96 protein-coding genes, 10 pseudogenes and 1 riboswitch (1 of these 107 running past the window's edge) are annotated in these 115,343 nt (G+C 50.3%); of the genes and pseudogenes, 34 read left to right on the top strand and 72 right to left on the bottom strand.

What is annotated here, in order from left to right; translation table 11 throughout:
• On the bottom strand, nt 1-89 hold the 5' end (the start) of the coding sequence (locus tag PVOR_RS29070) for a hypothetical protein (RefSeq protein ID WP_006208155.1). The gene continues 94 nt to the left of window position 1, outside the view; the window shows 89 of its 183 coding nt (coding positions 1-89); it begins with the start codon at nt 87-89; its stop codon lies off the left edge, out of view.
• Nucleotides 77-220 (bottom strand): hypothetical protein, encoded by a 144-nt coding sequence (locus tag PVOR_RS31380; protein ID WP_234972781.1) that lies wholly within the window; start codon nt 218-220, stop codon nt 77-79. Before PVOR_RS31380 ends, PVOR_RS29070 begins: the two co-directional genes overlap by 13 nt.
• A 327-nt stretch (nt 221-547) precedes the next feature.
• Here PVOR_RS31380 and PVOR_RS05690 point away from each other — a divergent pair, with 327 nt between their 5' ends.
• From PVOR_RS05690 to PVOR_RS05665, 6 genes and pseudogenes are all read left to right on the top strand, one after another.
• On the top strand, nt 548-1,249 hold the full coding sequence (locus tag PVOR_RS05690; protein ID WP_006208153.1) for a response regulator transcription factor: 702 nt from the start codon (nt 548-550) through the stop codon (nt 1,247-1,249).
• Nucleotides 1,250-1,258: 9 nt separating this feature from the next.
• Nucleotides 1,259-2,256, top strand: a pseudogene (locus PVOR_RS05685) (sensor histidine kinase).
• Nucleotides 2,257-2,454: 198 nt separating this feature from the next.
• Nucleotides 2,455-3,227: pseudogene (locus PVOR_RS05680) on the top strand (ABC transporter ATP-binding protein).
• Complete coding sequence (locus tag PVOR_RS05675) at nt 3,202-5,151, top strand: ABC transporter permease (RefSeq protein ID WP_006208148.1); 1,950 nt, start codon at nt 3,202-3,204, stop codon at nt 5,149-5,151. Before PVOR_RS05680 ends, PVOR_RS05675 begins: the two are co-directional and overlap by 26 nt.
• Before the next feature lie 43 nt (nt 5,152-5,194).
• Nucleotides 5,195-5,806 (top strand): DedA family protein, encoded by a 612-nt coding sequence (locus PVOR_RS05670; RefSeq protein WP_006208147.1) that lies wholly within the window; start codon nt 5,195-5,197, stop codon nt 5,804-5,806.
• Between the two features lie 365 nt (nt 5,807-6,171).
• Nucleotides 6,172-7,014, top strand: coding sequence for an undecaprenyl-diphosphate phosphatase (locus PVOR_RS05665; RefSeq protein ID WP_006208144.1), 843 nt, complete (start codon nt 6,172-6,174; stop codon nt 7,012-7,014).
• Between the two features lie 1,011 nt (nt 7,015-8,025).
• On the opposite strand, the gene PVOR_RS05655 is transcribed toward PVOR_RS05665, so the two are convergent.
• From PVOR_RS05655 to PVOR_RS05645, 3 genes are all read right to left on the bottom strand, one after another.
• Nucleotides 8,026-8,928 (bottom strand): helix-turn-helix domain-containing protein, encoded by a 903-nt coding sequence (locus PVOR_RS05655; RefSeq protein WP_006208142.1) that lies wholly within the window; start codon nt 8,926-8,928, stop codon nt 8,026-8,028.
• A 211-nt stretch (nt 8,929-9,139) separates the two neighbouring features.
• Complete coding sequence (locus tag PVOR_RS05650; RefSeq protein ID WP_006208141.1) at nt 9,140-10,135, bottom strand: Gfo/Idh/MocA family protein; 996 nt, start codon at nt 10,133-10,135, stop codon at nt 9,140-9,142.
• Nucleotides 10,132-11,130 (bottom strand): Gfo/Idh/MocA family protein, encoded by a 999-nt coding sequence (locus PVOR_RS05645; RefSeq protein WP_006208140.1) that lies wholly within the window; start codon nt 11,128-11,130, stop codon nt 10,132-10,134. The genes PVOR_RS05650 and PVOR_RS05645 overlap by 4 nt, the downstream gene beginning before the upstream one ends.
• Before the next feature lie 267 nt (nt 11,131-11,397).
• Here PVOR_RS05645 and PVOR_RS05640 point away from each other — a divergent pair.
• Nucleotides 11,398-12,862: pseudogene (locus tag PVOR_RS05640) on the top strand (carboxylesterase/lipase family protein).
• Nucleotides 12,863-12,961: 99 nt separating this feature from the next.
• On the opposite strand, the gene PVOR_RS05635 reads toward PVOR_RS05640, so the two are convergent.
• The 3 genes from PVOR_RS05635 to PVOR_RS05625 all read right to left on the bottom strand — a co-directional run bounded on the left by PVOR_RS05635 (nt 12,962) and on the right by PVOR_RS05625 (nt 16,021).
• On the bottom strand, nt 12,962-13,780 hold the full coding sequence (locus PVOR_RS05635; protein WP_006208139.1) for a carbohydrate ABC transporter permease: 819 nt from the start codon (nt 13,778-13,780) through the stop codon (nt 12,962-12,964).
• Nucleotides 13,780-14,646 (bottom strand): carbohydrate ABC transporter permease, encoded by an 867-nt coding sequence (locus tag PVOR_RS05630; RefSeq protein ID WP_006208138.1) that lies wholly within the window; start codon nt 14,644-14,646, stop codon nt 13,780-13,782. Before PVOR_RS05630 ends, PVOR_RS05635 begins: the two co-directional genes overlap by 1 nt.
• Nucleotides 14,647-14,800: 154 nt before the next feature.
• The gene (locus PVOR_RS05625) at nt 14,801-16,021 is read right to left on the bottom strand and encodes an ABC transporter substrate-binding protein (RefSeq protein WP_006208137.1); all 1,221 of its coding nucleotides are present in this window, start codon (nt 16,019-16,021) and stop codon (nt 14,801-14,803) included.
• A gap of 207 nt (nt 16,022-16,228) precedes the next feature.
• On the opposite strand from PVOR_RS05625, the gene PVOR_RS05620 reads away from it, so the two are divergent.
• The 3 genes from PVOR_RS05620 to PVOR_RS31370 all read left to right on the top strand — a co-directional run bounded on the left by PVOR_RS05620 (nt 16,229) and on the right by PVOR_RS31370 (nt 17,422).
• Nucleotides 16,229-16,942: an RNA polymerase sigma factor gene (locus tag PVOR_RS05620; protein ID WP_006208136.1), complete on the top strand. Its 714-nt coding sequence runs from the start codon at nt 16,229-16,231 to the stop codon at nt 16,940-16,942.
• A gap of 148 nt (nt 16,943-17,090) precedes the next feature.
• Nucleotides 17,091-17,255, top strand: a complete 165-nt coding sequence (locus PVOR_RS31375) for a hypothetical protein (protein WP_006208135.1) — start codon at nt 17,091-17,093, stop codon at nt 17,253-17,255.
• Entirely contained in the window at nt 17,252-17,422 is a 171-nt protein-coding gene (locus tag PVOR_RS31370) for a hypothetical protein (protein ID WP_006208134.1), read from the top strand. Before PVOR_RS31375 ends, PVOR_RS31370 begins: the two co-directional genes overlap by 4 nt.
• 96 nt (nt 17,423-17,518) lie before the next feature.
• Here PVOR_RS31370 and PVOR_RS05610 read toward each other — a convergent pair whose 3' ends face one another.
• The 6 genes and pseudogenes from PVOR_RS05610 to PVOR_RS05585 form a co-directional block, all read right to left on the bottom strand.
• On the bottom strand, nt 17,519-18,739 hold the full coding sequence (locus tag PVOR_RS05610) for a sn-glycerol-1-phosphate dehydrogenase (RefSeq protein WP_006208132.1): 1,221 nt from the start codon (nt 18,737-18,739) through the stop codon (nt 17,519-17,521).
• Complete coding sequence (locus PVOR_RS05605) at nt 18,736-19,503, bottom strand: glycerophosphodiester phosphodiesterase family protein (RefSeq protein WP_006208131.1); 768 nt, start codon at nt 19,501-19,503, stop codon at nt 18,736-18,738. The genes PVOR_RS05610 and PVOR_RS05605 overlap by 4 nt, the downstream gene beginning before the upstream one ends.
• 25 nt (nt 19,504-19,528) lie before the next feature.
• On the bottom strand, nt 19,529-20,842 hold the full coding sequence (locus tag PVOR_RS05600; protein ID WP_006208130.1) for an ABC transporter substrate-binding protein: 1,314 nt from the start codon (nt 20,840-20,842) through the stop codon (nt 19,529-19,531).
• Between the two features lie 62 nt (nt 20,843-20,904).
• Nucleotides 20,905-21,738, bottom strand: coding sequence for a carbohydrate ABC transporter permease (locus PVOR_RS05595; RefSeq protein ID WP_006208129.1), 834 nt, complete (start codon nt 21,736-21,738; stop codon nt 20,905-20,907).
• Between the two features lie 31 nt (nt 21,739-21,769).
• Entirely contained in the window at nt 21,770-22,648 is an 879-nt protein-coding gene (locus tag PVOR_RS05590; RefSeq protein WP_006208128.1) for a carbohydrate ABC transporter permease, read from the bottom strand.
• A pseudogene (locus PVOR_RS05585) lies at nt 22,641-23,697 on the bottom strand (ABC transporter ATP-binding protein). Before PVOR_RS05585 ends, PVOR_RS05590 begins: the two are co-directional and overlap by 8 nt.
• Nucleotides 23,698-24,060: 363 nt before the next feature.
• On the opposite strand from PVOR_RS05585, the pseudogene PVOR_RS05580 reads away from it, so the two are divergent.
• A pseudogene (locus PVOR_RS05580) lies at nt 24,061-24,824 on the top strand (DeoR/GlpR family DNA-binding transcription regulator).
• Between the two features lie 106 nt (nt 24,825-24,930).
• Here PVOR_RS05580 and PVOR_RS05575 read toward each other — a convergent pair.
• The 3 genes from PVOR_RS05575 to PVOR_RS05565 form a co-directional block, all read right to left on the bottom strand.
• Entirely contained in the window at nt 24,931-26,160 is a 1,230-nt protein-coding gene (locus PVOR_RS05575; RefSeq protein WP_006208125.1) for a sensor histidine kinase, read from the bottom strand.
• 145 nt (nt 26,161-26,305) lie between these two features.
• Nucleotides 26,306-27,343, bottom strand: coding sequence for a lytic polysaccharide monooxygenase (locus PVOR_RS05570; protein ID WP_006208124.1), 1,038 nt, complete (start codon nt 27,341-27,343; stop codon nt 26,306-26,308).
• Nucleotides 27,344-27,722: 379 nt separating this feature from the next.
• Nucleotides 27,723-28,022: a hypothetical protein gene (locus PVOR_RS05565; protein WP_040680245.1), complete on the bottom strand. Its 300-nt coding sequence runs from the start codon at nt 28,020-28,022 to the stop codon at nt 27,723-27,725.
• A gap of 204 nt (nt 28,023-28,226) precedes the next feature.
• On the opposite strand from PVOR_RS05565, the gene PVOR_RS05560 reads away from it, so the two are divergent.
• From PVOR_RS05560 to PVOR_RS05550, 3 genes are all read left to right on the top strand, one after another.
• Nucleotides 28,227-29,642: an NAD-dependent malic enzyme gene (locus PVOR_RS05560; protein ID WP_006208122.1), complete on the top strand. Its 1,416-nt coding sequence runs from the start codon at nt 28,227-28,229 to the stop codon at nt 29,640-29,642.
• Nucleotides 29,635-30,240: a class I SAM-dependent methyltransferase gene (locus PVOR_RS05555; protein WP_006208121.1), complete on the top strand. Its 606-nt coding sequence runs from the start codon at nt 29,635-29,637 to the stop codon at nt 30,238-30,240. The genes PVOR_RS05560 and PVOR_RS05555 overlap by 8 nt, the downstream gene beginning before the upstream one ends.
• 77 nt (nt 30,241-30,317) lie before the next feature.
• The gene (locus PVOR_RS05550) at nt 30,318-30,833 is read left to right on the top strand and encodes a DinB family protein (protein ID WP_006208120.1); all 516 of its coding nucleotides are present in this window, start codon (nt 30,318-30,320) and stop codon (nt 30,831-30,833) included.
• Between the two features lie 105 nt (nt 30,834-30,938).
• On the opposite strand, the gene PVOR_RS05545 is transcribed toward PVOR_RS05550, so the two are convergent.
• The 8 genes and pseudogenes from PVOR_RS05545 to PVOR_RS05510 all read right to left on the bottom strand — a co-directional run bounded on the left by PVOR_RS05545 (nt 30,939) and on the right by PVOR_RS05510 (nt 38,502).
• Nucleotides 30,939-31,808, bottom strand: coding sequence for an anti sigma factor C-terminal domain-containing protein (locus tag PVOR_RS05545; protein WP_006208119.1), 870 nt, complete (start codon nt 31,806-31,808; stop codon nt 30,939-30,941).
• Nucleotides 31,786-32,004 carry a hypothetical protein gene (locus tag PVOR_RS31365; RefSeq protein ID WP_006208118.1) on the bottom strand — a complete coding sequence of 73 codons (219 nt, stop codon included), beginning with the start codon at nt 32,002-32,004 and terminating at the stop codon, nt 31,786-31,788. Before PVOR_RS31365 ends, PVOR_RS05545 begins: the two co-directional genes overlap by 23 nt.
• 126 nt (nt 32,005-32,130) lie before the next feature.
• Nucleotides 32,131-33,556: pseudogene (locus PVOR_RS05535) on the bottom strand (alanine/glycine:cation symporter family protein).
• Nucleotides 33,557-33,793: 237 nt separating this feature from the next.
• On the bottom strand, nt 33,794-34,567 hold the full coding sequence (locus PVOR_RS05530; RefSeq protein WP_006208117.1) for a MerR family transcriptional regulator: 774 nt from the start codon (nt 34,565-34,567) through the stop codon (nt 33,794-33,796).
• Between the two features lie 224 nt (nt 34,568-34,791).
• Entirely contained in the window at nt 34,792-35,559 is a 768-nt protein-coding gene (locus PVOR_RS05525; RefSeq protein ID WP_006208116.1) for a hypothetical protein, read from the bottom strand.
• Nucleotides 35,560-35,821: 262 nt separating this feature from the next.
• Entirely contained in the window at nt 35,822-37,018 is a 1,197-nt protein-coding gene (locus PVOR_RS05520) for an acyl-CoA dehydrogenase family protein (protein WP_006208115.1), read from the bottom strand.
• Between the two features lie 85 nt (nt 37,019-37,103).
• A complete protein-coding gene (locus PVOR_RS05515; protein ID WP_006208114.1) occupies nt 37,104-37,883 on the bottom strand; it encodes an alpha/beta fold hydrolase in 780 nt (259 codons plus the stop codon).
• A 25-nt stretch (nt 37,884-37,908) separates the two neighbouring features.
• Complete coding sequence (locus tag PVOR_RS05510) at nt 37,909-38,502, bottom strand: TetR/AcrR family transcriptional regulator (protein ID WP_006208113.1); 594 nt, start codon at nt 38,500-38,502, stop codon at nt 37,909-37,911.
• Nucleotides 38,503-38,689: 187 nt separating this feature from the next.
• Here PVOR_RS05510 and PVOR_RS05505 point away from each other — a divergent pair, with 187 nt between their 5' ends.
• Nucleotides 38,690-41,812, top strand: coding sequence for a glycoside hydrolase family 2 TIM barrel-domain containing protein (locus PVOR_RS05505; protein ID WP_006208112.1), 3,123 nt, complete (start codon nt 38,690-38,692; stop codon nt 41,810-41,812).
• A 193-nt stretch (nt 41,813-42,005) separates the two neighbouring features.
• Here the strand turns inward: PVOR_RS05505 and PVOR_RS05500 are convergent, their stop codons facing one another.
• From PVOR_RS05500 to PVOR_RS05455, 10 genes and pseudogenes are all read right to left on the bottom strand, one after another.
• Nucleotides 42,006-43,073, bottom strand: a complete 1,068-nt coding sequence (locus PVOR_RS05500; protein ID WP_006208111.1) for a hemolysin family protein — start codon at nt 43,071-43,073, stop codon at nt 42,006-42,008.
• Nucleotides 43,074-43,153: 80 nt separating this feature from the next.
• A complete protein-coding gene (locus tag PVOR_RS05495; protein WP_006208110.1) occupies nt 43,154-44,452 on the bottom strand; it encodes a hemolysin family protein in 1,299 nt (432 codons plus the stop codon).
• Between the two features lie 538 nt (nt 44,453-44,990).
• A pseudogene (locus PVOR_RS05490) lies at nt 44,991-45,484 on the bottom strand (pyridoxamine 5'-phosphate oxidase family protein).
• A 239-nt stretch (nt 45,485-45,723) separates the two neighbouring features.
• Nucleotides 45,724-47,757 carry an alpha-L-arabinofuranosidase C-terminal domain-containing protein gene (locus PVOR_RS05485; protein ID WP_006208109.1) on the bottom strand — a complete coding sequence of 678 codons (2,034 nt, stop codon included), beginning with the start codon at nt 47,755-47,757 and terminating at the stop codon, nt 45,724-45,726.
• 68 nt (nt 47,758-47,825) lie between these two features.
• Nucleotides 47,826-48,719, bottom strand: coding sequence for a carbohydrate ABC transporter permease (locus tag PVOR_RS05480; RefSeq protein WP_006208108.1), 894 nt, complete (start codon nt 48,717-48,719; stop codon nt 47,826-47,828).
• Between the two features lie 16 nt (nt 48,720-48,735).
• Nucleotides 48,736-49,698 (bottom strand): ABC transporter permease, encoded by a 963-nt coding sequence (locus tag PVOR_RS05475; protein ID WP_006208107.1) that lies wholly within the window; start codon nt 49,696-49,698, stop codon nt 48,736-48,738.
• A gap of 33 nt (nt 49,699-49,731) precedes the next feature.
• A complete protein-coding gene (locus PVOR_RS05470; RefSeq protein WP_040680244.1) occupies nt 49,732-51,303 on the bottom strand; it encodes an extracellular solute-binding protein in 1,572 nt (523 codons plus the stop codon).
• A gap of 197 nt (nt 51,304-51,500) precedes the next feature.
• A complete protein-coding gene (locus PVOR_RS05465) occupies nt 51,501-53,147 on the bottom strand; it encodes a response regulator (protein WP_006208105.1) in 1,647 nt (548 codons plus the stop codon).
• A gap of 3 nt (nt 53,148-53,150) precedes the next feature.
• Nucleotides 53,151-54,950, bottom strand: coding sequence for a sensor histidine kinase (locus tag PVOR_RS05460; protein ID WP_006208104.1), 1,800 nt, complete (start codon nt 54,948-54,950; stop codon nt 53,151-53,153).
• Nucleotides 54,951-55,038: 88 nt separating this feature from the next.
• The gene (locus PVOR_RS05455) at nt 55,039-55,893 is read right to left on the bottom strand and encodes an AraC family transcriptional regulator (protein ID WP_006208103.1); all 855 of its coding nucleotides are present in this window, start codon (nt 55,891-55,893) and stop codon (nt 55,039-55,041) included.
• A 125-nt stretch (nt 55,894-56,018) separates the two neighbouring features.
• Between PVOR_RS05455 and PVOR_RS05450 the strand changes: the two genes are divergently transcribed.
• The 5 genes from PVOR_RS05450 to PVOR_RS05430 all read left to right on the top strand — a co-directional run bounded on the left by PVOR_RS05450 (nt 56,019) and on the right by PVOR_RS05430 (nt 62,053).
• A complete protein-coding gene (locus PVOR_RS05450; protein WP_006208102.1) occupies nt 56,019-57,557 on the top strand; it encodes a sulfatase family protein in 1,539 nt (512 codons plus the stop codon).
• Complete coding sequence (locus PVOR_RS05445) at nt 57,557-58,204, top strand: chromate transporter (RefSeq protein ID WP_006208101.1); 648 nt, start codon at nt 57,557-57,559, stop codon at nt 58,202-58,204. Before PVOR_RS05450 ends, PVOR_RS05445 begins: the two co-directional genes overlap by 1 nt.
• Nucleotides 58,205-58,230: 26 nt before the next feature.
• A complete protein-coding gene (locus PVOR_RS05440) occupies nt 58,231-58,761 on the top strand; it encodes a chromate transporter (protein WP_006208100.1) in 531 nt (176 codons plus the stop codon).
• Between the two features lie 20 nt (nt 58,762-58,781).
• Nucleotides 58,782-59,759: a formylglycine-generating enzyme family protein gene (locus tag PVOR_RS05435; protein ID WP_006208099.1), complete on the top strand. Its 978-nt coding sequence runs from the start codon at nt 58,782-58,784 to the stop codon at nt 59,757-59,759.
• Nucleotides 59,760-59,881: 122 nt separating this feature from the next.
• Complete coding sequence (locus PVOR_RS05430) at nt 59,882-62,053, top strand: peptidase G2 autoproteolytic cleavage domain-containing protein (RefSeq protein ID WP_006208098.1); 2,172 nt, start codon at nt 59,882-59,884, stop codon at nt 62,051-62,053.
• Nucleotides 62,054-62,658: 605 nt separating this feature from the next.
• On the opposite strand, the gene PVOR_RS05425 is transcribed toward PVOR_RS05430, so the two are convergent.
• From PVOR_RS05425 to PVOR_RS05360, 13 genes and pseudogenes are all read right to left on the bottom strand, one after another.
• Complete coding sequence (locus PVOR_RS05425) at nt 62,659-63,963, bottom strand: ABC transporter permease (RefSeq protein WP_006208096.1); 1,305 nt, start codon at nt 63,961-63,963, stop codon at nt 62,659-62,661.
• The gene (locus PVOR_RS05420; RefSeq protein ID WP_006208095.1) at nt 63,956-64,858 is read right to left on the bottom strand and encodes an ABC transporter ATP-binding protein; all 903 of its coding nucleotides are present in this window, start codon (nt 64,856-64,858) and stop codon (nt 63,956-63,958) included. The genes PVOR_RS05425 and PVOR_RS05420 overlap by 8 nt, the downstream gene beginning before the upstream one ends.
• A gap of 21 nt (nt 64,859-64,879) precedes the next feature.
• Entirely contained in the window at nt 64,880-65,782 is a 903-nt protein-coding gene (locus tag PVOR_RS05415; protein ID WP_006208094.1) for an ATP-binding cassette domain-containing protein, read from the bottom strand.
• Nucleotides 65,783-65,788: 6 nt separating this feature from the next.
• Complete coding sequence (locus tag PVOR_RS05410; protein WP_006208093.1) at nt 65,789-66,190, bottom strand: GntR family transcriptional regulator; 402 nt, start codon at nt 66,188-66,190, stop codon at nt 65,789-65,791.
• Nucleotides 66,191-66,264: 74 nt separating this feature from the next.
• Nucleotides 66,265-66,966 (bottom strand): hypothetical protein, encoded by a 702-nt coding sequence (locus PVOR_RS05405; RefSeq protein WP_231887994.1) that lies wholly within the window; start codon nt 66,964-66,966, stop codon nt 66,265-66,267.
• A gap of 327 nt (nt 66,967-67,293) precedes the next feature.
• The gene (locus PVOR_RS05400) at nt 67,294-67,758 is read right to left on the bottom strand and encodes a DUF420 domain-containing protein (RefSeq protein ID WP_006208091.1); all 465 of its coding nucleotides are present in this window, start codon (nt 67,756-67,758) and stop codon (nt 67,294-67,296) included.
• A 25-nt stretch (nt 67,759-67,783) separates the two neighbouring features.
• Nucleotides 67,784-68,692: a cytochrome c oxidase assembly factor CtaG gene (gene ctaG, locus PVOR_RS05395; RefSeq protein ID WP_006208090.1), complete on the bottom strand. Its 909-nt coding sequence runs from the start codon at nt 68,690-68,692 to the stop codon at nt 67,784-67,786.
• A 100-nt stretch (nt 68,693-68,792) separates the two neighbouring features.
• Nucleotides 68,793-69,122, bottom strand: coding sequence for a cytochrome C oxidase subunit IV family protein (locus PVOR_RS05390; protein ID WP_006208089.1), 330 nt, complete (start codon nt 69,120-69,122; stop codon nt 68,793-68,795).
• Between the two features lie 3 nt (nt 69,123-69,125).
• Complete coding sequence (locus PVOR_RS05385) at nt 69,126-69,746, bottom strand: cytochrome (ubi)quinol oxidase subunit III (RefSeq protein WP_006208088.1); 621 nt, start codon at nt 69,744-69,746, stop codon at nt 69,126-69,128.
• Nucleotides 69,743-71,591, bottom strand: a pseudogene (ctaD, locus tag PVOR_RS05380) (cytochrome c oxidase subunit I). Before ctaD ends, PVOR_RS05385 begins: the two are co-directional and overlap by 4 nt.
• 83 nt (nt 71,592-71,674) lie before the next feature.
• Nucleotides 71,675-72,724 (bottom strand): cytochrome c oxidase subunit II, encoded by a 1,050-nt coding sequence (coxB, locus tag PVOR_RS05375; RefSeq protein WP_006208085.1) that lies wholly within the window; start codon nt 72,722-72,724, stop codon nt 71,675-71,677.
• 445 nt (nt 72,725-73,169) lie between these two features.
• Nucleotides 73,170-73,919 carry a type I methionyl aminopeptidase gene (gene map / locus PVOR_RS05370; RefSeq protein ID WP_006208084.1) on the bottom strand — a complete coding sequence of 250 codons (750 nt, stop codon included), beginning with the start codon at nt 73,917-73,919 and terminating at the stop codon, nt 73,170-73,172.
• Between the two features lie 262 nt (nt 73,920-74,181).
• The gene (locus tag PVOR_RS05360) at nt 74,182-74,370 is read right to left on the bottom strand and encodes a hypothetical protein (RefSeq protein ID WP_006208082.1); all 189 of its coding nucleotides are present in this window, start codon (nt 74,368-74,370) and stop codon (nt 74,182-74,184) included.
• Between the two features lie 352 nt (nt 74,371-74,722).
• Here PVOR_RS05360 and PVOR_RS05355 point away from each other — a divergent pair, with 352 nt between their 5' ends.
• The 5 genes from PVOR_RS05355 (at nt 74,723) to PVOR_RS32455 (ending at nt 78,842) form a co-directional block, all read left to right on the top strand.
• Nucleotides 74,723-75,772: a serine hydrolase domain-containing protein gene (locus PVOR_RS05355; RefSeq protein WP_006208081.1), complete on the top strand. Its 1,050-nt coding sequence runs from the start codon at nt 74,723-74,725 to the stop codon at nt 75,770-75,772.
• Nucleotides 75,773-75,928: 156 nt separating this feature from the next.
• Nucleotides 75,929-76,207: a hypothetical protein gene (locus PVOR_RS05350; protein WP_006208080.1), complete on the top strand. Its 279-nt coding sequence runs from the start codon at nt 75,929-75,931 to the stop codon at nt 76,205-76,207.
• Between the two features lie 65 nt (nt 76,208-76,272).
• Complete coding sequence (locus tag PVOR_RS05345) at nt 76,273-78,231, top strand: hypothetical protein (protein ID WP_006208079.1); 1,959 nt, start codon at nt 76,273-76,275, stop codon at nt 78,229-78,231.
• Nucleotides 78,232-78,331: 100 nt separating this feature from the next.
• Nucleotides 78,332-78,670, top strand: coding sequence for a DUF4870 domain-containing protein (locus tag PVOR_RS05340; protein WP_006208078.1), 339 nt, complete (start codon nt 78,332-78,334; stop codon nt 78,668-78,670).
• 40 nt (nt 78,671-78,710) lie between these two features.
• The gene (locus PVOR_RS32455; RefSeq protein ID WP_006208077.1) at nt 78,711-78,842 is read left to right on the top strand and encodes a hypothetical protein; all 132 of its coding nucleotides are present in this window, start codon (nt 78,711-78,713) and stop codon (nt 78,840-78,842) included.
• Nucleotides 78,843-79,298: 456 nt separating this feature from the next.
• Here the strand turns inward: PVOR_RS32455 and PVOR_RS30550 are convergent, their stop codons facing one another.
• The 7 genes and pseudogenes from PVOR_RS30550 to PVOR_RS05310 all read right to left on the bottom strand — a co-directional run bounded on the left by PVOR_RS30550 (nt 79,299) and on the right by PVOR_RS05310 (nt 85,552).
• Entirely contained in the window at nt 79,299-79,460 is a 162-nt protein-coding gene (locus tag PVOR_RS30550; RefSeq protein ID WP_160163976.1) for a hypothetical protein, read from the bottom strand.
• Between the two features lie 69 nt (nt 79,461-79,529).
• Nucleotides 79,530-80,895 (bottom strand): annotated as a pseudogene (locus PVOR_RS05335) (nucleobase:cation symporter-2 family protein).
• 38 nt (nt 80,896-80,933) lie between these two features.
• The gene (locus tag PVOR_RS05330) at nt 80,934-81,503 is read right to left on the bottom strand and encodes a xanthine phosphoribosyltransferase (RefSeq protein ID WP_006208073.1); all 570 of its coding nucleotides are present in this window, start codon (nt 81,501-81,503) and stop codon (nt 80,934-80,936) included.
• A gap of 142 nt (nt 81,504-81,645) precedes the next feature.
• Nucleotides 81,646-81,746, bottom strand: a riboswitch (purine riboswitch).
• 180 nt (nt 81,747-81,926) lie between these two features.
• Complete coding sequence (locus PVOR_RS05325; RefSeq protein ID WP_006208072.1) at nt 81,927-83,024, bottom strand: metallophosphoesterase; 1,098 nt, start codon at nt 83,022-83,024, stop codon at nt 81,927-81,929.
• A 126-nt stretch (nt 83,025-83,150) separates the two neighbouring features.
• Entirely contained in the window at nt 83,151-83,459 is a 309-nt protein-coding gene (locus PVOR_RS05320; RefSeq protein ID WP_200860820.1) for a hypothetical protein, read from the bottom strand.
• Between the two features lie 243 nt (nt 83,460-83,702).
• Entirely contained in the window at nt 83,703-84,605 is a 903-nt protein-coding gene (locus PVOR_RS05315) for a TrmB family transcriptional regulator (protein ID WP_006208070.1), read from the bottom strand.
• 95 nt (nt 84,606-84,700) lie between these two features.
• Entirely contained in the window at nt 84,701-85,552 is an 852-nt protein-coding gene (locus PVOR_RS05310) for a zinc ribbon domain-containing protein (protein WP_006208069.1), read from the bottom strand.
• 384 nt (nt 85,553-85,936) lie between these two features.
• On the opposite strand from PVOR_RS05310, the gene PVOR_RS05305 reads away from it, so the two are divergent.
• Complete coding sequence (locus PVOR_RS05305; RefSeq protein WP_006208068.1) at nt 85,937-86,305, top strand: hypothetical protein; 369 nt, start codon at nt 85,937-85,939, stop codon at nt 86,303-86,305.
• 168 nt (nt 86,306-86,473) lie between these two features.
• Here PVOR_RS05305 and PVOR_RS05300 read toward each other — a convergent pair whose 3' ends face one another.
• From PVOR_RS05300 to PVOR_RS05285, 4 genes are all read right to left on the bottom strand, one after another.
• On the bottom strand, nt 86,474-87,352 hold the full coding sequence (locus PVOR_RS05300) for a M15 family metallopeptidase (protein WP_006208067.1): 879 nt from the start codon (nt 87,350-87,352) through the stop codon (nt 86,474-86,476).
• 186 nt (nt 87,353-87,538) lie between these two features.
• Complete coding sequence (locus PVOR_RS05295; RefSeq protein WP_006208066.1) at nt 87,539-88,273, bottom strand: hypothetical protein; 735 nt, start codon at nt 88,271-88,273, stop codon at nt 87,539-87,541.
• Nucleotides 88,274-88,341: 68 nt separating this feature from the next.
• Nucleotides 88,342-88,626 (bottom strand): helicase-related protein, encoded by a 285-nt coding sequence (locus PVOR_RS32750; protein ID WP_006208065.1) that lies wholly within the window; start codon nt 88,624-88,626, stop codon nt 88,342-88,344.
• A 17-nt stretch (nt 88,627-88,643) separates the two neighbouring features.
• Nucleotides 88,644-91,445, bottom strand: coding sequence for a DEAD/DEAH box helicase (locus PVOR_RS05285; RefSeq protein WP_006208064.1), 2,802 nt, complete (start codon nt 91,443-91,445; stop codon nt 88,644-88,646).
• Between the two features lie 347 nt (nt 91,446-91,792).
• Here PVOR_RS05285 and PVOR_RS05280 point away from each other — a divergent pair, with 347 nt between their 5' ends.
• A complete protein-coding gene (locus PVOR_RS05280; protein ID WP_006208063.1) occupies nt 91,793-92,008 on the top strand; it encodes a hypothetical protein in 216 nt (71 codons plus the stop codon).
• A 926-nt stretch (nt 92,009-92,934) separates the two neighbouring features.
• Here the strand turns inward: PVOR_RS05280 and PVOR_RS05275 are convergent.
• From PVOR_RS05275 to PVOR_RS05265, 3 genes are all read right to left on the bottom strand, one after another.
• Nucleotides 92,935-94,224: an ABC transporter substrate-binding protein gene (locus PVOR_RS05275; RefSeq protein ID WP_006208061.1), complete on the bottom strand. Its 1,290-nt coding sequence runs from the start codon at nt 94,222-94,224 to the stop codon at nt 92,935-92,937.
• Between the two features lie 149 nt (nt 94,225-94,373).
• Nucleotides 94,374-95,210: a carbohydrate ABC transporter permease gene (locus PVOR_RS05270; protein ID WP_006208060.1), complete on the bottom strand. Its 837-nt coding sequence runs from the start codon at nt 95,208-95,210 to the stop codon at nt 94,374-94,376.
• Nucleotides 95,210-96,091 carry a carbohydrate ABC transporter permease gene (locus PVOR_RS05265; RefSeq protein ID WP_006208059.1) on the bottom strand — a complete coding sequence of 294 codons (882 nt, stop codon included), beginning with the start codon at nt 96,089-96,091 and terminating at the stop codon, nt 95,210-95,212. Before PVOR_RS05265 ends, PVOR_RS05270 begins: the two co-directional genes overlap by 1 nt.
• 164 nt (nt 96,092-96,255) lie before the next feature.
• Here PVOR_RS05265 and PVOR_RS05260 point away from each other — a divergent pair, with 164 nt between their 5' ends.
• The 3 genes from PVOR_RS05260 (at nt 96,256) to PVOR_RS05250 (ending at nt 100,519) form a co-directional block, all read left to right on the top strand.
• On the top strand, nt 96,256-98,040 hold the full coding sequence (locus PVOR_RS05260; RefSeq protein ID WP_006208058.1) for a sensor histidine kinase: 1,785 nt from the start codon (nt 96,256-96,258) through the stop codon (nt 98,038-98,040).
• Between the two features lies 1 nt (nt 98,041).
• Entirely contained in the window at nt 98,042-99,658 is a 1,617-nt protein-coding gene (locus PVOR_RS05255; RefSeq protein WP_006208057.1) for a response regulator, read from the top strand.
• Nucleotides 99,659-99,754: 96 nt separating this feature from the next.
• The gene (locus PVOR_RS05250) at nt 99,755-100,519 is read left to right on the top strand and encodes a hypothetical protein (protein WP_006208056.1); all 765 of its coding nucleotides are present in this window, start codon (nt 99,755-99,757) and stop codon (nt 100,517-100,519) included.
• 109 nt (nt 100,520-100,628) lie between these two features.
• Here the strand turns inward: PVOR_RS05250 and PVOR_RS29060 are convergent.
• The 9 genes and pseudogenes from PVOR_RS29060 to PVOR_RS05205 form a co-directional block, all read right to left on the bottom strand.
• A pseudogene (locus PVOR_RS29060) lies at nt 100,629-101,668 on the bottom strand (serine hydrolase domain-containing protein).
• A gap of 156 nt (nt 101,669-101,824) precedes the next feature.
• Nucleotides 101,825-102,205, bottom strand: coding sequence for a RidA family protein (locus tag PVOR_RS05240; protein WP_006208053.1), 381 nt, complete (start codon nt 102,203-102,205; stop codon nt 101,825-101,827).
• 67 nt (nt 102,206-102,272) lie between these two features.
• Nucleotides 102,273-102,947, bottom strand: coding sequence for an NAD(P)H-binding protein (locus tag PVOR_RS05235; protein WP_006208052.1), 675 nt, complete (start codon nt 102,945-102,947; stop codon nt 102,273-102,275).
• 75 nt (nt 102,948-103,022) lie between these two features.
• The gene (locus PVOR_RS05230) at nt 103,023-104,282 is read right to left on the bottom strand and encodes an MFS transporter (RefSeq protein ID WP_387799724.1); all 1,260 of its coding nucleotides are present in this window, start codon (nt 104,280-104,282) and stop codon (nt 103,023-103,025) included.
• Nucleotides 104,283-104,455: 173 nt separating this feature from the next.
• Nucleotides 104,456-104,728, bottom strand: a complete 273-nt coding sequence (locus PVOR_RS05225) for a hypothetical protein (RefSeq protein ID WP_006208050.1) — start codon at nt 104,726-104,728, stop codon at nt 104,456-104,458.
• Nucleotides 104,729-104,760: 32 nt separating this feature from the next.
• On the bottom strand, nt 104,761-104,964 hold the full coding sequence (locus PVOR_RS05220; protein ID WP_006208049.1) for a CsbD family protein: 204 nt from the start codon (nt 104,962-104,964) through the stop codon (nt 104,761-104,763).
• A 256-nt stretch (nt 104,965-105,220) separates the two neighbouring features.
• Nucleotides 105,221-105,436 carry a twin-arginine translocase TatA/TatE family subunit gene (locus tag PVOR_RS05215; RefSeq protein WP_006208048.1) on the bottom strand — a complete coding sequence of 72 codons (216 nt, stop codon included), beginning with the start codon at nt 105,434-105,436 and terminating at the stop codon, nt 105,221-105,223.
• A 91-nt stretch (nt 105,437-105,527) separates the two neighbouring features.
• Nucleotides 105,528-106,073: a RidA family protein gene (locus PVOR_RS05210; RefSeq protein ID WP_006208047.1), complete on the bottom strand. Its 546-nt coding sequence runs from the start codon at nt 106,071-106,073 to the stop codon at nt 105,528-105,530.
• Between the two features lie 19 nt (nt 106,074-106,092).
• Nucleotides 106,093-107,703 carry a flavin monoamine oxidase family protein gene (locus PVOR_RS05205; RefSeq protein ID WP_006208046.1) on the bottom strand — a complete coding sequence of 537 codons (1,611 nt, stop codon included), beginning with the start codon at nt 107,701-107,703 and terminating at the stop codon, nt 106,093-106,095.
• Between the two features lie 281 nt (nt 107,704-107,984).
• Here PVOR_RS05205 and PVOR_RS05200 point away from each other — a divergent pair, with 281 nt between their 5' ends.
• Together PVOR_RS05200 and tatC are read left to right on the top strand one after the other, a co-directional pair.
• Nucleotides 107,985-108,230, top strand: a complete 246-nt coding sequence (locus PVOR_RS05200; protein WP_006208045.1) for a MerR family transcriptional regulator — start codon at nt 107,985-107,987, stop codon at nt 108,228-108,230.
• Between the two features lie 22 nt (nt 108,231-108,252).
• Complete coding sequence (gene tatC, locus PVOR_RS05195; RefSeq protein ID WP_006208044.1) at nt 108,253-109,020, top strand: twin-arginine translocase subunit TatC; 768 nt, start codon at nt 108,253-108,255, stop codon at nt 109,018-109,020.
• 185 nt (nt 109,021-109,205) lie between these two features.
• Here the strand turns inward: tatC and PVOR_RS05190 are convergent, their stop codons facing one another.
• The gene (locus PVOR_RS05190) at nt 109,206-110,711 is read right to left on the bottom strand and encodes an HD-GYP domain-containing protein (RefSeq protein ID WP_006208042.1); all 1,506 of its coding nucleotides are present in this window, start codon (nt 110,709-110,711) and stop codon (nt 109,206-109,208) included.
• Nucleotides 110,712-111,363: 652 nt separating this feature from the next.
• Here PVOR_RS05190 and PVOR_RS30950 point away from each other — a divergent pair.
• Nucleotides 111,364-115,134: a hypothetical protein gene (locus tag PVOR_RS30950; protein WP_200860819.1), complete on the top strand. Its 3,771-nt coding sequence runs from the start codon at nt 111,364-111,366 to the stop codon at nt 115,132-115,134.
• Nucleotides 115,097-115,343 (top strand): hypothetical protein (locus PVOR_RS31360; protein ID WP_040680241.1); only part of this gene is annotated, 247 nt, incomplete at its 3' end. The genes PVOR_RS30950 and PVOR_RS31360, both read left to right, overlap by 38 nt.

Here is a 115,343-nt window from a genome sequence, read left to right as displayed (position 1 = left end):
AGAAGCTCATATTCTGCCGGAATATGCAAAGCTTCGCGGGCAAGCTCACGGTCATAACCGCCAATGGCGCGGGTGTTCAGGCCGAGCAATGCTGCCTGTGAGGCGATTGTGCCCCAGGCTGTTCCCTCATCAAATGCATGACTGCCGCTGGGCGTCCGGCGGGACCGCCGCCGATCACGAGGACATCCGCCGTCAGTTTCAGCTCATCAATCGCGTTCAACTCATCATCTCCCCGCTCCCTTTTGTCAGTTAGATAAACCTGGATAAAACAACAAAAGGAGATCATGAATAGGGCTCATGATCTCCAGTGGACTGGTCGTTTGCAAATTTATCATAGTTATTCGATTGGAATTATCAAGAATTTTATCAGGTGAGGACACCAGCGTCAAAATATTTTTTGCAGTGAAGCATTGGTTATACGAGGTATGAACTCCACCCAGTCACCCCTATGTACGCTGCCTTGACTCACGCGTTTTTTCCTTATATCCCGACAATTTGGTACAATACAATCGGTAGTAGAATGTCAGATGAAGGGACTATTAACGATATGTTCAAAATTTTCATTGTCGAGGACGATGCCGGGCTGGTCAGCCTGCTGAAAGAGCATCTTCATAAATTCGGTTATATGACGGAGTCCGTTCATGACTTCGAAACGGTACGTGAGCAATTTGAATCGTATGACCCTCACCTCGTGCTTCTTGATATCAATCTGCCGAAATATGACGGCTATTACTGGTGCCGCCAGTTCCGCAGCCTCTCCACCTGCCCGATCATCTTCATCTCCGCCCGCGACGGCAAAATGGAGCAGGTGATGGCACTGGAGAACGGTGCGGACGATTATATTACCAAACCTTTCGATTATGAAATTGCGATCGCCAAAATCAAGAGCCAGCTGCGCCGCGCCTACGGCTCGTATGCCGCCGGACAGAACGAGCGCATCCTGAGTGTCGCCGGACTAACGCTCGACGTTGAACGCCTCTCCCTTTCACTGGAGCAAACACAGACGGAGATCAGCCATACCGAGGCCAAAATATTGGACGAGTTAATGAAGAAACCCGAGATGGTGGTCAGCCGCGACAGGCTCCTGGAGAAAATATGGGATGACCAGGCCTTTGTAGACGATAATACGCTGAATGTGTACATCACCCGGGTCCGCAAAAAACTCGCCAACCTCGGGATCGAGGAAGGCCTTCAAACCGTGCGGGGACGCGGCTACCGGCTGATTCCGAACTGGAGGGATGAAGCTTGAGAGTTATTTCTGCAGGAGCAGCGTCCCCTAAGTCATTGTTTATATTGCACAGCTTCTTGTCGTATCGCGTGATCTACAGACTTGACGGCTTCCGGAATATCACGGTCAGCCTGTACGCCGGCATCATCAGCCTGCTGCTGCTTCTCGGCTACCTGATCTTCCGATATATTGCCAACCGTTCCTTCTATAAACGACTGGAGCAGCCTCTCCCGGGAGAATCTCTCACCGGCGAATCCTCTGCAGAATCCTCCCACACTCCGCTCGCCGAAGCACTTCATCAGCTGCTTAGAACCCAGTTCCGGCAATACACAACGGATCTGCATAACTACAAGCACAAAATCGAGGGCCATCTTCAGTTCATCAACCAATGGGCCCATCAGATGAAAACACCGATATCGGTCATTCACCTGATTCTTCAGGATGACGATGATCCCCGTTTTGCAGCGATTGGCGACGAGCTGGATCGACTCAAAAAAGGGCTTGATCTGGTGCTGTATACCGCCAGGCTCGATACGTTCGAGCACGATTTCTATGTCGAGAACCTGCCGCTTGAACGCATCGTCCGAGGTGTCACCTCAGAGCAAAAACGGCTGTTTATCCGGCGCCGAATTTACCCCTCCATCCGGATGGAGAGCGGATTAACGGTCGCTACGGACGAGAAATGGCTCTCTTTCGTGCTGACTCAGCTGCTGACTAACGCAGTCAGGTATACCCTGGAGGAACAAGGGCGCTTGTATTTTGACGGTTATGCCCGGGAGGGTAAGGTTGTGCTTGAGATCCGGGATGAGGGCATCGGCATCCCTCCAAGCGATCTGCCCCGGGTGTTCGATCCCTATTTTACCGGAGAAAACGGGCGCCGATTCCGGGAATCGACGGGCATGGGGCTGTTTCTGGTCAAACAAATATGCGATAAGCTCGGACATGCCTTCGAGATCGAATCCAAGGTGGATGAGGGAACGACGGTGCGCCTTATTTTTGAAGGTACCGGCAGCCATAACTCGCACTGATCCCGTATCTGAAGATAAGGGATTGGCTTTGTGCCGGTTCAAATCCTGGTTAAAATGCTTTAACTCAGGTTCCCGAAGCACCGGCTTGCGATGCAAATAGAAACCTTACAAGGTTGTAAGGTAACTGTAAGTTACGAACATGGCATGGACGCGGTCAATTATTTTACAATGATACCATCGTATTAGAGGAGTGAAGATATGCCCATCCTGAGCGTCAAGCATCTATCCAAAATTTACGAGGGCAAAGTGGCGTTTCAAGCGCTGAGCAACATTCACTTCAACGTCACCCAAGGGGAATTTGTCGGCATTATGGGTCCTTCGGGCGAGCGGGAAAACCGACGCTCCTCAATCTGATTGCCACCATTGATCAGCCCACCGCGGGCGAGGTTATCATCAATGGACGCAACCCTCATCTTCTCAGCAGAAGTGACACCGCTCTGTTCCGGCGCCGGGATCTGGGTTTTGTCTTCCAGCATTTCAATCTGCTGGATACGCTGACAGTTGAGGAAAATATCGTTCTTCCGCTAACGCTGGAAGTTATGGCTCTAGGTGAAATGGACAGCAGGCTGGGCCGGATTGCCAACCAGCTCGGCATCGAGTCCATTCTGAACAAACACACATATGAGATCTCCGGCGGGCAGATGCAGCGAACGGCCATTGCCAGAGCGCTCATTCAGGAGCCCTCCCTGATTCTTGCCGACGAGCCCACGGGCAATCTGGACTCCAGGGCTTCCAAAGAGGTCATGCAGACGCTCTCTGCCTCAAGCAAAGAGGCTTCTGCAACGATCCTCATGGTCACTCATGATCCGGTAGCAGCCAGTTACTGTGATCGCGTCTTGTTCATTAAGGACGGACAACTATATAATGAAATGTATTGCGGCGACAACCGGCAAGCCTTTTTCCAGAAAATCATCGATATGCTGGCTCTGCTGGGAGGGGGAAGTCATGACCTTTCGACAATTCGCTTTTAGGAATGTCCTGAGGAATAAGCGGACCTATGCAGCCTATTTCCTAAGCAGCGCGTTCTCCGTCATGATTTTCTTTGTCTGTGCTTTGTTCCTGTTCCATCCTGCCATTGCAAATGAGATGTTCTATCCGGTTGTAATTCAGGCTATGGTCGGAGCAGAGCTGATTATGTATGTGTTCTCGTTCTTCTTCGTGCTGTATTCCGTCGGGGCTTTTCTCAAGACACGCAAACGCGAGTTCGGCATTCTGTTCATGCACGGGATGACAGACCGCCAGTTTAACAAGATGGTGTTTCTCGAAAATATGATCATCGGCTTAAGCGCCATAGCAACGGGTATCGTATTCGGCATCATTACAGGCAAGCTGTTCCTGATGGCCGGTTCGGCATTTCTTGGCATTCCGCCCCTGCCGTTTCGATTGCCGCTGCGCGCGCTTGGGCTGACCGTTGCAAGTTATGTACTGCTGTTCATCATTATCTCGCTGTGCACATCCTGTCTGATTCGGCCCAAAGCGTTAATCGAATTGTTTCAATCCGGGCAGCGTCCGAAAACCGCACCCGAGACATCACCATGGCTATCGGCACTGGCCGCTGTCCTGCTGATCGTCAGCTACAGCCTGGCGGCCACGACAACGGCCTCAACCCTCGAGCTGCGCATGTTCCCGGTAACCATAATGACGATAATCGGCACCTATCTGATCTATTCTCAGCTCGGGGTTGCTCTCGTTCGCAGGCTGAAGCGGAGCCGCAGGTTAACCTGGAGACGAACCAAACTTATCTCGCTTTCGAGCCTGCAGTATCGGCTCAGGGATCACGCCCAGATGTTCTCGATGGTGACCATCGTGCTGGCCGTGTCTTTTTGCTCGGTTGGCGTATTTGCCTCCATCCCGGTGCTTACGAAACAATTCAACGAGGATTATCCTGCCGCCATCGGCTATCTTGCCAAAGCAGGTGATACCTTCGAGAAACAGCATTTGAATGAAATCAAGCAGGAGCTTGAATCTAAAAAAATACCGTTTGAAACGCTATCGTTTCGCGTTAAATATACGGAAGCCACATCGGCCTCCGCTCTGGATCAGCCTGTGGAGAATCCGTTAGCCTTGATATCCTTCTCCGACTACAAGGCAGCGGTGCTGATGGCGGGGCTGCCGTTCGATGAACAGCCGCTTCGGGGCGAAAATGCGCTTGTTCTGATTGCTTCTCAAAATGACAGAGCCTATACCCGCAACCGGGAGCACGCCTCTTACCAGCTTCAGGATTCCGGAATCAGGGTGCACGAAATCGGTTATTCCGATCATGTCGGCGTGCCGGAATATTTGCTGCCGGAGATGGATGACGATTCCCGCTTCGGCGGGCTTGTCGTCCGTGATGCGACCTTCGCCGCCATCACGGACCCGGTACGACAGGAACGGTACACCGGCTTTTACGTGGATGATTTCACGAAAACGGAAGGCATCGTTCCCCATCTCGCGCCGCGAGGGGCCGTACGTTATGAGATGGGCCAGCCTTACGCGCTGGCGGTCAGCGGCACTCTGTTTGCCCTGCGGGACAGCCTGTATAATATGCTGCTCTTCGCGGCACTGCTTGTGGGCACGGTGTTTTTTATTGCGGCAGGCAGTTTCCTGTATTTCCGCCTCTATGCCGACCTGGATTATGACCGCAGGCATTATGCCACGATATCCCGGCTCGGGATGACCGATAAGGAGTTCCGGCGAATCGTAACCGGACAGCTGGCGCTGCTGTTTTTTGTGCCGATTGGCCTTGCGATTGTGCACAGCATCTTTGCGTTTATTGCGCTGCAGAGCTACTTCTATCTATCCATTGCAGCTGAGATGGGGATTGTGCTGATCAGTTTCCTGATGATGCAGGTCCTGTACTTCTTCTTCATCCGCAGTCAATATCTGCGCAAGCTGAAGCAGTCACTTATATAAAGGGTGGAAGAGACGTCCTTATCTTTTGAAAGAGGTATAACTTTTGGAAAACTGGATTACGGATATTATGGAGCAATTCGGCTACATCGGCATTCTGCTCATGATTGCTCTGGAAAACGTGTTTCCTCCGATCCCCTCCGAGGTCATTCTTACCTTCGGCGGATTCATGACAACCTATACGAATTTGACGGTGCCCGGCGTCATTATTGCCGCTACGATCGGCTCTGTGGTCGGTGCGGTTATTCTGTACGGCATTGGTCGTCTGCTCGATGTCGAGCGGCTTGAGAAGATTGTGGATCGCTGGGGACATATCCTCCGCGTGAAAAAAGAAGACATCCGCAAAGCGGATGCGTGGTTTGATAAATACGGCTACTGGACGGTGCTGTTCTGCCGCATGATCCCGCTGATCCGGAGCTTGATCTCCATCCCAGCGGGCATGTCCAACATGAAGTTCGGCATGTTCCTGCTCTTCACCACCATCGGGACCTTGATCTGGAACATCATCCTGGTGTCCGTTGGAGCCGCCGTCGGCGATTCATGGGAGAATATCGTGGCCTTCATGGACGTCTACTCCTATATCGCTTATGCTGTAATTGCTGTGGCAGTTATTGCGTTTTTGTTCTTTTTCTTCCGCAAGCGGAGAAAATCCGCATAACGTCAACTTGGGATTACGACATGAAATGACCATGAGATCCGATTGGGCTCGTGTTTGAGTGCGAATTGATCAGACGTTGGTGATTACGTATTTGGTCGCATGGATCACTTATTCGGCAAAATATTAGTCAGGCGTTTGGCGCGCAGTTCGCACGCATGGGTCGCGTAATTGATCATGCATTCGGTCGTTTTGATACACTCATGGGTTACGCATTCAATCCTACATTCGGTCGTTTTGATCCACGCCTGGGCACGCACTTGTCGCACATTCGATCACCCATTGCTCAGGTTATTTCATGCCATACATCATTAACATCATTACGGTTTAACATTTTATATTATCATGTAAGGGAGAGGCTGTAGGTCATGGATTTTTTAACCATCCTCAAAGCAATTATTCTGGGAATCGTCGAGGGACTGACCGAGTTCGCTCCTGTATCCTCAACCGGTCATATGATCATCGTTGATGACATGTGGCTTAAATCCGAGGAGTTTCTGACGAAATACGTAGCTAACACATTCAAGGTTGTCATTCAGCTTGGCTCCATCCTGGCGGTCATCGTTGTGTTTAAAGACCGTTTCCTGGACCTCTTGGGACTTAAGCGCAAAAAGCCTGAAGCCGGCGCTCCGGCTGATACAGGCAGACTGAAACTCAGCCAGGTTATCGTAGGATTGATTCCTGCGGGTATCCTCGGCGTATTGTTCGAAGATTTCATCGATGAACATTTATTCTCTACCGAAACAGTGCTTATCGGACTTGTGATCGGGGCCATTTTTATGATCGTTGCCGACAAAGTCAGCTCGAAAAAAGAGCCGAAGGTTGTGTCCGTCGACCAAATTACGTACAGGCAGGCCTTCAGCGTCGGACTGATCCAGTGTCTGTCGCTCTGGCCGGGCTTCTCACGCTCCGGCTCCACCATCTCCGGGGGCGTCATGCTCGGCATGAGTCACCGCGCGGCAGCGGACTTTACCTTCATCATGGCTGTACCGATTATGTTCGGGGCCAGCTTCCTGTCGCTGCTGAAGAACTGGGAATACTTCACCCTGGAGGCCCTTCCGTTCTTCATCGCCGGATTTGTAGCGGCCTTCGTATTCGCTCTGATCTCCATCCGCTTCTTCCTGAAGCTGATTAACCGGATCAAGCTGGTACCGTTTGCGATCTATCGGATCGTGCTCGCTGCTGTAATTGCGTTGGTGCTGTATCTGTAAGTAAGTTGGGTAACTCTGTGGGTGATTTGTGGGTGATTGGTAAGTCTCTGCGTTTGAGTCTCTATGAACCCGTTAGACTGTGGAGACGCTTAGCAAACATACCGTTGCTCCAACTACTGTAGTTCCCCGGATTGCTGATATGACTCATCATACGAAGAAATCCGGGGCAAAGGCGACCACTCCGTTTTTCCGGAATCGATTGGTTCGCTTCGCTGATTCATGTGAGTGGTGCTCCTTTTAGAGTAAAAAGGCAGGTCAAGATCTAAAAATCTTGCCCTGCCTTTTGTTATTTCAGCTGCCAGGTTCCCACGAGTTATTGGGTTCCTCTATTCGAACACCTTGACCTTGATTACTGATAACCGTGATTCCTAATGCGTTACTGTGCCTAATGCGTACTGTGCCTGCTGTGTTACTGTGCCTAATGCGTTACTGTGGACGAAGGTATGGAGACTGGAGTATTGCAAGGCTAACAACGGAGGCTGTTCCGGACCAGAAATCCGTTATTTTCGAAAAATCGACTCATTTTTAAAATGAGCGGACACCAGAGCCGTTATTATACAAAATTATGCTCAACAACTGCTCATTTTCGGGGAATAGCGGATCTCTTGTCCGTAACCTTTGCGAAAATGCCTAGTTTCCACCAAATAAGGTACTCTGTGTCCGCTAGCGATTCACGATTTTAATTTTTCCTATAACAACAGGCTGTTTCCCCATACAAGGCCATATTGTGCCCCCCCAATTGTGCCTCGTTCATTATCGTCCCCTGTACAGCTCCAGCTCCTCGCACTGCTCCTGTACCGTTTACCGCACTACTCTCCTTGCACAAGCTACATAACTGCCTGTACACTCCCGGTGTGCCAACTCCTATCATCATGATTGCACACTCCGAATAACGGCTACGCTTGTCCCCCATCCCCATCATCCATCAAAAAGAACAAACCTTCCCCTTCGGGAAGGCTTCTGTTTCTGATCTCAAGGATCTAACATGAATTCACGCTGGTCAGCCTCGCTTCACTCTTCAAACGATAAATTGGCGGGCTCCTCCAGCATCTCGTATTGAACCTCGAGGTTGGTCGTTGGTACACTCCGATCCACCTCTTCAAAGCGGAAGCTGTCCACCCATACCTGACCTGCTCCCATCAGCAGCACACCGATCGAGATCGTGGCACTATCTTCTGGCACGTCCAGCACGATCGCATAGTGATTCCAGTTCGTGCTGCCAACAATGCGCCGATCGTTCATATTGTCGAATTGAAGCACATCCTCTGAATGGCTGTCGACACGCATCCACAGCCCGCAATATTCCTTGACGTTCTCGGTTTTGACAAAACCGGAGAATCGCATCCGTTTGCCGACGAATTTACCGGCTTTAAACTGCTGCATCATGGTCGCAAAAGCACCCATGTCCATGGGTGTGACAGCTTTAAGATAGCCCGAAGTGCTTCCTTGATGGACGGTGGTCCGGTCGATGCCGATTTCATAATCCTGAGGATGGCTTCCGCTCAGGAACCAGCCCTTTAATGCGGACTGAGACTGTTGCTGCTGCATAGAATCATCTCCTTGTTCAAAAATGGAATGGTGAGCGTGCGCCGCGAAGATTTTCCGATAACGTCCCGGGGGCATGCCGTACAATTTCTTGAAGGCTCTCGTAAAAGACTCCTGGCTCTCGAAATGGCAGTGAAAGGAGATGTCGATGATCGCAGCCTCGGAGTGCAGCAGAAGCTGCGCCGCATAACAAAGCCTTCGTTTTCTAAGGTAATCCGCGATATTCATACCGACCTCCTTCCGAAACAAACGGTGGAAGTGATATGGAGAAAAACCGGCATGAGATGCAATATCTGCGAGGGTCAGCTGCTCCTCCAGATGCTGCTCCATGTACGCTATGCTCTTTTGGATGATTAGCTGGGTACTCAAGGTTAAGCCCTCCTTTGTTTATAAGGATACCAAAAGGAACCGGCGCGGTTTTGATCTTTTTTGCCAACATAACAAACCCCTTCGAATATACGTTTCGAAGGGGCTTATTTAACGATTTATTCAAGTCACTCCGGTCCTGATAATGGAATGACTCCTTATAGCGCCAAAGACTGCGCCGTGAACAAAGGCACGGCCCTATCTACAAACCATATTACCCCTGCGCCTTCAGCTGGACGGTGCGCTTGGTGCTTGCGGACTCGTACGCTGCAATGGCGACACGGGCAGAGTAGTAACCGTCCTCACCGGTTATTTCAACCGGTTTGCCGTCGCGGATGCTTTCCACAAAGCTGTTCACAAGACCTTCGTCCATATCGTCGCCCCAGAAGCTCCATGCGGCCTTACCTGTCACATCGCTGTAAACGTCGTTCTTCTGGGCGAAGGAATCGATGTTCAGCACACCCTTGGTGCCAATAATCTCAAGTGTCACATCTCCCCAGGTCGGGAAGGTGCGGTTACGGGACCAGCTCGGGTCCAGCACGGCTACAACGCCATTCGCGAATTTGACGTGCACCATGCCTGCATCATCAATCTCCGTGTCATTGAACAGGGTCTCCGCATGGGCATAGACTTCCTCTGCTTTGCTGCCGGTAAACCAGTGCATCAGATCCATGACATGGACGGTATGATCCAATACGGCTCCGCCACCCGATTTCTCCCGTTCAATAAACCAGCCCCCGGGCATGCTGCCCCGGTTGGTCCCCTTCATGGCCAGAATATCGCCGATCTGTCCGGCGTCAATCGCTTCCTTGGCCTGACGTACGGACGTAATGTAACGGCAAGGAAAAGCGGTCATAAGCTGAACACCGTTATCCTGGCACACTTGGATCATCTCCAGCATCTCCGATTCAGACAAGCCTAAAGGCTTCTCGCACAGGACATGCTTGCCCGCTGCAGCAGCGTGCTTGGTGATTTCCGCATGACGCGAATTTTCCGAACAGATCACGACGGCATCCAGTTCCTCTGCCAGCAGCTCGTTATAATCCGCATAGTACCGAATCCCTCGATCCACGGAGTATGGTCGCACGCGTTCCGCGTCTTCATCCGCGATTCCGACTACCTCGACATCATCCCGCTTCAGCATGCCCAACAAATAACTTGCTGCATGCATATGGGCGAAGCTGATAAATCCTACTTTTACTTTCTTCATGAAACCGTCCCTCCGATCGTCACGGGCTGTCCGGTCTGAGCCGATTGCTCCGCTGCTTGAGCGATTTGAACAGCATAACAAGCATCCTTGATGCTTACGAGCGGCTCGCTGCCGTCACGGATACACTCGATGAAATGCAATACCTCTTTATAATAAGGGTGATGGAGGCTTGGACTTGCGGGAACCTGTACCGCTGCTCCATCCCCTGCCTCTGCGCTTACCCGTTTAATGTCCAGGGACTGCACCTGATTGCTATCGAATCTGATGATTCCTTGATCTCCTGAAATCTCGAACTGTGTCGTAAACGGTCCGGGATACCCCCAGTAGCCGGTTAAACTCGCAATTGAGCTATTTTTAAAATGAAGCGTCAGCTGGGCGTATTCCATCTCGGGCTCGGCCCGTTTAACGATGGAAGCATATACCGACTCCACCTCCCCGAACAGCCAGCAGGCGAAATCGATGTCATGAATCATGAGATCCATGATAACGCCGCCGCTTTTGCCAGGGTCGTTATACCATAAATCCATGCCCTGCGGATAGGACCCGTACCGCTTAAAGTGAGCCATCTTCGGCGTTCCGATATGACCGGAGTGGGCCTTCCGATAAGCATCCTGATAGTTCGGAAAGAATCGGACGACATGTCCGATAAACAAACGGACTCCGTGCTTTTCGCAGGCCGCCTTCATCTCCTGTGCATCCTCCAGCGTTAAAGCTGCCGGTTTTTCGCAGATGACGTGCAGCCCTTTTTCCGCCAACTTCAGTACAAACGGTTTATGGAGATAGGTGGGCAGACACACCGCAACCGTTTCCAAATCTTTTTGCTCCAACAGCGAATCTACATCCGTGTATGCCTTCGCCCCGGTCAAGGCAGCAGCCTGCTCAGCCCGTTCGGCGTTCAGATCGACCACGCCCGTTACTGTTACGCCCGGCATTTTCGCCAAATTGTGCGCATAGGCCGTCCCCATCGTTCCACAGCCCAATATCGCTATGTTCATGCTTATCCCTCCAGTATGCCTATAATGACCTGAATCAATAGGTGATGCCGTATCCACGATCCGCGAATACTTTCCACCCTGTTTACATTCTTCATGTGACATGACATTCCTGCCTGTTTTTCAGGATTCGAGGTTTTTTGAACTTATGCCGCTAACTTGGTAAAGTGTATATAGTGAGTAGTAATAATAACATCCCTTAGCGCTGCAAATTCGAAATTGGGATGCGTTCCAATCCAGCACAATAGAGAGAAAGGGTGTAGAGAGAACATGTCAGAACTTGTCGTACAGACGAAAGACGGGCGTATTCAAGGCATTTTGGAAAACGGAGTGCGTGTTTGGAAAGGCATTCCGTATGCGAAGCCCCCGATTGGACCGCTTCGGTTCCGTGCCCCCGCAGCTCCCGAGCCTTGGGACGGGATAAAAGACACCACCGCCTTCAGCCCCATGTGCCTCCAGCCGTTGGAATCCACATCAAGCATGCTTGGAGGAGGCGTAACCAAGATCGTGTCGGAAGATTGCCTTTACCTCAATGTGTGGACACCCCGGAACGCTCCTGCTGAGCCGCTGCCAGTCATGGTATGGATTCATGGCGGTACGTTTGTCACCGGCTCTGGCAGCTTGCCAAGCTATGACGGTTCGGCCTTCGTTCTCCGCGGCAGCGTTATTATGGTTACCATTAATTACCGCCTGGGCCCTCTCGGATTTCTTCATCTGGCTCCGTTCGGTGAATCTTATGCCTCCAACACCGGCTTGTTGGACCAAATCGCAGCTTTGCAGTGGGTGCAGGACAATATTGGCGGCTTCGGTGGAGACCCGGATCGGGTTACAGTATTCGGCGAGTCAGCCGGCAGCATGAGCATTGCCGCCCTGCTGGCCATGCCTGCGGCAAAGGGGCTGTTCCACCGGGCCATCATGGAAAGCGGTGCTGCCCAAGTTATCACATCGGAAGAGGCACAGATGATTACGGCAGGTTTATTGAAGGAGCTTGATATCCCGCGAGCAGAGATGCATCGGCTGGAATCCCTCACCGGAGAGCAAATATTCGAAGCCGGGGAACGGCTGAAGAAGCGGGTGGGTCCTGGTGTAAGCATGCTCTTCCAGCCCGTCCTGGACCCGGACACACTCCCCCAGGATCCGCTGCAAGCTGTTCAGGAAGGCTCGGCCAAGGATGTACCCATCCTGATCGGAACGAATCTCGATGAAGGCGCTTTGTTCTTCCGGCCGGACATGCCCCTGGTGAAGGAGAGAGATCTGGTCCACGTCGTTGAACGGATGACCGGGATCCCCGATGCGGCTCCCCTTACCAAGGATTACCCTTATACCATTGACGGACATGCCCAGATTATGACCGACCTCGTATTTCTGGCGTTCGGCCCTGCAGTTCGCTTCAGCTCAGATCGGACATGCACCGGTATGGATGTACCGATTCGACTGGACACTGCCGAATCACCCGATTCTCGGAAAAGCGATGCATGCACTCGAAATTCCATTTGTATTCAATACGCTGGCGCTGTTCCGGAATATCGGCGTTCAGGTGGATGCTCAAACGCAGGCCTTGTCCGACCGGATGCAGGATGCATGGATTGCCTTCGCACGGGGCGGCTCACCGGATACGGAGGGACTGCCGTGGCCGACTTATGAGCCAGCGTCGCGCTCAACGATGATATTCAACTCCGATTGCTCGATCATCGAGGACCCGGATGCGGTAAAGCGCATGAATATGGGTTTATAGCATACATCACACATCTTGCCGCAGCAAAAAGCTGTACTCCGCGCATCTCGAATCGCGCAGAGTACAGCTTTTCATCTGTCTTCGTCTATTCTTCACTTTTTATTTTACGGCACCCTGCGTAATGCCGTTGATGATCCACTTCTGCGCGAACAGATAGATGATAATCATCGGCAGCATCGCCATCAGATACGAAGCAAAGGCCAGATTGAAGTCCGTATTGAACTGCCCTTGGAATATATACTGCACCAGCGGCAGCGTGTAGGAATTCGTATCGCTGATGATGATCAGCGGCAGCAGGAAGTCATTGTAGGTGGAGAGACAGATCAGAATCCCTACCGTTGCATTGATCGGTGCCATGATCGGGAATATGATTCTCCAGAACGTTCCCCAAGTCGATGTGCCGTCCACTCTGGCCGCTTCCTCCAAGGCAACCGGAATGGATTTGATGTAACCCACATACACAAATACGTTAAATGCCAAAGCATATACGGTATGCAGGATCGTAAGCCCGACCAGATTAGTCATATGGAGCCCGGCCGTCAATTTGACCAGCGGCAGCATGATGATCGGGAACGGAATGAACATCGCGCTGATGAAATAGAAGTACAGTCCCTTGAAGAATCTACGATTCATATTGCGAGCGATGGCATACGCCACAAGTGAATTGGTCAACAGCGTCAGCACCACCGTTGCCGTTGTTACCATCGCGCTATTGCCCAGCGCATTGAAGAAATTGGTCATTCGTATCGCATTGGTAAAATTCTCGAAATGAAGCTCCTTCGGCAAACCGAACAGGGAGGTAAGCATGTCCTCCGGCGTTTTGAGCGCAATAGTGATTGTCATGTACAGCGGGAACAGGATCAGGATGGTACCCAGTGTGATGAGAATCATCACCGTCCAATTGGTTTTGGTCCGCATTACATCTCCCCCTCCCTTCTCTGCAGGAATCGGATTTGCACGATCGAGATCGTGGCAATCAGAATGAAATAGATCACAGAGTTAGCCGATTGATAGGCAAACTCCCCTCCCTCGAAGCCGCCGGTGTAGATCAGATGGGAGATGGACTGTGTCGCCCGTCCCGGCCCCCCGTTGGTGAGGGCAACGATCTGGTCAAACACCATCAGGGAATTCTTCATCGCAAGCACCATGTTAATCGTAAAGAACGGTGCAATCAGCGGGAACGTAATCCGCCAAAACTCCTGCCAGCGGTTGGCTCCATCCAGATTGGAAGCCTCGTACAGCGTGTGGGGAATAGTCTGCAGCCCGGCCAGATACAGAATCGTGTTATAGGCAATACCCTGCCATACCGCTACGACTACGATACCAATCCAGGCATGCTGCTCGCTGCCCAGAATATTGGTGGACAGCCACTCGATCCCCAGGTTTTGTCCCCAAATGGTGAATACATTCGAGAACAGGTAATTGAATATGTAGCCCACAATCAGCACACTCAGAATATTCGGCAGGAAGTAGATGCCTCTGAAGAAATTCCTCGCCTTGATTTTGGCATTAAGCCCCATGGCAATCAGCAGGCTGAAGATATTGATGAGGATCGTTACTACCACCGCGAATTTAAATGTGAACCAGTACGCATTGCCCACGTTGCTGTCCTTGAACAGGTTCGCATAATTCTTGAATCCGATGAAATCGAAGTTGTCCCCGAATCCGTTCCAGTTCGTGAAGGAGTAATACACCCCTTGCAGCGCCGGCAGTGTCAGAAATACGAAGAACAGTATCACCGCAGGCACGGTCATCAAATAGTAAGGCATAAGCCGCTTGTTCATGTTGGGTCCTCCTCAGTGCATCTTGGATATCGTGTATGTCACAGAAAACTCGCTTGAGAAGCTTACCGGGGAATGATCGTATTGCAACATGGCAACGTTCCTATGGAGCCCTTCTTCTCATGTTGCCGCACTTCATTCCCTCGTGCTGCAACTGTTAGCGCCTGTCTGCTACCTTGTCCCATTCGGTGTCCAGTTTCTTCAAATACCCATCAATGTCCCGGTTCTGTAAAAAGGACTGGATAACCGAGTTCAGCTGCACTGCGGCAGGTATGTAATGGTCGGCAAAGTCTATCACTTGCCCCCGCTCCAGGTAAGGCAGCAGCTCTGCAACGGCAGGATCGTCCTGCGTTACACCCTCAACGGTGGAGAACAGTGTTTGCTCCGTTATATATTGCTTGCTATTTTCAGGCTCCAACAGAAATTGAATGAACTGCTGGGCCTCCTCTTTATGCTTCGAATCCTCGGATATAGCCAGCAGGGTGTCCACTCCCGAAATCAGCTTGTTCTCTTCCGGATTGTTGCCGGTCGGCAGCGGAAAGAAGCCGATCGGTGCATCCGGATTGGCTTTCCGAATCTCCGGAATCGCCCAGGTCCCTTGGATGTACATGGCGGATTCACCTCTGGCGAACTCCCGGTTACCATCTGCATAATTCTTGCCGAAGTTATCCCCATGACCATAATCCATCAGCGCCAACTGCTTCTCTGCAATCTCTTGGTATTTGTCGGCAAAGGTTACAGTGCCTTCCCGCCGCTCCATATAAAATTCGATGCCTTCCAGGTTGGACGCCAGCGCATTGAACGGAAGCACCGTCTGCCAATCGTCTTTATAGGTAAGATAGAACGGGATTTTGCCAGCATCCTTGGCCTTCTGTGCTGTAGCCAATAACTCATCCCATGTCTTCGGAACGCTAAGTCCCAGTTCTTTAAAAATTTCCGTATTGTACATTACGCCGTTAGCGTTCGTGGAATATGGAATGCCCGTAACCTCGTCCATGCCCGCTACGTCTTTCAGCATCTGAACATAAGTCTCATCCACCTGACTCAGCAGCGGGTTATCTGTCAAATTCATAAAGATGCCGCTCTGTGCCAGCAATGAATAGGTATCCGTTGCACCCATGCCGATAATGTCAGGAATGTCATTCTTGACAACTCTCGTCTTAAGCACCGTCTCTGCATCCGGCGGATTTACCTGTACCACCTTAATCTCGGATTGGGATGAATTAAACTTCTCAATCAGTGCATCAAAAGAGCCCTTCGCCTCAGGTTTATTCTGAAAAAACTCTACCTGTACCCGTCCGGATTCCTCTTTAGCTCCGCAAGCGGTCAGCACCAATACAGTCAACAAACATGCAGCGATATATTTACCAAGCTTCATGGTCTGCCCCCACTTCCTATCCTGATGTAATTTAGGTCAATGCCCATATCTATTTACTACCCTTATTGCTTTGTTGGTAAACGTCCGCTCCCTCCCGTGTGGCCCCGTAGACCCATCGCCGTGGAGGCCTTGTCCCCTTGTCTGCCCAGCAGGAAATGGCCTACAGGTTATGGAATGTATAGGGAACCTGATAGGAGTGATCCCGATTTGTCATCCCCATTCTCTGAAGCCATATCCTCTTACCTCCCGGACCTCCGGCGTTACTGCATGCAGCAAGAATCCTTAATCAAAATTCACAAAGCCCTTGAGCAGTCCCCTGACCGGCCCATCACCAAAGCCTATCTGTATCGGATAGCGCGGAATACGTGGATCGATTCCTACCGTAAGCACACCGGGAAACCCGTTCTGCTGCCCGATGCCGGCAATGATCGGGAATATCATGAGAGCCGCTTCTTGGTAAGGGAGACGCTGGAACTGCTCGCAGCCCAACTCACGGCACATCAGACGGTATTGATCATTCTGATCGACATTTTCTCGTATACGGCCAGGGAAGCTGCCCAACTGATACAGAGTACCGAGGGAGCCGTGAAAGAAGCATTGAAACGGGCCCGTAAACGGTTGAAGGGAATTCGGGCAAGCGGAGAAATTCATGGTTACGCCCTGCCATCCGAGCGGAATCAGGAGAGCCGTGACACTTTGGAATGGATGGAATCCTTGATACGCGGCTTTCAATCTGCCAATCCGTACGCCATTGCCAACGCCTATCTGTCCATGCAATCTCGGCGTATTCAGCTGCAGCGGGTACAGCGTGCCGGGGAGAGGCTTCTTTTTACCTTCCGTGATCTGGACGGTCATCTACTTACCATGACAACAGAAATTTTTTGGGACCCCGTTTCTTATGCACCCTCTTCTTCCGTTTAATTTAATTGAGATCGCATATATAGCGAAGTCCTCAGGATAGAACTATCAAAAAAGGAGTGTATAATCAATGGCAGCAACCCCCCACCGGATAGCTGTAATTCAGTGGCCTGTAAAAAATGTAGAGTGATCGCTAAAGTGGTACCAGGATGTGCTCGGCGTTACGCTGACCTTCCCTTTTACCCCGGGAGATCCTGCGGCCTGGCTCTGCATTGGCGATGCCGGGTTCGGTCTTGTGCAGACAGAAGATGTTCCTCGGCTGGAATTTACGGATTCACAAGGCAATCTTCAATCCATCGTTCGAAGTTGCAGGTGAATGAAATTCACGAGGTATACCAGGACCTGCAAAATAAAAAGGTAGCCGTCAGCGATATGAAATATATTCCGGATGGCGGCTACAGCTTCAGCCTCACCGATCCGGATGGAAATACCGTCAGTCTCTGGGGCGGCTGGCCTTCACCCGGCGAAGAACAAGCGGAATAAATTTCCCAGATGAGCAAAAAAGGCTGTTCCTTCAAAGCAGATTAATCTGCTATGAGGAACAGCCTTTTACTTCTTTAACAACGTTCGCAGCCTTACTTAATCCACGAATAAAACATCCTGTTCATTGTATGCACGAAGAAGTGTGTACCGGCTGTACCGAACCTTGTGGGCTTCACGCAGGCTCCGCATCAGCAGCTCGCTCTGGATCGGGAGCTCCGACACGGCTGCTGGGCCGCCCACCATTGACATCAGATCGCCAAGCTCGGACGGTTCCGGGATCCCTTTAATCCCTTCGCTGATATCATCCCAATGACGGGAGATGCGCTCCGCCATAGAATCAACGTCTGTGGCAGCATTAGGGACGATCCCGAGTTTCTGCTCACCGAGGCGGTGATACAGCTTCGAGATTTCAATACTGGCAGCGCCTACCTTAGCCCCGTGCAGCAGCTGCTTCTCCCCGAGCCGGATGAACTCCATCTCCCAGTAGTGGGACAGATGATGTTCAGCACCCGAAGCCGGATGGGATTGACCGAACAGCAGCATAGCCAGGCCGGATTCAATGAGTGCGCCCATTAAGGTGCACACCCCCTCCTCGCTCCGCCGGGCAATCTGTTCCACCCCACTCACACATTGGCTGAGCGCGAATTTCGTAATGTCCGCCGAAAGCTGCAAATATGGCTCCTCTGCCACCAGGCTTCCAAACTTCCAGTCGAACAGGGACGTATACTTGCCCAGCATATCGCCAAAGCCAGCTGCGGTAAGCTCGGTGGGAGCAGACATGAGAATATCGACGTCGGCAAAAATCGCACTTGGCCCAATAGCCGGTATGGTTTTCTTCTGTCCCCGGATCATGATGGGAGCTCCCTTGGAATTGAAACCATCCACTGACGCGGCCGTTGGTATCGAGAGGAATGGAATCCCAGTGGTATAAGCCGCGTACCGGCTAATATCGTGGATCGTCCCTCCGCCAACTGCAAGCACAGCCTTCGCCCTGCTCTGCTGGATATCCAGTATGACCTGGATCAGGGAGGGTTCATCCGCGATGACATCCCCCTTCTGATCCGAAGAAAGCTTGGTAACCTGGACCTGAATAGCGGATTTCGTGAGCAGTCTCTCCAACGACTGGCCAGCCGCATCATAGGTATTGCCATCAACCACGATCACGACCACCGTCCATTGCTTCGTCTCTAGATAACCGGCGACCTCGCGTAGGGCTCCGGCTTGAATCCGGACAGAATCCACTTCATCCAGATTTGCATGATGATGGACCGGCAAACCTGCCGCCAAGCTTCGGATGTTCGATAATAGATCGGTCATATCAGAGTGTCCTTCTTGCCTGTAACCGCCAGGGCCGGGAGCGGGTCGTTGCAGGTCATGCCGGTAACTCCGCACTCCAGCGAGTACCTGACACCCTCCTCTTCGTCCGGGCAATAGCTCCAGACTAACAGCCCCTGTTCCTGGAACCGGGCAACAAGCGCTGGTGTAAGCAGCGACATCTCCACACCGATCGCCCACATCCTGGTATAGGTTCCTGCTTCGCCAGAGACAAAATGGGACATTTTCTCGCCGAGGAACCCTTGCGTCTTCAGACCATACGTATCGTGAATATAGGTCAGAACTTCTGCATCGAAGCAGGTGAATACACAGCGTGGCAGGTATCCGTATCGGCCCAGTATGGCAACGGCCCGATCAGCAGCCTCTATGGCGTCGGGACTTGGCTTAATCTCAACGTTGCACAATACCTCAGGATATTCCTTGAGCAGAACGCAGAGCTCTCCAAGCGTCGGAATTTTCAACCCTTCAAACTCATGTGCGAACCAGCCTCCCGCATCCAGAGACTTCAGCTCCTCCAGGGTAAAATCCCGAACCGCGCCCGAACCGCTCGTCGTACGCTGAACGGTTGCATCATGGATGACCACCACTTCATGGTCCTGTGATAGCCGGAGATCAAATTCCAGCATATCCACACCTAATTCAAGCGCCTTGCGAAAGGCCAGCAGCGTATTTTCCGGATAAGCTGCTTTGTACCCGCGATGTGCAGCCACCATCATACAGGATGGTTCCTGTAGTCGTTCGATCATATGTCCTGCACTCCTTTACCGATTGTTATTGGGCGAGAATCCGCTCCGTCTCTTTCTTGAAGGTATCCAGCGTATCCGGAATATCCTTGCTGTCGTACATAATCGCTTCAATAGCCGAGAAGAACTCATGCATAATTTCTGGCCATGCCACATCCTTATTGGTATCTACGGCAAATTCCAGCTGATCATAGGCGACTTTGCGATTCGGTTCTTTGGCCCACAGCGCTTGCATCCTCTCCGACTCCACCATCTTCTTCGTGAAGGGCAGGTATCCCGATTGCAAAATAAATTCCAGACCGCCTTCCTCCTCCATCTCCATCCACCGGATGAACTCCCACGCCGCTTCCTTGTTCTTGGAAGAAGAGAGCATTGTCACATTCGCGCCTCCGGTCGGATTCGCGTACACTTCGTCCTTCGGCAGGAATGCCGTCACGTAATCAAAATCCACCGTGCTGGACAGCCCGCCGATCGACCCCGTGGATTGATACATCATGCCGACCTTGCCTTCCACAAACATGCTGTTCACAATGTTGCCGGAATCCTGTGCCGGCGGATAATACAGTGCGCCCGTGCTTTGCAGGTCTTTAAGGTATCCAAACATTTTGGCGCCGGCTCCGTTATCGCCGAATCCTATCGACGAATGGTCATCATTGAAAAAGGTGCCGCCCGCCTGCGAGATCATGGCAATGGGATACCAGGTGTCATAAGGCATCGTAACTCCGTAACGTTTATACTCGCTACCTTCTTTGACAACCAGCGCATTTGCGACTTCCTTCATCTCCTCCCACGTGGTCGGAATTTGCAGCCCCAGCTCATCCAGCAGCGTTTTATTCACATGCAAAATCGGGGTGGAACGGTTCAGCGGCAGTGACACCAATTGATCATTGAAGGTGGAGTGCCCCATCAGCCCCGGCGTGAAATCATCGACGCTGATGCCGGAGCCTTCAAGATAAGGCGTCAGATCCTCCAGCACCTCCGAATCGGCGAACATCTGAACGTAGGCGCGCTCCAGCATGCTGACATCGGGACCGGTACCGGAGGCAATCGCCTGCTGGAGCTTGGTTACCGTCTCGTCATAACTTCCCTGGAACGTGCCGACAACTTCAATATCTTCATGAGATGCATTGAAGCGCTGAATAAGCGCGTCCATGTACTCCCCGTTCTTGCCTCCGAGCGAGTGCCAGAACTGAACCGTGGTCTTCCCCTTATCACCGGACGGAGCTTCGGTGCCCCCGCCTCCCGGCGCTTCGCCGGTCTCCCCGGAACCTCCTCCACTGCACGCGGCAAGCAAACTGAACAGCAGGATGACGGATAGCAGTGAATACCATTTGGATTTCATTCGATTCATTCCTCCATTTAATTATTCGATTATGATTTGTATAAACCTGTCATTTCCTGTAATTATTTAATGCCTGAATAAACAAATGCCTTCACGATATGCTTCGAGCAAAACAAATACACAAGCAGGATAGGCACCACCAGAATGACGTTTCCGGCCATAATGATATGCCAGTTGCTGATGCCTTCCGTCTCCCGGAGCATGGCAATGCCCAAGGTCAACGGCCGGACAGCAGCCGAATCCGTCATGACGAGCGGCCAGAAATAATCATTCCAGTGACTGACAAAACTGAACAGCGCAATGGTAGCAAGTGCCGGCTTCGACATGGGGATCATAATTTTCCGCATAATTTTGAATTCATTGGCGTTGTCAAGACGGGCCGCTTCGATAATCTCTTCCGGGATCTGCATGAAATATTGCCGCAGCAGGAAGATGCCAAAGGCATTCGAGATGAACGGTATGATCTGCGGCAGCAAGGTTTTGACCAGGCCCCAGTCCGCCATCATCAGATACACCGGAATGAAGGTAACCTGTCCCGGAATCATGAACGCCAGCAGAATCATGCCAAACAGCAGGGTTTTGCCAGGGAATTTGTATTTGGCAAAGGCATATGCAGCCGGAATCATGATCAGGAACTGCAGAACGATGATGGAACCCGTAACCACAACGGAGTTCTTAAAATAGGTCAGGAAAGGACCGGCATTCATGGCCTCCATGAAATTGCCCCATTGCGGCGAAGCCGGAATCCAGGTCGGCGGAAACGTCATCGTCTCCCGGAATGTCTGGAGCGAGGTGGAGATCATCCACAGAAACGGGAAGATAAAAATCATGAGAACCGCAGCCTTCAGTACATAGCCGAGCAGGATCCATACGGTTTTTAATTCAAAGGTCTTCAAACTGTGCCTCCTTTCTGCATGGACGCGCCCTTTATTGATAGTGAACCTTCTTGGACAGCAGCCGGAAATAGATGAACGTCAGCAGACCGATAATCGCCATGAGCACAACGCCGGTTGCTGCCGAGTACCCGATATTGGTCGTTCGGAAGCCGTATATGTAGTACACAAGCGTGGTTGTTGCATTGTTCGGTCCACCGCCTGTCATCACCTGAACCGTATCAAATACCTTGAAGGAACCAATCGTCATGATGATCAGGATAAAAAACAGCTGTGGCGAAATCATCGGCAATGTGATTTTATAAAACACCTTGAACTTACTGGCGTTATCCAGCGCAGCCGCTTCATAAATGCTCGGCGAAATGCTCTGCAAGGCCGCTACGATAATCAGCGTGTAGTAGCCGATGGCCTGCCAGACCGATACGATAATAATCGAGATTAATGCTGTCTTGGAGCTTTGCAGCCATGCAGACGGCGGGAGCCCGACCAGCTTAAACACATAATTAAGCAGACCTTGATTCGGCTCCATCAGCCACAGCCACACCAGCGAGATCGATACGATGGATACGACATGAGGCGTGAAAATCCCGGCCTGAACGACGGAGTTGAAACGGCTTTTTTTGTTAAGCCATACCGCAATCAGCAGAGACAGCAGCATGGTCAATACCACAACGCCGGCTGTATAGATGGTGGTGTTCCAGAGCGCCTTGTAGAAATCGCCGCGGCCCAGAATCTGCGTGAAATTATCCCATCCGACAAACTTGCTCTTGTCTTTGTTCATCAGATTGTATTTGAACAAACTTAAGTAAATCAGATACCCTACCGGATACATCACGAACAGCATAATGCCCGCCATCGCCGGTGCGATCAGCACATAAGGTCTGAGCCCCTCCCATATTCGCTTCTTATCCATGTACCAGCCCTCTCAGCCGCTCCATGAACTCCCGGTAACGAGCATTCTGCTCCTCGACCCGCTTCTCGTCTGCACCGAAAAAAAACAATTTATCGGCTGGCACGCCGAGATAAACCTCCTGATCCACATGGAACTCATCTTCCAGGCACTTCACCATGAATGCCTGACCCTCCGTCGTTTTCACCTGATAAATGGTCTCGGCGCCCAGCATTTCACGCGTGATGATCTCACCCTTGGCCTTATAATGAAACGAGCCGGGCTCTGTACCAACCACGACACTCTCCGGACGGAAGCCGAATGTTGTGTTATCGTTGCCAAGCGGCGCAATGTTCATCGGAGGAACCCCGATAAACTGTGCGGCAAACCGATTGCTGGGCTTGCGGTATACTATCTCCGGCGGCGCCTCCTGCTGAATGACGCCTTTGTTCATAAGCACGATGGTATCGGCCATCGACATCGCCTCTACCTGATCATGGGTCACATACACAAAGGTTGTTCCGAGCTTCTTGTGCAGCTCAATCAGTTCAATCCGCATCTGAACCCGCAGTTTTGCATCCAGATTAGACAGCGGTTCATCCATTAGGAATACCGACGGGTTCTTGACCATCGCCCGGGCTAAAGCCACCCGCTGCCGCTGTCCGCCGGACAAGGTGGATGGCCTGCGGTCCAGGTAATCGTTCAATCCGACGGTTTCTCCAATGGTCTCTACCAGACGTGTCCGCTCCGCTTTGGGAACCTTGTTGTTCACAAGACCGAACTCGATATTCTCGCGGACCGACATGGTCGGATAGATTGCATAGTTCTGAAATACCTATGGCCACGCCACGTTTACCCGGTGCAATCCGTGTAACGTCCTGGCCATCGATGAGAACGGAACCGGAGGTTTGAGGATCAATGCCCGCAATCATCCGCAGGAGCGTGGTTTTCCCGCACCCTGACGGACCTACCAATACGGTGAATTTGCCATCCTCAATGGTTAGATCCAAATTCTGAATGACGGGTTGACGATCAAACCACTTGCTTACTTTCACAAATTCAATAGATGCCAAGAGCGATCCCCCTCACGAAAATGTAATGATGCTATCATGACAAGCAAATAATGAACAAAATTCATTGAAATGAAAACCTTTACATGCTCTCGATAATAAATACGCATCAAATGCACATGTAATGATCATTTTTGCTCATTTTTATTTAGTTTGATTGTAAATCTGCAATATTAGGGGAGTGTTAGGCCTTCGTACGGATTTTGTAAATTCGCATAGCATCAAGGGGTTTAACATTGCGTTAACATAGTGAGGGTACACTGTAGAGACATGGAATCCATAAGCATAAAAGAGCAAAAGTGCGCATTGTATGTACAAACGCATCTAATTCATTCATCGTCTTAATAGGAAGGGAGATATCATCGATTGCTGGCACATGAACGAAAAAAAAGAATCATTGATTATGTAAGACAATACCGTACGGCAACGGTTGCTGCACTGGCATCGGAATTCGGCGTTCATACGGCCACCATCCGCCGGGATCTGGCGGAGATTGAACAGGAAGGCGCTTTAAAGCGTACGCACGGCGGCGTCATCATGGAGCAATGGACGCATAACGAGCCATCATTTAATGAACGAACCAACTTTCATCGGGATGAGAAGATTCGGATTGGCCAGCTCGCGGCATCACTTGTGGAGGACGGCGAGAATATCATCATTGATTCGGGGACAACTACCCTTCATATTGCTACACATCTGGTACACCGCTCGGACATTACCGTCATTACCAACGACATGAACGTGGCTGTCGAACTTCGCGATGCTCCAGGCATCAAGGTTATTCTGACCGGCGGGGAGCTCTACCCGTCCAGTTATATGCTGAATGGCATGTTCACCGATCATGTACTGAAATCACTGCATGTGGAAAAAGCGTTCATCGGGACCCCTGCCCTTCATCCGCAGTATGGCTTAATGCACCCGGAGGCACTGCTCGTCCCGGCCAAGCAGAGCATGATTCAGGCTGCCGGTGTAGATCGTTGTTGTCGACAGACCACAGCAAGATTGGCAAGCTGTCCCTGCACACCGTTGCACCCAACAGCGCCATTCACACCCTTGTAACCGGCGCTTCGGCATCCGACTCGGATATTAAGCCATTTCAAGAACGGGGCATCACGGTATACCGGGCTTAAGGATGGTTTCCTTCTGGTTCACCTGCGAAAAACACAAAAAGCACCCGTATGGGTGCCCTGATTAAGCTGCTGCCAGCCAGCAGCTTTCCTATTTATTATTATGAAATCATGTATTTACCGGTTCCATCATGCCTATTAAAGGGATTGTAAAGGTAAAACATGCTCCTTCGCCAGAAGTCTCCTCCAGCCAGATTCGACCATTCATCAGCTCGGTTAGCTGTTTGCAGATCGACAGGCCAAGACCCGTTCCGGTGTATTCTCTGGTCACTTCAGCATGGTGGGCTTGAGAGAAGGACTTGAACAAGCGATGTCTCCGGTCAACTGGAATGCCTATTCCCGTATCTCGAACGGATATCTTGATGGCTTGCGTTTCTGGAGAGATTCCAACAGCGACCGAAACCTCTCCTTCACTCGTGAATTTGATGGCGTTGGAGATCAAATTGATAAGCACCTGCCTAATCTTATTGGCGTCTGCTGTCACCTTCTCAGGCACTTCATCGCCAATAACGACATGGAGTCGGATCCCCTTACGCTGCACGTCATTCATAAATAGGCTGGTCACCTGCTTCATCAGCGGACGGAGGTAAAACGGCTCCATAACCAGCTCCATCTTGGTATTCTCGACCTTGGAATACTCCAGGATATGTTCGATCATGGAGAGAAGCGATTCGCTGCTCTGCTCAATCAGCTCCACATATTCCCTCTGCTCCTCATCAAGCGAGGTCAACTGCAGCAATGCCGACATCCCCATAATCCCGTTCATCGGAGTGCGGATTTCATGACTCATCACGGCCAGCAGCTCTGACTTCTCTTGCAAAATTCGGTCGTTCTCATCTTCCATCTGCTTCAATTCATCGATGGTGGACTCCAATTCAAGCATATCTCCAAAGAATGCCGAGAGTGATAACAGCAAATCAATATCCTCTTGGCTATACTCGTAAAAGTTATGATCGAAAGCACACAAAGAGCCATAGATCTCGCCCGAGCTTGTAACGATCGGAACGCCCATAAACGAGCATCCGCCAACAAACCGCGTGGCATCCATGTCCTTGGTCAACGCATGCGTCAAATTATTCGGTATCACAAGCGGTCCTTCCGATTTCTCAATAACAAGATGACAATAGGAATCCTCGTTCGCTACGATCAAGCCTTCCTCAAGCATAATCGTTTCCCGGTTAAACGATTTCAAAACGGTTGTTGTATGCCGGTCGTTCAGTGCGATGCAGAAGGTATTGGCCTGCATTAATCGGCTGGAAGTCTGGATCACTCTAGCTGCAGAATCATATAATTTCGTGGATATTACGGTCAGTACATCAACATAATCCGTCTTTAACATGATTCTCCTCTCGTTCTAACAAAATGCCGCCTTCTTACCTTCATATCATAGCATTCTCATAACAAAAGTAAAGTTTGGCCGTTTCTGCCATTGCATAAAAAAAGATCCGGCAGTCATAGGACGCCGGATCCTCTCGTACTGTTGGTTAAGGGATTACTTTCCATACTTCGGCAGATCCAGGAGTTTCACCTTGTGTCCACCATTTCGCTTCATAGTTCACGCCATTGTGGCTGACTTTATTGCCATTGGTATAAACAGCTGTTGCACTCCAAGCCGGGTAGGCCGTTGAGCCTCCGGACGTTGACACCGTAAGCGGTGCCGATGCGGATGATTTGCTGCCTGAGCTGTTAACAGCTACCACAGTATACGTATAAGACGTGCCTGCAGTTAAACCTGTATTGTTGTAAGACGTTGTAGTGGATGTACCCACAAGTGTTCCGTTACGGTAGATTTCATAGCTGGAAGCCCCTGTGGAAGCTGTCCAGGCCAAGGAAACACTACTGCTTGTTTGGGATGGGGAAGTCAGTCCCGTCGGTGCCGGTACGCCTGGATTCGGAGTTCCGCCGCCGCCACCGAAGTCAACATCGATCGCGTTATAAAAAGCATTAGGTGTATCAGCTACTTCCCATACAGCCAGGATTACATGGTATCCGGATTTAGCAGGGACGTTACAAGTGGAAGCATAGTTTGTTGGAGGTTTAGCACCGCCGTAGTCAATGGAGCAGAAAGGCGTCAGATCAAAGGAAGCTCTGCTCAGTGGAGCATTTTGATTCCAGCCGTCTTTCGTGATGTAGTATTTCCAGCTTGCCGTCGCATGGTTGGCTGTCAAATGCCATTGGAACGTTTTGGTTCCCGGGGTAATGCTTACTTTGCTCCAGCGTGTTGCAGATTGCTCATCAAGTTTAGGGAACACACCGCCTGCACTGGCGATTTTGCCATCAGCAGGACCAGCGTTTGGCCAGCCCTTAGGGGCTTCCAAACTTTGCGGCTCATACACGATTGCCCCGCAATCGGTGTTTTGCCCCTGCTTACACAGAATGGCGCGGCTTCCCGGAGAATCGACATACCCGTGGGCAAAAGCCTTATCTGCAAATAAAACCATGAATAAAGCCATCAATAACATCGTGGAACCAGCAATAATCAGATTTTTGAGCCAAGCTTTGTTCGGCAAACTTAAAGTCATACAATATTTCCTCCTCTTAATGTTGAATTTATAATTAAAGCGTTTCCACAACCTCCGGGCTGCGCTTCCCACCTCCCTTCATTTAGACAAGTGTTGCGATCTGAATTGACTGAACTTGGAGATATAATCAAAAAGCGAATGTCCAAGCTTTACCAGTGCTATAATTATTTTAAAGCATATGGAATCGGTATCCCATAATACTAATCAACGATTTATTACACATATCAATGAAATTGGATAAATATGTAACTTGTTATGTAATGAAAAAGCGCATTTTTTGCTGAAAAAGATCACAAAAAAAAGCATGCCTCCCATAAGGATTCATGCTTTCGTTCCAAACATCCAGTCCATTCGTACTGCCGGGCAGAACGGAACGGCATTATTCGACTCCGTCCTTAAAGTGCTTCTTGTAATGTTTATCGCCTTTGTGCTCCAAATCCTCAATGGTAAGCTCCAGGGTATGCACAATCTGTTCCTTGACCTGATTCAACGTGTCAAAATACACATTTTCCTCCGCCCCTACGATACGCGTACCACTAAGTGCCTGAACGGCCTGGTAGACCCGGTGCTGTTCGGCCAAATCATCGACTGCCTTCAGTGTATGTTTCATCTGAAGAAACAGGTCTTTATGGTGCTGGGTGGTTAAACGCTTCTCAAGCTCTTCGATTCGGGCATTCACAGCAGATCTCCCCTTCATATTATGATGCTTCCGATTATACTTTGTGCGATCGTCTTTTTCCAATAAATTCTTCTTATATATATCACGGTTTCTTGGTTGCTAAACAGGAAATCGCCCCCTGCTCAGCGAACTATGATAACGTTAACATTCTGCACAATTACATACCTTGGCATTACAAAAATGATCAAACATTTGGAGGTAGCAATGGAAAACAACGGACTCGGCGGAAAAAGCATCATCCTCAGGCTGGAAATGAATACTCAAGAGATTAAATTCGGTCAGGTCGCATCCGCGATATTCGAAGCTGGAGGAGACATGGTCGCTATCGACGTCATTCAGGCGAGCGGCAACATCACCGTGCGGGATATTACCATTACGGTAACGGACAGCGTTGATATCGGCAAGATCACAAATAGCGTGAAGGAATTAAAAGGGGTTCGTCTCGTCAACGTTTCAGACCGTACATTCCTGCTGCATCTCGGCGGCAAAATCGAGACCCAGCCCAAAATTCCAATTCAAAACCGGGATGATCTATCCCGTGTCTATACACCAGATGTTGCCCGGGTGTGTACAGCCATTCAGGAGGACCCGAAAAAAGCCTTCACACTGACGATTAAAAGAAATACGGTGGCTGTTATTTCGGACGGCAGCGCAGTACTCGGTTTGGGAAATATCGGCCCTTATGCGGCCATGCCGGTCATGGAAGGGAAATCCATGCTATTCAAGCAGTTTGCCGGCGTAGACTCCTTCCCCATCTGTCTGGATACTCAGGATACGGAAGAGATCATCGCTTGCATCAAAGCTTTGGCTCCGGCTTTTGGCGGCATTAATCTGGAGGACATCTCCTCCCCTCGCTGCTTCGAGATTGAGCAAAGACTGCGCGATGAGCTGGATATTCCGGTATTCCACGATGATCAGCACGGTACAGCAGTCGTTCTGTATGCCGCACTCATCAATTCCCTGAAAATTGTCGGCAAATCGATTGATAACGTCAGAGTGGTGGTGTGCGGCATCGGCGCGGCTGGTATAGCATGCAGTAAAATCCTGATGTCGGCCGGCGTTAAGGACATCATCGGTGTCGACCGCGAAGGCGCCCTGGTTGCAGGGAAGGAATACGGCAATAAGATGTGGCAATGGTATGCCGAGCATACGAATCCGAATAAGGTTGAAGGTACTTTACGCGAGGTGATTCAAGGCGCCGACGTGTTCATTGGACTCTCTGCCGGCGGTCTGCTGCGCCGCGAGGACGTACAAGCCATGGCCGAGAATCCGATTGTGTTTGCAATGGCAAACCCTACGCCGGAGATCAGACCCGAAGAGGTGGAAGATATCGTCGGGGTGATCGCAACCGGGCGTTCGGATTATCCGAACCAAATTAATAATGTCCTCTGCTTCCCGGGTATTTTCCGTGCTGCTCTTGACTGCAGAGCGACCACGATTAATGAGGAAATGAAGCTGGCAGCTGCCGAAGCCATTGCATCGGCCGTATCGGACGAGGAACGCAACCCATCCTATATCATTCCTAGTGTCTTCAACCAGAACGTTGTAAAAGCCATACGTGATCTTGTCGTAAAAGCCGCCGTCAAAACCGGCGTGGCCCGGAGAATCCCGCGTGAATAAGAATTCCCTCATCCGTAAGTTCAACAAGCAGGCTGCTCGATATGAGAGGAATACAAGACAGCGCAGCCTCGGTGAATGGAGACAACGGCTTCTTCAGGATGTCGAGGGACATGTGCTTGAAGTCGCTGTTGGCGCCGGTGCCAACTTCCCCTTTTATAATAGAAGCAAGGTGGACGTAACGGCAGTCGATTTCAGTCCCGAGATGTTAAGCCGGGCACGGCAGATGGCCTCTGAACTTGGCATCCAGGTGACTTTCCAGGAGCAGGACATCGAGACGCTGGAGCTTCCGGAACGATCTTTTGACTGCGTGGTCTCTACCCTTTCATTGTGCGGTTATAAAGATCCGGTCAAAGCACTCAATCAAATCAACCGCTGGGCGAAACCCGGCGGCCGCATTTACCTGCTGGAGCATGGCATGAGCACGAACCGGCTGCTCGGCTATGCGCAGCATCTGCTCAATCCGGCGGCACGGCGGATATCCGGCTGTCATTATAATCGGGATATGATCGAGATCGTGGATGCCTCGGCGCTGAAGGTCGTTAAGACAGAACGCTACTGGAACGGCATTATCCACCTGATCTGGGCGCAAGCAACCTGACCTTTTCATTCATTCATTTGAACCTGTCTGCATAGTTTTAACGTGAGCCCTTATTAATTGATCTGGAGGAACTTGTTATGAATACAAGGCCTGATTCTCATGAGTATTTGCCCCTCGCTGAACCGTACGTCTCTCTGGTCCCTGAGGGCAGCATAACGGAGATTTTGCAGCAGCAGCATGATGAAACGTTAAAATCGCTCAGCGATCTGACGGAAGAACAAGCCAATTACAAGTATGCAGAAGGCAAATGGAGCTTAAAACAGGTGGTTGGGCACATCGCCGATGTTGAGCGCTTGTGGAACTACCGCATCCTCTACATTGCGCGGGGGGATGCCCGTGAATTCTCGGGTTATGACCGCGAAATTTTTGTCCGGAATTCTCCCTTCGGCAGTCTTCCGTTGAGAGAAGCCCTTAAAGATTACGCCGCTGTCAGGCAGTCCAGCATTACGCTCATGGGAAGTTTGACGGAGGAAGCGCTGCTGCGCGAGGGCACGTTCAACAATTACCCCCTCTCCGCCCGCGCTGCCGCTTACGTCATTGCAGGTCATGAGCTTCACCACCTGAATATTCTCCGGGATAAATATTTAACGTAATGTAAGACCTGTGCAAGATTCTTCGTCATCTTGGCTGCTTCACGTATCTACATAAACAAAAAGAGGAGGCCCTCTATAAAGGCCTCTTCTTTATCGTTTTCGAACCTAATCCCAATTCCAAACCTCGATGCGGCCCAAGCGGAATTCCCGGAATTGCGGCTGCTCCTTCAGCTTCTCCAGCTCCCGCACAGGTCCCGTCACGGTAGCGCCGTAAACCTGAACCCCATGTTTCTTCAAATATGCCAGCCGCTGTTTGTCTATGTCCACACCGTTGTATTGAATGCTCTCGGTCAGCCATTTGAGGTCGGAGATCATATTCGCAGTATGCTCCGACATCTTGCCTACATCCTCAGCTGTAAAATAGAGCCCCCACATAGACAGTCGATTGTCCTCCTCGAACGCGTACAGGGGCCGCAGGGTGAGGTACGGAACATAATAGGCTTTGCCACCGGCAATGTTTGAACCAACCTCGAATTCCTTAAGCTCTCCAGCATATACGGGCATTCCCGTCACGGCCAGGTCATAACCTTCCAGAAGTTTCAGCAGCTGCTCGGGCTGCATTAAAGTCATCGTTGAAAATGACATATCCGCTACATTTCCGTCATCCATTCTGCCTAATTGCTCGATCCCCTCCTCCTTGCGCTGTTGATCAGGCGGCGTCGTTTGTTCAGACATAATCGATGAAGGCAGAATAAATGCCCCCTGCACATCACTGTCACTATTCAGATAAGCCCCGGTATCTTCAACGGAATACGTCAACTCGCCAAACAATGGCTGCTCAGCTCGAACCTCACCGGTAATGACTTGCCATCCCCCGATATCTCTATATAACTTCAGCGTTGCCTTCTGGGTCAGGAGGGGCGTAACCTCAACATTCGGAAGACCCGTTTTCTCCACCTTAACGCCGTTTCCATGCAGCTCTACCGCCGTGATAACAGACCGGATAAACGTATCATTCCTCTCCGGGGTATACAAAAAATATCTGACTGAGCGACAAATACAGCACGTACAAAAGATAGAACAGCAGCAGCGCTCCCACCGCATTCGACAACAGCCTCACGCGCGTCCGCCACACCATCCGGTTAAACTTCTTCTCGCTCCACTCGGGCTGTTCATCCTCGAAATCCCCGTTCCGGAGCACTTGCTTCTCCTGATCCTCATCATTGCGCATACTTCTACGCCTCCCCTTCTCACCTAGACAACGGTTTGAACGCGCAATTGTTACAGTTAAAAATAAAAAAATCGTCACAGCCGCAACAAATGCTGCTGCCATGACGATTCCACATTCATTCATCTATTATTGCGCTTCAGAGGACGACATGTTCTGTCCATCCCAGCACTCTACATCATGGAGCCCTGGAATGCTGTCCTTGGTGAAGACAGGATCCAGACCTGCCCGCTTCTGCTTCAAGTAGTCCTTAAGCGCAGCGAAGGCCTTCCGGGAAAGGAGTGTGATCGCCACAAGGTTTACGATGACCATCAATCCCATAAATAAATCCGCCAGATCCCACACCAGCTTCACGCTTGTAACCGAACCAAAAATGACCATAGCCAGCACGGCTACCCGATAGATCCAAACCCAAGCCCGGTTCGACTTCAAAAATTCGATGTTGGTCTCCCCGTAGTAATAATTGCCGATCAGCGTACTGAACGCAAACAGGAAGATCATAATCGCCAGGAAGTCGGACGCCCACGCTCCCATCTCCATACCCAGGGCAGCCTGCGTCAGCGCGATCCCGTCAAGCCCGGTCTGCTTGTACGCACCGGTGAAGAGAATAATGAAGGCCGTGCTTGTACATATAACCAGACGTATCGATCAGCACACCAAGCGCCTGCACCAGCCCTTGCTTCGCAGGATGGCTTGTCGTTGCGGTTGCTGCGGCGTTCGGTGCACTCCCCATTCCCGCTTCGTTGGAGAACAGGCCTCTTTTGATTCCGTTCAGCAGCGCCGCACCGATAGTCCCGCCAGCGATTTGCTCATAGCCGAACGCGCTTTTGACAATAAGAACTAACACTTCCGGCAGTTTGGTAATGTTGGCTAGTACGATAAAGAGCGCCGCACCGACATAAACCACGGCCAATACAACAACGATCAGCTCCGACATTTTGGCAATCCGCTTCACTCCGCCAACGATGATCGCCGCAAATATAACCGCCATGATGATCCCAATGGTTAAACGATCCGCGCCAAATGAATTCTCGAAGGCAATCGTAATGGTATTGGATTGAACCGCGTTAAAGACAAGGCCGAATGATAACGTGATCAGGATTGCAAACAGCACACCCATCCACCGTTTCTTCAATCCTTGCTCCATGTAATAGGCCGGACCGCCACGATAACCGCCCGCTCCGTCCTTTACTTTATAAATCTGAGCCAGCGTGCTCTCGATAAAGCTTGAGGCTGACCCGATAATCGCAATAATCCACATCCAGAACACTGCCCCGGGGCCGCCAAGGGAGATGGCCAGAGCAACCCCCGTAATATTCCCTGTCCCGACACGCGCCGCCATACTGATGGCAAATGCCTGAAAGGGCGAAATACTGCCCTTTGTTTTACTTTTGGGTTCGCGGATTACCCGGAGCATTTCACCGATCAAACGAAACTGCAGGAATCTGGTCCCCACCGTGAAATACAGGCCAACCGCAATCAGCAATACGATGAGCAGTTTAGACCAGAGAAAATCATTAAAGATATTAACGGCATGCTGTACAATTTGATCCATATTCTACCCTCGCTATATAAGTCATCACCCATGGTGTAGGTTTGTGAAAAATAGTCCAATTTTCATCTAACCATTACTTCCCCCTCAAATACAAGAGGTTAATTGTGGAAATCAGGGGTTTGATGAACAGCGCAGGTTCTTCTTGGCCTTCCATATAAGAGAAGTCCCTCTCCACTGCGTGTTAACAACAGTGAGAGGGACTTGCAATCAGAGCAGGGCAACTCTCTTCAGCTTGCCTTATATGGATGGAGGTTTTGCGCCCGTATAGATCAGAATCGCATCCCGAAGGAACTCCGCAGTTCCGGGATGCTTCTCATCGTAATGGGCCGTAAAGCGCTCATCGTCGACATACATCTGAGCAAGGCCGGCATGGGCTTCCTTGCTGTAATCGTTCCAATAATAAGTGAGCCACTGCTTGTGAAGACCGGCTGCCTTCTGCGCCAGATCGCTGGCCGGATCGCCTTGCTTGAACGCTTCGGCCAGCGTCTCGTACAGCTCCTCCGCGAGGCGCGTCACCTCATCATGCTGTGCCTGCGTCATATTTTTCAGCTTGGCATTCGATTTATTCACAGTCTCTTCGCCATACTTCGCGCGAATTTCCTTACCGTATTTCTGCTCATTGTCCTCAATCAACCTCTGTTTGAATCCTTCGAATTTCTCTTGGTCACTCATGGTCATTCTCCCTTCCGTGGAGGCGATCGTGTTCTCCACATTGGTAATCAGCATATCCAATTGCTTTCTTTTGTCCAGAAGCTGTGCATGGTGTTCCTGGAGCGCCCGGGATCTGTTGAAGGATGGCGAGGTCAGAATTTCTTTGATACCGTCCAGATGAAGCCCGAGCTCCCGGTAAAATAGGATCTGCTGCAATTGATCGACCTCCTCCTGCCCATAAATCCGATATCCCGACGAGTTGATCCTGGCCGGCTTCAGAATGCCAATCTCATCGTAATACCGAAGCGTCCGGGTACTGATTCCTGCCAACTTCCCAAGCTTCTGCACCGTGTATTCCATGGTTTCACCTCCTGACAACACCACTGTACACCTTCACGTAACGTTAAGGTCAACACAATTCGCGAAAAAAATTCAGGACCAAACCAAAAAGTCCCCCACACAAGGTGGAGGACTGACTGAAAACTCGCCCCATAGGATAGCGGGCGACCTCTATCATGAATAGCGGCGGGGCAGCATCCATTATCTTAACGTAACTGCACCTGGTTCAAGCAAATGATACATTGTTATACCGCTTCATCTTCGGTATCGGTTTTAGCAGCAGCTCCTGATTTATCCGCGTCCGTATGCTTCTCGTTAATCCACTGCTTCAAGGGCTCGGTCATTTGATCTTTCAGCTTTTGCAGCAGCTGCTCCTCTGTAATTCCCTTGGTGGCAGCCAGCTCGACCAACGATTTACCATCTTCCATGCCTGCCTTGAGCTCGTCCTCCGTTATACCGAGCAGGGCGGCTATTTCCTCCGGATTACCGAATTTCCCGAAGCCATGCCCCCCTCTGCCATGACCTTTCATCCCAAAACCGGGATCACTGCTCGCCACCATTTGCTCCAGACGGGCACTTAGCCCCTCCTTCCACTCGGCTGCTTCGGTTTCCGTAATACTGCCTTCGCTCAGACGTTCCTCAATCTTGGCGGTCTCCAGATCGGTCAGCTTCTGTACCAATACAGCTTTCGTCATCCCTTTACCTTCGGCAATCTCGGCAAATGTACTGCCGCCTTCAAGCGCCGTTCGGATCTCGGCCTCGGTCAGTCCGAGCAGCTCAGCCGTTTCTTTCAAGATGTTGCCTCCGCGGGGACCTCCTCCCTTATGATCCATCCGCTTACCCTCCCATTTCTTTACGGAATCAGATGTGCCTGTCTGCCCTTCCTCAGTAACCGAGGCGGAAGTGTCCGTGCTTGCCGCGGCGTAGGTCTTGCTCTGCAGATATCCGGCTCCTCCCAGCACAATCGCTGCCGCCATGCTGCCCACTAATACTTTTTTACTTATCGGATTCATCGTAATCTCTCCTTCAGGGTTATAGTTTGTCTTACCATTTGAAGTATAGAGAAGGAAGCTGAAAGTAAAACTTAGGGGAAGATTATGCCAGGCTTAGGCCTAGCTGAAGGTTTGCTGAATGCGGGGTCGACAACGTAGAAAACCAGCTGATCCTGCACAAAAAAACCGCCGGGGATGGCCTCCCGGCAGTTCATGTTCATCCATTCTCTTCATGATCATATAGCATGCAATTCCATATTGCCTAACCTATTATGGAGGGCCTTCATTCATCCCCCTCATCCGCAGCTTCCTGAATGGCCCGATTGGCCAGGTTAGTCAGCACCATGTCGTCCATTGGCGGGTTATGAAGCCCTGCCCGAACATCCCTGTACATTCTCTCCAAGGGGAGATTCCGGGATAGACTTAATCCACCGACTATCCGCATAGCCTGATCTACAATCCGAACCGCTGCGTTGGTCACGATGTATTTGGCGAGACCGAGTTCGGGCTTTAGCGAAGCGCGGTTCTCCACTTCCTTGTCCCAGCGGTCGGCCGTTTGATACAAATAGCTTCGGGCTGTGAGCAGATCCACCTCGATTTGAGCGATCTGGCGTTTAATATTCGGCAATTCCGCAATGGGGACTGTCAATGAATTCGGTTTATGATGTCGTGCAAAATCGATAGCAAAATTGCGCGCGGCATAGGCAATCCCCATATAACATGCCGGTATGTGAAGCAGGACGCCTTCTGTAGGTACGGGTTCCTCAGGTTTCTCATAATCAAGTCCACGGATCACTTCCGCATCCGGCACAAATACATCCTCCAGAATCACGTCATGGCTTCCTGTCGCCCGCATGCCCAGCGTATTCCAGGTCTCCTCAACCTTGACACCGGGCCCGCTGCGAACCAGAAATGCACCAACCTTCTCGCTGTGCTCCATTCCCGCCGTAACAACAAACTGCTTCAAAATCGGACTTAAGGTGCTGAAGGTTTTACGTCCCGTAATGCTCCAGCCACCCGTCACCCGCCGTGCAGTCGTCTCCGGCCTTCCGCCCCGGCTGGGGCTTCCCGTCGCAGGCTCGCTTGCCAGCTCATTCATGACGACGCCTTCGGCCACAACGTCCTTGCACAGCTTCTCAAATAACGGCGCCGGCCAGGCACCGGAAAGACGCAGCTGCAGCATTTGCCCAATATGCCAGCCGACGGCCAGCGCAGTGGACCCGTCCCCTCGGGCAAGCCTTTCCTGGGCAAGCACCATCTCGTAGACGGAGGCTTCTTCTCCGCCGAAGGATTCCGGCACGGTCAGCTTCAGATAACCCGATGCCTTCAGGTCTTCAAAATTCTCGAACGGAAACGATCCCTCCAGATCATGCTTGGGTGCTCTTTCCGCGAATTTCGCTCCGAGCTGGTCGGCCCGAGCAACAATCCATGCTTCGCGTTCATTACGTATGAATGGATCTGTAGAACCGAATCGATTCAAGGTCGTCCCCTCCTCATTAACCCATTATTCCGATGGCTATATACATAAAATTGTAGCAACCCTATTTTGGAGTGTCAATGAAGGGCTAAATAACGTTTCCTGCCAGAAATGAAGCGATGGCTTCATTCACCTCATCCGGGTTATCCAGATTCGTGGCGTGGTGGGCGTTCCGGATGATTTCCAATCGCGCATTCGAAATTCTCTCCAGCATGTATTCCTGCTGCCTGCGGATCATCGTGTCGCTTTCGCCCTGAAGAAGCAATGTTGGACACTGGATCTTGTGCAAGTCCTGCCTGCTCTCCATTCGGGTAACCGCATCCCATATCCGAACCCAATCGCGATGCGTTATGGAGCCGAAGGCTTCCTCGATATAGGCTTGATTGTCCTTATTATATTTGGATAACATCTTGCCCTGGATTTTCCCCGATAAAGAGATCGGCATGAGGTAACTCGACCAACGGTTCAGGGGCACAAACATTCGCTCGAACCAATTGAACGCATTCGTGAATGGAGTGCCTATCAGTACCAGCGCTTCAACCTTGTCAGGATAGCGAACTGCAGTCTGTAACGAGATATGACCGCCCAGAGATAACCCGCATAGGATAGCTTTATCTATGTTCAGATGATCCAGCAGATCCGCCAAATCCCGGCTAAAATCCTCCGAATTCACTTGTCCATCGGGCAGGGCAGACGAACCATGTCCCCGAATATCCCACACGACGGTTCTATGAGTTTGCGAGAAATAGTCGATCTGCGGCCGCCATTGCTTATGATTCCAGGAGGCCCCGTGCGTAAACACAAGCGGCTTCCCTTCCCCTTGTACTTCATAATACAAATCGACTCCACTTCCGTTATAAACTGGCATGACGCTCCCCCTTCAACTCATGAAATTACGGCTTATCGCTGTTTGTTAACGAGGCAAATATCACATCAAAGCACTCATCAAACAGTTCGTCCAATGACCGGTTGGACTCTTTAATCCAGATCAGCATGGCACCGCTGATGGCAGCCTGTAATACCCTGCTGAGCGAAGCGACATCACATGGAATGATTTCGTTGTTTGTTATCGCCTGGTTCAGCATCTGCCGGGTAAACTCATCGATCAGCCGCAACCGGTACTGCGTCTTCTCCAGCAGATCGGGATCGGCCGTACTCTCCAAATAGAAGGAAGTGTGGTTAGCCAATTCAACGGGATGGCTCATACGTGAGGTAGAGTGCTTGAACACGGCCTTTAGTGCATCGATTCTGGGTTGATCAGACAGGCTGGCCTCATGGAAGGCTTGCCGGGTTAATTCAATGACATAATCGCTGTATGCCAGGAACATATTCTTCTTCGAGCCGAATCTCTTCATTAAGGCTGCCGGCGAGATATGCATTTCATGCGTGATATCCGTTAACGCTACTTGACCGTAGCCTTTTTTGCACAGCGCTCTGTAGACGCCATCAAATATGGCCTCGTCTTGAAATTCGCGAGGTCGTACCATCCAATACACTCCAATCAATTAGTGAATGATTATTTACTAATCATTATTTCATAGACCTTTTTACATGTAAACCCTTAATTCCCGGCCACTTATCTTAGAAACGTGAAATATGTCTTATTCTCTTAGGCGGGTTTAACCTCTATACTGTCAGTAGAAGGAAACCATAATCTAGGAGGAGCTGAGCAAATTGCGTACGAAGTTCGTTTACCAGGCACCTGCAAACGGTTATCCCGAATGGAATAATAACCCCCATATCTTTCAGCTAAATCGTCACAAGGCACACGCTTATATGATGACGTTCCCATCCGAATCCGAAGCGTTAAACCACGACCACTCCTTGTCCCCCTTATATAAGTCATTGAATGGGACATGGAAATTCGCTTTTGCGGAAACACCGGAAGCACGCATTCGCCATTTCCATGAAACCGATTATGATTCCAGTAGCTGGGCCGATATTCCCGTCCCTTCCCATTGGCAGCTTCAAGGCTATGACTATCCACAATATACGAATGTCAGATACCCTTGGTCCGATTCGGAGCCTGAATTGAAAGCTCCCTTCGCGCCAACCCGATATAATCCCGTAGGCTCCTACATCCGGGAATTCACGGTACCCGATACATGGGAGGGGCAGCCGGTTTATATTAGCTTTCAAGGTGTTGAATCCGCTTTCTATGTATGGGTGAACGGCGAAATGGTCGGGTATAGCGAAGATACGTTCACACCGGCCGAGTTCGATATTACTCCCTATCTGATCAAGGGCGGGAACAAATTGGCTGTTGAAGTATACCGATGGTGCGATGCGAGCTGGCTTGAGGATCAGGATTTCTGGAGACTTAGCGGCATCTTCCGTGACGTCTACCTCTATTCGGTCCCTGCGCTTCATATCTCGGATTTCTTCGTGCGGACGATTCTCGATGATGATTACCGGAATGCCGAATTGCAGATTGATGCAGCCATCACGAATTATTTTAATGAAACCATCGATAAGGACACCCTTCGGCTTGAGGCGCTGCTGTACGATCATGATCATCGACTGGTTCAGAAGCAATCACTCACCATCGCGGATTACATTATTGATGAGGACACCTTCTCCCTGGGCATGGACGTTCATCAGCCTGAACGATGGAGCGCGGAATCCCCCTGCCTCTACACTGTAGTTCTGGCATTGAAAGATTCAGACGGTGCATGTCTCGGAGCCGTTAGCTGCCGCACGGGCTTCCGCCGCTTCGAGCTTAAAAACGGATTGATGCAAATCAATGGGCAGCGCATTCTGTTCAAGGGTGTCAACCGGCACGAGTTCTCCCCTGATACCGGACGGGCTCTAAGCCGCGAGGACATGATCACCGACATCGAACTGATGAAGACCCATAATATTAATGCGGTACGGACGTCCCATTACCCGAATCAATCCATATGGTATGACCTTTGCGATGAATATGGCCTATATGTCATCGATGAAACGAATCTGGAGACACACGGCACCTGGGTGTATGGGCAGCAGGAACTGAAGGATACGGTTCCGGGCAGCAAACTCGAATGGCGCGACAACGTATTGGACCGCTGCAATTCGATGTTTCAACGAGACAAGAACCACCCCTCCATCCTCATCTGGTCATTAGGCAATGAGTCTTTTGGCGGCGACAACTTCATAGCAATGCATGATTTCCTTAAGGAGGTCGATCCATCGCGGCTGGTTCATTATGAAGGGATATTCCACTACAGGGAATCCGAAGCCGCCAGCGATATCGAGTCCACCATGTATGCCAAGCCGCAGGATGTGGAGAAGTATGCAACCAGCAATCCGGGCAAGCCCTACATTATTTGCGAGTACAGCCACGCGATGGGCAATTCATGCGGCGGGCTTCACCTCTATTGGGAGCTGTTTGAGAAGTATGACATCTTACAGGGAGCCTTCATATGGGATTGGATCGATCAAGCGATTCGCACCCAGACGCCGGACGGTACAGAATACCTTGCATATGGCGGGGATTTTAACGAGACGCCGCATGACGGCAATTTCAGCGGGAACGGCCTGATCTTCGCGGACCGCAGCAAAACGCCAAAGCTGGATGAAGTGAAAAAATGCTATCAGAACGTCAAATTCGAAAGCACCGATCCTGCCGCAGGTCGGATTCGGGTCACCAACCGCTTCTTGTTTACCAATCTGGATCAGTATCTTGTACAATGGGACGTGCAACTAAACGGAGAAGAGAGCCAATCCGGTACACTTCAGCTTTCCCTGCCTCCGGGCGAGCATACCGAATTCTCGATTCCCTGCTTTCCTATGGAACATTATGGAAAGGAAACGATTCTTACCCTCTCCCTCGTGAGGAAGGAAAGCGTCAAGTGGGCGCCAGCCGGACATGAAGAGGCCTGGGAACAGTTCGCTCTTACGCCATACGTTACGGAAAAATCGGAGCACGGGACTCACGGGCAGACGGATGCCTTGCTGGATGTTACCGAGTCTGAAGAAGACCTCCTCATCACAGGGTCTGCCGTTTCGCTGCGCTTTAACCAGATCACCGGCGATCTGACATCTTACACGCTGTCCGGCAAGGAATACTTGCGAGCTCCCGTCAGACCTAATTTCTGGCGGGCCGTTACCGATAACGATCTGGGCAACCGCCTCCCTGAACGCTGCGGCGTATGGAGAACCGCCCATAATCAGCGGAAGCTGATATTGCTGAGCTGGCAAACCGAGGGCCCTGCCGTTATCGTCTCCAGTCAATATCAGATAGAGACCCACCCCATATCCAGCCTGACCCTGGACTATCGGATCTTCCCTGACGGAACGCTTCATGTGCATGAAACTTTCATTCCTGGCAGCGGCTTGCCCGAGATTCCGGAAATCGGCATGCTGTTCCTGCTGGATAACGAACTGGACACCCTCCGCTGGTACGGCCGCGGACCTCATGAGAATTACTGGGACCGGAAGACCGGAGCCAAAATCGGCCGATATTCGGGGAAGGTGGCGGATCAGTTTGTCCCCTATCTGAGACCCCAAGAGTGCGGGAATAAAACGGATGTCCGCTTCGCCAGCCTTAACGCAGGAAGCAGCGGCGTCGGCCTCCGCTTCGAAAGCCCATCGCTCATGGAGTTATGCGCTCTGCCGTGGACACCGGATGAACTGGAACGTTGTGACCATGCTTATAAACTTCCCGCAAGCGATAAAACCGTCCTGCGCATCAACTACAAGCAGATGGGTGTAGGCGGCGACGACAGCTGGGGAGCGCCCATTCATGAGGAATTCACCCTGCCTGCAAACCGTACGTACAGCTTCGGATTCACGATTAGGCCAAGCCAAGGGTGAAATATACGAATGCTGGTTAACCGTGACCCATTGAGCAGCCAGAATATTGCGCAGAGGCCAGAACGCAGGTCACACTGAGAATTCCGATAGAAACATAGAGAATATAACAAAAAAATGCCCTCTCACCTCCCAAATGGAGGGAAGAGGGCATGGTTATTTACTTTTTCTTGATCGGTTGCGAATCCTATATCACTTACGCCTGTACGCCTTGCAGCTCATTGCGATCCGATTCGTCCCGGATATCCCCGACGATTTCTTCCAGAATATCCTCCATCGTCACGAGTCCGGCGGCAGCGCCCGACTCATTCGTTACAATCGCCATGTGGACGCGGGATTGCTGCATCTTGATCAGGACGTCTTTGATTGAGGACGATTCCGAAAGACGCGGCATCTCATGAATAAATTCATGCACGGCGCAGTCCCTTCCAGCCGCAATGCCTGTCAGCATCTCTTTGGTGTTGATAAACCCGATGAAACGATCGGCATTCCCTGCTTCGGCAACCGGATAGCGGGTATAATCATACTCACCCAGAACCTCAATGATTTTAGCAAGCGGCCAGCCCTGTTCCACCGTAATGATTCGCTCTCTAGGAATCATGATTTCCTGTAAGGTGCGCTCATCAAAAGCGAATATATTCTTCAGGTAATCCAGCTCAGTTTGGTTGATCTCGCCGCTCTCGTAGCTCTGATCCACAATCCACTTCAACTCCTCCTCGGAATGGACCGTCTCATGTCCAGCCGGCTTTACGCCAAATATACGAAGAAGAAGACGCGAAGCTCCGTTCAGTGCATAGATAAACGGGTACATGATTTTACCGAACCAGTATAGAGGCGATGCCAGCAGCAGCGTCATCTTCTCGGCAAATTGGATCGCCAATGTTTTCGGTGCCAATTCTCCGATGACAACGTGCAGGAATGTGATAATCGAAAGAGCAATGACATAGGAGAGCACGGTTGCAATGGCAGCCGGCACATCAAATCTCTCAAACAGAGGATGGAGCATCCGCTCAACCGTCGGTTCGCCCAGCGCTCCGAGTACGAGCGCCGTTATGGTTATCCCGAGCTGGCAGGCAGACAAGTAGTAATCCAGCTCGTGTGCTACCTTCTTGGCCTTGACTGCTTTTTTATTACCCTCTGCAATCAATTGATCGATTCTTGACATCCGTACCTTCAATATCGCGAATTCGGCTCCGACAAAGAACGCTGTCAGTCCTATAAACACAGCTACTAAAAATAAGTTTAACACGATTATTCCGTCCAATGATTTCCCTCAGTCGAGGGATTCACCTCCAAAAAAATGATGGTCTGAATGTATCAACGAGAAGCCCTTAACACGCAATCTCAAGCTTGTCTTAGAATGACTTGTTTAATCTGCAAGTTATCGGTTTCCGATACAACCCATACGTGCTCGCCTTGCTTGATCTCATCGCCGTCCTGAACCGTAGTGCCTTTCTGATACTGAATCCAGCCGCCAATCGTATCCATCTCTTCACGATTCTCGAAGACCAGTCCAAACTGCTTCTCAAGCTCATCCAGGAGAACCCGTCCATTAATCAGGTATTCACGTTCCCCGGTCTTCCGGATATCCGCCACTTCGTCGGCATCGAATTCATCACGAATCTCCCCAACGATCTCTTCCAATATATCTTCCATGGTCAATATCCCAGATGTGCCGCCGTATTCATCGATAACCAGAGCCATATGCATACGTTCCTGCTGCATCTTCAACATCGCTTCATGGATCGGCGTAACTTCAAGCACGATAGGAAGGTCCCGGACAAATTCCGTCAGTTTGCGCTCCCGTCCAGCCACGATATGCGGCAGCATCTTCTTCACGTTGACAACGCCGACCACCCGGTCCTTGCTGCCCTCTTCAATGACAGGATATCGCGTATAGTTGTGTTCATCCAATATACGGACGATATCCGGGTATTTCATATCCTTGTCGAGGGTAACCAGAGCGGTTCTCGGCACCATGATATCCTTGGTCACACGCTCATCGAATGAGAATACGTTCTCCATGTAAGCCAGCTTGGTCTGATTGATCTCGCCGCCCTGATAGCTTTGCGTCATAATAATGCGCAGCTCGTCTTCCGAGTAAGCCTGTTCATGTCCAGCAGGCTTCACGCCAAAGGAACGCAGCAATACTCGTGATGCTCCATTCAATGCCCAAATGAATGGTTTCATGATTTTCCCGAACCCATACAGCGGGGCAGCGAGCAGCAAGGTCATCTTCTCCGAGAATTGGATTGCCAGCGTCTTGGGTGCCATTTCCCCAACCACGACATGCAGAAATGTCACGAGTATGAAGGCAATGGCGTAGGAAGCAATCGAAGCCGTTGAGGCCGATACGTTAAAGAGATCAAATACCGGGTACATGATGCGTTCAACGGCAGGCTTACCAATGGCTCCAAGTCCGAGAGCCGTTACCGTAATCCCGAGCTGGCAGGCCGATAGATAATAATCAAGGTCGCCGGCTACTTTTTTGGCCACAACCGCCTTTTTATTCCCTTCAGCAATTAATTGATCAATCCGAGACATACGAATTTTTACAACAGCAAACTCAGAGGCCACAAAAAACGCTGTCAATGCAATCAGAACTGCAAGTATGAATAAATTAGTGATGGTAATAATGTCCAATGATTTCCCTCTTAAGAGGGATTCACCTCCAGATTTAATTAAGGCTGTATTCAATGTTATTCAGAAGCAAGTACATCATGTATTACAAATACCCAGGCAGAAGAGGCAGCCAATAGAAAAGATGTCACACCCTTTAGTTCCGTAACTTGATCCATTTGCAATAACGCCTTCCCAATGTACTACCTCCTCTCCGAATGTAAATTTTCATAATTACGAAAAAAGTATAACACAATCAGAGCCAAACCATCCAGTTGAACGTCATGGTTTAGAACATGTTCTGCCGTTTAATTCACACAATTCTCACTTGATTTATGGGTTTAAAATAGGTTTCAGGGTAAATCTGCCTTCTTACGTATTAAAGTTCCCTCTTTCTTCCTTCTTAAACCATTTATCTATCAATACGTATGAGCTGATGACTTGCCCGCATACATATCGATCCGTTACTAGAGGACAGTCATGACCATAGCCAAAATTCCTAAAAAAAACCGCAGGATCGTGGCTTGATCCTGCGGTTTTTATAACTGAATTATTTCCGATCTTAATGAAGATCAACGGTTTTGTTAATATCCGAGTTGCCCTCCGGCTGCTGGCCCACCATTTTTTTGAAAAAGGCCTTCACCGTTTTAGTTTTATTTCCGGTTTCCCAGTACTCTGCCGTGTCCGTATTCACCTTGATCCGAATCATGTTGGGATCGTCGTAGGATGTTTGCAGCAGCTTCTCGTATGCTGCATTCCAGAGCGCTTTTTTCCGTTCCACATCCTCTACAACTTCAGCCGTTCACGAATCGATACGTAGGATTTGCCGACATAAGCAATATTCACGTTGGGATTAGCCATGATTTCCGCATATTTGCTGGTATCCCGTTTCGTTAAGAACCAGAGGTCCCCATCAAATTCAATATCCTGTGTCTGCATCGGCCGGGAATTGATCCCACCCTCCGATATCGTGGAGAACATCGCGGTTTCCACATCCTTGATAATATCCTTAACAATCTCAACGGCTTCCTGGTTCACGACGGTTCCGTTTGACATATTGATCACCCCATCCTTCTGTTTAGTCTCTAATTACACTTCCCATAAATAAGTTAAACGATGAATGAAGACCATTTTCCTTGATTCTTGGATAAGATCAGCCTGTATCATTCCATTTCGGGCCGCGGCGAGTTTCGAATGGCTTTATGTCAAAAAAAGAGCCGTGACTGTCAGCGCAGTCACGGCTCTTCGGTTATAATAGATACTTTAGTCTTGATGGTCACAGCCAGCCTAGGTGATTATTCCACTCCACCTGATTCGGGCTTCGCCCTGAATTCAAGCGCATAAATGGAGGAAGGACGCAATGCGTAACCGCGCTGCAGTTCCTCCGCCGAAACCCCGTATTCCTTACACTTGATTTGCTCAGGCTGGAATACGGAATTGATATCATCGTAAAAATTCCCGGTAATTTCATAAACGGTTGTTTCCCCGGAAGCTTCGAAAGCTTGCAGCTCAAGCTCGGCCCGAACCTCCCCCAGGCTTCGGTTCACGATAAGCAGCGTAATCACGCTGCCGTCGTCATTCGTACCGGCCACAATGTCCAGATCCGGAAGCGCATCCAGCTCCACAGGCGTCTTCTTGTGTGACGACACGGAGAAGGTGCCGCATTCCGCCTTAACAGGAAGGATTCGCCGGATATCCCGATTCGCGTAAAGCTTTAACACTTCATAGGTGGGTGTACCGTATATTTCGAGAGGAAGCCCGCTCCAGCCAGGTTCTTTGCCGCAATACTGGTCGGCATAATAATCCCCCACTCTGATGCATCCTCCCAGCCAGCCGTTAACTAGATCGGAGAAGCTGCCGATATGCACCATATCGCTGCAACGAATCATTTCATTCAGGTTGGCGGCATTGGCCACGGCTGCTCCCAAGGTATGTTCGTTCGGCAGCCCTTTTCTTACGGTGTTCGGATAGTACATCGTGTTGTATTCGGTGATCGCCAGCTTCACGTGGCTATGCTTCGACTGGGACCGAATAAGCTCCGTCGTCTGCCGGATATAATGCCGGGTCCATTCGGGATAAGAGGCGATCGCTTTATAGCGGTCCTCTGCCGGGGTGTCCCGGTTCATGCCGAAGGGACCGTAGCCGTGGTACAAATGCAGTGTCAGATAGTCCATATACTCACCGGCCAGATCGAGGACCGTTTGATTCCAGTCCTGATCATAATGCCCGCAGGCCAGCAGCACGATGGAATCGTCCGCCTCCTTCATGGCCTTGGCAAACGATATCGTCCGCTCCGCAAACCTGTCAGCTGTGCAAGTGCCGACCTGCCATTGCCCCCAAACCTCGTTGCCAATCTCCCAGTACCTTACATCGTATGGCTCGGGTGATCCATTCTTTGCTCGCAGAGCTCCCATCGGTGTATCCACGCTTCCATTGCAGTATTCGATCCACTGGGCAGCCTCTTCTGGCGTGCCGGAACCATCGTTCACGCAAATGAGGGGCTCAACCCGCAGTTCGCGGCAAAAGCGGATGAATTCGTCCGTTCCGAAATATTTGCTGGTCCACCCTCCCCACGCTTCGTTGTACATGACAGGTCTCTCCAGAACAGGGCCGATCCCATGCCCCCAATGGTACGCGCTGATATAATTGCCTGCCAGTCGCATCATCCCCGCGTTCAGCTCGCGGGTCATGTCTACCACTTCGCGCTTCACCATGGCAATGCTGTCTACTGGCAGCATAGAGACGTGATCGATCCAGAGCATGCCGGTGGATACGTGGTCGACCCACCTTGGGTGCCCGGCCGGGATATACACCCGAATTTCCGCATCCGCACAAGCACGGGTTATGGACAGCTGCCCCTCGTATTCCTGCCAGTTATGGCTGCTCAGCTCGACCCGCAGCTGCCCCAGCGTTTCTTCCGTACGCCGGTCCACCGCTTCGATCATCAAATAACGAAGCTCGATGGAAGCCCTTGCAACCATCCGAACGGTGTAATCCTTCGGCCCTTGCAGCGATGTGATCTGCGTTATGCCGGCATAGGCCTCATCATCGCTCAGAATGCGGATGCGCTGGGCGCGGCCCGAATGCTTGGGTGCCGGCGCCTCCATGGCATACCTGGTGTTCCGTCCGTTGGTATACGAGCGCCAGCTTCCCGATACCGCGGTCTTTGATTCCGTCTCGCTTTCGAAATCCATGTCCTTCAAGGGAAATGCGAGCATGGCCTCCATATGGTCCCGTATATCCTCCACGAAATGTCCGAACAGGTAGGGGTTGACCGTATGCTCGCTCGGCCTGACGCAGTCAATGGTAATCTTGGCGTTTGTTTTCAAGATAAATCCTCCATAAGCGTGATATATTAGGGGAATTAATTCGTGCGAAAATGGCATGTGAGCTGAGCTCACCCTTTTACCGAGCCAATCATGACGCCTTTAACAAAATGCCTTTGCACAAACGGATACATAAGCAGTACAGGCAAACTGGAGACAATAATGACCGCGTATTTAATGCTCTCGGCAAGCAGGATTTTGTCTTCCAAACCAATGCTGCCGTCCACCGCATCAGATTGACTAATCAGCAGAATTTCGCGGAGCACCAGCTGAAGCGGATGCAAATTCTCGTTACGAATATAGATGAGCGCATTAAAAAATGAATTCCAGTGTCCTACCGCATAGAACAGCACCATGACCGCCAGAATCGGCTTGGATAAGGGCAGGATGATGCTCAGCAGCAGCCTCCAGTTGGAACATCCATCGATATGGGCAGCCTCCTGCAGCTCCCACGGAATGCTCGATTGGAAATACGTTCTCATCACGATCAGATTGTAGGTCGCGATGGCACCGGGAACAATCAATGCCCACATCGTATCGACCATTCCCAGATCCTTGACCAACAGGTAGGTCGGAATCAGCCCTCCGCTGAAAAACATGGTCAGGGTGATAAACACCATAATCGTATTGCGTCCTGGAAGGTCAGGTCTCGATAGCGGGTACGCTGCCAGTATCGTCATGATGATATTAATTACCGTCCCTACAATCGTATAGAAGATCGTATTGCGGTAACCGATCCAAATCTTATCGTTATGCAAAATATTCGTGTAGGCATCGAGCGTTACGCTCTTGGGCAGCAGCCAAACCTCCCCGTTCAGCACCCTTGCCGGATCACTGAACGAAGCGCTGACAATAAAGATTAACGGATACAGCACAATGAGAATAATGATGGCGGCGACCGCGTAAATGATCACATCGAATACCCATTCATCCGAGGTTCTTTTTATGGTCGATGGCTTGGACATGTCGCGTTTTCCCCCTTTACCATAAACTCGTCTCCGACGTTTTACGCGCAATTCGGTTTACAAGCAGCAGCAAAATCAGGTTGATGATCGAATTAAACAGCCCGATTGCTGCCGTGTAACTGTACTCTCCCTTTAAAATGCCTGTCGTGTAAACAAACGTGGAAATGACATCACTCGATTCGAGATTCAAATTATTTTGCATCAGCAAAATTTTCTCAAAGCCAATGTTCATGAAATGGCCGATATCCAAAATCAGCAGAATGATAACAACAGGAGCGATGCCGGGTAAGGATATATGCCAAATCCGCTTCAGCCTTGTCGCTCCGTCCATCTTGGCAGCCTCATAAAGCTGCGGGTTCACCCCGCTCAATGCCGCAATGTAGATAATGGACTGCCAGCCCATGTTCTGCCATATGTTAGAGCCGATAAAAATGGTCTTAAACCAGCCGGCTTCCTCCATAAAACGGACCGGCGTGCCTCCCATTGCCTCGATCAGCAGATTGACCGGACCGCTGGTAGGCGAGAGGAATACATTCAATATGCCGACAATCACAACTACGGAAATAAAGTGCGGAATATACGTAATGTTCTGCAGCCATTTGCTGAAGGTCTTGTTACGAATTTCATTAATGATCAACGCCAGCAAGATGGGAATCGGAAAAGCGATCAACAGCGAGAACAGATTAATGGACAACGTATTCCACAGCAGCCTCCAGAAATAATACGAATCGAAGAAGCGTTCGAAATGCCCGAAGCCCTCCCAGCTGCTCCCAAGGATTCCCTTGGCCGGGTTGAAATTCTTAAACGCAATTTGCAGCCCGTACAACGGACCATAGTGAAAAACCAGATACCAGACGACCGGCACAAGCAGCATGAGGTACAGGTCATACCTTTTGGCCATTTGTCTTAGCAAGCGGGGACCTCGCCTTCGTTGACCTGGAGGCATAGTGATCGTTGTATCGGCTTTGACACTCTTCATGGGCATCCACTCCTTATCCATGATGTGGCAGCATTATTTCTGCATCTTGTCATAAGCATCCTGATACAACTTCTCCAGCTCATCGATTTTCATCTTCTTCAGCGTAGACTGGAATTGTTCCCACTTGTCGAAGCTAAGCGCGCCCACAATGAATTTCGTGCTCTGCTCTTCGTAGTATTTATCGATATCGTTACGCAGAATGTTCACTTGCTGAGCGGTTTGCTCGTCAAACATGGGAGCCGCGTAGCGAACCTCCGGCATGAATGGATCCAGCTTCTGCTGCGCCTCCTGTACCTGCGGCGGATTGATGAAAGAGGCGACCTGCTCGCTGATGAGATGAGGCGCTCCTCCTCCGGCGTAAGGCGTGATTTTTGCCTGGTTGGTAATATCCTTCAAGAAATCCTCTGTATAGTAGGGAATTCCGTCCTTCATCTCGTAATGCTCTCCTTCTCTGCCGAACCGGAGAAGGGTAGATCCTTCGTCGCTATAGAAGTAATCGATCCAGCGCATCGTGACTTCTGGGTATTTATTGACGGACGTGATGGCAAAAGCTCCAAAATCCCGCGCAATCGGCAGCGCCTGACTTTGCATCCGGTCTCCGTCAGGCCCTGCCGGAGGCGCGATCCCGGTATATTGATCCTGGATTGACAAAAAGTTGTTGTTTGTCTGGTCAAAGAAGAATCCCGCATTCCCTGATCCCTGCTTGGCCAAATATTGCGCTTCAGTATGCGAGAATATCTCGGGATCCAGAAGCTTTTCCTTGTAAAGCTTGTTTAGATACATCAGCATCTCTTTATTCTTGTCGCTACCCATCCAGATGCTTACCTTGTCATCTTCAATGTTGATGTTGTAGCCGAGCTGTGTGTCCAGTCCGAACGATCCGCTCATCGCGCTCACAACCGATAACCCGATTCGGGCAGTCATCGGAATCTCATCCTGCTTGCCGTTGCCGTTCGGGTCCCCGTCACGGAAAGCAAGCAGCACCTGATACAGTTCTTCGGTTGTCTCCGGCACCTCCAAATTCAGCTTATCCAGCCATTTCTGATTAATCCATTTCTTATCCGTACGCGCCGCGCCTAGCGTGACGATGCCCGGAATCGCATAAATGTGGCCCTCCGGCGTTGTGATGCCCGAGCGGATTTCGGGATATTCCTCCATCCATTTCTTCAGGTTCGGAGCGTATTCATCGATAAGTCCTTCCAGCGGGATCAATTGGCCTGCCGACCCGTAGCGGACGGTTTCAAGCGGCGATAGCCCCGAACGGAACAGCGCATCGGGCAGCTCATTCGACGCGAACAGCAGGTTTTTCTTCTCCTGGAAGCCGTCTGTCGGCGCTTCGATGAACTCCACCTTTACATTGCTCAATTTCTCGTAATCCTGAAAAACCGGCATCTCCTTAAACGGACCATTAACGGGGGCAATCCGGGTGAACATCTTGAGTTCCACCGCCTGCTCTACGATCGGAAATCCCGTGGTGTGAACGATATTCTCCGAACCTTCGGGTGCGGCTTCCTTCTTCGAACCTCCATCTGAACTGCATCCGGCCAGCATCAAGCTGGAAACGATCATGGTCATGATCGCGTTTCTTCCCCAGTGTTTACGCATGAATAGGTGACCCCCACATTTCTTAATCACCACACGCTTAGTGTAAGCGTTTACCGTTGGTGTGTGATTATTATAATTCAACGGCCCTGGCAGCCAATTACAATAATATGATCATTTACTCCACATATTTTACGGTTTTTTTATACTGGCTGCTTCCGAAACACGGTTTCTGCCGATCCGAATGCTTGGTTTTTCTCTTATCCTTTTCCCAGACTGTTCAAGTACTCTTGCGGTGTCATTCCCGTAATCTCCTTGAACACTTTAAAAAAATAGTTATGAGTCGTAAACCCCACTTGATTGCTGATTTCCTTGATGGTATAGCGCCCGCTTTCCATCAGTTTACACCCTGCGTCGATTCGTACCCGATTCAAGTATTCCGAGAAGGTCCGCTGCGTCTCCTCCTTGAAAATTCGGCTTAAGTAGGATGAGTTCAACCCGATGGCGCCTGCCGCTAGCTCCAATGTGACATACCCCGGATATCTCTCCAGGATGAAGTGGATGGCTTGCGTGACATGACGAGAATATGCCCCGCTCACACGGTGCTGCTTCAGCAGGCCCAGCAAGTCGGCATAGAAGGATAACAGCCACTGCTCCAATTCCCCGACACTACCCATCCTTCCGAGTTCGGTTCTTGCAGGAAGCCTGTCCCCTGCTGCTTCAATGGATGGCATCCATGTTTTCAATGCCTTATCACCGGTCTGCATCAGCTCACTGACAATGATCTGAACCGTATGCGAATGGATTGGCTGATGGGAGATCGAAGCAAATATGGATGAAATTAAAGCCTGCACATCTTGGGTGTCCAGTCTTTCGATGGAGAGCAGAAGCTGCTTGTGCTCTTCGATCGTCAAAGAAACGCGCTCTTTGTACCCTCCGGCAAATCCGACAGCGTGGTCCATTATCCTTGGCGGCGTATTCTCGGCGAACGGCACCTTGACGGATGAAGCATCTAGTTCTCGCTCAGCTGAGCTGTAACTGGATCCAAGCTGGGATAAGCTGGTGCACACATGTCCTATAGCGGTTACGCATCTTAAATTGAGGAATAATTCAAGGGCGTGCTGAATCTTCCTTATTCGTCCATCTGCCTCGCTCATCACGGCAAATTCACTTCGTTCCTTGTTCGCAAACACAACAACAAACCGCCCATCCTCCACATAAGCTGCCGTCCGCTCATGGATATCCCCCAAACTCTGCTGCATCATATCCACTACCTGCTGAACCAGCCGATTCGTTTGCACATCGCTGTACGATTCCGTCAGCAGCCGAAACGGGATAATCTGCACAGCCGCAGCCGTATAACTGAAGGTCTGGGGATACAGGTTATTCCGCTGGGAGAAGGTTTCTGACTCCAGGCTTGCTTCCATCCCTCCCCGGATTAAATGCACAACATAATCGCGGATCAGGACAGGGTTTATCCTCTCTTCCAGGGCCTGCCGGGCAATGCGTTCTTTAAACAGCCGATCCTCCTGCCGCAATGCCAGGACCGCTTTATTCAGCATGGCGATCAGCGTTGCCCCGTCCAGCCGATGCTTCAATACATAATCGATGGACCCGTTCTTCAGGGACTCCCGCACGTAGTCATAGTCATCAAAGCTGCTGAGCATGATGGTCTTAATGGCCGGGAAGCGCTCTTTGATCGCTCGGTTGAGCTCTACACCGTTCATGCCGGGCATGTTCACGTCAATAATTGCAATATGAGGAGGGGACTGCTCCATCATCGCCAGAGCCATGAATCCGTTATGCGCTTGGCCGCACAGCTGAAATCCATGCTCATTCCAGTCGAGTAACGTCCACAGATTATGCCGCACCAGCGGCTCATCGTCGACAAGCAGCACTTGAAACATCGCTTATATCACCTCTTGTTCGGATTCTCCCTTACACTCCGTAAGTTTCGGCAGCCGGATCTCGACCTTGGTATACAGACCTGGCTCACTGTACAGCTTGACGCCGTATGAATGACCATACAGGTGTACGATCCGTTCATGCACATTACGCACCCCCATTCCGCTAAAACGGGACATATTCCCGCTCTTTCCCCTTTCACCCAACAAAGCAGCCTTCTGCCCCTCTGTCATACCCTTGCCATGGTCGATCACTTCAATCTTGAGGTCGCCCCCCTCTTCGCATACGCGGATCAGCACAAGTCCCTCCCGCTCCAGCGGTCCGATACCATGAATAATGGCATTCTCCACAAGAGGCTGCAGCATTAGCTTCAGCACCCGGCATTCCAGCAAAGCATCATCCTCAACCTGGGCAACCATCCGGATCGGCTCCATATACCTATACTTGACGATGGAGATATAGCGTTCAACATAATCCAGTTCCTCCCGCATCGTCAGAAATTCGCTTGAATTGCCCAGAACCCCGCGCATGAGCTCAATCAACGATCCCGACACTTCTTCGATGTTAGGTACGCCGTTCATCTTAGCCAGATACTTAATAGTGTTCAGCGAATTGTATAAAAAATGAGGATGAATCTGCGCCTGAAGGGCCGTTAACTCGGCTTCCCGCTTGGCCCTCTCACTGACCCGGATTCCTTCCATCAGCCGCTTCAAATCCTCCACCATGCTGATAAAGACGCGGTACAGCTGCCCGGTCTCATCCTCGCCCTTGATCTCCTTCCTGGGAAACGTTAAATTCCCCTCCTTCACAAACATCATCAACGATTTCAATCGCCGGATATTAAGGGTGATTCGCGAAGACACCTGCAGCGACCCGATGAGAACCACAACAAAGACGATAACCGACACCTCCGCCAGCAGCTTGCGCAGCCTTGCCGATTCGCTCAGCAGCGAATCCATCGGAATCAACGCCAGCGTGGTCCAGCCCGTATAACCGGATCGGCGGCTGACCACGATATAGTCTCTCCCGTCAATAACTTGCTTGATAGCATCACCATTACCTGCAAGCTCCTGATTGAGTCCGACAATCCTATCGGATGAAGGGGCAAAAGACGGTGCCGATTCGGCCTCATAAACGAACCCGCCCTGCATGTCCAGCACATAGATCATGCTGTCCGTAGTCGGCTTCACGCCGTATGTTTTTTGGATAAAATCATAATTCAAGTCCACCATGACCACCCCGATCGGTTCACGATTGTAGCGGATCTCCCGCCCTACCGTGATGGCGTCCGACACCCCCGTCTGCTTGAAATACGCATGGCGGGATCCATTCTGCAGCATGTAATCCAGCATCGGTGACCCCAGCACCGTCCTGTCCAACCACGGCCCACCGGAGAAATACACCTTTCCGTTCAGACCGACAACAGCGATCCGTGTAATGTAGGGCTTATAATCGATCAGAACGGACAGGAACTCATCGATCCGCTTCTGCTCCTGAAACCACTCGTAACTGATCTCTTCATTCGGGCTTAACAGGGTGTCAATCACCGTGTTTTTGTTGGTCACCACAACGGTGTTCAAGCGATCGATCTCTTCCAGCATCATATTCAGCGATTCATCCGCCTGCCGAATGCTGTCCGATACCGAGGTGACCGCATTGTGCATGATCGTCTCACGCATGCTCATGTAAACAATGACCGTAATCGAGACAATGGACACGAGGGTAACCGCACTAAACGCAATGAATATTTTCCCTTGAATGCTTCGACCGGGCGATATCCACCTCTGAATCGTAGAAAGCTTCATAGCGGAATTCTCCTTTTTCAAGATCAACCGAAATAAAAAGTAACCGTTTACAAAATGTCGTTCACATGAGCATTCCCATGGTACGCACTCAGCATTGGGTTCCCCGCATGGTAATGGGAGGCACCTTGTAATAAATCTTGAAGGCTCTCGTGAATGAGTATAAATTGGGATAGCCAAGAGACAGGGCAATCTCCGTGATCGTTGCGTCCGTTTCGGTCAGCAATCGTTTCGCCTTCTCCATCCGTATTTTCTGCATGTATTTTAACGGAGGCATTCCTACCTGACTGGTGAACATATTGGAGAAGTACGAACGGTGCACCCCCGCAAATTCAGCCACCTGCTGTACTGAAATCCCTTCGGTCGCGTGAAGTTCCATGTAATCCAAACACTCATGAATCCATCCCGCAAGCTCTGTCGGCTGCAAAGAAACCGTGTCCGGCACCAGTCCGGCAAGCAGTCCGTAGATCAAGCCATGCAGTTCCAGTGAAATTGAAGGCTTCCAGCGTTCCACGCCAGCCAGGGCATGAATCACGCTTTCCGAGGACTCTTTGACCCGGGCGGATAACATTTGTTTGCCAAACGGGCTATCCGGAAGCAAACCGGCAAGCTCCAATAACGGCTTGACCCTGTTGCCGTCCAATGCGAGCCAGCTCATTTGCAGCGGAGAATCCGAGGGAAGCATGTGATAGTAATAGGTCCGCCCCGGAAACAGGCAGAACACATCGTTCTTCTGCAGATCCACCCATTTACCATCAAACTCAAGCCGGACCATGCCTTCATGCACAAAATGCAGACTGTAACACTCGATCCGTTTCGGTCCGACCTTGTAATTGGGCTTGGCTGCAGTTCGTCCTGCCCGAACCGGCCAAATTTGTTCCTCCTTATCCAAATATCCCGGCGTATAGTAGATGAATTCCGCATACTCGTATTCATATTCCTGCATTTGGCGACGCCCCTCCTTTCCTTCATTTTTTGCTTAATCATAACAAAATGACAACAAAAATATAACACTAAGCTATTTTTATAACTGATTTTTTTCAATATTATCATACTAGGAGGGGATTACACTTGTCGAGAACACCTAACATTTTGCTAATAACTAGTGATCAACAGCATTGGAACACCATCGGTACATTTCAGTCTGAAATTTCCACGCCGAATCTGGACCGTCTCGCCCGGCAAGGGACAACGTTCGATCGGGCCTATTGCCCAAATCCCACCTGCACCCCCAGCAGAGCATCCATCATTACGGGAATGTATCCCAGTCAGCATGGAGCATGGACTTTGGGTACAAAACTGCTGGAAGACCGCCACACCGTGGGTCAAAGCTTCCAGGAAGCCGGATACCGAACGGGTCTTGTCGGCAAAGCTCATTTTCAGCCACTGAAATCCACGGATGTTTATCCTTCGCTGGAAGCGTACCCGATCCTTCAGGATTTGGAATATTGGAGAAATTTCCACGGGCCATTTTACGGATTCGACCATGTTGAACTGGCCCGCAACCACACCAATGAAGCCCATGTCGGTCAACATTATGCACAATGGCTGGAAGAGCAAGGGTGTGCCAACTGGCGGGAATACTTCCTGCCGCCGACGGGAACCATGGATCCTTCCCGGACGTACACATGGCCCATCCCGGAGAAATACCATTACAACGCCTGGATTTCCGAACGAACCGGCTCCCTTTTGGACCAATACCAGCGCTCGGATGACCCTTTCTTTCTGTGGGCCAGCTTCTTCGACCCGCATCCGGAATATCTGGCCCCTGAACCGTGGGACTCGATGTATGACCCGGACGAGTTGACCATTCCATCCGTAACGCCGGGAGAGCATGACCGAAATCCGCCGCATTTCCAGTTGACGCAAGAGGACGATCCGGATTTCTCGCATCTTGCAGAGACCGGGTATGGCATACATGGCTACCGTTCCCATCACTATTACGAGTATGGTGCAAAGGCACGACTAACGGAGTATGACAAGAAAAAGCTTGTTGCCGTGTATTACGGCATGATCAGCATGATGGACAAATATATCGGCAAAATCCTCGATAAACTGGATGATCTGGGACTGGCGGAGAATACCGTCGTTGTATTCACAACGGATCACGGCCACTTCTTCGGCCAGCACGGCCTTCAAGCCAAGGGAGGGTTCCATTACGAGGATTTAATCCGGATTCCGTTTATGGTAAGGTACCCCGATCAGGTGCCTGCCGGAAAAAAATCAAATGCCATGCAATCCCTGGTCGATCTGGCCCCGACCTTCCTATCGCTCTGCAACGTTCCGATTCCGCACGCCATGACGGGCGTCGACCAAAAGGAAGTGTGGTTCGGCAAGAAGGCGGCCGCTCGGGAGCATGCCCTCTGCGAATTCCGGCACGAGCCGACAACGATTCATCAAAAAACATATATCGAACAGCGTTATAAGATCACCGTCTATTACAATCAATCCTACGGTGAGCTGTTCGACCTTGAGACCGATCCTAACGAGCTGCATAACCTGTGGAACGAGCCGGAGCACGAGCAGCTGAAGGCCGAGCTATTGCTCAAATATATCTGGGCCGAGCTTGGCAAGGAACCGATGCCGATGCCCAGAATCCATCATGCGTAATGGAAATCATGAGAGATCGCATCAAGGGACTGAAGCATAAATTCAAGCTGCTGAACCAGCTGTTCTGGACCTTCTTCCGCATCGGGCCCTCCACCTTCGGAGGCGGGTATGCCATGCTGCCAATTATTGAGCGCGAAGTGGTGAGCAAGAAAAAATGGATGCAAGAGGATGAAATCGGTGAGCTTATATCGCTCGCCGGCTCAGCTCCCGGAGGCGTTGGCGTTAATGCGGCTGCCATCATCGGCCACCGTCAGGCTGGCGTTGCCGGAGCTGTGTCGGCGGTCATCGGAGTGACATGTCCCACGTTTCTGATTGTGATTCTGATCAGCATATTTGCCATGGTGTTCCGAAACCAGCCTAAAGTCGAAGCTGCTCTAAAGGGGATGAACGGTGCCATTATAGCGCTAATCCTCATGGCGGCATATCGGATGGCCAAGTATTCCGTCTTTGACAGGACGACAGCGATAGCTGCCCTTGCTACCGTCTCCGTGCTGTTATTTGCTGGTGTCCACCCCCTCTATCTTATAGCTCTGGGTTTGTTATGCGGCATGACGGTCATCCGGATCAAACTACGGCTTGGACTTCGGGCCCGGACCGAGAAGCAGACCGCAACCGGCAGCCCTTCGGAGCTGGAGTATTACATTTAAGCGAGAGAAATCGGGGCGATCGAATCATGTATTGGGACTTGTTTATCATGTTTATAAGCGTAGGCCTTGTGTCGTTTGGCGGCGGTTATGCAGTCATTCCGATGATTCAGTATGAGGTCACGGAAAAAGGATGGCTGACAGCCGCGGAGTTCCAACAGACAGTGGCGCTGGCTGGAATGGCGCCCGGCTCGATTGCAACCAATGCCGCCACGCTGATCGGCTATGAAACAGCAGGTTATCTCGGAGCCGCCGTCTCCACCGCTGGGATCATTATCCCGTCGTTGATCGTTGTTGTGCTGCTATCTGCCTTCTTCTACCGCTTGCATGACAACCCATGGCTGAAATCTTCCCTGTACGGCTTGCGGCCTGTAACGACCGGGCTCATTCTATATGCAGCCATTCACTTTGGCTTGTCTAATGAAGGCGCAGCGATAACCTGGGGCATCGTCCCCACGCTCCTTATCAGTGGTGTTTGCCTGTATCTCTTACTGAAGCACAAGCTCCACCCGCTGCTCCTGCTCATCGTCGCCGGCGCTGCCGGCATTGTTTTATTCTAACTTGAACTGGGAGGTGCATGATGGAATCCAAACCGTCCTGCTGCACCGCAGCACGAAACAGGCTGAACGTCACGGCCCCAACTCCTGCTGCAGGCCAGGCAGCGTTACCTGGCATTACGATTGCCGAATCCGAGAAGGACCGTATGGTTCAGCTTCCTGGCGGTCTATTTCTGATGGGCACCTCCGATCAGGAAGCCAATCCGTATGATGGAGAAGGACCCGTTCGGGAAGTAAATGTCAACGCTTTTGCGATTGCTCCCTATACGGTGACCAACAGCGATTTCGTCCGTTTCATACAAGCGACCGGATATAGGACAGATGCTGAGCAGTTTGGCTGGTCGTATGTGTTTCACTTGTTCTTGACCGAACAGGCTGCTGCGGCAACACAGGCCCCGGCCCATACGCCATGGTGGAGAGCGGTACCCGGTGCGGACTGGGCTCATCCGGAAGGCCCCGGGTCAAGTCTCGTTCATCGTATGGACCATCCTGTCGTCCATGTGTCCTGGAACGATGCCGACGCCTACTGCAAGTGGGCCGGAGTCAGGCTGCCCACGGAAGCCGAATGGGAATATGCCGCACGCGGCGGACTCGTGCAGAAACGATACCCTTGGGGCGATGAATTGAAGCCTGCTGGAGAGTTTCGCTGCAATATCTGGCAGGGGAGGTTTCCCGTGAAGAACCATGCCAGCGATGGTTATCCTGGCACGGCACCGGTTGGAGCCTATAGGCCGAACGGGTACGGTCTGTATCAGATGTCGGGCAATGTGTGGGAATGGTGCTCGGATTGGTATGACCGAAGCTATGATGTGACTGGACACACGGACAATCCCAAGGGACCACTGCAAGGACAAGAACGAGTCATGCGCGGCGGCTCCTATTTATGCCATCGATCCTATTGCAATCGCTATCGCGTTGCCGCAAGGAACAAAAATACGCCGGACAGCTCATCCAGTCATGTCGGATTCCGCTGCGTCAAGGATATGGGTTACCTATCGTAGTCTCGAGAGGTCAATACATATCGTGTACAATAAGTCCACTCATGCTCCTTAGACACACATATCCTGTATCATAGGGAAGTTTAGTGACATTACCACACCTTATAGATAAAGGAATGAATACGATGGCTGAATGCAATCGAAATCCAATCGGTGAATGCTCGGAGGCTGAAGGTTCGAATACGACAGCCAGTGGATTCGCCTCCCATGCGGAAGGAATTCTGACGACAGCTAGCGGAGCCGTTTCCCATGCGGAAGGCAGTACGACCAGAGCGTCCGGGGACGCTGCCCATACGGAAGGCTATAATACCGAAGCGCTGGCCGACAGTTCCCATGCCGAGGGATCGACTACTATGGCAAGTGCAACAGCTTCTCATGCCGAAGGTTTTACAACGATGGCCTACGGCGAAGCCTCCCATGCCGAAGGCAACGCAACGACAGCTCTGGGCCATGCCTCTCACACCGAAGGCTATCTGACGGAAGCGATAGAGGATACCGCCCACGCGGAAGGCTCAAACACCGTAGCAGGCGGAACCGCATCTCAAGCGGAAGGGTACAGAACCATGGCCAGTGGAGAAGCCTCCCATGCCGAAGGCATCTCGACAACGGCGAGCGGGTTTATATCGCATGCCGAAGGATTGTCTACAACGGCGAGCGGCCTCGTATCCCACGCCGAAGGAACCAACACTACTGCGCAGGGTAATTATTCTCATGCCGAGGGCGCATATAACACAGTAACCGGCAATTACGGTCATGCGGAGGGCGCAAACAACACGGTGGACGGGAATTATGCCCACGCGGAAGGCGGAAGTAATACGGCTCAGGGAAATTTCTCTCATGCAGAAGGATACGATAATTCGGCAACCGGCAATTATGCACATGCCGAAGGTTCGCTTACGACTGCAAGCGCCTTTAATTCCCATGCCGAAGGCTACACTACGTTAGCGGAAGGTTACGCTTCGCACGCGGAAGGAAATACAACGATAGCTTCAGGAAACAATTCGCACGCCGAAGGTTTTACTACGACGGCGGGTGGTTATGCTTCGCATGCAGAGGGAAATACCACCACCGCATCGGGCGGAAATTCCCATGCGGAAGGAGTCAACACCCTCGCCGAGGGCAGCAATTCCCATGCCGAGGGGTCCGGTAGCCAGGCATTAGGGATCAATGCGCATGCCGAAGGCTCCAATACGCTGGCTTCGGGGAATAATGCGCATGCCGAAGGTGCTAATACGGTTGCTTCCGGTGTATATGCCCATGCCGAGGGAGCAGACACAACGGCATCGGGCAATTACTCCCACGCGGAAGGTTCAAGTACGCAGGCAACCAACAACTATGCCCATGCCGAGGGCTCCCTCACCACGGCCAACGCCTTTAATTCGCATGCGGAAGGCTACACGACGTTGGCATCCGGATATGCTTCGCACGCGGAGGGCAATACCTCCACTGCCTCAGGCAATAATTCACACGCGGAAGGATTTACGACTTCGGCAGAAGGCTATGCCTCCCATTCTGAAGGGTCCAACACCGTGGCATCGGGCAGCAGAGCGCATGCCGAAGGAGTCCAAACGACGGCAAGCGGAGATTTCTCCCATGCGGAAGGCCTCCAAACCACCGCCACCCATAACGGAGCCCATATTATGGGCAGATATGGGGCGTCGCTCTATACCTATTCCTGGCATGTCGCGAACGGGACCTCCGCTGATGCACAGGGTCTGGCCGCTGTTCTGCAAGGGTCAACCGGCAATATGTATATTGACGGCAACTATTTTTCCGGTGGAGCCGATTATGCCGAAATGTACGAAACACTGGATGGCACCGGCATAGAGCCCGGCTATTTTGTAACCCTGGATGGAGATAAGGTCCGGATCGCTACGCAAAGCGATGGTTACTTGCTAGGGATTGTCACCTCCACTCCCTCTATTGTGGCAGATGCCGCAGAACTGCGATGGAAGGATTACTACCTCCATGATGAGTGGAGAAACGTGCGGTTTCAGGAAGTTACGATTCCTGAGGAACGGGATGAAGAAGGAAATATCATTGCACCTGCATCCACCGAACAGCAGCCGATCTTGAATCCGGAGTGGGACCCTTCGATGGCCTATATTCCAAGAAGCCAGCGCGAGGAATGGGTAACCGTCGGTTTGATTGGAAAACTGCTCGTTCGTGATGATGGAACGTGCACGGTTAATGGCTATTGCATGCCCAATGACGATGGGGTCGCCACCAATGCCGATAGCGGATACCGTGTAATGAAGCGCACCGGACCCAATCAAATCATGGTGCAGTTTAAATGAGGGTGGAATGCACCGTGATCTGGCTGAGCGTAGAAGAACCGACTTCTTGGAGTCGGTTCTTTGTACATAAGAATAATAATCGATCTGATTGGGATACAACATTCTTAGGAATAGAGACAATGCAAAGGGTCAAATTGATATAATACACTCTATAGTTTAAATGATGTGACTAATTTCCTGATCTAACCTATGTGATTGGTGGAACAGAATATAGATTGCTTCATTCCGCTAGTAACTTAGTATAGTTGTTGTTTAAATCGGTCTCTTGTTCTGCCAAAGAAAAAGACTAGTAAAATCAGCAATCTGATTTCACTAGTCTTTTACATTCGCCTCATTTAAACCATTTCTTTTTAAACTCTATTGTTTTCGTTTACCAAACGCCCACAGACCAACGCAGGCTAATAATATCCCAAAGCCCATCAACACTCCCTGAACGACCTCTTTCAGCATAGAACCTGTAGTGTATCCATGGTCGTTCCAAGCAAAATACGCAGGACCGCTGAGATCAAGACCATCATCATACTTTGGTTTTTATCCATCGTCATGTCTATCTTTACATCCATGTACCTCTTATTTTGGTTTAAAGCCTCTTTTTCGTACTTTGACTACATCTTATAAGCCTTCATCGCTTTTCTAAGCTCCTTGAATGTAGGGCGTTTGCCGTACATCAGGACACCAGTGCGATAGATTTTTGCAGCCAACCAGCCAAACACGAGGATGGATACGATCAGGATAGCAAGGGATAACAGGATCTCCCACATCGCTACGTCGCCAAGTCCGATACGAACCAGAATCGTTGTTGGTGAGATGAATGGAATATAACTGGACACCTTCATCAGCATCGAGTTCGGAGCGCTCAGGCTAAAGATTGCGATATAAAATGCCACCAGCGACAGCATGGTAATCGGCATGACAGCCTGCCCCAAATCCTCTGTACGGCTGACAATCGAACCAATGGCCGCGTATAACATCGCGTACAAGAAATATCCGAGAATGTAGAAGATTAAGCCAAACACCAGCAGCATCGGATCAATCGCAGTAAGGTCAAGATTCATTTCCTTCAATGTGTCCATGTTGTGAGGCAGCATCAAATTCGCTGCGGCAACAATGCCGAACGCCAGGATCTGTGACAGACCCAGCAGGAACATGCCGATAACCTTACCGAACATTTGACTCAGCGGAGAGACGCTGGTAATGAGGATCTCCATAATACGGGAGCTCTTCTCTGTCGTCACTTCCGAAGCAATCATGTTGCCGGTCCCCATCAAGGTGAAGAAGAAGAGAATAATCAGTGCATACACCACGATGTAGTTAATAACCTCGGAAGCCCCATCCTTCTCTTCGGATGCTCCTCCAGCACTGCCTGATGGATTCGTGCCAATACTGCGAGCATCAATCTGAACCGGCGCATTCAGCTCATTGATCTGTGCATCAGACAAATCAAGCCCATCTACAATGCTGCGAGTCTTTGCCACTTGAAGAGCGGCTTGCAGATTCGATTGCAGCTCCGGACTCATTCCCTCTTCTTCGGAGCTGTAGACCACGGCCGGGAACGTGCTGCCTTCTTGTGCTTCAAATTTTAAATAACCTTCAATAGTGCCATCTTCAATGTCTTTATTCAAGGCAGCTTCATCTGCCGTTTCATATTTCACAAATTTATAGGTAGTTGACGGCAGGCTGCTCCAAGTCGTCTCCAATTGTTCAGCGAGCGCTTGCTCCTGTCCATACACCAGACCTATGCGAGTGGTTTCCTCAGATCCTGCCTTGTCACCCGTGAACATTTGGATCAGAAAAGGAAGATTAATCCCGATTGTAATGATCAGTGCAAAAATCAGGGTTGATACGAGAAACGACTTCGTTCTTACCTTATTCATAAACGTAAATCGGATAACGGTCCACATATTATTCATTAGATTCACCTACCGCCTTTATGAAGATTTGATTGAGTGTCGGCTCCTTCACTTCAAACCGATGGATCACGCTTTGCGACATCGCTGTATTCAAAATATTCTGGGCAGCGTCGATGTGGCTTATGCGGATGGAGTAACCATCCTCTGTCCGCTCAACAGCCGTTACGCCCGGCAGTGAATCGAGCCCCTGAACTTCACCAGAGGTGCCGAGCACCACTTCTTCTCGCGGATACTTGGATTTAATGTCCTTCAGGTTCCCCTTCACTACGGTGTTGGAGCGATGAAGAATGGTAATGTTCCTACATAATTCCTCAACATGCTCCATCCGGTGGGTAGAGAACAGAATGCTTGTGCCTTTGTCGCGAAGTTCTTTAACCGTCGATTTCAATAGTTCAACGTTCACCGGATCCAGTCCGCTGAATGCTTCGTCCAGAATCAGGATCTGCGGATCATGAACCACTGCTGCAATAAAGCCCATCTTTTGTTGATTACCTTTAGACAGTTCCTCAATCTTCTTATCGTAGTAGTCAGGCACTTCAAAGCGCTCCAGCCAGTACTTCAAGCTCTTATCGGCGTCTTTGGCTGACATGCCCCGAAGCTGGGCCAAGTATGAAATCTGCTCGCTGACTTTCACTTTCGGATATAACCCGCGCTCCTCCGGCAAATAACCCATAATGTGACGAAGCTCCTTGTTGTAAGGCTTCCCATTATACAAAATCGTTCCATCATCCGGGTAGATCAAGCCAAGCACCATCCGCATGGTGGTTGTTTTACCGGCACCGTTCGCACCGAGCAGGCCGTAGATTTCTCCTTCCTCAACCTGAAGCGAAATCTGGTTTACGGCTGTTTTGTCCGCATAAATCTTAACTACATCCTCTAATTGCAATCGTTGCATATTGTGAAACCCCTCTCTATCCTAGTTCTGCACGTTGGCAGGAATATTGCCTTCAATCCATAGTCGAAGCACTTCATCCAGCTCCAAGGAACGGGCCCGAATAAACGGTATGCCTGCAGACTGGAGGATCTTTTCTACTTCCAAACATTCCGTCGTTATAAAAGAAATCGTATTCGCTGTCTCTTGTTTGCTGCTAAGAATACCAGGCAATTCCTCTACGATGGAAGCATCGCCTTGAATCCAACATTCCTTCCAATTGTCGAGCAGCGAATCCTTCTCCACCATACCCAGCAGCTTTCCATGATGGATAAGGATCACATAATCCGCCAGCCGCCTGATTTCATCCACCACATGGGTGGACAGCACGATGGTGGTATCCATAGATTTCATCACCTTGTGCAGCTGGTCGATCATCAGCTTCCAAGCAAAGGGATCCAGACCGGAAGAGGGTTCATCCAGAAGCAGGAGTTTCGGCTTCGGTGCAAGCGCCGCTGCAATCTCGAATTTGCGCCGCTCCCCTTTGGACATCTTGCGAAGTTTTACGCCCCTCGGGACATCAAATCGTGACAGAAGCTCATCGAAAAAGTAACCATCCCAACTGTCATACCAAGATGCTCGAAAGCTGGCCGCCTCATCCACCGTCATATGCTGTTCTTCTGAGCTCAGCTGTTCGGGAACGAACCCCATCTGTTTACGAATCGAGACGGGGAGCTCTCTCGGATGGGATTCACCGAACCAGGTGATCTCCCCTTCATCTGGAAACACGGTCTGCATCATCATGTTCAGCAGCGTGCTTTTCCCCGAGCCATTAGGTCCCACCAGCGCAACGATGTATCCTTGAGGTATCGATATTTGGATGGGTCCGATGGTTTTCGTTTTCCGCCGTTTAATGACATTACGAATTTCAATGATATGCGGTTCCATTGATTGCTAGCGACCTCCTCTTGCTTGGTATTTATCCCGAACAACTTCCATGAACAGTTCCTTTAATTCATCTTCATTAAACTGAACAGCAAGCCCCTTATCTACCGCAATCTTTAATGCCTCAACGACCGAATCGCGTTTATATTGTTCACGGGCCCGATCACCGACACCAGCAACAAAAGTTCCCGTTCCTTGTCTCGTTCGAAGCAGCCCTTCATTCTCTAGATCCTGATACACCCTGCGTACCGTAATGACGCTGCAGTTCAGATTCCCGGCAAATTCCCTGATGGACGGCAACAGCGTTCCCTCCTCGATCTGACCGCTGATAATAAGCGAGCGCAGCTGTGATTCAATCTGGTGATATAAAGGCTCTGCGCTATTTTCATTAATCTGAATCGGAATTCGCACCTTGTATCACCTCTCTTCTTCCTTGTACATAAGCGGCGAACCTCCGACACCAACGTGTATGTGTTCTATATAAATCATGTTAGATCCCTTGTCTGCTGCCGGGTGTACGTGAATTTACTCATGAGCAGCATGGCCGCCAGTCCGATGATGAGTGATCCCCACATGACCGGTGATATCAAGCTCCATCTGATGGATGCGTTAGCAATGAAATCGGTTAGGCTGTAACCCAGCAAATTAAACAGAACGACGGATCCGGTGGTTAGCACCATCACCACAAGGGTGTTTCTGAAGTACGCCTTGCCGCTGCACATATGCTCCCAATAAATATAGGGCCCGGTCATTAAAAATCCGATGCCGATCCATGTCAGCATGAATGCGATATAACTCGGGATATCCATTGCGGATCTGATATGATCACCTATCGCATACATGACCCCAAAAAACACGATGCCGTTTATGGCATAAGCTATCAGGCTGTTTATAATGCGGCTTACGAAAATCGCGGAGGCCGGCACCGGTATGCTGCGGTAAAAATACAGCATCCGCGTATACGAATCCTCGCTCAGATAACGGAAGGATCTTCTGCTGAAGAGGTATCCCAATAACGGAGCGTAAAGCACCAATATGAAGTCAATGAACGGGTTGCTGCGCTCATACAAATGTTCAAACTGATTGTCTATGATAACGCTGGCGGCAAATCCCATGTATACCATGAAGAGAATGGTCCATAAAATCTGCAGCTTGTCGCTTGCAAAATCCTTCTTTACGATCTTCATTGCATTATGGAGTACTTGTTGCAACGCGCCTCACCCTTTCCCTCGTATATACAATCAATTTCTATACAATCAATTTCGTAATCATTGCAGTTGTGCACTTCCACTGTGCTTAGTGTGATTACTGTGCTCATTGTGTATATCTTTATATACAGTATATAGTCTGTATCTAAACAGTGTCAATAGAATTTGTAAATATTTATGATTTTCCTGGTTGATGGCAGCGACCGGAGTGGATACACTCCCACACTTCATCCTGCAAATGAGCTACCCCGCCCGCCTCCATAAAAAAACACCCGCCAGATCTCTCTGACGGGTGTTCTCCCACACTTACATTCCAAATATGACTTTCCATACAGGCTGAGTATGACCGCCTGGATACAACAGATACAGCAAGGTGTACACGGCCACACCGGTAATTGCTGTAAAGAACCAAATAATGGACGTAACTCTGCCCCATTTACGGTGCTTGGAATATTTTTCCTTGAGTCCAAGAGTCAATGTCGTAATGCCAAAGACCGCAGCGACGGTAGCCAGCACAATATGGAAGATCAGGAATACCTGATAATAAGGCTTCAGTTCATCCGGTCCGCCCCACGACGTGTTGCCAATGAATATAGTGCGCGATGAATAGATGATAAAGAAGATCACCGCTGCCACCGCTGCCCAGATCATCACTTTTTTGTGAGCTGCGCGTTTACCTTTAATAATAAGTCCCCAACCGATAGCTACCAGCACGGCGCTTATCACGATAAACGTAGTGCTGACCGTGGGAAATATAAAATACCAATCCATATGGATCCTCCTTCATTAATCCTTATTAAGCTTGATTCAGGTTACCCGGAGGCACCTCACCAGGCAAAGGATCGTCTTCCTGATTCTCTCGTTTGTACCAATGGAAGAACACATAGGCCAGCATCGAAGCGAAGATGATCTCCTGGAAGAATTTCATGATAATCCCGCCAACACGCTGGTCAATGGCCGGCTCCAAGTAGCCGAAAAATTCGGGTCCTCCGAATTGGCTGAGTAATGCTGAGGTGTCGCCAGACACACAATAACCCATCGCATTCGCCCATACAACCGGGTCACTATATGTAGCGTACATCGGCTCGTTTGCGAAAATAATGAGCCCACACGCCGGTGTCAGCAATACCATATTGAGGAAGATATACCCCATCTTCATAAGCCCCGAGGACTTGTCCTTCTCCGGAATCGGATTCAATATGGCCCACCACATGAGCAGTGAGGCAATTAACAGAATCAGATAGTACAATCGATGCACCCAGAAATTCAACATGACAAAGTCATGGATTACTGGAATGTGATAAAACGAAAACAAACCGTTAAACACTACTGCTGCCACAATCGGATGCGTGAGGAAGCCTAGCTTCTTAAATGGATTTATCCTGTCGAAAGCACGCCACAGCCAAACCGGAATGCCCAGAATCAGGAGTGGTGTTGCCATGAGATAAGACATCGCCATACTCACCATATGGAACGAGAACATTGTATGTCCAAGCAGATTAACCGGTCCACCTTGGGCAAGATAGAACGTAATCATCCCCGCAACAAATAAAGATTTCCGCCCAGCCGAAACCGGAGCACTTCCTTGGAATCGATGGCTCAAGGGACCGGTCAGCAAGAAATAGCCAGCAGTCAGGAGCAGCATAAACGCCAGGAACATGGGGGTCCATTTATCTGCAAAACTAAAATATTCTAAGCCCAGCATGCAAAAACCTCCCCTAAACGGGTTAAATTCTGTCGAAATTGTGACACCTTCCTACGACTTAAAAAAAGAGGGGGCTGAAGTAGCCCACCTCTTTTTCATTTTACCACCAAACCCAGAACAGTGCCATGACAATACAGGTACTTGCTACGAAGAAGCCGCCAATCATGAACAGGATTGGCATCAGATGCCCTTTGTCCTTTAAGTGCATCCAGTAACCCATTTGTACGAACACCTGCAGCACAGCCATAACCAGCAAGATGATGATCGTAAATGCTGTGTTGATGCCACCGGCTGCGACGGCTGCGAAGGCAATTGCCGTCAGCACGATGGAGAAGATAAATACTACAATGTGTTTCTCAGGGCCCTCCACGCGATGGCGGTGTTTAACTGTCGGCCCCTCATTAGCATTAGATGATTGGTTCGCAGTCATTCCTTAGCCCACCTTTCCAAGAAGGTATACGACCGAGAAGATGAACACCCATACAACGTCGATAAAGTGCCAGTACATGGCAGAAACATATACCTTGGGTGCTGTAACAACGGTTAACCCTTTTCTGTACAGCTGAGCAATCAACAGGCTGATCCACACGACCCCAAAAGCAACGTGAGCACCGTGGAAGCCAACCAGCGTATAGAATGCAGACGAGAATGCACTCGTCTTCATATTAAATGATTCATGTACAATATACTCGTAGAACTCATAAATCTCAAGGCCAAGGAATCCAAGACCCAGTGCTACGGTTACGATGAGCCACAACTTCAGCTTCTCGATATTGTGACGGTGGAGCGCCTGAATGGCGAACACACTGGTCAAGGAACTGACAAGCAATATCAGTGTTGCTGCTGCCGTAATCGGCAGCGAGAACAGCTCAGAAGCCGTTGGACCTTCATTGTTCTGGCCGCGAAGTGCCAGGAATGTTGCAAACAACGTACCGAAGAGTACAGCCTCTCCACCAAGGAAGAGCCAGAAACCAAGAACCTTATTACGGCCTTCGAGTGTTGCCTTCTCCGGCTCGTGAGGAAGTTCGCCGTTTACATGTTCAGCGTGACTCATGCTTTCCCCTCCCCTTCCAGTTCTTCAACTTCGATGTGATATCCATGATCATCGTACAGGGAACGAGCGATCATTGCAGCGAACGTAATCAGAAGACCAACAATCAGAACAATGTATTTATTGAAGATTAAGCTCATGAACGAATTCGAGAAGTCCTCCGTGCTAAACATAGAAACCAAGACCCGCGATAAACAGACCCAGTGACATCACAAACGGAAGGATGCTTGGCGAAGGCATATGGATCGGACCAACCGGCTCGGATGGTGTCATCTCTTTATTGCCTGCCATCTTCTCTTTCCAGTAAGCATCGATACCGCGAACGAGCGGAATTTGCTTAAAGTTGTACTCTGGTGGTGGAGAAGGAATGCTCCACTCGAGCGTACGGCCATCTTCCCATGGATCCGCTGCTGCACCCACCGGTTTTCTTGAAGTTGCAACAACGTTGGCCAAGAAGGCCAACACACCGATACCCATCAAGATTGCACCGATGGTACTGATGAAGTTGAGTTCATCGAAATTCTGATTCGGCAAGTACGATACAATCCGCCGCTGCATACCGAGCAAACCAAGGAAATGCTGTACAAAGAATGTCATATGGAAGCCGATAGCGAACAGCCAGAACGTCCATTTGCCCAGCGTTTCGTTCAGTACGCGACCGAACATTTTAGGCCACCAGTAGTGCAATCCGGAGAACAGTCCGAATACCAGACCACCGACGATTACGTAGTGAAAGTGAGCTACAACGAAGTACGTATCATGGAACTGGAAATCTGCAGGAGCAGATGCCAGCATGACACCGGTAACGCCACCCATAACGAAGGTTGGTACGAAACCGATCGCGAACAGATTGGCACTGGTGAAACGGATTTGACCGCCCCACATCGTAAAGAGCCAGTTAAAGATTTTGATACCCGTAGGAACCGCAATCAACATCGTAGCGATGGAGAAAAGTGCATTTGCTACAGGTCCAAGACCTGTCGTAAACATATGGTGAGCCCAAACCATGAAGCCCAAGAAGGCAATCAGGATGGTTGCAAATACCATCGAGCTGTATCCGAACAAACGTTTACGAGAGAATGTCGGGATAACTTCTGAGATAATACCGAATGCCGGCAAAATCAGAATGTATACTTCAGGGTGACCGAAAATCCAGAAAATATGCTGCCACAATACGGGGTTACCGCCGCCCGCAACATCAAAGAAATTGGCACCTAGCAAACGGTCAAAGCTGAGCAATACAAGGCCTACTGTAATTGCAGGGAATGCGAACAGGATCATAGCCGATGTAATGAACGCCGTCCATGTAAACATTGGCATTCTCATGAAGGACATTCCAGGTGCACGCATTGTAATAATGGTTGCCAGGAAGTTGATACCGCCGATCAACGTACCCAAACCTGCTATCTGCAGCCCGATGGTATAGAAATCCACACCGTGTGTAGGCGAGTAGTCCGTTGAGGATAGCGGTGGATAAGATGTCCATCCCGCATCAGGCGCACCGCCCATAATCCAGCTAAGGTTAAGCAACAGTCCACCGAATAAAAACGTCCAAAACCCGAGTGAGTTCAAAAATGGAAACGCAACGTCCCGCGCACCGATCTGAAGCGGAATGACCGCATTCATCAAGGCGAAGATAACTGGCATTACACCCAGGAAGATCATCGTCGTTCCGTGCATCGTAATTAATTCATTAAATACTTGAGCCGATACCAAATCGTTCATCGGCTTGATCAGCTGCAAGCGAATGAGAATCGCTTCAATACCGCCAATCCCGAAGAAAAAGCCGCCCGCTATCAGGTATAATATACCGATTTTCTTGTGGTCAACGGTTGTTAGCCAATCCATTATCCCCGTGTAGCGTTTGACGCTATGGCTATGAGCATGAGCGTGAGCCAAGGTTTGTACCCCCTTTTAAAGTTCCTGCTGTATTAATAATCCAACTTATAATTGGCTAAGTAATCGGCAATTTGCTCGATTTCTTCATCACTGAAGCCGAGATCCTTCGGATTAGGCATCGTGTTACCAGGTTTTACAGCCTGTGGCTCCATCAGCCATTCCACCATGTTGTCTTTTGTCGGCTTTGTCCCTGGATTGCCGCTTATGTCGTTCAGCAAGATACTCGCTACCGTCTCACGCGATCCAATGCCAGTCAAGTTAGGACCCATGGCTCCGCCTTGATCGCCAACAGCGTGGCAGGAGAGACAGTTGGTCTTAAATTTCTCAGCAAGCGCAGCGTCTGCAGGAAGCACGGCAGGTGCTTTCATTGCAGTGACCCATTGCTCAAACGTTGCATCATCAACCGCTTTCACACGGAATTCCATGAAGCCATGGGAAGGGCCGCACAACTCTGCGCATTTACCAATGTATGTATCCGCTTTGTCAGCAACCAGAGTCATGTAGTTAACGCTGCCTTCTGTGTTCGTATCCATCTTGCCGCCGAGCGATGGTACCCAGAAGGAGTGAAGCACATCATTCGTTTTTAATTGGAAGGCAATTTTCTTGCCTACAGGAACAACCAGCTCTTGAGCGGTTTTCACACCGTGGTCCGGATAAGTAAACTCCCACCAGAACTGGTGAGAAGTAACTTCCACCTTAACTGCTTCCGGATCGTTCCAATCGTTCGCTCCGTACGCAAACACCTTTTGAATAGTAGGAACTGCAAGCACGAGCACCAAGAGCAGCGGAATCGCCGTCCAGATAATCTCCAGCTTATGGTTCCCTTCCACTTGTTCAGGAATTTCATCTTGTCCCTTTTTTCTACGGAACTTAACAAGCACGTATGCGGCAATTCCAAATACCACAACCATTACGACGATCATAATCGAAATGGAGAGCTTAATTAAATCCAGTTGACCTTGTGCTACCGGACCTTGTGGTCTTAAGACCGACAAATCCTCTCGGCCGCAGCCGGATAACACCAAAGCAAACATGGCCATCAAAGGAAGAAGACGCTTTACAGCCTGCCACCGTTTCATCATTGATCTACCCCACTTTTCCGATTTTCGTAGACTACCATCCGGCGCAAACAGCGGTAATCTACCTGCACAATCACGGATGAAGTAATCCTGTCAATTAAAGCAATCACTTATTAAATATAAGTTCATGGGTTGCTTTTGTCAATCATTCACAGGGAGTTCACAAATTGTTCGAAAAGTCGTCAAAGTCGCGCCGTTACTGATTTTGCAATCGCTTTCAAACTCGTTTCACACTCCCGTGGCCCATGATTCGACATTCTGCACAATGCCTCAGCGACAGTCTTTATAGCTATATATACAGTCATTTCCGTCTTTTTGAATCTGTATGCAGCGGCTGTGCAGGAGCTACATTCACCCCTGAATCTCCATGCTAAAGGAGGTGTTCCAGGCAAGCTGCATCATCCCCGCCAGGAATACCTCCTATTATTATGCTATATTTCTCTGCACTTTAATCCGTCAGAATGACTGGCCCTTCACGTGTGATAGCTATTGTATGCTCATATTGAACACCTATCGACCCGTCCGCGCTGGATATGGTCCAGCCATCATCTCCCCAGAACACTGCACCTGTGCTTCCCAGAGTGAATACCGGTTCGATGGTAATGACCATACCTTCTTTAAGCTTCAATCCCCTTCCAGGAACACCATAGTTCAGCACATCAGGCGGCTCGTGTATGGCACGGCCGATTCCATGGCCAACCAGCGATTTTACGATCCCGTACCCTTCCCTTTTTGCAACCTGCTCGATGGCATGACCCACATCACCCAACGCAGCGCCGTGACGCGCCGCCTCGATCCCTCTAAACAGCGCTTCGTGCGTATGCTCCATCAGTTTTCTTACCTTGGGAGAAACCTCGGCTACCGCATAGGTCCATCCTGAATCCGCCAGCCATCCGTTCTTATTCACCACCATGTCGATGGTCACCACATCACCCGCCTCCAGCGGCCGCTGGTCGGGAAATCCATGACAGACTACATCATTAACCGATGCACAGGTTGCGTAGGGAAATCCTTTATACCCCTTTTGCTCAGGGACAGCTCCGTTCTTCTCCAGAAACTTCTCCACCCTGGCATCAATCTCGCTTGTCGTAATCCCTGGTTGTATGATCTTAGCTATTTCACGGTGGCACGCAGCCAAGATGCGTCCCGCCTCGCGGATGTATCCGATTTCTTCCTTTCGTCTCAGCTGTATCCTCACATCTGCCACTCCCTTATATCCTTATCGGATCGACTGCTAACAATATATGAAGGGACAGATGCAAAATACCCTCAAAATAGTGGACTTCGCACGGAAGTCCGAGCCCGATGTCTATCATCGACCGCAAACGCAAAAAAACCGCCTTCGGGACATTTGTCCCAAAAACGGTTTAACCATATTCTCTAAATGGTTCATATTATTAGTTGATAACAAGATGAACATGCTTGTGATATTTCTATAGATATCAGGTGCTTATTACAGGTTACGAAACGGAGGAATTCAGCTTGCCAAGTTCATGCTCAACAACAAGTGTAAGCTCTTCTTCATAGCCCCCCATAATATGGTACTTCCGGACATACTCCTTTACAAATTTTTTCGGATCTTTAGGCCGGAAAATTCGTGTCATTTCCCGCAGACTTTCCTTAACCTCATTGTGACCTTTCGTTGCCATGATGGATCCCTCCCAAAACGTGTGGAATAAAATTACTCCGTTTAAAGAGAATGCCGAAAAGATCTACCTCATTAAGTTGAAGCCATATTGCAGTTCTAACGGTGATGATTAGGTTGATATTCAGCAACTTACCAATGCACCTGACACTATACATACCCTTACAGCATGCAACTGAATCATTAATATATTATATCATATTCTTCTGTTTGTTTCATCTTTCCCAAAAAATGTTTTTTTGTACGATGAATTTCATGGATCATCAATTACGCCCGGAATTGGTTAAGATACATTCATACGATCCATAAAACGCAATCAAATCGCAATAAGATTCCAACATAAGGAGGCCCTTCCTATGGCAGAAACACGGTCTATCCTGCACTCCCCTTATTCTTCCGGCTCCCCGATTCCTAGTGCGGAACCGCAAGACTTGGGGCTCCAGCATGAGATTCTGGATCAGGTCGACAAGATCATCCAGAAACAATATCCGAAAATGCGCAGCTTTCTGCTGCTGCATAGCGGCAAGCTCGTATATGAACGCTACTATGGCGGGCACAGTGTTTCTTCGCTCAATGATCTCAGGTCAGCCACAAAGAGTTTTACATCCATATTATTTGGCATTGCCCTCTCGCGCGGCGAATTGCCCGATCTGAATTCATCCATTAAAGACATCTTCCAGCGGTATATTCCCGAACGCGCTCATCCTCTCCTGCACAAGGTTTCCCTTCATCATTTACTGACTATGACCTCAGGCTTTGCATGGCAAACAGGCAAGAAGCTGGGAGAGCCCCTCATTCACCGCTTCCACCGCAACCGGAAATGGACGAGCTTTGCGCTTTCCCTGCCTGTGGTTGAGCAGGAGATGGGGCTCTTTCAATACCGGAGCACGGATTCACATCTGCTCTCCGTCGCCATTAGCGAGGCCACGGGAATGGATGCTTACGCCTATGCCAGGCAGCATCTATTCGGTCCCCTGGGCATTCACCATGCTGCATGGTCTCCAAGCCCTGAGGGCCACAGCATGGGTCACGTCGGGCTCTATCTCACGTCAAGGGATATGGCCAAATTCGGTTTATGCTGCCTGGACGGAGGACGATGGGAAGGTGAGCGTCTCATTCCGGAATCATGGCTGGAGCAAGCACTTACTCCCCAAGTTAAGGGCTATCCCGCTTTTGGCGATTATGGATTCCAGTGGTGGAACGGCATGCAGAACGGTACGCCCTTTGCACTCGCACATGGCCATGGTGGACAGCAAATCTATCTTTTTCCCAAGTTGGATACGGTCGTTGTATTTACTGCCGATAGCAAGGTCAGCCGCTGGAAGAATCCTCGTGTGCTGCTGGAACGCCATATCCTTGATGCTATCCAATCCAAATCCCCACCATCGTCGGATGACTCTAACTAGTTTGTTAAATTGGGGCGGCATATTTAAAGAAGCGACCATTATTTTCAAGCCTGTATTTGACTTTCATGCACCTTTTAGCGGATAGTACCTTCTCTTTCTGGTTACTTTATGCGATATGAATCATTTCTAAAATCAAGCCTGAGAGGAGCATGCGACATGTCCGGTAAAGACAAAGATCTCCATCCGATTTCAAACGAAGAGGTTGAAGTGGACGGAACGTACACCAATGAATGGGGTCGGGAGGAATATTTGAAGCGCGGCGAGGAGTTCCCGTTTGATCCGCAGAAGGGCTCTACGGAGTGGAGACTGGCTGAATATGATTTTGACAACCATCATCAAGGCAGAACAGACGAACGTCTGGTTCCAAAAGAGAAGGGCCCGGATAAACAGGTGAATGCCGAATCTCCGCTGCGCCATGATGTCGAAGTTGATTAATCCCTTGTATACCGGCAGTGTACAGAGATGGTTCATCAAGTCCTGCTCATAAAGGGTGATACCACATGCGAAAATCGAAATGGGTTCTGCTGCTTATCCCCATTATAGCCGTGGGCGCCCTATGGCTTGCAGCTTATATCGGGAAGCCGGAATACGCCTATGTACCGCCTCAACACAAGTTGGAAAATGCACCACAGCTCCAGGCCCAGCAACTGGGGTTCATTCGCCAGTATGATCTCTGGGGCAAAACACTTACGGTTCCCGGTTCTGCCCTTCAGGACCAGGATCCTCGCTTATCCGCGGCTAACGGAGCTATCGAAATAACGAAAGACATGCTTGCTCTGGGGCGCCGCACCCTTTATGAGGAGACCTTTGGTAATGAGGTATTCTTAACCGATATTCTGGGGATTGTTGATGGCCCAATGAAGCTGGGTAAAATCGCCAAGGCTATCGCTGAGCTGAAGGGAAAGGGCACGAACAATTTACAAATCGAGCTTGATCAGGATGTTACAATTGGTGGCAAATCCTTCCGCAAGGGAGATAAGATTGACACTGGCTTTGATGTGGCCAAAGGAGCTTATGCCCCGATCGGTGTCAAAGTAAAATATGACCAGGGTAAAGCCCGTATCGGAGTCACCTGCATGGCCTGTCATGCTACCGTCAACCGCGAGACGGGAATGGTGGTGGAAGGCGCACCGAACTCTGATCTAAACTTGGGTTTCATGCTGGCGCTGGCACCTAACAGCTCGGCATATTTTACCCATACGGATGTCACGAAGCTCGTGGATTTTATTAAGAACGAGAACCGTACCGTCATCAATTCCAAAGGAAAACCCGAGGCACTGCCCGATCCAGCAGCACTGGAAAAGGCGGTTGACGACAATCTCATGAAATGGGCACCCGGCAATTTCGATACTACCGTTGATCTTATCAGCGATGTGACCCAAATTCCCGATATGTTCACGAAGGGTGATCATCCGTTCAGCTGGAGCGGCTTCGCTATTGCGGGCCCTTTCAAGGGGCTCAGCACCTTCAGCAACAATGTGCATGCACAGAATACGGATACCTTGAGCCAAAGCGAGATCAGCGAGCCTTTATGGGGGATCGACAAGGAAATCTATGTGGGTACCATTTTGCAAAATGCAGCTCATCGCAAGTTCCGTTACGACCCAAAGAGCGGGCTGAAGCCAACCGAATTCTTCAACCGGCTGGACCCGAATCCCGGCACCCCCGGTGTCAATGAAGTAATCAAGATTCCGAACTTCCCTAAGGTTTCGGCAATTGCGCCCAATGGACTGTACATCAGTTCGCCCGGATTTCATGCCGGGGAGCAGGTTAATGCCATGTCTGCCTATCAGAATACGGTGCGTCCGCCAGACACGGATTCTTCGGCAGCCACCAATGCCAAGACCATCCATCTCGGAGCGGAGGTATTCAAAAAAGCACAGTGCATCTCTTGCCATGCAGGTGATTTTTTCACGAATAACCGGATTCTGCCTGCTGTCGAAATCGGCACTGAGCCTGCAAGGGCCAAAGCCTTCCACACCACGCAAAACGCTTTTGGCGAGGCAGAGTTCTATCCTCCCAACACTCCCGTACCCCTCCCTTCGGATGCGAAGGGGGTCAAGATTCCCCTGGACGGAATCGACCCGAAGCAGATCGAGCTGGGCTTCGGCCATCATCAATCCGGAGGCGGTTATAAGGTCAAGGGGCTGATAGGGCTGCGCTGGTCTGCACCATATTTGCATGATGGCGGAGTGGCCGTTGGCCCGGAGCTGGGACAAATTGGCGTAGCCGAAAGCGTTATGAAAGGCATTCAGCCGGATCCTTACAACAGCCTGAAGGCCCTGATCGACCGGAAGCTGAGAATGCAGGTCATTGAAGCGAACCGCAAAGATGCACGGCTAAGGGACACCCACATTACGGGTCAGGGTCATGAATATTGGGTGGACGAAAGCAGCGGTTTTACCAAGGAGGAGCAGGATGCTCTCGTGAAGTATCTGCTGCAATTGAAAATGAAATAATATCGGTGCACAACCATCATACTTTGTCCAATCGCTTCATAAGGTAAGGTATAAAGCTTGCCCTACCCAGAACCGGTTTTTAAGACAAGGAGTTGATGAGATGTCCCCTTTCAAATCGTCCACAGGGCTTCCCGAGAATCTGGCCGCAACACTCTGTTATCTTCTGCCCATGGTCGGAGGAATTCTGTTTCTTTCATTAGAAAAAAGAAGCCGTTACGTCATATTCCATGCCCTTCAGTCCCTGCTGGCCTTCGGCATCCTTGCCGTCGCTCACCTGCTGTCGAGCGCGGTGCCCATCATCGGCCTCCTGGCTTCCGCCCTCCTCGCACTGGTTGGCGTGCTGATGTGGCTGGTGCTTATGGCGAACGCCATTCAGGGAAAGTGGTTCAAACTGCCTTGGATCGGCAATTTTGCCGAGAAACAAATGCAGCGTATCTGACGTGAGCTGCTCCATTACGACTGGATACATTATTGCATATGTGAACAACAAAAAAACGGCCTCGCTCCTGCATCTGGAGCGAGGCCGTTTTGGTTGTTCGGGACCGCTGCTGGGAACGCTGTTAGAGAGCAGGCTGAATTCGACCCGTATGCTGGAGCGAAGTTGTTCTTAAGTTCGGGTACTTTTTTTAAATTGACCCTCTTAAGGGTGCAGTTCACCCTTTATCCGTGCTAGTGCTATAGGTAAATATGGCGTAACGGACCTAGTAGACGTTATTTTCAAAAAGCGAGCATGTTTTGAGATGTAACGGACCCTGGAAGCGTTATTTGACAACTAACGGTGGGGATCAAGCCCATATGGACACTTTAACGACTACTGTGTCCGTTAGAGTTGAGGAAGTGGCGATATCCTGTACATAAGGGATATGAGGTCCGTTAGCTAATAGCTCCTGATTCGAGGGGACATCAACTATCACATTAGTTACTATTCATGCAGCAGCGATCACTTTAGTTACTATGCAGAACAAGCAGCATTCTATTGTGTTAGTTACTTATTACATTCAGATCACAACAATCCATCACATTAGTTACATTCATGCAGACACGGAGCAGCCATAGCCCCCAACCCATCATTCAAAGAAACCCACGGGTCCGCATAACACCGGGTAACGGCCATAACCAAGATAACCGTGAGTAATATTGAAGAGAATCACGGATAGCGACTCGCCGTCGCTATCCATCTGTAATGCCGGTGCTGCGATCCCGTCAGTCCATAATAAAAGGCAGAGCAAGATATGGAATCTTGCTCTGCCCTCTTCTTTTTGAAACCCGAGTTATCCAGCTGCTTACACAGGCACTCCTTATGCGGCATGCCCTTCCGCAGTATCACCTTGCTCTGTACGAGTAGGCTTCGTATAGTTCAACCCGTTAAATATCAGGTTCAGCACGATTGCTGTCAAGCTGCCTGCAACAATGCCGTTATCTGCAAGAATACGGATGCTGTCCGGCAAATTAGCGAAGAGATCCGGTACAGTCGTCACGCCAAGTCCCATACCCACAGAACAAGCAATGATGAACAGGTTCTCATGACGGTTCAAGTCAACCTGATCCCCCAGCATGCGAATACCGGAAGATACAACCATTCCGAACAATGCAACCTATGGCCCCACCGAGCACAGAAGGAGGTACCAGTTGAGTCAAAGCCGCAATTTTCGGAACAAACCCGATCAGGATCAACAGACTGCCTGCTACAACAATCACGTCCCGTGTCTTCACGCGACTCATCTGGATCAAACCAACGTTTTGAGAGTAAGTGGTGTAAGGGAACGAGTTGAAAATACCACCTACCACAATAGCGATTCCTTCTGCACGGTAACCGCGCGAAAGATCTTTGGAGGTAATATCTCGGTCTACGATTTTGCCAAGCGCCATAAATACACCCGTGGATTCCGCCACACTGACAATCGCCACGAGAATCATCGTTACGATCGGAACGATTTTAAACTCCGGAGTTCCAAAATAGAATGGCTGCGGAGCACGGAACCATCCCGCTTCACGCAGTGGCGTCAGATCCAGGCCCCCGAACATAGCAGCAGCAATGGTACCGATAATCAGACCAAGGAGGACGGAGATGGAACGCCAGAACCCTTTTGCAAAACGGTTCATAATAATAATGAAAACCAGCACACCAAAGCCAAGGCTAAGGTTCAGCATACTGCCAAATTCTTCGCCGGCATTCGCACCGCCCCCTAGATCCGTCAAAGCAACAGGTATCAGCGTCAAACCAATGATGGTTACAACAGAGCCTGTAACGACAGGCGGAAACACCTTAATCAGCTTGCCAAACAGACCGGAGAACAGAATTACAAATAAACCGGAAGCAATGATCGCTCCGTAGATAGCCGACATCCCGTGCTGCTGTCCGATAATGATCATCGGACCCACCGCCTGAAAGGCACAGCCCAGCATGACCGGCAAGCCGATGCCGAAATACTTGTTGCCGAACACCTGCAGCAGAGTTGCCACCCCGCATGCAAGCAGGTCGATGGCGATCAAATACGTCAGCTGCTCCGTCGTTAAACCGAGCGCCCCGCCAACGATAAGCGGTACGATAATAGCCCCTGCGTACATTGCCAATACATGCTGCAGACCCAGTGAAAAGGTTTTACCCGGATTCCGATTCTTATCAAAGATCGGATCTTGCACCGCTTGTTTCTGCTGTTCCATGACTTCTTAATTCCTCCCAATAAATTGTAGGCTTGGTTCTATGCGAATGTCACTACACCATCATCAAGTGATGCAATACGTACAAGCGATTCGACCCGGTAACCCGCTTCAGCCAGCAATCGCCCTCCGGGTTGGAACGCTTTTTCGATGACGATACCGATGCCTGCCACTTCAGCTCCCGCCTGCTCAACGATGCGCGCAAGTCCAAATGCTGCCTCCCCATTCGCAAGGAAATCGTCCACGATCAGCACTTTATCGCCAGGCTTGATAAATTTCTTCGCTACCGTAATTTCATTCGTTTCCTGCTTGGTGAAGGAGTACACTTTCTCCACGAATATATCCTCACGGAGCGTCAGCGACTTCTGCTTCCGTGCAAAGATGAGAGGCACTTCCATCTCAAGCGCGGTCATAATACCGGGTGCGATGCCGGAGGATTCGATGGTCAATACACGCGTCACATTCGCTTCCTTGAACAACCGTGTAAATTCCTTTCCAACCTCTTTCATCAATACCGGATCCATCTGGTGATTCAGGAACGAATCCACCTTCAGTACCTGTCCGCTTAATACAATGCCTTCCTCTTTCACTTTGTTCTGCAGTAATTGCATGATGCTCCCCCTTAAATTTTGTTCACATTCCAAGCAAGAAAAGCCCACTTCCTCCTCTCACCGAAACGCCGGGAAAGAAACAAGTGGGCATAAGCAACAAAAACGCACCGTTAGCCAACCGGTCCATTGACCTGGCTTGTCCGCTGCTGCTGCCATAACCCGTAGTCCAATCATTTCCGGTGATCGGGTAGAAACATGCAGGCCTATTCCTGCACCTATACGAGAAAAGTATGATATCCAAATATCTTAGAATGCTTACGTGTAAATGTTGAATTTCCGAATGAATGAAGTATAACGCATTCCGTATGAAAAAATAAAGTGAAAATTTACGGAAATTAAAAACGTACGCTTCCTGAACTGCAACCTGCAAATGAAAAAGCCACCCCCGGGCGGCTTCCTCAACAGCTTTTCTGCTGCGGTCATTTATTCAAAGGTAACATGGATCTGTACGATCTCGGAACGAGAGCCCAGCCGAATCGGCGGTCCCCAGAATCCATAGCCTGAAGAAACGATGGAATGCATCTGTCCTTTTTGCAGGTACCCCCAATCATTCTCGAACAAGGCCTGGGTAATCAAATGTGCCGGGAAGACTTGCCCGCGATGCGTGTGGCCGGAAACGGTCAAATCAACGCCCTGCTCCTGAGCCTCGCCCAGCGCATTGGGCTGATGATCCAGCAGAAAGACAGGCTTGGACAAGTCCGCACCCTCCATGATCGAGGATAACGCAGCTCGGTCCTGATCCTGTTTGTCACGCCTGCCTACAAGCGTTATGCCCTCCACCGTCTGCTTCTCATCATACAATACGGTCATGCCACTCTGTTCAAGCGCCTCGATCAACTCCGGAATTTCCCCTTCGAAGCGATCATGGTTCCCTAGCGATGCATACACACCGTAAGGTGCCTGGATGCCAGTCAGAATCTGATCAATGCCTTGGTGCAAGTACGCATCCAGATCGTCATCAATAATATCGCCCGGGAATAACACCATATCGGGCTTCAGGTCATTGATTTCCTTCACCATTCGCTCGGCATGGGCCTTGCCTGACAGTACGCCGAAGTGCATGTCGGATGCCATGACGATATTCAGCTGCTGAAGTGCGCCGGCGTCCTTGGCTACGTGAATGTTGTAAGCCCGCACCACTGGACTATATGCATTAAAGGAGCCAAAGCCAATCAGAATGACCATCAACAAAAGTACGATGGAACCAGCAACCTTCTCCATGCCGTCTCTCCGCAAGGCCGTCATTCTCAGCAGCCATAACGTGATATGCATCAACGGTAGCAGAACGATCAACACATAGAATATAGCCATCCAGTAGGAGCCGATAATATTCAGCACCGTAAGGTTACCGAGAAACCGTCCGGATATAAACGATGTCGATACCACGGTCAGCACGGCAATATACACCATTTTGAGCGCAAGGGAGGGGCCGGGTTTCATCCAGCTCCATACGCTTCGCCCGATATAATAAACCAATAAGCCATAAATTATAATCGCTACAATTCCTACAAAAATAAACATCGTCATCCCCTTCCGTAACATCCATTATAACAAGTGGATTTTATAAATCCCAGCGGACGCCGCGGAAGGGGGGATTTCCGATCTATTTAGTTGGGGTACTGATGATGAATGACCCGTATTTTGCAGTTATAGACCTGTTCTTTGCTTAGGGAGCAGCTCATTCAGAAGCGACTTAAGATTGCGATCTTCCGTATACCGCTCTTGACCCAGATCCAGCTCGTTCACCCGGATATACGTATAGGTTTCGGCACTATTCTCCGGTCTAAACAGCAGCTCGTCATGGGGAGTCAGGCACCACCTCGGTATTCCATTTCTATGAAACATGTCGAGCAGCTGCTGGCCTGTAGGACTCTTGCCTTTATCAACAAAAATCAATCCCCGCAGCTTCTTAGGCCCTTCCTTGTGTCCGACTGTAAAATGAACGATGCATTCCATGCTCATTCATCCCCCTTCTCTTGGTTGTCGTGGTTGTCGTGGTTGTCGAATAAATCCGTCTCTCTCATGATCTCCTGTCATCTCAACCTTCATTCTAAAACCCATACCGAATCTTAAGCAAATAAACGCCAAGAACCTTCCCGGCGTTCATATCCTAATATGTCTACTTCATTGTATGATAAAATATGATAGCCATCTGTGAGAAAAGTCACTTCTGGTCAACTGAATATCGCAGGCCTTTGCTCAGGCTGTGTTGCGGCTGGCTTCGTCTACGATTTCTGTGGCGTCCACTTCCAGTTCCTCCAACACATCCGAATGTGTCGAAGTGATGCTCTCCTCCGTGGATTCAAGGTCTGCTTCTGCATTCAGATACTGGCTTTGAATGAGGCCAAAATGATCTCCATAGCGCTCTTCCAGCTGTTCGCCCATATCCTGTTCAAGCTGGAACAAGACCATCTCCTGGGTAAAATGATGCAGCAGCAGCTCTGCCATTACCGGATGCTCCGTGATCACGGCCCCTGTATCATAATCTCCTCCGCGCATGCCGAGTATGCACCATTGCCGGTCTACCACAAACGAAAATTTCCGGCCGCCCCCTCGGCGCTCCGCAAGGCCGTTCCATCCTGACCATGCCAGCGTTCTAGAGAGCCCCTGGTCAGGTCCGTCACAGGCCCACAGAACCTTGACTCCGCGCGCTTCGGCCTCAGCTAGCGGTTCGCGCAGAAGTGCGGCTTCCTCACGCCATACGTCAACTACAATCTCTCGCTGGGCCCGCTTTAATTCCCGGGCTAGAACATCCAGCACGGCTTGGTCGCCTTCCATGCTAAGGAAGGGAGCTGCCGTTCCGCTGCCCCGCGGCAGGCTCTTCTCCACAAAAGCCAGTGATGCTTCCACGCGCCCGGATATCATCCGCGTCAATTCCTCCGGCTTCAGCGAACGGTAACGAACAGGTTCTCCGCTCATACGCTCCAGTGCCCCCTGCCGCTCCAGGCGCTGCATGGCTGCATATACGTTAGAGCGCGAGGCTCCCAGGCGTTTAGCGACCTCATAACCACCCGCAGGCCCATACTCGGCCAGGTCCACCATAATCTTCGATTCAATCTCCGTAAATCCCAAATTGCGCAGATGATGCAGCAATTGTTCCATAATATTAGTCCTCCCATAGATGCTCGAACGCTTGCTCATTCATATATAAAAGTCTTCTCTCGCGCGCAAGGGCATGATTGTCCGATCCCTACATCTTAAATCTGTTCAGCGCCGCAGCGCGGGCACCATTTGGAACCCTTTGGCAGGTCGACACTGCAGATTTGACATTTCACCATATCGCGGGTTTCCTCATCGTCGCCTACATAGTCCTGACTTTGGTTATTCTCCTGCCAGAAGCGTATCCTGCGATCAAGCTCCAGCTGTCTCTCCCGCTCACGCTCAAGCTCCTCCCAGTGACGGCGCTCCTTCTCCTGCTCTTCCTGCTCCAAGCGCAGCTGATCTCCATCTACCTCCGGTTCAGACAACTCGATATCCTCAAGCTCACGTCCACGATCGCGATCATGTTCCGGCTCTGGCTCCGACTCATACGAATCGACCTCGTATGGATCCGGATTCTGACGGTATTCATAGGAATGAAGCTCTTCCCGTTCCTGTTGTTCTTCGGCAGCTGCATATTCATGATCATCAAACAACATGCTCTTGCGCTCCTGCTGCTCTTTAGGTTCTTCCGGAGCCGATTCTTCCGGATTCATCAGATTAGCAAGCTTGTTCCCGCAATAAGGACAGAAATTGGCATCCAGCGCAACGACCCGGCCGCATTCGCAGACACGCTCATTCTTGAGCACCGCAATCCGGTTCCGGATCGCTTCGATTTGTTCCTGCAAACCATCGCAGGTCTGGGCGAGCTCCACCATTTCCTTTTCCGCGATGGTCATATCCTGCAAGCGGTAGCCTTCATAGAAAACTTTACCCATCTGCAAGTAATAGGAACTCCGCTGTTGTTCAATTTCCGCAATTTGGCTGTTCAGTTTATTCACTTCCACCACGTGCTGGGCTTTTTCAGTTGCACGATTGGCACCATCTTTTAGCTTTTGCAAAATATTCATTCATGAATCCTCCTCTTTCGCATATCCCGAGTCTTTCGACAATCGTCGGCTCATTGCCATATCTCTTCATTATGGTTATAAACGATTTGTAGTTAGCCATAAACCGGGCTATCCCATGTTTCTATGCAGTTCACAGACTGAACCTCAAGCCATCATATGATCTCTTATCGTCCAGTATACTGCCGTCATGGTTATACTATCATACCAAATTCCATGCCTCATGTGAAAAAGGAAGGGCCTTCCAATCCTCTCTCTTGATTCATCCACGTCCTGAACGTGTATATGATTAGAAAAATGCACCGCACCCTAAAGGATACAACTTGCCTCTTAGCCACACCCTATTTCCGTGCAGCGCATGCTGCCGAAGTCTGGAGGGATATTATTATGACAAACGATAAGAAGACCTATTATGTTTCAGTCAATCACAACCTGATCCAGGATGTGCCGAACGATTCGAATGAATATGTTGTATATATGGATGATGAAGAGGTTTCGAAGCTGCGGGGGCTGCTCCATGAGGTCAGCAGCAGTGACCGGTACGCTTTTAAACGCACCTTTGTCCCTTATAAATCAGCAGATCATGATGACGCCGCGGAGGAATACGATGAACGAACGATAAACCTCTATATCTTTCTCCATGAACATGGGGATGAAACCACTCGCAAAACCATCGAGGATATGAACATCATAGGCAAGCTGAAGGATACCGGTTACGATGATCCTGGTTACGAAGACTCGCCACTGAATAAATAGCCGTTAAAATCCACTCAACACGAATGAATCCCGGAGCAGCCGCTCCGGGATTCATTCACGTAACAAGAACATTGCCCGGCCTTCCTCAGGTCCTGTTCTACTTTATAGATTTGCAGGGCGGGGGACAAGGATAAAAAGTCCCGTTTATCCTACGACTATTAGCACAGCTTACAGTTTAATGTTCGCCTCATCGAAGTATTCCTCCAGCGTCAAGCCGCTATCGGCGATGTCAGGCGCCAAGTCCTTGCCAACATAACGAATATGCCACGGCTCGTACACATAGCCCGTAATGTCCTCGGCCCCGTCCGGATATCGGATGATATATCCGAATTCAGGCGCGCGGCGTGCCAGCCATTGGCCTTCCTCCGTATGTCCGAATGCTTCCTCCAGCGCATTGCCTGCGCTTGGACTGGACACATCAATGGTTAGACCCGTTTGATGCTCGCTCGTACCTGGCACTGCGCTAACACGGTTAGCCTCTGCCTCCCCTTTGGTACGAACGTTATTCTCATATATTGTTTTCTGACGGTCATAAGAACGGTATCCCGATACGGCGCGAAGCTCAATACCGTCCGCTTTGGCTGCATCGAACAATTCTTCGAGTGCATCCGCCGCTTCTTTTCTCAGGTTCCGCTTCTCATGCGGCTCATCAAAAGAAAATGGAACATTCGGCTCCACGAGATCACTGGGTTCATAACCATCCGGCAGGCTGCGCTGTTTATTCACAACCACCGTCACGGCCTCCGCATTCGTTACGACTTGCTTGCCATTGCTCTCCTGAATGGTGGCCTGAAGTGCATTCTCGCTGCGCTTCGCCATCACCGGATCTGCTGGCTGATTCTCAGGCGATGTCTCTCCGTCACCCGAGCCGCCTTCAGGAAGCGTATTTCCTTCCTGACCTTCCGCAGGCGATTGCAGCTCCTGCCCCTGCTCCTTGCCGGAACCCGCATCATCCGATTGACACCCCGCCAGAATGGCCCCTGTCAACAGCAGCGATGACAGCATCACGCTTGTAAATCGTATTCCTCTTCCCGAAAATGCATTCATCTCTGCTTCTTCCTTTCCCACAGTTTGTCCTGACTTCATTGTACCTTATCGGGAATCAGCGGGACAAACGAGCGGCTGGCGAATCATGGCGGATATACTCCGATTATGTCAGTTATACAGCAGCTTATCGCGTTTTACGGCGCCATCCTCAGCAAATCCCATCCAAATTTATGATGGATTCCCCAGCTAAGGCAACCTCAAACTGCGGCGCTTCTGCTCGGCTTGCTTGGCCGCCCCGCGGGCGATCAGGCCGAGCGCCTTGGAAGCGCCGCGGACGCCGGGCAGCAAGCTTGTCCAGTCCCCGACTGGGCCAAGCTGATCTGCCGGAGGCGGCGGTGACAGCTGCACCGCCAGCTCGCCAAGCTGAGGGCCGGGCCGGTGCAGCCGGCCCTCGGCCGCGGCTTCGGCCACCCATTCGCCGGGAGAAGGGCCAGACGGTCCCTTCTCCTTCGCGCGCGTGGCCGTGTCTGCGGCAGAGCCGCCTGCCGGCGGAGCTGCTTTGGCCCAGGCAGCGAAGACGCCGGCCAGCAGCGCTTCCCGCGGCAGCCCCAGCAGCGTCAGCTGCTGGAGCGGCTCTGCCGCGATGTGCGACGCTGCGGCAGCCAGCAAGGCCGCAGCGTGCCCGCATGCCGACTGGCCGCAGGTGCAGTCGGCAGCAGCGGCGAGCGCGGCGCCCGGCAATGGCGAAGGTGCCAGCTCATCGAGCCAAGGGGCACCTTTGCCTGCGAGCAGGCGGTACAGTGCCTGCGGGTCTTCCTGAAGATAGGCCAGCACCGCCTCACGCGCAGCAGCGTCCAGCATTTTTACATGAAGGCTGACTTCGCAGTCCCCCGGTGATTCTTCGGCTCGCTTCACCTTACCCTTGAGCAGCCCCGGTTCGAACACCAGCTCCATCGGTTCGGATGCTCCTATCGGTTCCATAGCCCACACCTCCTGCAGCCCATCCTTATACTTCAACAGGCTGATTATTACGCTCTATTTAATCCAGGTTACATCCAATCCTGCTCCTGCAGCTCAATAAGCTGGCGGAGCTCGCCGTCTGACATTTCCGTCAGCCACGTTTCTCCTGATCCGACAACCTGTTCGGACAATGCCTTCTTCTGTTCAATCAGTTCATCGATGCGTTCCTCCAGCGTTCCTTGAGAAATCAGCTTATGCACCTGCACATTGCGATGCTGACCGATCCGGAATACACGGTCCGTTGCCTGATTCTCAACCGCCGGGTTCCACCATCGATCATAGTGGAGCACATGATTCGCACGGGTCAAATTCAAACCGACACCGCCGGCCTTCAGCGACAGAACAAAAAACTACCGGTCCTTCGCCTCGCCTGAAATGCCCGGACCATCTCATCCCGTTCGCGTTTGGGTACCCCTCCATGAAGAAAATACGGTCGTTTCCCGTATTTGCGACCAAGCATGCTGACCAGCAGCTCCCCCATACCAACATACTGGGTAAAAATCAGCGCCGATTCGCCGACATCTGAGATGCTGTCGAGAATCTCGAGCATGCGTTCCATCTTGCCGGAGGACTCTGCGCGTACCGCGCGGCCTTCATCCCGTCGAAGCAGCTGCGGATGATCACATATCTGCTTCAGCTTGGTGAGGGATGAGAGCACAAGCCCCTTGCGGGCCATGCCCGTCCGGCTCTCGATCTGCCCCATCATGTCATCGACGACCGCTTGATACATCGCACCCTGAACCTCGGTCAGCGGACAATATGATTTCAATTCGAGCTTCTCCGGCAGATCCTTGCGAATATCCGGATCACTTTTCAGTCTGCGCAGCATAAATGGAGAAACGAGTTTGTGAAGTTCACGGAATTTCTCCTGCTGTCCCTCGCCCGGCGCATAGCGCTGACGAAAGTTGTTAAACGATCCCAAATACCCCGGATTAAGAAAATGGAATATGGACCACAGTTCGGCCAACCGATTTTCCACCGGCGTTCCCGTCATCGCTATGCGATGAGGTGCAGACAATTTCATGACACTCTGTGCCTGCTTCGTACGATAATTCTTAATATATTGAGCTTCATCAAGCACCACACTCGACCACTGGATTGCGGATAAATCACTGCCGTCCCGGCCCGCCAAATGATACGTGGTCAGCACGACATCATGATCAGCTGCCTCCTTCAGGAAGTCTTCCCCGCGCAGACGGCGGACGCCATGGTGCACATGCAAGGTGAGACCGGGGGCGAACCGCTGAATTTCCCGCTGCCAATTACCCAAGAGCGAAGTCGGACATATGATCAGCACCGGACCGCCTGCGGATTCGGTTTGAAGACGCTCAAGCAGGCAGGTAATGACCTGAACCGTTTTTCCAAGTCCCATATCATCCGCGAGGCAAACCCCGAATCCCAAATCGCGCATCACGCTAAGCCACTGATATCCCCGCTCCTGATACGGTCTTAATTCCCCGTGCAGCGAGGAAGGAATCGGCCGGGAAGGCAGCTTGCGAACCGTATCTCCATCCAACAAGGATGAGAGCAGTCCTGTCGTCTCCACTTCCTCGATGAACAAGCCCTTCCACAGGCGTTCCCCATCCATATCTGCGCTAAGATGCATCCATTCTGCAAGCTCCATCTCGCCCTTCTCATGGCGTTTCATGAAGCGTAACACCTGATGGATTTCCTTCAGATCGACCTCGACCCATTCACCGCGAAACTCCACATAAGGCAGATTCTGTTCGGCAAGAGACTTCAATTCTTCCCGTGTGAGGGATTGACCTCCCATCGCCGCCGATATCTGAAAGCTGACCAGATGTTCCATGCCCAGCACAGGCAGGGGATGCGCTTCGCCAGGCAGCCTGGCCTCGGGCATCATTTTGAGAGATAAGCCGACGCGGCGCCGGCCTTCCCGGCTCCAGCGAGACGGCATTTGAACCGTGATACCGCTTGCCGTTAGCTTGGGAACCGACTCCTTCATAAACGTGGACAAGCGCTCGAGCGTAAGTGTTACGCTATCCGGAGCGCGTCCATACAAGCCTTCGGCCAGCTCAGGCGCCAGCTCTGCGGCTTCTCCCAGCTTCATTAACAGCTGGAGCTGAATCGAAGTATACATACGGCCGCGGATCACTTGATCCGGCTCCGGGTTCCCCCAGATGCTGCGAACAGGCATTAATAAACCTTCATCCTCCTGGCTGCGTACCCAGAAGGAAACCTTCCAGTCCTTCCGGCTGTCTTCGAGCGGCGGCTCGAGCCGGAGTCCAAGCGCGAACGTTCCGTTCTCGGGAGTCTGCCCCTCCCCTGTAGGGTAAGGGAACGCCGTTCCCTCAACACGTTCCACTGCTTCCTCCAGTTCACTGACTTCCTCCGCCGTGCCTTGAATGGGAATATCCCGGCTGACCGTCAGCAGACCGTTCCACCACAGCTCAGCCAGTGGAGATTGTCCCCGCCGGTAGTTCGCCAGATAGGTCCGCAGCTTATCCTCCGAATCCTGGACAGCGACTCTGGCCTGGCTGTCGATGATTCCGCACAGGAAGGAATACAGCACAATGGCCCCTGCTTCCTCCCGGGTAGATGGATCGCTCCCGGCAAGAGCAGCTGGCGTCCCAATCCCGATGGGCGGAATATTCGCCGCAAGCAACAAAAAGCGCGAAGTATCCTCCGCAGACAGCTGCGGCTTCCATACCGCTTTTATATTCTGCATCGTTGTCCGGCGCCTTCCTGCTGAAGGCACCTCCGCTGTACCCGGTGCAAACTTCCCTTGCAGGAGCAGCTCCAATGCAAACCTGCTGGCTTGTACCCAATACTCCATCTCTTCACCGATAGTCAGACCCTGAGCCTGATAGTACTCGGTGTCCAGTGAGAGAAGCATCTGAAATGCGTCTCCCGGTGTGAGTGCGAGCCCTTCCATTGTCCGTCCGCCAAGCGTCTTCCGTTCCGGACGCCGCGTGCTTTTCGATCCGAGGACTTTGGACGGATATCTGAGCTCGGCAAGCCGGAGGGAAGCGTTAGCAAAGGGACGGGTTCCATCCGGTCTGTGAAAGGTACGGACCACGCGGCTCCATGCATCCACTCTGGGCTCCGAAGTCTCACCGGAAAAACAAAAGAATACGTCACCTAACCATACGCCATAGAGCGGTTGATTCATCGTTGTCTCCCGTCTTTTCCTGCTTTATAGATATTATTACTATCTTATACGATAGCTGCATAATTTCAAAACGATCAGGAATTTTACTTACTCTAAAATAACATCATCCTTTATCATACCATGTATTGGCTATTGCGTTGTGATCTATGTATTGCAGAATTCTTCTATTATATAGGTTCAGGAAATATCCTAATTATATAAGTTTGTGAAAGATCCGCCTTCTTATACAGTACAGATACCCTCATCATCAAAAGGCAGGATTTCGAATCGCGGGTAATTTTATGCGACCCCTTTTGCCTGACACTCGTATGTAGATCATACTTTTTCAATTTTGGGAGGTTATTCATATGAGCAGTGTTGCTGGTGTCGGCATATTCGGTATCGGAGCTATGCTGGTAATGTTATTATTCTTCGTTCTTCACATTGTCATCTGCGTATGGGGTTACAACGATGCCCGTCGGAAAGGCCGCAGCCCGGAGTTTGCGCTCCTGGTTGTGCTCGGATTACTGTTCTTCCCCGTTGTTGGTTTAATTATTTATTTACTGATTCGAAATCATTATTAACAATGCCACTTGATGACTTGGTTGGTGATAGCTCCCCGCGCTTCCACCCTACCTGATCTGGCCCTGCTCATTGGCTGTTAAGCTCTCAGATAGACGTAAGCTGCAACGGACCAAGAAGACGTTAATTCGTGAATAATAGCTCTCGTGAAATTCTAGCGGACTTAAGCGACGTTATTCCGGGTAAAAAGCGGCGTTTGAAGAGGAAAACAACACATTAACAGCTACTGAGTCCGTTAGAGCTTAAAAAAAGCCCAAAAGGGTGAAATAACGGCTAGGTGGTCCGTTAGCGTGGAAGCAAACCAAGGTGATGGAATAAGCCCTGCTAGATATCACCGTAGCGTGGAAGCACACCAAGGTGATGGAATAAGCCCGGCTAGATAGCACCGTAGCGTGGAAGCACACCAAAGGGATGGAATATGCCCTGCTAGATAGCACCGTAGCGTGGAAGCACACCAAAGGGATGGAATATTCTCTGCTAGATAGCACCGTAGCGTGGAAGCACACTAAAGGGATGGAATATGCTCAGCTTGATAGCACCTAAAAGTGGAAACAAGCAAAGCGATGGATTAACCCACCAGACAGTCCGTTAGTGTAGACTGCTTTTTAACTTCCACTACTGCGCACGCATGATCCTCTGCCCGTCAGTCAATGCGAGGGTCTTCATTCTTAATCAGATGCTGCTCGCTCGAATGAAACTTGATTACACATGCCATTGTGCTCAATAACCGAGCCCCGGGCTCAGGAATAGCCCCATTGTTACTCTAATTTTCATTCCCTCATATGCCGCTATTGGTGCAATCTTGTCCTTGACGCGTTTATTTTAGTTTTCTTCGCATCCAAAAACCAAAAAAAGGCGTTGCAGGGCTAAGCCCTGCAACGCCTTTTCAATGGATTTAACCCTCAATGACACAAGGTCATCGTCATTATTACTTCGCTTTCAGGCTTTCCCACGATTTCTGAATGCCTTCAAACAATTGATTCTTGTCCACATTGCCAGCTACGTATCCTTGCATCTGGCTTCCGAACTCATTCATGCCGCCATCCGGGAATTTATTGAACTCCCAGCTGAGGGCTTTGTTCTCTTGGCTGTATTTCATCACATCGTTACCCAGGTCGCCAAGCGTCTCGCTGTTCGCTTCAATGCTTGTCAGTGCCGGAATGAATTTGAATTCTTCCGTAATGTAACGTTTACCTGTCTCGGAAGTCACGAGCCAGTTCAAGAATTCTTTGGCTTCATCCTTCACTTTGGACTTATTGTTCACTACCCAGTTGTTCGGCACGCCGATTGGGAGTTTATCGTTCTCTTCCGCATTATCGTTGATTGGCATTGGCAGAAGGCCAATGTTCAGATCCGGGTTGATTCCGTCGATTTGCACTTGCGTCCAGTTCCCGTTCTGCGTCATCGCTGCTTCGCCACTGGCAAAGGTTGTGATCTCTGTATTGTAGTCCGTTGTCAACGGGTTCTTCTGCCCATACTGAATCGTCAGGTCGAACAGACGCATCCATTCGTCGAATTTCGCGTTGCCTACCAGCTTCTCCGTACCTTCATTCAATCCTTTAACAAAAGCATTAGGATCTGGCTGATGCGCAAACGGAATGTTCAGCAAGTGGTTTGCCAAGATCCATGTTTCCTGGTAACCATTGGCGAATGGAGTAATGCCAGCCGCTTGCAGTTTTTTAGCCGCTTCCTCAAGCTCGGTAATGGTCTTAGGAAGCTCGGTGATTCCTGCTTTTTCAAACAGATCTTTGTTGTAGATGAACCCGTAACCCTCGATGGTCATGGGTTGACCGTACAATTTGCCGTCTTTGGTCATCGGCTCTTTAGCCACGTCAACAACGTCTTTCACCCACGGCTGATCCGACAAGTCTTCCACGTTCTCGAACCAAGTCTCAAGATCGCGGTATCCGCCTACGTTGAAAATGTCCGGCTCATCGCCAGAAGCGAATTTGGCCTTCAGTGCTGCACCATAGTCGGAGCCGCCGCCAACCGTTTGAATGTCCAGCTTGATGCCGGGATGCTCTTTCTCATACTCGGCCTTCAGCTTGTTCAGAGCCTCGGCTATTTCTACTTTGAATTGGAAGATCTTAATCGTTTTTGTTCCACCCTCAGTTCCGCCTTCAGCGCCTTGATTCTCCTCTTTGTTGCCTCCGCACGCTGCAAGAAGCGTGGAGAAAGCCAGAACCATGACCAGGAGCAGCTTACTGTATTTCTTCATTGGTGAATCCTCCCTTTTGTCTTCTCTAATCAATTGGTTTACATCGCTTGATGATAGCGTTTACTTTTTCAGTATAATCAACCTTTTTTCGTAAGATCAGGTATTATATTGATCTATCAGGGGGAAGGAATTGACCGATTGACTCCCGCTTATCCCTTCACCGCTCCCTGCGTGATTCCCTCAATGATGTATTTCTGCATAGCCAGGAAGAAGATAATGACCGGCATGATCCCCAGCACAAGCGCCGGAAGCGCCAAATCCCACTGCTTTGTATATTGCCCAAAAAATGCGAAAGTAGCAATCGGAATGGTCCGGAGCTCCGCGGACTGCAGAATCAGGGATGGAAGCAGGTAGTCATTCCAAATCCACAAGGTATTCAGAATGATGACTGTAACAAACATCGGTTTCATCAACGGAAACACAACCCGGAAGAATACCCCATAGCCGCTCGCTCCATCCACCGTTGCGGCTTCTTCAATCTCTACGGGGATCGACTTCACAAATCCATGGAACAGGAAGACACTCAGCGGGACCCCGAATCCAAGGTAACAGATAATCAAGCCGTACAAGCTGTTATTAATGCCGAGCGTAGCCGTCACTTTCACGAGCGGGATCATGATCGACTGGAATGGAATAACCATGGCTGCAACAAACAAGGCAAACATGAGCTGATTAAAACGCGTGTTGCGGCGCACCATTTGATACGCAGTCATCGCGCTTAACATCGCCAGCAGCAGGTTGCTTACAACCGTAACGACCAGCGAGTTCCAGAAGGCCAGCGGAAAGTTAGTAATGTTCCATGCCCGTGAATAGTTACTCCATTCAAACGCGGTCGGAAGACCCGCGGAATCCGTCAACAACTCGCCAAAGGTTTTGACGGAGTTCACAAACAGGAAGTAGAACGGGACCAGGAAGAGCAGTGCCACGATGATCATAATGATCTCGGTGGCCAAGGTGTTCAGCCGGTATTTTTTCATAGTCTCCATTAAGCCTCAACCTCCTTGCTCTTGGTGAATCGAACCTGCAGACTCGTGATGATGGCAACCACGATGAAGAAGATGACCGCCTTCGCCGTTCCGAGTCCGAGACGGTTATTCGTGTATGCCTCGTTGTAAATATTCATGGCCACCGACTCCGTAGAGCCAAACGGTCCGCCCTTCGTTAGGGAAAGGTTCAGGTCAAACATCTTGAATGACCAGGAAATCGCCAGGAACAAACATACGGTAACAGCTGGCATCACCAGTGGTATAATGATCGATCGCAGCACTTGTCCTCTGCTTGCGCCATCAATCTCGGCAGCCTCCAGAATATCCTTGGGCACGTTGTTGAGCGAGGAAATGTAGATAACCATCAGATAGCCCGCCGTCTGCCATACGAAAACGATTACAATTGCCCAGAACGCAGTTCCTTTTGTTCCGAGCCATGGCAGGTTGAAGAATCCAAGATTCGTGGCATTACCGATAGCGGCAAACCCTTTTACAAAAATAAACTGCCAGATGAAACCAAGCAGCAAGCCGCCGATTACGTTAGGCATAAAGAAAATCGTCCGCAGCACATTCCGTGTCTTTAGCGGTTTGGTCAGGAAATACGCAAGTAAAAATCCGAGCAGATTCGTAAGGATGACACCCAGCACCGTAAATCGGGTAGTGAACCAGAAGGCATCACGGAATTTATCATCATTGGTAAAAATGGTAACAAAGTTATCAAAGCCGACCCAGTCGATTTTGCTTGACACGCCATTCCAGTTCGTGAAGGAATAATAAAGCCCCAGCAGGAATGGAATGATCATGATCAGGATGAAAAAAATAGTGGAGGGTCCCACGAAAAGAAACTGCTGAAGCAGCGCCGAAGATTTTTTTCGATTCATCCCTTGATCTCCCCTTTTCGTTAAGTTTGTTGTATGATGTATAGCCATTATGCGGTAACCTGTTAACAATAAACACGGAGAATCATGAACCGTTAGGTGTAAAATATTGACCATACGCGCTTATGCCCATTCGATCATATTCGATAATCCAGAGGTGATCCATCATGAAATATCGCAGCATCCAGACCCGTCTTATCCAGTTCATGCTTGCAGTCACAACCATTCCCCTCCTGCTGTCGCTCTTCATCACGTTTACGCATACACGTGAATCAGTGAAGGAACAGACGGTGAATGAAAATGTTCGGCTGATTTATCAAGGAGCTACCAACCTGATGAACTATTTACGCGGCATTGACCGGGCATCGCTCTCTGTATATTCCGATCCCCATTTTCTGCGCAACCTTGCCCTAGACCCCGATAATTACCGGGTAATTGCCGAGCTGTACGCAACCTTGCAGGCTATCCAAACTGGCACACAGGACGTCCATCAGATTTACCTTCATAACGATTTGACGGGACAGTCCACCCAAATATCAAGCAACCTGCCTCGCAGGGAATTTCGGCAGGCTCCTTACCGCACCATAGAGCAATTTGGTCAAGGCAATACCGCCATCGAGCCTGTACATCAGGTGCACAGTTACGGGTTTCCGCCGCGGCCCGCGGATATCCTGGATTTTGAGGTCATTACCTTCTATCGATCCATAACCAACGTACCGTCACCCGACCAATATGCCCTCATGGCCATTGATGTGAAACTTGACAGTATTTTGGCCATTTGCGATCAACTGTATGCTAAAGAAGAAGAACAGTTATACTTGATTGATGACAATGGCAGCATCATATATAGTCCAGATCCGGCACAAAGAGGCCAATATTTGAACGATCCGGAGCTGATGAATGTAATCGCTCAAGCGGACAAGGGATATTATGACGGCAACGATGCGATGATCATCTATGAAAAGCTTGATCTGCCTTATGCTCCCTGGACACTGGTGAAGCAGATTCCACACCAGACCCTGTACAAGAACTCAACGGAATTAACAAGCATCAACGCGATTATTGCAATATTCGCGCTATTGATTGTCATATTCGGTACGTTATGGATTTCTATTCGAATTACCAAGCCCATCAAGCAGCTCACAAGTTATATGAATCAAGTAAAAACAGGGCGGCTTGACGTGAATATCGATGTGACAAGCCCGGATGAGATCGGTGTTCTTTCCCGCCGCTTCCGGAACATGATGGATACTATCAACAACCTGATCCTTCGTGAATACAGACTGGAGATCGCCAATAAAACCAATCAGCTGAAAGCACTGCAGGCCCAGATTGATCCGCATTTTCTCTATAATTCGCTTCAATCCATCGGCACCTTGGCACTGCAGCATAATGTACCGCGAATTTATTCCCTGCTCTCTTCGCTGGCGAACATCATGCGTTATAACATGCGCAACAGCGAAGCCAAAGTAACATTGCAGGATGAAATCAATCATGTACGGCTCTATCTCGAGCTGCAGAAGCAGCGGTTCCGGGATCAACTGGAAGTCATATGGGAGCTTGATCCAGAGAGCCTTACAGCTCCGGTTCCAAAAATGATCCTGCAGCCGATTGTGGAGAATTATTTCAAACACGGCATGAATACCCATGCCGGGGTCGGCCTCGTATCGATTTCTTCCCGTATATCGGAGGATAGCCGCTTAATCGTTGTGATCGAAAATAACGGTTCCTCGATCGATGAGGAGGAGCTTGCCTTGATTCGGAGCAAACTCGCCGCCGCTTACGATCACTATGATCGTAACGACAACGGGAACGATTCTATCGGGCTGTTGAATGTGTTGATGCGATTGAATCTCTACACCAACAACAATGCTGAATTAATAATAGAGAACGCGTTGCCACACGGCGTCATTGTTACGCTCAATATCAACGCATGGGAGAGTGAACAGTAGAATGAGAGTATTGATTGTAGATGACGAGCAGCATGTACGGGAAGCGATCGGGCTTCTGGCTGACTGGGAGCGGCATGGTATAACCGAAATCGATCAGGCCGCTGACGGCGAGGAAGCCGTGAGATTAATTGAGCAGACCAGCCCGCAAATTGTTATGACCGACATGCGAATGCCCCGTAAAAACGGACTGGAACTTCTGACCTGGCTGCATAGAACCAAACCGGACATCAAGGTGCTTGTCATTAGCGGCTATGACGATTTTGAATATGTACGACATACGATTCGCTCCGGAGGCATTGACTATATCCTGAAGCCCGTGGAGCCGGACAGCTTGAACGAGGCGTTAAGCAAAGCGGTGCATACCTGGCAGCTAGAGGAAGAGAAACGGCAGCGCATCACCACTCAAAATATTGAAATGAATCAGATGACCCCGTTCTATATGGACCGCCTGCTTTCGGATCTCGTGAGCGGATACGGGAACAGGGAAAGCGTTGTCTCCCAATTACGGAACCGGATTAGGCTGCCCGAGGCCGGTACTGTATGCAATGTAGCGGTGCTCAGCGATGTTCAATTTGACGAAGCCTTGCTGTCGAAATTTCGCAACAGGCGGCACCTGCTCTCTTTCACGCTTATCAATATCTGCAATGAGCTGCTGAAGGATCAGGGGGTTGCCTTCAGACACAGCGATAAGCCCGGCGAAATTATCCTGCTCTGCTGGCATCCGAGGCTTCCCTTCAACGACCTGCTGGGGAGGATTAATGACGGCTTTTTCTCTACCCTTCGCAGGCGCTGCCATTTCGGTGCGGCGGAAGCAAGCGCCTTTCCCAATGATCTCCCGAAGGCTTATCAAAATGCCGTCCAAGCCTTGTTCAGCCGCAATCTGCTGACGGGAACATGCCGAATACACCGTGAACGCGCCGTCGACAGCGAAGGCTCACGGACGCTGCGGCTCTCTTCCTATGAGGAGAAGTTCAAGCTGGCCGCTCTTAGCGGAAGCAAGGAACGCATGGAAGCTGCCACGGAGGAATGGCTGCAGGATGTACGCGATCGGGATCTTGTATCCCCGGAGCATCTGCTCCGGTGGAATTCGGAATGGGACTGGATACAGTATCACTGGACAGAGAGTGAGGTGAAAAGCACGCAGGAGCCTATCGAAGACGCTGAAATCTCGCAGGATCTTCCATCCGCTCTGCCCTTTAGCGAGGAAGGAATGATCTGCTGGGATCGCTGGCGTGAACAGATCAGCGGCAGGCTGCATGCGGCATCCAGGGTGCTTACCCAGATCCATTCAAAGGATAACCATATCATCCATGACATCGCCCACTATCTGGAGCATCACTATCACGAGGAGATCTCGCTGCAGCAAATCGCGGGGAGATTCTTTCTGAGCAGGGAATACATTTCGCGCAAATTCAAACAGGAATTTGGCGTAACGCTATCCGATTTTCTCGGTCGGATTCGCATCAACAAAGCCAAGACGCTGCTGCTTAACCCCCAAATCCGGATTGCTCAAATCGCGGAGATGGTCGGTTATCAGGATGAGAAATATTTCAGTAAAGTGTTTAAAAAAATGGAAGGCTTCACGCCGAACGAATACCGTAAGAAGCATATGAATTAACGAGTTGCCTGCTGCCTCTCTCGGGAGGCACTGGCTCGATATCGATTCTTTTGGGTATATTCTATATATTCCAGACTGATACCAGGAGGAGATCGTATGTACCGCAACAATCCATACCGCTGGTGGAATCTTCTGTTTTTTGCCGGGGTTATCACCATGAATGTGTTATCGGGAATTCTGCCGCTTGGCGGCAGAACAACCGGGGAAATATCGGATATGTATTATACGGCGATCACTCCCGCGGGTTATGCCTTTACGATATGGTCCGTCATCTATGTGCTGCTGCTCTTTTTTGTCATCTACCAGCTGCGCCGTGATACCGGAACCCGGGATACTGTCAGATCCATCGGACCATGGTTTATACTAAGCTGCGTCTTCAATATGGCATGGCTGGTATTGTGGCATTATCTGTATATCGAGTGGTCTGTCATTGTGATGTTATTGCTGCTGTTAACCTTATGGGTACTCTATGTCCGCACGCACTCCATAAGCTATCCAGCAACAGGGGAGAAGCTGTTTCTCCAATTACCGTTCAGCCTTTATATCGGATGGGTGTGTCCTGCCTTTATCGTGAATGTTGCAATCGTGATTCAGAAGAATGGCTGGAGCTTTCTGGGTCTGAATGAGACCCCCTTGGGGATTGTCCTGCTCTGTATCGGGGCTCTGCTCGCCATTCTCATCGGCCTCCGTTACCGTGACAGTATCGTACCGATGGTCTTTACGTGGGCATATATCGCCATTGCAGCCGAGCATCGGGAGACGGACGCCATCTTGATGACAGCCTTTATCCTTTCTGTTGTCTTGTTCGTATATGCCGTATGGCTCTTCTTTACACGAAACCGGAGAAGGTCACGGTATTAAGTGAACCCCCTCGCTAAGCAGTTAAAGCGTCTTGCTACCAATAAATCGAGGGTAAGTGTCATAACTTGGGTTGAATTGATCAAGCCAAGGGGATTCCATTTCGAGAGACCTATTCAAGCGATCTTAGAATTTCTCCAATAATCCCCTTGGATTGATGAACACCGGAATCGATGTTTGTCATAATGATGCTGCCCTTGCCTTGATACGGCTTCGCTGTCAACAGGCATTGGAATCCCCGCACCCCTAACCAAGTGACGATATTTCAACTTCCTGCTCACTCCCATCCAGAAAAACTCCAAGCCCTGTCCAGTCTCTGCCACCTTGAGGAGTAATCCATTCTTTTGCCTTGCCCTCAGAAATCCCTAGTATACTCTTGCTCTTCAACGAATTCATCAATTCGATCACCAGAACGGCCAGATCGGCTGGCGTGGTCCAAAGCCCTGAAGCTGCTGGGTATGGATACATGGGGTACTTGCCTTCAACTAATCTCCCGTTTTTGTGGTGACCGCATGACAGCTGTCCATTCATTGATTTGTAGGAAGACGGATTCATTTTACTGTTTCTGATATGTAACGGAGCAAATATAAGTTCATCTAACAGTACCTGAAACGGCTTTCCAGATACGTCCTCTATTACTTGTTGGATGATGCAGAAACCTGTATCGGAGTAAGCAAATTCACTACCAGGCTCATACGTGACATTAATAGCTTCTCTGCAATAGGCTGACCTTCCCTCTAACAGCTCCACCATTGAAGGTGAACACTGTACGGAATTCCACACGCCAAAACTATCTTCAGGATCCAAGATCCCTGATTGATGACTGAGTAATGTTCGAAGGGTCACTTTATAATGTTGCGTACATTCGCTCTCAGGAACCTTCCAGGAAGAGAGTTTAACATTAACATCTTCATCTATATCCACAATTCCTTGATCAGCCAACTTCAACACGAGCATGGATGTAACAAATTTACTAATGGAGCAAGCGTTAAACATAGAATGGCTAGTTACCCTGCGATCGGTTCCCGCTTCCAGAATACCGTAACCTTCCGTCATACGAATGTGACCCTCTTGAATTCTTGCCATACTCAATCCTGTCACCTGATATCGTTCCATCCATTCACGTATATTCCTGTTGATATCAGACCCCATTCCCATGGTATTCCCCCGTTCCATCTATCCTTTTACTAGATTCCTATCCATTATAGAACATATGTTCCTTAAAATCAATATTAATGGGAATTAATTCATAAAACCAAACAAATAGGAGCTCTGCCAAGGTAGGCAGAGCTCCTATCATAGAATTGCTTATTTCTTAACAGCGATAACTTCGATTTCAACCAGTCCGTCCTTCGGAAGACGGGCAACCTCCACGGCACTGCGGGCAGGATACGGCTCTGCGAAGAAACTGCCATACACTTCATTCACGGCGGCAAAATCATTCATATCCTTCAAGAACACAGTGGTTTTAACCACCTGTTCCAGGCTTGTCCCGGCCGCTTCAAGAATCGCCTTCACATTGCTAAGGGACAGCTTGGTTTGCTCCTGTACCCCTTCGCCGAATTCACCTGTCTCCGGGTTCAGACCAAGCTGGCCTGATGTATACACCAATCCGTTAATTTCAACAGCCTGGCTGTAAGGCCCGATGGCTCCTGGCGCTTGGTTCGTCGATATGATATTTTTACTCATCGTTCATCACCCTCTCATGTATTCCTATCTGTGTACATTGTAATCTGCCACGGTGACTCTGGCAAATCTAATCAGCTGCCTCGCCAAGTACATGAATGACTTCGTTGGTGTAGATATGATGGCCTTTCATATCCGTTAGCCCTATGTTGACCATTGACTTGGCTACCTTTACCGCCGGAATGGCGCGGTATGGAGCGAGTTTCGGACCTCTGAACGCAAAATCGAAGGCTGTCATGAGAACCGAAGCGGCTCGCTCCCCAAACCGCTGCTCGGGCCTGTCACCCAGCAATAATGACGGTCTGAACAGATGCAGTCCTCGAAAACCGATCTCGCCCAATCTTTGTTCCGTTTCCCCCTTGGTCCGCAGATAGAAATTACGCACCTTCGGATTGGCTCCAGCGGAGCTGACCGCCATAAACTGTCTTACGCCATGCCGCTTAGCCAGCTCTGCGGTTTTGATGACATAATCCACATCCACTTTGCGGAACTCCTGCTGGGAACCGGCCTTCTTAATCGTTGTCCCCAAACAGCAATACACGCTATGGACGCCGGAAAAAGCATCGCTGTATCGATCCAGCCGATCCCACTCCACCAGGATGGGCTTCAGCTTGGGATGTGTAACATCCGGAAGCCTTCGAACGAGCACGCGCACCTCGTCAAGCTCCTCACGGCGCAGCAGCTCGTCGGTTACCAAACGGCCTACAAGTCCCGTGGCTCCGACCACAAGGGCAATCATTCCCACCTCGAGTCTCCCTCCTTCCGTTCATGATATTAAATATAAATTACGTGAAGGATCTATCCGCAAATCGCCACTCTTCTATGGAGAACGAAGAACTCTCCGCCCAACCGTCAATGCAATCAGCACCATCAAGACGCCCACTGCGGTTTGAAATCCGTATTGAGATACCCAGTCCGGGGCATTTGCGATCCCTTTAAATATAAAACCTCCAAGCACAGGGCCCAGGAAAGAAGTAAAACCCGTTATCGCCGAGTATACAGCAATAAACATCGGCCGTTCGCTTTTTGGCGTATCCCCAATCATAAAGTTGAAGGCCAGCTGGTTAAACCCGCCTACTCCGGCACCCAGCAGCATATGCGACAGCAGCAGCACCGGAATAACCGGCAGGACTGACAGCAGTCCCCATGACAAGCATGAACCTGCAATAAGCGGCAGCGTCCAGTAGAGCAAGGTTCTGTTGCTGAAGCGCGCGTTCAAATTCCCCCACACATAGAAGCCGATCATCATGACCATGGTTTGTGCAACCGTCATAATGGAAACGACCGAATACGAAATATGCAGAACATCCAGCATGGCGTATGAATATAGCGGGACAATCAGCGTCTGCAGAAACAACCAGGCTGCCAGAAATAACGTTGACCTGATGAAGGTGGAGTCCGCAAGCGGCTTTCGGATCATCGCTTTAAACTGACGCTCACTCGAATGCTCGAATGGAGGGTCCGGATACAAGAAGAATAGGGACAAGTTCGCGGAAATTGCAATCCATGAAATGATAAACAGAATCAGGAAGCCCTCGCTGCCAGGATAACGGTCCAGGATCACCCCCCCGACAAACAGGGTCAAGGCCCCCAGCGCATTCAAAATCGTATTGCGTATGCCAAAATAACGTCCCCGTACCTTCGCTGGCACCATATCGCTAATGAGCGAAGTCCAGAGTACGCCGGATACGGTATTGGCTATAAAGGCGGCCATGTACAAAACCATAAACACCGGAATCCACCAGCGTTCCGGGAAAATAAACGGAATAACGCCCGTGGCCCCCCATAAGATGCGGTGCACAAAGACGAATACAATCATGGCCTTCTTGCGGTATTGCAGGCGCTGGATCAGGTACGCTACTAGAATCTGAAGCACGTTGAACAGCGTTGTGACGGCGAGAACGAATCCAACCTCGCTGGATTCCGCGCCCAGGAACAATAAGTACCCTGTAAGAAAAGGCCCTCCCAGCAGCGTCTGCAATATGATCGCCGGGACCCCTTCCCATGTTGCCGCTATCAAATTTCTGCGCTGGTATGAAACCTGTTTACGCGGCTTGTGAATAACCTGGACAGCCTTGATGATGATGCACTCCTTCGATGTCTTAGAATGGGCTGATCAAACTTCCTTTTGACCTCATTCTACACCGCATTACACCTAAGTCAATATGACTTTTCAAATATAAAACTCACATGATTTTCTTCATGCCTAAGGGCTGGATACCCCGTCTTAAGAAGACACAAAAAGAGTGCAAATCAGGCACGATTTGCACTCTTTTTCCAAGCGGTTATGAAACTGGTCAACGGTTTCCATTCCCTGCGGAGCCAGCCGGATGATTCGGCAGTTTCCTCCGCCATAAGCCCCGCGGGGGAAGCCGCCTGCTGACTGTCTTTGACAGGGAGAGCTTCCTCGTTCATCATCTCATAGTATCCCAAATGATAGGTGCTGACCATGTCTCCGTGTAAGGTAAACGCTTTGCCGTCACGAATATCAATCAATTTGCCGGTCACAACCCGGGATTCCAGCATGATCATTCCGCCTCCCTTATCCTCTGAATAGACTAGTCACGGAACCTGGTACTCCAATCTGTATATTCACGCTCTGCGTCATCTTTCGAGTGACCGTAGCGTTCCTGTATCTTCCCTACCAACTTGTCCTTTTCTCCAGCAATCACGTCGAGGTCGTCATCGGTCAATTTGCCCCATTGCTTCTTCGCTTCGCCCTTCATCTGCTTCCATTTCCCTTTAAATACGTTGCTATCCATAAATATCAGCTCCTCTTAGAGTAATGAATGATGAATTCTATAATTGCCTGTACTTGTGTATACCCGTCACGAGTTTCTCTGAATCCTGGCAAAGGATGTCATGCGCAGATTCTTCCTCCTTCTTTCTCCGGTGGCCTGCAATTGTGAAGATATAGAAAAGCTGCCACCGTGGATCTCGACAGATCCACGGGACAGCTTTTTTTACACCTTCCTATTCAAGGCTCATTGTTTCTTAGGTACCGGATTCAACCGCCTATCATCCTTTCAATTTAATGACCGATGCCTCCCGATCTCTCTCTTTGTCCTTCTCTTCCTCTTTATCATCGCCAACAAGCTCTCTTGCGGAAGCTTTGAATTCGAACAATGTACGGCCTACCGCCCGGCCAAGTTCCGGCAGCTTCGAAGGCCCGAACAGAATGAGGACGACAACCAAGATCATCATTAATCCAACAAAGCCGACATTCTGGAACATTTGGACTCAACTCCTCTAATTAAGTAATAGGTCTCTGTTTGACTCCTAAGCGCTGGATTTGTTATTTCTTTTTTTCCAACTATCCTGCTCCCTATTTCTTCTTACTCGGAAACACGGCTACCGCCTCAATCTCAATCAACCAATCGGAATTAACGAGACTGGCTACTCCTACGGTGGAACGAGCAGGCTTAACCGGATTCTCCTTCGTATTAAAGAATTGGGCGTAAGCATCAAACCAGCCGGTATAATCAAAACTTCCATTCTTGGCTGCATCCGGGGTCAGGTACACCCTCAGATAAACAACATCCTTCATTGTCAGTCCCTGCTCCTTCAGCTGCTTCTCAATCTCCTTCAGGATGCCGAGCCCCTGGGTTTTGGTGTCGCCATAACGTTCGTACACCGTTTTGCCATCCTTGTTCAATATAGGGGGCACCGTCCCGCTGGTATAGAGGTAAGAAGACCCTTCCGGCACAATTACCCCGCTTGAGATAGAAGAAGTAGGACTGCCGTAAAATTTAGGAGCGGGCGCTGCCTTGGATGGCTTCTTATGGACAGTGGCACTGTCTGCATACGCGGTGACGCTTACGGCACTGAACAACATGGCCAGAGCCAGTAACGTCTTCCATTGGTTTTTCATTGGATAGTCTCCCTTCAATTTAGGCTTTCATGACACGCTTATGGATATCGGTTACGACCTCACGTGCAGATTCGATGGCTCCTGCCTGCCAGGCCGTGATATAACTGATGTGCTCCCCTGCCAAATAAACGCGGTTATCCGGCTTGCACAAGGTAGGATAGTAGGTTTTCCTGTCGTTGGCGGAATAGGACACCCAGCCCCCTTCCTGGTACTTGGTCTTCTTCCAGTCGATGGAGTAGGAAGCCTCGAACTCCTTCGGATACTGCGGATGGATTTTGGCCCCTTGCGTCAGCGCTAGTCTCTCGCGCTCTGCGTACGACATGCCCCCAAGTTTGTCGGCAGTCCCCCCGTATGCATAGTAGCCGAGCAGAATTCCCTTTTTCCCGAAATAATCGGTCGGAGGATAGTAGATTTGCGTAATATCCATATTCGTGAGGCTGCTGCCGCCGTAGAGATCATCGTCTTCCTCCCAGAATCGCCGCTTGAACTGCAGACCGATTTTACCCGCGGAGGCGTATCCGACACTGCTGATGGCCTTGGACATCTCCGGCGAGAAGTCTGCCGGAATCTTCTTTAGTACCGTCAGCGGTATGGTACAGATACAGTAATCCCCTCGGAGCTCCTGATCTTTGCCGGAATTGCCATCCTTATACACGATCCGCACCCCCGAGGAGGATTGGCGAATCTCCTTCACCTCTGACTTGAACTTGATTCGGTTGCCAAGCCGCTTCTCAAATGCCTTCACGATGGCATCCATGCCGCCGACCGGATGAAACATCATCATCTGCTGGTCATAACTGTACTCATTGCTGAAATATTTACCGAAACCTGAATGAATGATGGCCTTCAGATCGAACGGATCCCGGAGAACCCCCGCATCCAGCCGGCTTCCCGGTTCATCCTTGTAACCGCCGCGTTCCGATCCCTTATAGAACAGGTCCGGATTCAGGTCCCCCTCGGCCTTCAGATAATCTACGAGCTTCAGCTTCTCTTCCGCCGTAAGCGGCAGATCCAGCGCGTTTTGATTCACCGCTTTGGCAAGCATCTCGGCAACATAACCGCGAACATCTGCCTTGGCCGCACGTTTAGGGACCCGCTGCCCGGATAACGCGCCAACGTTCTCGTTATAGTAATAGCCACTCTCATTCACATTGTTGAAGGGCTCGATGGCAACACCAAACTTCTTGCAATAATCAAGCGTGACATGAAACTGCGGGATTCGCATCGGGCCTGCATTGAAATAAAGTCCGTTATCAAAGCGGGAGGTCTGACGACCTGAACCAATCTCCGCCACAGAGGTCCCTTTGCGGATTGTCCAGTTACGACCACCGGCGAATTCCTTCGCTTCCAGAATCGTACAGTCATAGCCTGCCAGCCCAAGCTCATAGGCTGCCGTTAAACCCGCTATCCCTGCTCCAAGAATGATGATTTTTTTGCCTCCACGGCCGCTAAGATTTAAGTCATTCTTACCGGGAGGCGTATATTCCGCTGCTTTCAACGTTTCAGGCGATAGGAGCCCCATCGTACCCATTAGACTGAAGACGGCAACAGATCCTCCCACTTTGCCAACGGTCGTCAGAAATTGTCTCCGGGTCATCTCTTTTTCTTTTGGTTGTTCTTTTGTAGCCACCCTCGTTCACTCCTTCGCTAGTTGTGCTGGATTGGACTCATGAGCCGATCTTAGCAAAGAAACCAAAATTTGACGTAAATTTTGTTAGGAATCCTAACATTGTTTTTTTATTTTTGAAAAACGATTGCTTTTTTCACTTCTTTTTCATAAAATCATGTCATAAATCCTTCCAAACGAAATGCAATTGCCCAATTATTACCGTTTTATCTTCTTTCATTTTTAATCCAAAGCCATTTAACAAAAGCTCAGGGTTAATAATACTTACACAGGAGGTAAAGTTCATGGAGAGTAAGGTGATGAGTATTGGGGTGGTTTGCGAACTGACTGGATTGACGGAACGACAAATTCGGTATTACGAGGAACGAAAGCTTGTTTTTCCGGAGCGTACCAAGGGAGGGAATCGCCGATATTCTTTTGAGGATGTGGAGAGCATCCAGGAAATTCACCGAAAAATGCAGGAGGGATTTAATACGTTTGAACTCAAGGAATTGAAGAAAAAACAGCGATGCACACCCATCTTCCGATGATGAACAAGGAGTGATCAAGACTATGGAGATCAAGAATACCATGACGATGCTGGAACATATCGCCGAGTTAAGGAAACGGATCCTGCAGGTGGCCGCCGTTTTTATACTTAGCATGGTCATCGGACTGATTGCCGCGCCTTACGTCTTATCAGTGCTAAAGCATCATTCGCCGGCATTTCAGGTAACCTGGAATGTATTCTCACCCTGGGACGGCCTGCGCATCTATATGAGCATCGGTATCGTCCTGTCGCTGCTGCCCACCCTGCCGTTTGCCCTGTATCAAATATGGCTGTTCGTTAACCAGGGATTGAACAACCGCGAGCAGAAAGCGGCACTCCGGTTCATCCCCTTCTCCGCCGTATGCTTCATCATAGGAGTAAGCTTTGCTTATTTTGTGGTTTTTCCTATGAGTCTTGCCTTTACAACGGGAATCAACAGTCAGATGGAGCTGGTGGAAACATATGGCGTCTCCCAGTACTTCGGGTTTATGTTCAATATTATGATCCCACTGTCACTGGCCTTCGAGCTGCCGGTTGTTGTCCTGTTCCTGACCCGGATCGGATTATTAAGCCCGGCTATCCTGCACACCATGCGGAGGTATGCCTATGTCATTCTGGTGATCATTGCAGCACTGATCTCCCCGCCTGATCTCGTCTCCCACCTCATGGTTGCTATCCCCCTGATTGGCTTGTACGAGATCAGTACATGGCTGGCAAGCCGGATGCACCACAAGCAAAAGCATGCTGAAATCGATGAAACGGAGATAGACGCAGCGAACCAGTTGATATGACGCTTGTGAGCCAATACGGGAGACAATTCCTATGTTAACGCGCCTTGCTGCTGGTCCTGAGTCCAAGGAGGACAGTCTCAGTCTCAATCACACCGCACATCATAAAAAGGAGGCCGTTTACCTAACAGGTAACGGTCTCCTTTTTTAGAAGCAACGAAAACAAGTCTTGCATTCGCCGCTTGCCCTTAACGGATTGAAATAACCTTCTTCTCCGTTTTCATATATTTAACGAACATGCCCGCATAATCAGGATCCCACTGGGTTCCCCTGCCAGCCTCCAGTATGTTCAAGGCATCCACGGACTTCATGCCGCTGCGGTACGGTCGATCAGAGGTCATCGCATCATAAGCATCAGCCACCGCAATGATCCGGCCAAACAGCGGGATTTCTTTCCCCTTCAGCCCGTCAGGGTAACCGGCTCCGTCGTACCGCTCGTGATGGGAACGCACCCCTTCCAAATAAGGGGCCATGGCGTCAGCCGGCTCGATCTGCAGCAGAATGTTCTCTCCTTGTGCCGGATGGGCTTTCACTTGATCGAATTCCTCTGCCGTCAGCTTTCCTTCCTTCAACAGAATATTGTCGCGGACCCCGATTTTTCCGATATCATGCAGCAGTGCCGTCTTATGCAGGATATCGACCTCCTTTTCGCTCAAACCAGCCAGACGGCCGATTAACACCGAATATTCCGCTACCCGAAGCGAATGTCCCGCCGTATAGGGGTCTCTTGCATCAAGCGCCGCTGCCAAGGCGGCAAAATAGCTGTCCAACAGCTTGCGGTTTCGCTCTTCCCGCACCTGAAGCCCTCGAACCATCATATTAAACCCTGCAATCAAGTTGGAAAATTCATCGGAATACAGATTGGAGGTCTGAATGAGGCGGCCTTCCTTAATCTCATTCATTGCCCTATACAACTGCCGGATCGGGCGCTGTAAATCCTGAGTCAACAGCCAGGCGCCAACATAAGCAAAGCCTACGCCCAGCAGCAAAATGAATCCTGCCCATCCCCAGTACTGCTGGGCTATGATCTGACTGAGCCCCTCCAGCCGAATCTGGACCGCGAGACTGAACAGAAACAAGGGAAAGGTACCGATCAGCATCGTACTCAGCAGAAATTTGGTTCGAATTGCCATGAATACATGGCCTTCCAATGAAAAATCCACACCATAACGAGACAACGCCTGCCGCCTGATCTCCTTGATTAACGGACGGATTGCAGCTATCGTCAGAAAAAATTCAATCATTGCATGACAGCTGGCAAGGAGAATAGCTCCAAGACAAGCCAGCCATATGTAAAAAGGGGGAAAGTTCAGCTTCCCCTGCTCCATCATCCAAACAGTAAGTACTATGGCCGGAAGGGATAAACCCAATAAATGAGGACCGAATATACGATATACTGCCATTCGCGGCATCCGATGAACGCTCAAATATGCTTTTTCCAACACTTCCAGATCGATGTTGTCTTCATCAAATCCCGCATGAATCGGTCGTAAGTGCCTAAGAAAAATTGTCAGCTCTGATGCAATCATAACCATAAACGAAATAGCGAGAATGATCATAAGACGTGCGCCTTCCTCGAACGGGATGTCCAAGGTCGTAACCATCAATACGCCACCCACAACAAGCACAGCTGCAGAGGACCCAATCATATAGTTCCGGATGAGCTGCTTAAGAAAAGACTTATACAGTTGCATGGTACGCCTACTTTCGTTGACAGATAATAAATATCGGCGAGGCATATTCATTGTAAATCAGAACTTATTCGACATTATGCTACAATTTTAAGAGGGCATCAGCGGAATTTGCAAGAAAAATTTGTTAATATGAATATCGTTGGAAATCGGAAAAAAATCAAGCGCTTTTACACAACATTCTAATACATGTTTGAATATCTTTGCTTATTAGAACATACTATGATATAATAAGTAATTGTTACATGAAGTTTAACCCCGTCAGTTCCTCGAAACATGGTTATTTACATCTCTGTTGAAGTGAAAATTCCTATTTTAATGACCCTAAGAGTAAGAGTTTTATGGAACGTTTTTCTGATTCACACTGGAGCGGTCATCGGAGCCGCAAGGACGAAAGAGAGGCAGGGCTTTTGTTGTTTTAGAATGATTCTTGAAGAAACTTCAAATACGGAACCAACTGTGCAGCCAGCCCATACTGGCCGTCAGGGGTTAAATTTTATATGCGCATTTAGCGCCAAATCAAGGACTCGGCCTTTGCCGGGTCCTTTTCCATGCCTCCCTTCGCACGCCCTTTTCGAATACCGAAAGACAGTGACAGCCGCCTAAACAGCTGCATATGATACCGAAGACGATCATTCGGAAGGAGCGTGTTGTTTTGAAAAAAAAGAAGAAAAGCGCTGTGTTTTCAACTGCCCAGTCCTACATGATAGATCCCAATACAAGAGAGCTTGACCTGCTGGAGCGCACGAAAGAGCACAGTCACCATAAGGAAACCGACAGAGAGGCCCACATTCTATCATCGGCTCCTGTTGCGGATCTGGAAGAGAATGCCGTTGGCATTAGCAAATTGCAGCAAACGAACGAAACCATGGACGAAGACATAATCAACCAGGTTATATCGGACCAAAATTCCCTTTTGCAAACTGCCCCAGATTCAGATTCGACCAATGAAACCTCTGCCTTCGATCTAGCATCACAAGCTGTCGATTCCAGCAATCCTGCTGCTTCGGATGTCGATCTCAGTTCTCCTGCAGTATCGGATGCCGAGCAAGTGCAGCTCATAACGGAAAAAGAAATGCCAGGAATCAAAGGAGCATTCATATTCACTGAAGATATTGGTGAATTTGCCATAACCGAAAACCGGATCGCTTCCAAAGCGGTCACAGCATCCAAACTGGCGCGCGCATCGGTGGGTCCCGAAGCCATCCAGGACCATAGCGTTACCAGCCTTCACCTGGCCGACGAAGCGGTGACCTCGGGTAAAATCGCGCCATTATCGGTCACGGGAGATCATCTGATGGATGGTATCTTATCCACGCGCAAGCTTCGGGACGGCTCTGTGAATGCCAGTAAAATCAAGGATAGCAGCATCACTTCACAGAAGCTGGCAGACCACGCTGTGACTGGCGATAAAATCGCGGATGGTGCCATATCTGCCCGTCACCTTGAGCAGCTTCTCATTACAACCGAACTGCTTGATAACCAAGCGGTTCACGGGGACAAAATCGCATCAAGCGCCGTGGAAACGCGCCATCTCGCGAATGAGACCGTGCACAACTCCAAGCTGGCCGACCTTGCGGTTACCTCTTCCAAAATCCGTGACGGTGCCGTCACCGGAAATAAAATTGCCAACGATGCCGTAAATGGTTCCCACATCCTGCCGCAGAGCGTTGACAGTGAGCATCTGGCGAAGAAGGCTGTCACAGAAAAGCATATCGCACTCGGCAGCATTGGATCAGAGCAAATCGCGACTGGAGCTGTTAACGCTGCACATATCAAAGAAGGTTCGTTGAACGCCCGCCATCTGGAGGATGGAGCCATTGGATCAGAGCAAATCCAGCCGGGTGCCATAGGACCGGTCCAAATCAATAAAAACGCTGTATCCACCCACCATCTGGCCGATTTCAGCGTAACCAGCTCCAAGCTCGCCGATCAGTCTGTTCATACGGCAAAGCTGGTTGAGCAAGCCGTTACGGCTTCGAAAATCGCAGATCAGAGCATTCTCCCGCACAAAATCGCCAATGAGGCTGTTCAAACCCGCCATCTGGCCAAGGGAGCTGTGGAATCCAGCCAAATTGCAGCAGCGGCTGTTCAAACCGAGCATTTTGCTGCACAGGCAGTGAATGCAGAGCATATTGCAAAGGGCAGTATCCTACCTCAGCATTTGGCTCCTCAAAGCGTGCCTGGCACTGCCATTCAGTCCAAAACGATAACGGACCAGCATCTGGCTGACGGAGCTATCGGGAAACGGCATCTTCAGGCCGCATCCGTCGAAGAAGATACGCTGGCACCCGAGAGCGTAACCAGCCAAAAGCTCGCGCTAGGTTCGGTTGGCGGGGCCATTATTGCACAGGATGGCGTTACCTCCAGCAATATTGCCAGCCAATCGATACAGCAGCAGCACTTGGCCGCAGGCAGCGTAGGTACGAGAGCCTTGCAAGAAGGGGCCGTTCACGAGTCCCACCTGGCTGAGAGTTCCATTGCAAGCCGTCATCTGCAGAAGGAAAGCGTACGGACAGAATCGCTCGGATTCGGCTCCGTAACGACAGATAAAATCGCGGCTGGCAGCATTCTGGAGTCCTCCATCGGCGATGGAGTTATTGCGCCTCGGCATTTGGGGGACCATGCAGTAACTTCTCTGAAGCTGTCTCCGGAAAGTGTATCCACGGATAAACTGACCGACCTTGCCGTAACGACATCCAAGCTTGCCGAGGGCAGCGTATCTGCTGGAAAAATTGCAGCACAAGCGGTTCAACCCATTCATCTGTCGCCTGATGCTGTAACCGCGGAAGCGATTCAGAATCAGGCCGTAACCTCAGATAAGATTGCACCGCAAGCCGTAGAGGGCGCCCATCTGGGACTGGAAACCATCTTGGGTAAACACATTGTGCAGGAAGCCATTCATGGTTATCACTTGAAAAAGAAATCCGTCACCTTAAGCCATCTGGCCGACGAAAGCCGTTCTGCAGAAGTGTTATTTGCCGATGCCAGCATTCCGGGCACTAAGCTTGAGTCACAGTCCATTACAGAAAACCACCTCTCGCCTTCATCGGTCTCGGGTACAACACTGCAAGCACATGCCGTGAGTGGCGACAAAATCAAGCCTCTCTCCATCTCTGCTGTTCATCTGCAGGAGGCGAGTGTCCAGTCGGATCATCTGGGTGTGGAGATAATCAAGACCCAGCATATTGACGAGGACTCTGTGACCGATCGCCATATTGCTTCCGGCTCCATCAACGCTGGGCATATTCAAGATGAGAGCATTGAGTCCGCGCATCTCACGAGAGGCGCTGTTCTCTCAGAGCATATTGCCGGAGAATCGATTGATGGCGGGCATCTCACCGAGGGTGCTGTTGGCTCCAGACATGTGGAATTGTTCTCGATTCAGAGCAATCACTTGGCTCCGTATTCCATCAACTCTGCACATCTTGGAAATCAGTCCGTCAGTCATGTCCACCTGCAGCCAGACAGCGTTGGAGTTGATCAATTGCAGCCAGGTGCTGTTAAATCTCGGCAGCTGGCCGAAGGCGCTGTTCTTCCGCATCACCTGCAAACCCATTGCATCGGTTCGCAGCATATCGAAGCTGGTGCGATCACAACAGAACTTCTGCAGGATGGCGGAATAACAGGAAGCAAGATTGCAGAGGCTTCCATCACCGGGGTACATGTTGCCGATGGCTCTCTTACTGGTACTCAAATTGCCAATAGTTCCCTTACCGGCGCTCAAATCGCTGACAGCTCCATCGGCAGCAGACATCTCGGCCCTAATGCCTTCGATAACTTCGTATTAGACGAAGGTTCTGTGACTGGGGACAAAATTGCGAAGGCTTCTATCACTGGGGCGCATGTGGCCGATGGCTCTCTTACTGGCACTCAAATTGCCAATAGCTCCCTGACAGGTGATCAAATCGCTGACGGCTCCATCGGCAGCAGACATCTCGGCCCCGATGCTTTCGATAACTTCACCTTATTCGAGGGCTCGATTTCGGGAGAGCATATTGCTGCTGGCTCCCTTACCGGCGATAAAATTGCAGAGGTTTCCATATCGGCTGCGCATGTTGTCGATGGCTCCCTTACTGGCACTCAAATTGCCGATGGGTCCATTACCGGCACTCAAATCGCTGATGGCTCCATCGCCAGCCAACACCTGAGTCCCGATGCCTTCGATAACCTCACCTTAGTCGATGGTTCGGTCACTGGGGACAAAATCGCAAAGGCTTCTATTACTGGAGAGCATATTGCCGATGGCTCCCTATCCGGCAGCCAAATCGCGGGCGGTTCCTTGACTGGTTATCAAATTGCCGATGGTTCCATTGAAAGCCGCCATCTCGGCCCTGATGCCTTCGATAACCTCACCTTAGTCGACGGTTCGGTCACTGGGGACAAAATTGCAGAGGCTTCTAATTACTGGAGAGCATATCGCTGATGGCTCCATAGCCAGCCAACATCTGGGTCCCGATGCCTTCGACAACTTCACCTTATACGAGGGCTCGATTTCGGGAGAGCATATTGCTGATGGCTCCCTTACCGGCACTCAAATCGCTGATGGTTCCATTGAAAGCCGCCATCTTGGCCCTGATGCCTTCGACAACTTCACCTTAGTCGATGGTTCGATCACTGGGGACAAAATCGCAG

Origin of the sequence: Paenibacillus vortex V453 (assembly GCF_000193415.1) — a bacterium.
Taxonomy (GTDB): domain Bacteria; phylum Bacillota; class Bacilli; order Paenibacillales; family Paenibacillaceae; genus Paenibacillus_AQ; species Paenibacillus_AQ glucanolyticus.
The sequence above is the reverse complement of the archived record's forward strand: the minus strand, read 5'-3'. Positions and strand labels throughout refer to the sequence as shown.

Bases quoted from the DNA above. Each gene is read 5' to 3' on its own strand.
- PVOR_RS05515 (WP_006208114.1), bottom strand. From the start codon at position 37,883: ATGCCAGTTTATAACGGAAGTGGAGTCGATTTGTATTATGAAGTACAA.
- PVOR_RS05475 (WP_006208107.1), bottom strand. From the start codon at position 49,698: ATGAAGAGTGTCAAAGCCGATACAACGATCACTATGCCTCCAGGTCAA.
- PVOR_RS05225 (WP_006208050.1), bottom strand. From the start codon at position 104,728: ATGCTGGAATCCCGGGTTGTGACCGGCAAATTGATTGATATTCGTGAC.
- PVOR_RS05425 (WP_006208096.1), bottom strand. From the start codon at position 63,963: ATGAATAATATGTGGACCGTTATCCGATTTACGTTTATGAATAAGGTA.
- PVOR_RS05590 (WP_006208128.1), bottom strand. From the start codon at position 22,648: ATGGATAAGAAGCGAATATGGGAGGGGCTCAGACCTTATGTGCTGATC.
- PVOR_RS05350 (WP_006208080.1), top strand. From the start codon at position 75,929: ATGTCCGGTAAAGACAAAGATCTCCATCCGATTTCAAACGAAGAGGTT.
- PVOR_RS05325 (WP_006208072.1), bottom strand. From the start codon at position 83,024: ATGTTTATTTTTGTAGGAATTGTAGCGATTATAATTTATGGCTTATTG.
- PVOR_RS05330 (WP_006208073.1), bottom strand. From the start codon at position 81,503: ATGCAATTACTGCAGAACAAAGTGAAAGAGGAAGGCATTGTATTAAGC.
- PVOR_RS05560 (WP_006208122.1), top strand. From the start codon at position 28,227: ATGGAAAACAACGGACTCGGCGGAAAAAGCATCATCCTCAGGCTGGAA.
- PVOR_RS05510 (WP_006208113.1), bottom strand. From the start codon at position 38,502: ATGGTACGACCTCGCGAATTTCAAGACGAGGCCATATTTGATGGCGTC.
- PVOR_RS05220 (WP_006208049.1), bottom strand. From the start codon at position 104,964: ATGGATAGCAACGTATTTAAAGGGAAATGGAAGCAGATGAAGGGCGAA.
- PVOR_RS05260 (WP_006208058.1), top strand. From the start codon at position 96,256: ATGAAATATCGCAGCATCCAGACCCGTCTTATCCAGTTCATGCTTGCA.
- PVOR_RS05645 (WP_006208140.1), bottom strand. From the start codon at position 11,130: ATGAACATAGCGATATTGGGCTGTGGAACGATGGGGACGGCCTATGCG.
- PVOR_RS05435 (WP_006208099.1), top strand. From the start codon at position 58,782: ATGGAATCCAAACCGTCCTGCTGCACCGCAGCACGAAACAGGCTGAAC.
- PVOR_RS05415 (WP_006208094.1), bottom strand. From the start codon at position 65,782: ATGGAACCGCATATCATTGAAATTCGTAATGTCATTAAACGGCGGAAA.
- PVOR_RS05630 (WP_006208138.1), bottom strand. From the start codon at position 14,646: ATGAACAAGCGGCTTATGCCTTACTATTTGATGACCGTGCCTGCGGTG.
- PVOR_RS05385 (WP_006208088.1), bottom strand. From the start codon at position 69,746: ATGAGTCACGCTGAACATGTAAACGGCGAACTTCCTCACGAGCCGGAG.
- PVOR_RS05440 (WP_006208100.1), top strand. From the start codon at position 58,231: ATGTATTGGGACTTGTTTATCATGTTTATAAGCGTAGGCCTTGTGTCG.
- PVOR_RS05255 (WP_006208057.1), top strand. From the start codon at position 98,042: ATGAGAGTATTGATTGTAGATGACGAGCAGCATGTACGGGAAGCGATC.
- PVOR_RS05240 (WP_006208053.1), bottom strand. From the start codon at position 102,205: ATGAGTAAAAATATCATATCGACGAACCAAGCGCCAGGAGCCATCGGG.
- PVOR_RS05550 (WP_006208120.1), top strand. From the start codon at position 30,318: ATGAATACAAGGCCTGATTCTCATGAGTATTTGCCCCTCGCTGAACCG.
- PVOR_RS05280 (WP_006208063.1), top strand. From the start codon at position 91,793: ATGAGCAGTGTTGCTGGTGTCGGCATATTCGGTATCGGAGCTATGCTG.
- PVOR_RS05295 (WP_006208066.1), bottom strand. From the start codon at position 88,273: ATGGAACCGATAGGAGCATCCGAACCGATGGAGCTGGTGTTCGAACCG.
- PVOR_RS05460 (WP_006208104.1), bottom strand. From the start codon at position 54,950: ATGAAGCTTTCTACGATTCAGAGGTGGATATCGCCCGGTCGAAGCATT.
- PVOR_RS05315 (WP_006208070.1), bottom strand. From the start codon at position 84,605: ATGGAACAATTGCTGCATCATCTGCGCAATTTGGGATTTACGGAGATT.
- PVOR_RS05250 (WP_006208056.1), top strand. From the start codon at position 99,755: ATGTACCGCAACAATCCATACCGCTGGTGGAATCTTCTGTTTTTTGCC.
- PVOR_RS05465 (WP_006208105.1), bottom strand. From the start codon at position 53,147: ATGTTTCAAGTGCTGCTTGTCGACGATGAGCCGCTGGTGCGGCATAAT.
- PVOR_RS05305 (WP_006208068.1), top strand. From the start codon at position 85,937: ATGACAAACGATAAGAAGACCTATTATGTTTCAGTCAATCACAACCTG.
- ctaG (WP_006208090.1), bottom strand. From the start codon at position 68,692: ATGCTGGGCTTAGAATATTTTAGTTTTGCAGATAAATGGACCCCCATG.
- PVOR_RS05575 (WP_006208125.1), bottom strand. From the start codon at position 26,160: ATGTTAAAGACGGATTATGTTGATGTACTGACCGTAATATCCACGAAA.
- PVOR_RS05200 (WP_006208045.1), top strand. From the start codon at position 107,985: ATGGAGAGTAAGGTGATGAGTATTGGGGTGGTTTGCGAACTGACTGGA.
- PVOR_RS05270 (WP_006208060.1), bottom strand. From the start codon at position 95,210: ATGGAGACTATGAAAAAATACCGGCTGAACACCTTGGCCACCGAGATC.
- PVOR_RS05650 (WP_006208141.1), bottom strand. From the start codon at position 10,135: ATGAAGAAAGTAAAAGTAGGATTTATCAGCTTCGCCCATATGCATGCA.
- PVOR_RS05405 (WP_231887994.1), bottom strand. From the start codon at position 66,966: ATGAAGATCGTAAAGAAGGATTTTGCAAGCGACAAGCTGCAGATTTTA.
- PVOR_RS05420 (WP_006208095.1), bottom strand. From the start codon at position 64,858: ATGCAACGATTGCAATTAGAGGATGTAGTTAAGATTTATGCGGACAAA.
- PVOR_RS05675 (WP_006208148.1), top strand. From the start codon at position 3,202: ATGACCTTTCGACAATTCGCTTTTAGGAATGTCCTGAGGAATAAGCGG.
- PVOR_RS05355 (WP_006208081.1), top strand. From the start codon at position 74,723: ATGGCAGAAACACGGTCTATCCTGCACTCCCCTTATTCTTCCGGCTCC.
- PVOR_RS05570 (WP_006208124.1), bottom strand. From the start codon at position 27,343: ATGACTTTAAGTTTGCCGAACAAAGCTTGGCTCAAAAATCTGATTATT.
- PVOR_RS05400 (WP_006208091.1), bottom strand. From the start codon at position 67,758: ATGGATTGGTATTTTATATTTCCCACGGTCAGCACTACGTTTATCGTG.
- PVOR_RS05190 (WP_006208042.1), bottom strand. From the start codon at position 110,711: ATGCAACTGTATAAGTCTTTTCTTAAGCAGCTCATCCGGAACTATATG.
- PVOR_RS05445 (WP_006208101.1), top strand. From the start codon at position 57,557: ATGGAAATCATGAGAGATCGCATCAAGGGACTGAAGCATAAATTCAAG.
- coxB (WP_006208085.1), bottom strand. From the start codon at position 72,724: ATGATGAAACGGTGGCAGGCTGTAAAGCGTCTTCTTCCTTTGATGGCC.
- PVOR_RS05285 (WP_006208064.1), bottom strand. From the start codon at position 91,445: ATGAATCAACCGCTCTATGGCGTATGGTTAGGTGACGTATTCTTTTGT.
- PVOR_RS05470 (WP_040680244.1), bottom strand. From the start codon at position 51,303: ATGCGTAAACACTGGGGAAGAAACGCGATCATGACCATGATCGTTTCC.
- PVOR_RS05210 (WP_006208047.1), bottom strand. From the start codon at position 106,073: ATGAAAAACCAATGGAAGACGTTACTGGCTCTGGCCATGTTGTTCAGT.
- PVOR_RS05215 (WP_006208048.1), bottom strand. From the start codon at position 105,436: ATGTTCCAGAATGTCGGCTTTGTTGGATTAATGATGATCTTGGTTGTC.
- PVOR_RS05275 (WP_006208061.1), bottom strand. From the start codon at position 94,224: ATGAAGAAATACAGTAAGCTGCTCCTGGTCATGGTTCTGGCTTTCTCC.
- PVOR_RS05690 (WP_006208153.1), top strand. From the start codon at position 548: ATGTTCAAAATTTTCATTGTCGAGGACGATGCCGGGCTGGTCAGCCTG.
- PVOR_RS05310 (WP_006208069.1), bottom strand. From the start codon at position 85,552: ATGAATATTTTGCAAAAGCTAAAAGATGGTGCCAATCGTGCAACTGAA.
- PVOR_RS05625 (WP_006208137.1), bottom strand. From the start codon at position 16,021: ATGAAGCTTGGTAAATATATCGCTGCATGTTTGTTGACTGTATTGGTG.
- PVOR_RS05605 (WP_006208131.1), bottom strand. From the start codon at position 19,503: ATGATCGAACGACTACAGGAACCATCCTGTATGATGGTGGCTGCACAT.
- PVOR_RS05455 (WP_006208103.1), bottom strand. From the start codon at position 55,893: ATGCAGGAATATGAATACGAGTATGCGGAATTCATCTACTATACGCCG.
- PVOR_RS05430 (WP_006208098.1), top strand. From the start codon at position 59,882: ATGGCTGAATGCAATCGAAATCCAATCGGTGAATGCTCGGAGGCTGAA.
- PVOR_RS05345 (WP_006208079.1), top strand. From the start codon at position 76,273: ATGCGAAAATCGAAATGGGTTCTGCTGCTTATCCCCATTATAGCCGTG.
- PVOR_RS05610 (WP_006208132.1), bottom strand. From the start codon at position 18,739: ATGACCGATCTATTATCGAACATCCGAAGCTTGGCGGCAGGTTTGCCG.
- PVOR_RS05360 (WP_006208082.1), bottom strand. From the start codon at position 74,370: ATGGCAACGAAAGGTCACAATGAGGTTAAGGAAAGTCTGCGGGAAATG.
- PVOR_RS05525 (WP_006208116.1), bottom strand. From the start codon at position 35,559: ATGAATCCGATAAGTAAAAAAGTATTAGTGGGCAGCATGGCGGCAGCG.
- PVOR_RS05340 (WP_006208078.1), top strand. From the start codon at position 78,332: ATGTCCCCTTTCAAATCGTCCACAGGGCTTCCCGAGAATCTGGCCGCA.
- PVOR_RS05265 (WP_006208059.1), bottom strand. From the start codon at position 96,091: ATGAATCGAAAAAAATCTTCGGCGCTGCTTCAGCAGTTTCTTTTCGTG.
- PVOR_RS05530 (WP_006208117.1), bottom strand. From the start codon at position 34,567: ATGGAATACACGGTGCAGAAGCTTGGGAAGTTGGCAGGAATCAGTACC.
- PVOR_RS05390 (WP_006208089.1), bottom strand. From the start codon at position 69,122: ATGACTGCGAACCAATCATCTAATGCTAATGAGGGGCCGACAGTTAAA.
- PVOR_RS05300 (WP_006208067.1), bottom strand. From the start codon at position 87,352: ATGAATGCATTTTCGGGAAGAGGAATACGATTTACAAGCGTGATGCTG.
- PVOR_RS31365 (WP_006208118.1), bottom strand. From the start codon at position 32,004: ATGCGCAATGATGAGGATCAGGAGAAGCAAGTGCTCCGGAACGGGGAT.
- PVOR_RS05600 (WP_006208130.1), bottom strand. From the start codon at position 20,842: ATGAAATCCAAATGGTATTCACTGCTATCCGTCATCCTGCTGTTCAGT.
- PVOR_RS05665 (WP_006208144.1), top strand. From the start codon at position 6,172: ATGGATTTTTTAACCATCCTCAAAGCAATTATTCTGGGAATCGTCGAG.
- PVOR_RS05480 (WP_006208108.1), bottom strand. From the start codon at position 48,719: ATGTCCAAGCCATCGACCATAAAAAGAACCTCGGATGAATGGGTATTC.
- PVOR_RS05635 (WP_006208139.1), bottom strand. From the start codon at position 13,780: ATGCGGACCAAAACCAATTGGACGGTGATGATTCTCATCACACTGGGT.
- PVOR_RS05320 (WP_200860820.1), bottom strand. From the start codon at position 83,459: ATGGAATGCATCGTTCATTTTACAGTCGGACACAAGGAAGGGCCTAAG.
- tatC (WP_006208044.1), top strand. From the start codon at position 108,253: ATGGAGATCAAGAATACCATGACGATGCTGGAACATATCGCCGAGTTA.